Genomic DNA, 115,343 nt, shown 5'->3' with positions numbered 1-115,343 from the left:
TCCGATATCTCATATCCCTACGTCTCCTTCTTCCCAATAATAGCCAGCACACCCCCTCTAAAGTCCCTTTCAGCATTTGTGAAAAAAACACCGCTTCACCTCCCTATCTTGCAATACAAGCGTTCCGTTACCACAACCAGGTGCGCAGGAGGTATCCCCATAACTCCCTCCCCTCTACTCCCCCACAACATTATGGAAACCAACAATTATCAGAAAACATTATCAATTATCCCCGGATTTTAGCATATTATGTCGCACCCCGTCAAAAAATAGATTTCAAAAATGTCAATCCCTTTTCCCCACTTTTCCCCAAAATTCTTCTTTTTATCACAAGTGTACAAAACCTTTGTTCTTTCTATTATTATGTAAATCACATTAATCCACACACATTTTTGTGGATAATGTGGATAACTTTGAGGATAACTTTATTTTTACAGGGTTTTGTGGATTTTCATATGTGGATAACTTTGAGGATGGAATGTGGTAAATGTTGGTTTTTTCGACAAGCATTGTGCATATTCTACAATTGAGAATATTCTGAAAATTAAGCCCAAAAATACTTACTGTTTTCTCCAATTTTCCCTCTTCGACGGCATCCCCTTGTCCTAAATTCTGTTATGTAACCTGTTCAGGTAATTATGTAAATCAGTGTAAACCATCCTTCAAGTTTTTTCACTTGAACCGGCACATGAACCCCACAAAAAAACTGCACCGGACATCCCAAAAGGGACTATCCGATGCAGCCTTTCATCCTCTTATAAAACTTTTCTTCCGCCAAACTGACGAACCTTCAGAATCTGGCAGGAACCTTTTCCAAAGACTCTGTCCATTCTGGTCTTGTACTCATCCACAAAACTGTTCTCCACAAAAATTTCAATTGTACCTGCGAAACCGCCGCCGTGTACACGGGACACCCCATGCTTTCTCAGGATCTTATCGCTGACAGCAAGGGCAATAGACATGGCCTGTTTCTGTACATTGGTGCTGTTGTAGATATTCTGGAGATACTTAAAGGAAGAATTGCCTGAATCCTTTACAAGCTCCAGGAACTCCTTGAAATCACCATCTCTCAGGGCTTTTACCTCCCCTTCAACCCTTCTCTCCTCCTCAAAGAAATGAAGGGCACGCAGGATAGGACGGTCACCCAGCACGCTTCTGAGTCCTGAGATCTGTTTGTAGAAAGCATCCTCTTCCACTTCACGCAGATAAGTTTTCCCGAAGAATTTTGCCACCTTTTTCATCTCTTCCGGGATGGATGCATAGTCATCTCCCATATCGGCGTGGGATGCTTTTGTGTCCACAATACACATACTGTACTGGTAGGCCTCAAAATCTGAGGGAACCTTCTCCACAATAGGGCAGCCCGGTTCCTTGAAGTCAATGTGGATCATACCGCCCACGGAACATGCCACCTGATCCATGAGACCGCAGGGCTTTCCGAAATAGACGTTCTCCGCAAACTGCCCCGTCTGTGCGATCACCACAGGGTCAACGCTGCCTTCATTAAAAAGGCCGGAGATAATGGTTCCCAGGATCACTTCAAACGCGGCGGAGGATGACAGGCCCGCACCGATCAGAACATCGCTGACAATATAGGCATTGTATCCCTGAACCTCATAGCCCCTGGATTTCAGCTCAGCCGCCACACCTCGTACAATAGCTGCCGTTGTGCCTTCCTCGTCATAACGCTCTTCCAGATCATTGACATCCACATCCACCCTATCATATCCGTCTGAGAGCACGTGGATCATGCCGTCCTCTGATTTGCCCACTACCGCCAGGGCATCCTGGTTGATGGATGTGGCAAGTACCATACCGTGCTGGTGGTCTGTGTGGTTGCCTCCCACCTCGCATCGGCCGGGCGCGCTGTAAATCTCCACGTCACTTTCACCGAAAATATTTTCAAATTCTTCAATTGCCTTTATATAACGCTTTCTCTGGTATTCCAGAACGCTTTCATCCACATAGATATCTTTCAGGATTTCGTCGTGTCTTCCCTGGCGAATCTCCTCTGCCAGAACCTTCATGTTTTTCATTTGTAATTCCTCCTTTATCCTTCTGCTGCGCATGGATTTTTGTTTAGCTGCTGAATCTTCTCCCCTTGGGGGCTATGCATGTTCCATCAGGTATTTCTGGGCAGAATCCACCGCGTTGGCCCCGTCTGCCGCTGCTGTCACAATCTGCCGCAGTTGTTTTGTCCGTATGTCACCGGCTGCAAAGATACCCGGAATACTGGACGCGCAGTCTTCCCCTGCTTCTATATAACCGGATTCATTGAGTTTTACAAGACTGCCGAATTCCTCTGTATTGGGAATAATGCCCACTGCCACAAATACACCGTCAACAGCAAGCTCTTTTGTTTCTCCTGTCTTGACATTTTCTACCGCAAGGCTCTGCACCTGTTCTGTTCCCCTGATTTCCCTCGGAATAGTATCCCACACAATCTCCACGTTTTCAATAGCCTTTACACTTTCCTGCAAAATACCTGCCGCCCGCAGTTCATCCCTGCGGTGTATCAGATATACCTTTTTACATATTCTGGACAGGAAAATGGCATCCTCGACGGCCACATCACCGCCCCCGATCACCGCTGTGACTCCGCCTTTGAAAAACGCACCGTCACAGGTGGCACAGTAAGAAACACCCATTCCGGAAAATGTCTCCTCACCAGGGATACCCAGTGTCCGGTGTCTGGCGCCGGCTGCAATGACAAGTGTTCTTGTAAGATACTGATTTTTATTTGTTGAGATTTTTTTCAGGTCCCCTTCTGTCTGCACCTCTTTCACATTCTCCCTGACAAATGCTGCACCCAGTTTGTCCGCATGTTTGCGGAAGGCCTCAGCCATATCATAGCCGCTCATTCCCGGAAGTCCCGGATAGTTGTCCACCTCGTAGGTCTTTACCATCTGTCCTCCGCTGGAGAAATCTTTCTCAATGACCAGCATTTCAAGCTGGGCCCGTTTGGCATAGATTGCCGCGCAGAGACCCGCAGGTCCGGAACCGATGATGATAATGTCGTATATTTTCTGCTCCATTTCGTTTTACCTCTGTCTTTTTATTCGTAACTGTCTCATACACTCCCAGCCGTAGGCAAAAATCTATGGGAAACCGCCTTTTGTGATGAAATTTCTGCTTGGCTGTGGAATGCCTTCTTCGGTCAGTGCAATGAATGCTCAGACCTATTCATTTGTTGCCTTACTATTCTTCATTTGCCTCACCGGGAAATTCGTCATCTCCGTACATTGCCGCAGCCTCCACACTGTCCGGTTCTTCCTGCGGTGTTCCCATTGACGCAGCAGAAAGTGTATCCGGGCTGTTGGACAGTTCTATTTCCCTGACCAGCTTCAAATCTTTATCCACGAATATTCTGGTATAGTTTTGCTTATCCTCATCCGCATATATGAAATAGGAAACACCTCTGTCCGTCTCCTCTGTCTCATATGCGTTGTCTCCAAGCAGGGCTTTCATAGTCTCCTCACTCATTCCCAGGGTGATTCCCCTGTACATTTCCACTGATACTTTCGTGACATCAAAGTCACCGTGCACACTGATCACAAAACTGTTCTCCATGGGCACCGCCATATCTGCGTAATTGTTTACCACCGCGTACAAGGTCTGCCCGTCACGCTCAAGTGTCACATAGCCGTGACGTCCGCGTTTTACAATGCTGTCGGAACCATCCTCTGATATCTTCCATCCGTTTTTTGTAAATTCGCAGACCGGTGCCGGAAGTTTATAGAAATCCCCTCCGTACCGCACCACAAACGCCATAATATCATCCGGAAATGCTCCCGGTGCCTGATAGTTCTCCACCTCCGCCGGCGTTTCCTTGCTCACTTCCTCACTGCCGTCTTCCGGTTCTCTGTAGTTTTTCAGCACAGCTTTATATAGTATTTCATCCTGTACGTCAAATACCAAATCTGCCTGCTTGTATATTCCGTATTCATAAGTCAGGTAGATATTGTCTTTTTCTTCATACTGGTCTGTAGGCATACCGTATGCTTCTGTGACTTCATCCAAAGTGGAGGTTCCCATTCTGATCTTCCCGGGAAGCTGGTACACACAGCTGTCATTCCCGGTGCTCTCCAGCTGTACACCGCCCACATAACATTCCCCAAGCAGTTTCTTCTCCCCATCCAGATTGACAATATCAACGGCAAGGGAACCGCCCTCACTCTCCAATATCTCCCCCTCCAGGAAAGATTCCGGATCCAGGGCCTTTTTGCCGTTGTCCTTCTCATAGGTCCATCCTGCATTTTTCCAAGCCTGAAGCCTTGCAGGAAGGGTGTATACGGTCTCGTTGATGGAAAACTGGAAATCCGAAAGTTTATCGGAAAGCTCTACATCATATTCTTTTTGTACATCCTCTGTCTCTTCCTCCTGCTGTTCCTCATCCGGCAGGTTTACCACGTCCTCCTCGTCAGGTATTGGCTCCTGCGGTGTGCATCCTGCAGTCAAAAGGGCTGCCAGCAGGCATATCAAACATATCTTCTTATTCAAACAAGCCACCTCCCTTAACTAACTTCCGCTATCAAAAGTTTATCACATCCGCGTGCCTTTTTACAATGAAAATACGCATACATGCCTGATTTTTTCATAAACTGTTAAAGAGTTTTCAAGTATTATCCAAGGAGCATCTTTTGAAAAAATTCTTATCTTCCAGGAGGAAATTTCTGGTACCGGGATTTATTGTCCTGGCTGTTTTCCTCTTCCTTCTTATTTTTACCCAAAAAGACCGCTTTCTTACAGAAGATGCCCGTTTTGAGAAATTTACACAGCAGATTTTTACCGAGGAGGTGAAATCCAATACCCTGAACCTGCATTATACCCTGGCTTATCCTGAAAAATACGGGATAAAAGATTATTCCATCAAACTGGGATGTATGGACCCGGATAAACTGAAGGAAGGCTATGATTCTGTTGAAAAGTATAAGGGAAAATTGGAAAAGTTCACATACAAAGAGCTGTCCAAAGACAACCGGCTCACTTACGACATCCTGAATCTGGACTTTGCTACCCAGTTGTCCATAAAAGATAATTATATGCTGCAGGAACCCCTGAGTCCCAATCTGGGCATTCAGTCCCAGCTTCCAGTACTGCTGGCAGAATACACCTTCCGGACCGCTGATGATATCAAGGATTATTTCACCTTACTCTCCTCCATGACCAGTTATTTTGATGAAATCCTGGAATTTGAGAAGAAAAAGGCAGAGGACGGTCTGTTCATGAGTGACACCAGTGTGGACCGGATCATAGAACAGTGCAATGCGTTTACAGAGGATATATCCACCAATTACCTTTCCACTATGTTTAAAGATAAAATGAACAAATTTGTCGCCCGAAAAGCCATGACTAAAAAGCAGGCAGACTCTTACATAAAAATGCATGAAAAGATCATGGAAAAACGGGTCTTCCCGGCTTACCAATCCCTGGCTAAAGGCCTGGCGGACTTGAAGGGAAACGGGACAAATTCCGGCGGATTGTCAAATCTCCCCGGCGGGACTGCCTACTATCGTTACCTGATCCGCAGCGGGACCGGGGACTACAGGACTATCAAAGAAATCGAGGAGCGGCTCTACACACAGCTTCTCACTGATTATAAAAAAATGCAAAGCCTGATCGTGGCTGATCCAAAACTGCTCACAGACGCTTCCTCCCTGCCGGAGACTTGCAGCAGTACCCCTGCGCAGATGCTGGATTATCTAAACAAGGCCATAAGCAATGATTTCCCTGACAGCGGTAAACCTTCCTATAAAGTGAAATATGTGCATGAATCTATGGAGGATTTTTCCAGCCCGGCCTTCTACCTCACACCGCCTGCAGATACGCTCAGCCCCAATGTTATATATATCAACAAAGGCAGCCAGGTAACGGAAGCGGAACTTTTTACCACTCTGGCGCATGAAGGTTTTCCGGGACATTTGTATCAGACATTGTATTTCAGCAAAACAGAGCCGGATGATATACGGCATATTTTAAGCTTTGGAGGTTATGTGGAGGGCTGGGCCACTTATGTGGAATCCCTGTCCTATGAATACGGGGCGGAATATCTGAAGCTGGATAACTCCCTCATGGAACTTCTGTGGCTGAACCGCTCTGTGAGCCTGTGCCTCTATTCACTGCTGGATATCGGCATCCACGACCACGGATGGGATCTGGGAACTGTGACAAAAACGCTGAATTCCTTTGGTATTGCCTCTCAGGATACCTGCGGGGAAATCTACCAGTATATTGTGGAAAATCCAAGTAACTATCTGAAGTATTATCTTGGATATCTGAATTTTATTGATTTGAAGAAAGAAGCCCAGGAGGCTGCAGGCAAGTCCTTCCAGTTAAAGGAATTTCACCAGTATATCCTGGAGCTGGGACCGGCACAGTTTCCTGTTTTGGAAAAATATCTGCTGATGGAATATAAATAAGGGATTGAAAAAGCGCCGTAAAAACAAGCTGTATATTTACAGGCTTGTTCTTACGGCGCTTTTACATTTCTATTCTTTTTTATCCCTGTAGGAATCAAAGAACTTTCTTAAATTAAGCAATGACTTTACCAGTATTTTCTGCTGTTCTTCGTCCAGGTCCTTCATCAAAGCCTGAATCATTCCGTCATGGAATTTCATATGGTGGGTGTTTGCTTTTTCTCCCTTTTTCGTCAGGGATATGAGCACTACCCGGCGGTCCTCCTCACTTCTGACTCGGTTTACATATCCTTTTTTCACCAGGCTGTTTATGGCAATCGTCAGGGTTCCCACGGTCACGGACAGGGTCTTTGCCACGGATGACATGTTACGGGCGCTTTTGACTCCGATTGCTTCTAAAATGTGCATGTCGTTTACGGAAATATCTTTGAATTCAGAAGTAATAAGGGCCTTCTCTTCTATGTCCATGATCTCCTGGAAGAGATTGACCAGTACGTCATGGAAGACTTCATAAGGTTCCACTTTATCACTCCTTTTGGTTTGGTTGATTCTATTATATATGATTTATTTATATAACACAATCAAAATTTTTGATAATCAAAGGATGCTGCGCAGGGAAAGGCATACGGGATGCGTGGCTGGATGTTAGGGGGATGAGGGGGTATTATGACTGTAATGACAAAATCAGTCAAAAAGAGGGATATATGGGTGCCTAAGAGGTTTTCTGAGGAGGAAAGGGCTTATATTGTGAGGCGGCTTAAGGAAGAGGCGGCTAAGTGTATGGCGCAGTATGGGATTCGGAAAACTACGGTGGATGAGATTGTGAGGAGGGTGAAAATTCCTAAGGGGACTTTTTATCTTTTTTATCAGTTCAAGGAGATGCTGTTGTTTGAGGTGATCTTGGAACAACATGAGATTGTTGAGAGGGAAGTGGTTCGTGGATTTGAGAGTTTGAAGGGGAGGGAATTGGATGTTGAGGGTGTAACGGATGTTATGATGGGGTTTTATAGGATGATGGATGAAATGCCTGTGTTGAAGGGGATAACCTCGGAGGAGGTTGAAATGCTGGCACGGAAACTGCCCGTGGATGTGCTGGAGAAGCATTTGACGGAAGATATGTCCATGACTGAAAGGATCCTGCATGGGATCGCGGCAGATAAGGGGATGGATACAGAGGCGCTGACTGCGGCGTTTCGGGGTGTTTATTTTGCCACTTTACATAAGGAAGAGATTGGAAGTGCACAGTCTGATCTGGCACTGAGGTATCTGGTTCGCAGGTTGGTAATGCAGATTTTGTGAGTTAGTCCGGCGGGAATGTTTGCCGGACTGTATTTTGTTATTATTTTGACTGTTTATTTGATAATGGATAGTATGGAGGGGTGAATATGATCGAAGTTAAGGAACTGGCGTTTAGTTATACAAAGAAGGCGTTTATAGAAGGTATGAGTTTTTCTGTTGGGAAGGGGGAGATCTTCGGGTTTTTGGGGCCTTCGGGGGCGGGGAAGAGTACCTTGCAGAAGATTTTGATTGGACTGCTCAGGGATTATCAGGGTTCTGTTAAGGTAAATGGGGTGGAGTGCAGGGACCACACCAATGGATTTTATGAGCGGATTGGTGTTGATTTTGAGTTTTCCACTATGTATGAGAAGATGACCGCAGAAGAGAATCTTCGCTTTTTTGCTTCGCTTTACAAGAAAAAGGGGCGGGATATTGGGGAACTGCTGGAATTGGTGGGGCTGGAGAAGGATGGAAATAAAAAGGTGTCCGCCTACTCCAAGGGAATGAAGGCCAGGCTTACTTTTATAAAGGCCTTGCTGCATGATCCGGATCTGCTTTGTCTCGATGAACCTACCAGCGGGCTTGACCCTGCCAACAGCAGGGTTATGAAGGATTTGATCCTGAAGGAACGGGAGCGGGGCAAAACCTTTGCTCACTACGCATAATATGCAGGACGCGTCAGAGCTCTGTGAGGTGGATGACCATATTGCGGGGTATCTGTTTGTGACGGTTCTGGGGAAAGAGGGGTATCTATTGGCAAGTGGATGGCCGTGACAAAGCTCTCGTCCCTTACTGTTATGGGGGCGGCTGTTCCGTATTTTTTTCATGGAAATGTGCAGTACGTTTTCTCTCTGCTGCCATCCTTCTGGATGGGGAAACTGGCCTATCACGGGGAATTGCTGTATATACTTCCCATGATGGTCACGTCGGCTTTATGGATATGTTTCCTGGTCAAACGGTTTGTAAATAAAATATGACGGCGTATTCTATACGCAGAAAAGCACCGCAGAACAGGGCACGCTGCACGCTGTTCCTCGGTGCTTTTATGGTTTTCATTTGATAACAAGGATATTCCTGCATCCTCCGAAGGATTCCGGGGGTGCCTGGTCTGTCAGAACCTCAGCGGCATCAAAAGTCGCAAAGGTGACGGAGCTGATGTTACCAAACTTTGCCGCGTCCGCCAGGATATAGCGCCTCCCCGACTGTTCCAGGGCTGTCTTTTTAACCAGGGCCTCATTGTGATCCGGTGTTGTATAGCCTGATTTTCTGCTGACGCCGTTTGTGCCGAAGAAACCTTTTGTGAAATGAAAGGTCTGGAGGCTTAGGATCGCCTGGTTGCCCACCACAGCCTCTGTGGTTCCCTTCAGCTCTCCGCCGATCAAAAGAACACGGAAATTAAGAGCTGCCAGGCGTTGTGCATGAGATACGGCATTTGTCACAAAGGTTACGGATTTTTCTGTGACATAGTCGATCATATATCCTGTGGTGGTTCCGGCATCCAGATATATAAAATCATCCGGAACGATCAGGGAGGCGGCATAGCGGGCAATGGCCTGCTTCTCCTCCTTATTTACCCCCACTTTCTGGGCAACGGAGGGCTCAGCAGCCGTGAACGCCGCGTCCACTGCCACCGCTCCGCCGAAAACCTTTACCAGCTTTCCCGCCCGGTCCAGGGCTGTCAGGTCACGGCGGATGGTGGACTCTGAGGTGTTCAGCATTTCCTTTATCTCCGTGACTGTAATACTCTTCTTTTCATCCAGAAGTTTCAGTATTTCTTCAAAACGTTTCTCAGTCAGCATTTTTCTTCCTCTTGTATTCTTCTACATCTGTCTCCAGAACAATCTTGCGGATTGGGAGGATATGCCCCGGTGAAACAGAGAGTTCATCCACTCCCATAGCCAGAAACTCTTTGGTAAGGCTCAGATCCGCTCCCAGCTCCCCGCAGATGCCTGCCCAGATGCCTGCCCTGTGGGCATTCTCCACAGTTATCCGGATCATAGAAAGGACAGCCGGGTGATGGGGATCATAAAACTCATCCAGTTTGGGATTCTGACGGTCAACAGCCAGGGTGTACTGGGTCAGGTCATTGGTTCCGATGCTGAAAAAGTCCACCTCTTCTGCCAGGTCAGCGCTCACCATCACGGCTGCCGGTGTCTCTATCATAATGCCCTGCTCAGGCACCCGAAACTCCATGTTCTGCTCAGTAAGCTCCGCTTTGACTTCCCCGGCTATCTCCTTTATCCGCTTTATTTCCCACAGGCTTGTTATCATGGGATACATAACTGCCAGATTTCCGTACACGGCAGCACGGAACAGGGCCCTAAGCTGTGTCTTGAATATCTCCGGACGGGTCAGGCAGATGCGGATGGCACGGTAGCCCAGAGCAGGGTTTTCCTCTTCATCCATCTCAAAATAGCCGCACTTTTTGTCAGCGCCGATATCCAGGGTACGGATAATGACACGTTTTCCGGCCATGGTCTCAGCAACAGTTTTATAAATCTTAAACTGGTCCTCCTCGGTCGGATAATCTTCCTTCTCCAGATAGATGAATTCGCTTCTGAAAAGGCCGATCCCGCCGGCATCGTTCTGTATGACAGTAGCCAGATCTTTTATATTTCCAATATTAGCATATAGCATGACTTTTTTACCGTCAAGCGTTATATTTTCTTTTCCCTTCAACTGCTGGAGAAGTTCTTTTTTCTCCTCTTCCTCCTGCCGGCGTCTCTGCATTTCAGAAAGGAATTCCGGGTCCGGGTCTACATAGACCGCACCGTTCGCCCCATCCACCACGGCAAGCTTTCCGTCCACCTGCGCATCCAGGGGAATCTGTGTGCCAATAAGGGCGGGAATCCCCATAGTACGGGCCAGAATGGCTGTATGGGAGTTTACAGAGCCGTGTACTGTGACAAAGGAGAGCACTTTGTCCTTATCAAGCTGTACGGTCTCAGAGGGTGCCAGGTCATCTGCCAGAATAATGACCGGCTCCTCTGTGTTCACCGTACTTTTTGCACCGCCGCCCAGGACTGCCAGTATACGCTCGGAAATATCTTTTACATCAGCAGCACGCTCCCTCATGTAATCATCCTCCATGGAGGCGAACATCTGGGAGAAATTATCACTGGTTGCGGCAACCGCATACTCTGCATTCACTTTCTGGGTCCTGATAATGTTCTCAACAGATTCATTGTAGTCATCATCCTCAAGCATCATCTGATGGATCTCAAAAATAGCAGCGTTTGCTTCACCCACCTCTTTTACGGCCTTCTCATACAGAGTTTTTAACTGTCTCACCGCTTCCTCTTTTGCCTGTGTGTAGCGCTGCATTTCCCCCTCTGTGTCCTCTGTCTTTACGCGTTTTACCTGCTGCTCCCCTTTCTGGTAAACACATATTTTTCCAATGGCAATACCGCCAAATACACTTTTTCCTCTATATTCTTCCATCTCTGTGCTCCTTTCCCCGTAAGCGCGTTTGAAACCGGATTTTCAAACGCACTTCAGCCTGAAAAGAGCTGCTGCAGCTATTCTCTGCAGCAGCTCATTGCCTACTTGAATGTGTTTTGCCCTGATTACAGATTTTCCTGCATGAATTTGCTCACTGCCTCATAAGCAGCCTCTTCATCTTCCCCTTCAAAGGTCAGGATCACTTCCTGTCCTTGTTTCACCCCAAGGCCCATAATGCCGAAAATTCTCTTGCAGTCTCCCTCTTTTTGATCCTTCACCAGCTTGATGCTGCTGGCAAATCCTTTTGCCACTTTGACTAATTCTCCTGCCGGACGTGCATGGATTCCTTCCGGGTCTGTGATGGTGTAATTAAATTCTTTCATGGTATTTCTCTCCTTTTATATGATTTTCTTATTCCGTTACTTTCCTTTTAAAAGCTCCCAGCAGACCTGCGGATACAACAGTTCCTGCCACAAGCGCCACCAGGTACATGACAGCATTGCCCACCACAGGGAAGACGAAGATTCCGCCGTGAGGAGCCATCAATGTACAGTGAAAGAGCATACTCAGCGCACCGGCCACACCGGAGCCGATCATACATGCCGGGATCACATGAAGCGGGTCGGATGCCGCAAAGGGGATCGCTCCCTCTGTGATGAAGGCCAGGCCCATAATAAAGTTGGTAGGGCCTGCTTCCCTCTGTTCTTTTGTAAATTTATTCTGAAACAACAGGGTTGCCAGGGCAATGGCGCAGGGTGGTGTCATACCCCCGATCATGACCGCTGCCATTATATCGTAGTTTCCGGCAGCAATGGATGCTGTTCCGAACACATAAGCTGCCTTGTTAAAGGGACCTCCCATATCTATAGCCATCATAGCGCCCAGGATCAGTCCTAAAACAATCTTACTGGACCCGCTCATGCTTGTCAAACCATTGTTCAGCGCAGTGTTGATACCGCCCATGAGCGGCTCCACCACAAAGGCCATGAGAAGACCCATGAGCAGAATTCCCACCACCGGATAAATCAGGACCGGAGCAATCTTCTCGATGGCCTGGGGAAGCTTATCACACAATTTGCGCAGCAGCCTGATAAGATATCCCGCCGCAAAACCTGCCGCCAGGGCTCCCAGGAAACCGGACTGTCCCTGGGAAGCGATCATACCGCCCACAAATCCAACCGCCAGGGCAGGCCTGTCGCCGATTGCCATGGCAATGAATCCCGCCAGGACCGGAAGCATGAATGCAAATGCTGTACCGCCGATACTTTTAAACAGGGCCGCTACCGGGGTGATGGTACCGAAATCCGCCCTCTGGTCAATGGGCAGGGAATTCATATCCACACTGAAACCGTCGATCAGAAAGGCTATGGCGATCAGGATACCGCCGCCCACCACAAAGGGGAGCATATGGGATACACCGTTCATGAGCTGGGTATAAATCTGGTGGCCTACGCTGCCGCTGCTCTTTCCCTGGGAAGTCTTCTGCACTGCGCCGGAAGCGTGATATATAGGGGCATCTCCGTTTACAGCTCTCTCAAGCAGAGCGTCCGCCTTACTGATTCCGTCCGAAACCTGACACTCGATCACTTTTTTGCCGTCAAAGCGGTCCATGGGGACCTGGGCGTCAGCAGCCACAATGATGCAGTCTGCTTCCCGGATCTCTTGGTCTGTCAGCACATTCTTGGCGCCGCCTGAACCTCTCGTCTCCACTTTCACGAAACATCCCTTAGCCTTAGCCGCTTTCTCGATCCCTTCTGCCGCCATATAAGTATGTGCAATTCCTGTTGGGCAGGAGGTGACAGCCAGAATCTTTGCCTGTCCTGTCTGCTCTGTGGCAGGCTCTGTCAGGCGCTCATCAATATCCGGTTTTTCATCATCTGCTTTATCTATGATCTCCAGAAATTCATCCACAGTCCGGGCGTTTCTCAGGGAATCGGAAAATGCCTCATCCATCATTAAAACCGACAGCTTACTGAGTACATCCAGATGTACATTGTCTTTTGTATTGGGCGCCGCGATCAGAAAAATAAGGGTCACCGGCTCGCCGTCCAGGGCCTCAAAGTCAACGCCGTCCTTCACCACCATGGCTGCAAGGCCGGGTCTGTCAACCGCGTCACATTTTCCGTGGGGAATGGCGATCCCCTCACCAATTCCTGTGGTGCTCTCCTCCTCCCTTGCGTAGACCTGCTTTCTGTAGGCCTCCTCATCATTGATCTTACCGCTCTTTGCCATCAGGGCGACTACCTGGTCAAGTGCCTCCTCTTTACTTTTAGGCGCACCATTCAGGGAAATACTTCTCTTGTCCAGTAAATCCGTTATTCTCATACTTGTTTCCTTCCTTTATATGGTTTGGTAGACAGCTTCTATTTCCTCACGTTTTGCCAGATATTCTGAAAATGCGCTGGCGCTTCCCGCTGCGATTCCCATATGAAATGCATGGACATAATCCTTTTTCTCCATCCAACCGGCCAGAAATCCGGCTACCATGGAATCCCCTGCTCCCACAGCGTTCACAAGATTTCCTTTGGGGGCCGGGGCCATATGACAGCTTCCGTCTGAGGCTGCCAGTACCGCGCCTTCCCCTGCCATGGATACCAGCACATTACATGCGCCCATCTCCTGCAGCTTTCTGGCATAGGGAATGACTTCCTCCCTGGTCTTGATCTCTGCATCAAATATTTCTCCAAGTTCATGATTATTGGGTTTTATCAGAAACGGATGGTATTCCAATACATTGACCAGCAAATCCCTGGTGGCATCCACCGCAATCATGATCCCTTTTCCGGTGAGACGTTTCATGATGTTCTTATAAATGTCATCCGGCATGGATGCCGGTATACTGCCTGCCAGGACCAGCACATCCCCCTCACGCAGTCCGTCCAGTCTGCTCAGAAGTTCCTCTACTTTTTCTTTTCCTATGTCCGGCCCCTGTCCGTTAATCTCTGTACCGTCAATGGATTTCAGCTTCAGGTTGATTCTGGAGACCCCTTCCCGGATCTGGATGAAGTCCGCCTTCACGCCAATCTCCTCCACTTTCCTGCGGATCTCATTGCCTGTAAATCCGGCGGTAAATCCCAGGGCGGTATTTTCAATCCCCAGATTCTTCAGCACTGTGGATACATTGATCCCCTTGCCGCCCGGCAGCAGCAGTTCGGAATCTGTCCTGTTAGTCATGCCAAGCTGAAAATCCTCAACGGAAACGATATAATCCAGTGACGGATTAAATGTGACCGTATAAATCATATGGCTTCCCTCCTGTCCGGTTGTTCCGGCTATCTCTGTTTTATTAACTATCTGTATTATACAACCATAATCGTTCAAATTCAATCAGATTAATTCACGAAAATCACGGTTTATTTTGGTGCAATATGCACAGTTTTGAACATTTAAATACTCATTAAGACCTATTCTTCTATAATCAGTCATATTCAGTCATTCGTATTTTCCTGCCACCGTGGATAATAGAAAAAGCCGAGGACAGAAAGATATCTGCTTTTAATATCTTCCTTCTTCGGCTTTCCTATACCATATATTTACTTTTTGTGCGGGATGATCCATTTGCCGTACAGCCTGCTCCTGTTTTTCTCCTCTTAAAAGCCTGGCTGCGATCTCTACATCAGAGTCCTCAGGATAGTTCTGCATAAGATCCGCAATCTGCTTAACATGTAAGACATCTGTTTCCAGTACCTCTGCAATTTCTATTGCCGCATAACCTTTCTTTACTTTTTTCTTATACAGCGAATCAAATCTGCTTTGCCTTGGGCCATTCCTTTTTCCAACCCCATCTCAATGCCCTCATCATAATGCCAGCTCCACTGTTTTCTCCGCCAAGGCCTGTTTTTCTTCTCTTCCTTTTACGGTCAGCGGCAAGATGATCAGCTCCAGTAATTCATCATCGCCAAGGACTTCCTTGTTTTTTATTTTGTCCTGTACTTTTCGGAACACCTCCTCTGTATCAATCCCCAGAAGATATGCAGGCTCTATTTTAAGCTGCATACATCCCACATCCATAATATCAGGATCTACCTCTCCGATATCTGTTGAAAAGATAATGAGATGAAACGCTTTAAGATCCTGGCTATGTAGTTTACATATTTTACCACATCCTTGAGCCCGCCGGGCTTCCCGGGCACGGCGGGGCGTTGGGTTCGGCATGCTACGGGTCTCTGCGAACCATGATCCATCCTCAAGGATAAATAGATTATCCAGCCTTAATTCATTGGCTTCTATAGCAGGGAGGTTTGTAGGTCTGCAGTCCTTGATCCGTATATGCGGCAGTCCATACACAGCAAGGCTTTTGTCTATCAGTGTATCTGCAAAATATTTCAGTGTAATATCTTTGTTTTGATATGCAATATCACTCATGTGTTTCTCCTCTTATTATATCCTTATAGAATGGGAATTATAATATAAAAACATTTACAAAGGCCTCACCAACTTCCTGTTATAAATCTTAAAATGTGGAAAACCGCAGAAACTGCGCAGATATAAAAAGCAGAACGCTTTTGAATATGTTCTTAGATCAGCAGAGTTCAATGGGTCTGTCAATATTCTTTTTGCAGCGGAATTGCAGCGAAAAAAGCGCCCGGAAAATACCGGGCGCAAAGCTGTTGAAATTATATGATTGCTTTTTTGATTATTTCGTCATTTCTCCGTAGCACTCTTTTCCAGGAGCTAAAGCGTTAGCTTCATCTGTATCAATGTGTGCTGCTGTTGCGTAGGATGCGCTTACGCGGACTACTACATCACCGAAAGTCAGGGATCTTCCGTTAGGAGATTCAATGTCCAGTTTAACCATATCTTTGTCTTTCACGCCTGCTTTTTCAGCATCTTCCGGAGTCATATGTACATGGCGTTTTGCAGCGATCACGCCCTCTGTCAGTTCTACTTCACCTTCCGGTCCAACTAACTTACATGCACCTGTACCTGCGATATCGCCGGACTCACGGATCGGAGCAGCTACGCCGAGGCTTCTTGCATCTGTCAGGGATACCTCGATCTGTGTATCCTTTCTGACTGGTCCTAAAACGGACATTTTCAGGCTGCCTTTGGAACCGATCACTTCAACTTTCTCTTCACATGCAAACTGTCCCGGCTGGCTCAGCATTTTTTTAACAGTCAGCTCATGGCCTTTACCAAACAGAATCTCCAGATGTTCCTGAGATAAATGTAAATGTCTTGCAGATGTTTCTACTAATACTTTCATTTCATATCCTCCACACAATGATTTCAATTCTCATTCTGAATTGACATCTTTTTCAGAACGTTCTCTATTCTTAATTATAACTTTTTTGGGGGGCTTGTCAACGCATCTGGGAGGATTCTTTTGGAACTTTTTGCATTTTTCACAGTACATGGCTCGAAAGTGAGAGCTGTCCCTTCAGGCTCTAAAAGCTCATGTAACAGAAGGACATGGTACAGTATCCCAAAGTACGGGAGCTGTTATCACTCCTCGCCGGTGCTTTTTGGAAGTTTCTTCTTCAGATAGTCATATTCCGCCATAATGCTTCTGGTTATCTCATCCTCCCCAAACCGGTTGTCCGGCTGGTAAATCTTTAGGAGTGCCCAGGCACGCCGTTTTAGTTCCTCCTGTGAACGGATGCCCTTAAAGTAATGTATCTTTCGTTCACTCTCTCCAATGGTGGAATTTCTCACGCTGTTATAGACTTTATTGCTGTCCCAGTCATAATCCGCCCATTTATATCCTGTCTTTTTATGTACAATATTTACGCTCTCCAGAGCTGTTTTGTAGAACTTCATGATCCAGCTGCAGATACCCTCCAGCACCACCATCACGGCGCCTACGCCGGCTCCCGGCACATATGCCAGAACGGCTGCTATCAGAACACTGATCATAATTGCAGCGATTCCCGGACCGCGTCCCTGTATCTGCAGTGCTATCTGCGCCACAACACCTATAGTCAGAACCACTGCTGCCAGAATGCACACAAACGTTACCAAAGCTCCGCAGACTTTTAAAAAAAACTGAAAACACCTTGCCAGTAAAAATACGCAGAAAAGTACAGGTGCCGCAATCACTTTCCCTGCTGTTTTCAAAAACTTCATCTTTTATCCCTTATCGTTTTCCTTATACCGGACACTGCCCGGTATCTTTAATTCCTCAGAACTGCTCAGCACCTTCACAATTATGAACAAACTCCGTAACGCCTCAACTTGGGGATGGGCTTTTTGTCTGGCTGCCGAATAGTTACATTTCTCATTCTTTTTCCTTGTTTAGTTTAACACAATCTTCCATGAGAGGGAAGGGAAACATAAAAAATAACGGCCTCTGAGGATTTTCCCCTAAGGCCGTAAATAAAAGTCTATTCTTTATTTCACCGGAACTGCACCCCCATCTTTACACTGCTGGCCGGGTTTTGTTCAATGCTCATGTAAGTATCTGCCGCCTCGTCCATGGACACAACCGGGTCAACGATATTTTCGCATTTCAAAAGACCTTTTGCAAGCATATCCCAGCAGGTATCACAGATTCTTTCAAAGCTCCATCTGGGGTTTTCCCGGTTCGGCTCACTGCAGGCTCTGGAAATGATGATATTTGGCTGATTGAAATGGGCTTCTCTTCCAAGATTCAGACCGCCCAGGCATTCGTGATACCACCCAACAACTGCCACATTTCCATTATAGGCTACGCCCCGGATTGCCTGCTGGAGGGCATAATAGTTTCCGCTGGTCTCTATCACTACATCCGCGCCGCGTTTGCCTGTAGCCTTCTTGATCTCCAGGCCCACGTCCACGGATGAAGAATCAAGGGCAAGGTCCGCACCGTTTTCCAAGGCCACTGTCCGCCGTTTTTCGATAGGGTCGCAGACAATGACTTTTGCTGCCCCTGCCAGTTTTGCGAACTGGGCCGCAAGCAGACCGATGGCTCCCAGGCCGGAGACCACCACGTTATCTCCCACTCTCACCTGACCATCACGGATCCCTCCCAAGGCAAACTGGGCCGGGTCGTAGCATACAGCCTCTTTCCAGGTCATGCGCTCCGGCATTTTAAAGGCTTCCCGGGCTTTCAGGGTGTGGGTGCTTTTGAGCGGGCCGTAGCCTGCAATGCGCTCTCCTATTTCAAATCCCTGTACTTCACTCCCCATCTCGGTGATATGTCCGATCCACATATTTCCCGGCCGCATGAAAAATGGTTTTTCCCCAGCCTCATTGCTCTCTCTGAAAAGAAGATACTCCTCGTCAAATATATTTTCCAGGAACGGATCCTCTCCCCGGAAATGGGTAAACTCTGTTCCGTGCTTTGCGGCGGCGAAATCCACTTTGGCACGGATCTCGTTCTCTTTTACCGGACTATCTTCGTATTCTCTGAGGAATGCCTTTCTCGGTTCTGTTGAAACAATCTCTTTTCCTGTCATTTTACCTTCTCCTTTATGTGAATCATTCATTTTTTATTCCGACACCACACATGCCCCGTTTTTTGCGGAGGACTCCACCACCGCGCTTACCAGCCGCAGACCTTTCAGTCCCTCAGGCACACCGGCCATATTTTCTCGTCTGCCCCGTATCGTTTCTACAAAACAGCAGTCTTCCAGGTATGTGGCATCCACATCCTCAGCAACCGTCTCTGTATGGGGAGTTTCCTCATCCGTAAATGTGAAGACCGCATGGTTATGGTCCATAAAATCAGCGGTCATATGCTGGCATATAACCCGGAATCTGCCGTTCCACTGTTCTTTTACGGAACAGTTGGAGCCGCATATGGAACCCAGGGAACCGTTTTTAAAATGTATACTGCAGACACTGGTGTCCTCAATGGTATATCCCTCCACATCCTGATGGCAGAGGTTGGCGATATGTCCATTCACGCAGTCCGCATCCCCCATCAGATACAGGCCCATATCATACAGGTGGATGACTTGCTCAAAGACCTGCCCGCCACATTTTGTGACGTCCCGCCACCAAGGGCCGTGAAGGCTGTTGCACTCATAATCCGCCATATACAGGGTGGGCCTCCCGGCTTTTCCGCTGTCCATATATTCTTTCCATTTTCTGACGGCGCTTCCGAATCTCATATGGTACCCTACCTGGGAAACAATATGATTGCGCTCTACCGCGTCTGCCATGGATTTTCCCCGCTCTACATTAAGAGCAATAGGCTTTTCGATAAATACATGAATCCCCCTATCTGCGGCTGCTTCCAGCTGTCCGCTGTGGGCAAAGGGCGGCAGGCAGATATACAGCGCGTCAAGCCCTGCCTCCTCTATCATACGGTATCCGTCATCATAGATCCCGCAGTCCAAATGATTTTCGCAGGCAAAGACCCTGGCATCATCTGCGGGGGAGGAACAAAGTCCTGCAATCTTAACATTTTCCATTTTCATCATGCTGCGCGCATGGGCTTTTCCCATGTTTCCCATGCCCAGCACACCTACTCTCAACACTTTCTCCATGTAACTGTTCTCCTTATTATTTCCGTATATGCCCTATTGGAGGGCTTCCAAAAGTCCTGGAACTCCGGCCCCTCATCACACTTTATCCTAATGTCATCTGTATTTCGGTATCCATGAGCCGTGGGCCTCCGGCATCTCATCACACTTTATCCTAATGTCATCTGTATTTTGGCATCCATGAGTCGTGGGCCTCCAGCATCTCATCGCACATTGCCCTGATATCATCCATGGACAGCTCTGCCGCCGTATGGGGATCCATCATGGCTGCCATATAGATATCCTCTTTCCGCCTGGATCTTGCGGCCTGCATGGTAAGTAACTGGACATTGATATTGGTACGGTTTATGGCAGCGCACTGTTCCGGGAGATTTCCCACATAACAGGGATGGATTCCGTCCCGGTCCACCAGACAGGGAACCTCCACGCAGGCATTTGGAGGAAGATTGGGTATCAGGCCTGTATTCTGTACATTTCCGTGAACACGGTAGGGAACATCATTCTCCATGGAATTAATGATAAAGGACGCAAACTCACGGCTCTTTTCATGCTTGATCTCCGCATTCTGCACCAGCTCCCCACGCATCTGTTTCCAGTCACCGATCTGTTTGATACAGCGCTTTGGATATTCGTCCAAGGGAATATTATACCTCTCGATCAGTTCCGGATATCTGTCTTTTATGAACCATGGTGTGTATTCCCCATTGTGTTCTGAGGACTCTGTTATGTAGTATCCGAATCTCAGCATCATCTCGTAACGGACTTTATCCCAGTCCGCGTCGTATGCAGCCTCACCATTTAGAAAGGCGCCCGCCCGCTTTTTGATCTCCGGATACAAATCCTTCCCTTTACCGTCCTGCACCTTTAAAAGCCACGCCTGATGGTTGATGCCAGCGATCTCCCACCTTGTCTCCGGCACCAGTTCTTCCATATCAAGGGCCTTGAAGAGCTGGGGAATGCAGACCTGGACACTGTGGCACAGTCCGATGGTTTTTATTTTTGTGTAGGTCTGCAGATATCCTGTCAGCATTGCCATAGGGTTGGAATAGTTGATGAACAGAGCATCCGGGCAGACTTCCTGCATGTCTTCTGCAAATTCTTCCAGCACCGGTATGGTACGCAGTGCCCGGAATATACCTCCTATGCCTAAAGTATCTGCTATGGTCTGACGCAGTCCGTATTTTTTCGGAATCTCAAAATCCGTGATAGTACAGGGATCGTATCCGCCTACCTGAATGGCGTTTACCACATATTTCGTCCCTCTCAGGGCCTGTTTCCTGTCTGCGTGAGTCTCGATCCTCACTTTTCGCCCCGCATTGGAGGCGATATTCTCCAGCATTTTTCTGGAATCTTCCAGCCGCACCGGGTCAATGTCGTGCAGCGCGATCTCTAAATCCTGTATTTCGGGTGTCAGGATACAGTCCCCCAGCACGCTCTTGGCAAAAATCGTGCTGCCTGCCCCCATAAAAGCTATTCTTGGCATATGTCCCTCCTGTTGTAATTATTATATCTTCTGTTGTGATCCCTCAGCAGGCCTGGGCATTTACTGCGCTGGCCGTAAGAAAGTCATGTTACGGAAATCCCTCAGCTCTTCATTCCTGTGATCGTAATTCCCTCAATGATATATTTCTGCGCAAACAGATAGACCATCAGCACAGGTATCACCGCAATGGTGGAGGCAGCCATGATCAGCGACCAATCCACCGTATATTTTCCCTTAAACATATTTAGAAGCAGGGGCACCGTATATTTTTCCTGGGAATTTAAAAATATCAGGGGTGTATAAAAACTGTTCCAGTTCCACATAAAGGAGAAGATTCCCAGGGAAGCCAGCGCGGGCTTCACAAGAGGAAGTACGATCCTGAAGAACATGGAGCCATAATTTGCCCCATCAATGATGCCCGCCTCCATCAGCTCATCAGGCAGTGCCATAATAAACTGCCTGCAAAGGAATACTCCCATAGGCATATAGGCAGCTGTCATCAAAATAATGGACAAATGTGTGTCAATCAGGTTAAGCTGGCTAAAGATCAGGAACAGCGGAATGGAGATCACTGTATAAGGAACCATCATGACCGAAATAAATCCGCCAAACACCACCCCGGAGCCCCTGAACCTAAGTTTCCCCAGCGCATAACCCGCCATAGCGGAGGTGATCACCTGTCCTGTCACATTGATGACAGCCAGCTTCAGACTGTTCAGATATGCTGTCCCAAAGGGAAGCGCTGTCATGGCCTTTTTGTAATTATCCCAGTGGAAGATTTCCGGTATCAATTTGGGCGGGTAGGCAAATGCCTCCTCAGAGCCCTTCAAAGACGTGGATATCATCCATAGAAACGGGAACAGCGCAAGTACAGCCATGACTATGAGTATCACCTGGACCAGCAGGGTATTGATCCGTTTATTCTTTTTACTTGTCATCCTCTCACCTACTCTCCGTAATGAACCCATTTGTCAGAAAGCTTAAACTGTATCACAGACACAGCCACAACCACAAAGAACAGGAGCAGTGCTGCCGTGGATGCCTTCCCCAGTTCGTAACTCTTAAATGCCGTCTGATAAATGTGAATTGCCATGGTATACGTCTTCTTGGCCGGTCCTCCCGAAGTCAGCAGGAACATCTGGTCAAAGACCTGAAACGCATTGATCATGGTGGTGATAGTCACCAGCAGTGTGGTTGGTGAAATTAGAGGCACCGTAATATAGAAAAACACCTGCCGTTCATTGGCGCCGTCTATCTTCGCCGCTTCCACATAAGTCCTGGGTACATTCTGCAGTCCTGCCAGAAACAGCACGATATTATATCCCAGCCCCCACCAGATACTCATAACGATCACCGCTCCCATAGCTGTGGATGGGTCACGCAGCCATTCCTTCCCCTGGATCCCGAAAAATTTAAGTATCATATTCAGAATTCCAAACTGGGGCTGGTAAATCCATGACCATACCACCGCTATCCCCACAGAGGTGACAATCTGCGGCAAGAAAAAAACCGCCCGGTAAAACATTTTCCCCCATGCCTTATTCAGAAGCATGGCAAGCCCCAGAGATAAAACAATGGAACATGGCACATAGATCGCGGAATAGAGAAGCGTATTCTTAATGGCCATGGCCGTATCCGGGTCTGTAAACACTTCCTTAAAATTCTGAAGTCCTGTAAACACCGGCGAGCTGAACCCATTCCAATCAAAAAAGCTCAGTACAAAGGCAATCACAATGGGTATGATCCCAAGGCAGACCAGACTGATGAGCTGGGGAAGGATAAACACGATCCCCCATCTGTTTCTGGATTTTTCCAGTTTACTTTTCTTCATATATCCATCCCTTCCCCACATACCTTATTATTTCTGAAGTTCATCATCAACTGTCTGAATGATATTTGCCAGGGTCTGCTCCACATCCTGCTCTCCTACAAGCAGTTTCTCCACCTGGCCTGTGATGGAATCCGTCATACCCGGGTGAAGTGCCTCTGCCTTTGGATATACCAATGCCATATCAACAGCGTCCAGGAAGTTCTGCGCATGTTCCGGGGTTCCGGTCAGTACAATCTCATCCAGTCCGTCAACTGTGGGAACCGCATTGCCCTGCCCTTCCATCCTGATATTCTGTCCCTGCTCACCGCAGTAGAAGGATACGAATTCCCAAACCGCGTCAGGATCGGCTGTCTTTTTGTTGATCACCAGCGGTGTTGCCGGCATAGCGCAGACAGCCTGTGAAGGCTCTTCATAATAGGGGAAGGGAACTACATCATATGTAAAACTCAAATCCGTAAAATCCGCCACATACCAGCGCCCTGCATACAACATTCCCGCCTGTCCTGAAACAAACAGTGTGTCCGGTGATTCTCCGCTGGTAAGGGAGCCTGCAAAAGTAAACGCTTTTGACTTGATATTACTGTCCAGATAGGTCAGTCCTGCCTTTGTCCGCTCAGAACCAAACTCCGATTTTGACATATCATCTGAATAGATCGGTTCCTCTGCCGAGAAAAGAAAGGAGTAAAGCGGCCCCCACCAGTTCTCATAGACAAATCCCACCTTAGACGCATCCCTGAGCTGTTCTGATACCTGCTGCAGCGCCTCAAAATTCCATTTGCCCTCATCCACATATTCCTGGGGCGTCTTAATATTCAGTCCCTTAAACAAGTCAGCATTATAATAGATCACCATAGGGTTACAATCCACCGGAACCCCTGTCACCTTATCCTCAAACGTATAATTTTCCAGTAAATTCTCCGGCACATCCGCCCGTTTTAAGTTGGAATCACTTTGGTCCAGGTACTTGGCAACATCCAGCAGCATATCTGATCTATTCAGTTCCCCGTATGACGCCTCCTCCGAGTAAAAACAGTCAGGAGCCTCCTTTGACTTGAGCTGTGTCATGATCTTCTCGTTATAATTGTCACCCGGCACACCTACAAAGGTTACCTCTACATTTTCACTCTGCTCATTAAAAGCATCCACTGCTTTTTTATACTGCTCCAGTTCCGCTGCCGAACCCCCGACCATGAACCGCACGCTGTCCTTTCCGCCAGCAGTCTTTCCTTTGTCTCCACCGCTCTGGCAGCCCCCAAGCACCAAAGTCCCTGCCAATCCTGTCACCAATGCTGCCGCTAACATTTTTCTTCTCAACATACTTTTTCCCTCCTTGGTAATACCTTCTCTGTTTTCCATGTTTCCATCAGCATTTCTTTCTGGCTGGTAACTGCTCCGTACCTTCACAGTTACTATAGTTTTAATTATAAAAGATTCCTTCCAAAACAGAATATCTTCTCTTGTCCTTATGATGGATTCATGTTGTTTTTTGTGCATATTAGTATTATACTGATGAAAAAAGGGGGATTCATTATGAAAATTGAGGAATATTACGCATCGAAAACAAAAAGAGATGTAAATTTAAGATATTGCGGATATGAAGAATGCGCACCCGATTTCCGCATGCCGCCCCACACCCGTTCCGAATACCTGATACACTATATTACCCAGGGCCAGGGAAGCTACATCTGTGAGGGGTACACCTATCCCATTCGGCAGGGAGAACTCTTTATCATATATCCGTCCCAGCTTGTCAGCTACCACACTTCCCCGGAAGACCCGCTGCATTTTTGCTGGCTTGCTTTTACCGGTGAAAACGCTGACACCCTCACAGACCAACTGGGCTTCTCCCACAGCTCCCCTGTACGCAAGCTTCACCCCCAATACTCCATAGATGAAAATATCCGGACCCTGGCGGAGCACCTGTCCTCTGTAGGCTTCTGCAACGACTTCACCATCCAGTCCCTCATGTACTCCATCTTCTCCAATATTGCCCAGTCCTACAGTCTCTCCGGCAATTACCAGAAAGAAAGCCAGACCATCCTCTTCGAGCACATTGGAAAAGCAAAATCCTACATCAAATGCAACTATATTTACCCCATCACCGTCCAGGACATTGTGGATCACGTAGGTCTGGAGCGCAGCTATTTCTCCAAAATATTCCACAAATTCACAGGAACCACAGCCCAAAACTATCTCCTGAACGTCCGCATCCAGCGCTCCAAGCTTCTACTGGAGCGTACAGACTACACCATCCGTGAAATCTGTTCCTACGTGGGCATGAAAGACGAATATTATTTTTCCAGAGCCTTCAAACGTTCCGTGGGTCTCTCCCCCACCCAATACCGCCAAAACGTCCGCCAGGACACTGCATCTTCCCTTGCCGCATCCACTTAAAATATTCATGGCAAAAACAGCAAATATCAATATCCGAATTGATCCGGAAACAAAATCAAGCGCCGAACAATTAATTTCCAGTTTTGGAATCACCTAGACAGATGCCTTTCCACCGGCCTATTCCGTTCACCTTTTATATCCCCAAACAATCATTTATCCCACCATAAAAAGCGGCTGCCCCGGACACCTTGCACCTAGCATGCAAAGTTCCCGGACCAGCCGCCCAGTTTATTCTTGTCCACAACCTATTCAGGACTCATGATCACTTTCATGAAACTTCTTAAGATTCCCAATCTTCTGCCGTCTCTCCTCCAGAATCCCTTCCACTTCATCAATAGAAATCCCGCTCTGCACCATCATAACCACCAAATGATAAAGAAGGTCACAGATTTCATTAGCCGTATCCCCATTCTCCCCATTTTTTGCAGCAATGATCACCTCACTGCACTCCTCACCGCACTTTTTTAAAATTTTATCAAGCCCCTGCTCAAAAAGATAGCAGGTATAAGAACCTTCCTGTTTTACAGCCTTGCGTTCCAAAGCCACATCATACAATCCCTTGATCACATCCATCATAAAGGCCGCCCTCCTTTTTCTTTTTTCCAGATATCCCTAAAAAAACAGCTGTGTGCCCCTGTATGACAGGCAGCGCCTGTCTGAACTACTGTTACGAGCAAGGTATCATTATCACAGTCTGCTTTTATATCTATCACCTTCTGAACATGTCCGGAAGTGGCACCTTTGTTCCACAGCTCTTGTCTGGAGCGGCTGTAAAACCAGGTATATCCGGTCTCAAAAGTTTTCTGAAGACTCTCCCGGTTCATATAGGCCAGCATCAGTACCTCCCCTGTGCCCGCTTCCTGTACAACGGCAGGTATCAAATCGCTCTTTTCAAAATAACATTCTAAATCCATGCTCTACCTCCTGACCGGAATCCGTTCTTCTTCCAGATGCTCCTTTACCTGTCCCACCGTCAGTTCCCGGAAATGAAACAATGAAGCTGCCAGTGCTGCATCCGCTTTACTCTCCTTGAAAACCTCTGAAAAATGTTCCAGCTTACCACATCCGCCGCTGGCAATGACCGGTATGGATACCACGCCACAGACCGCATTGGTAAGTTCCAGATCAAAACCGTCACGGCATCCGTCTGTATCCATGGAAGTGAGCAGGATCTCACCAGCCCCAAGCTGCTGGCACTTCTGTGCCCATTCTATGGCATCCAGACCTGTATCTATCCTTCCGCCGTTCACCACGACTTTGAATCTGCCCTTCTCATCCCTCTTTGCATCAATGGCAGCCACCACACACTGGCTCCCGAATACCGCTGCCGCTTCCCTGATGAGCTCAGGGTTTTTCACTGCCGCCGAATTGACAGAAACCTTGTCGGCTCCGGCCCGGAGGATTTCCCGGAAATCCTCCACTGTACGGATGCCTCCCCCTACTGTAAGGGGTACAAATACATGTTTTGCCGTCCTGGACACCACATCTGCCATAGTCGCTCTTCCCTCATGGGTTGCTGTGATATCCAGAAAGCAGATTTCATCTGCTCCCTGCCTGTCGTACGCAATGGCGCATTCCACCGGATCTCCCACCTCTTTGATTCCCACAAAATTCACGCCCTTAACCACTTTGCCGTCTCTTACGTCCAGGCAGGGTATAATTCTCTTTGCTAACATGACTGCTCACCTGCTTTCTCTACCGCCTCACACAGATCAAGAGCACCTGTGTAAACGGCTTTCCCGCAGATACATCCGTATAGATCAAGATTTTTACAGTCCGTAATATCCTGTATGGAGCTTACTCCTCCGCTTGCAATGATCCTGCAGGATACCCTTTCATTCAGCCTTCCCAGCTGTTCCGTATTGACCCCCGTAAGGGTGCCGTCCCTGGAAATATCTGTATAGATAATGGTTCTCACTCCGGCCTCTTCCATGGCCTGTGCCAAATCCAAATAGGTGACATCACTTTTTTGGAGCCAGCCCTCTGTGGCTGCCATACCGTTTTTCGCGTCTATGCCCACAGCTATTTTCTCACCGAATTCCCGGACAGCCTCTTTTACAAGAGACGGATCTTTTACCGCCACGGAACCCAAAATGACTCTCGAAATGCCTTTTTCCAGAAACCGCTCTATGGTTTCCATGCTGCGGATTCCCCCGCCCACTTCCACTTTAAGACCGGACTCTTTCGCTACTCTCTCAAAAATCGCTTCATTTACAGGTCTCCCGTCTTTTGCTCCATCCAGGTCCACCATATGTATCCAGGAAGCACCTGCGGCCCGGAAGGAAGCTGCCGTATCATAGGGACTTTCCGCCACCTGATGGGCGGTTGCATAATCGCCTTTCACCAGCCGCACACACGTCTTGTCTTTTATATCAATTGCAGGTAATATAATCATTCTCTCACCAGCCTTGCAAAATTTTTCAGAAGTTCCAGCCCCACAGCACCGCTTTTCTCAGGATGGAACTGGGCGCCGTATACATATCCCCGGTGTACCAGAGCGGGGATCCGCTGGTTATATACTGTATAACAGGAAATATTCTCCTCCCCGGTCTCTGCCCGGAAAGAATGGACAAAATATACATATGCATCCTTCGGCAGATTTTCTGTCACGGCACAGGGATTTAAAACCGTCAGACTATTCCATCCCATATGGGGAATTTTAAGGCCATTGCCCTCAATACGCTGCACACAGCCCGGTATCAGTCCAAGGCCTTCCGTCTCTCCGAACTCGTAACTCTTTTCAAAAAGCATCTGCATTCCAAGGCAAATCCCCAGAAGAGGCTTTTTCTGTGCCTCCTCCTTTATGACTTTTGCAAGCCCCTGCTCCTTGAGCATACGCATGGCATCAGGGAAAGCCCCCACTCCGGGCAGTATCATGGCATCTGCACAGCGGATCTCCTCACAGTCTGCTGTGACCACACTCTTCTCTTCTAAAAAATCAAGGGCATTCTTTACACTGAAAAGATTACCCGCCCCGTAATCAATGACCGCTATCATGCCAGCATCCCCTTTGACGAAAGTATTTTTCCTCCATTTGGTTCCAGAGCCTCTTTCAGGGCATGTGCCGCCGCCTTAAAAAGGGCCTCGGTCTTATGGTGGTCATTTTCCCCATAGGGACACCGCAGATGCAGGGTAATTCCGCCATTAAATGCAAATGCCCGGAAAAACTCTTTCACCATACAGCAGCCCAGGGTTCCCACGCTCTGATTGGCAAACTCCGCGTCGAATACCAGATAAGGCCGCCCGCTGATATCTAAGGAACAGAATCCCAGCGCTTCATCCATGGGAATATAGAAGCTTCCATATCGCCGGATACTGCCTTTGTCACCCAGAGCCTTTGAAAACGCCTGCCCCATGACAATGCCCAAATCTTCAATGCTGTGATGGCAGTCAACCTCCAGGTCACCTTTCATATCCAAATCCATATCAAATCCTCCGTGTACACAGAAGGCCTGTATCATGTGGTCAAAAAATCCCACCCCGCAGCTACCCGTATAGCGGCCGCTGCCGTCCAGATTCCATCTCAGCCTGATATTCGTCTCCTTTGTTGTCCTTGTTATCTCTCCGATCCTCAAATCAGCTTCCTCCTTTCCCATTTTCTATATTACATTTAACTGCTCAGTATTTTCACCGTTACAGGCAAAAATCTTTAGGCAATGCTCCCACACGCCCGGCTGTTCACCTATGGGAACCGTCTATATTCCGTATACTGTCAGTCCAGCAGTTCATCCAACACCCGTATCACCGCATCGTTTTCCATTTTTCTGCCGGCTGTCACCCGCAGATAGCCATTCATGTACCGGACGGAAATGCTTTTCTTTTTCATCTCTTCAAACACCAAAGCCGCATCCTTCACCTTCATGAAAATGAAGTTTGTGGTAGTGGGAAACAAGTTCAGGATATCCGCTTTTCTGTTTTTCAGTTCCAAAAGCTCCTGATACAGTTCATCTCTGGATCTCCGGATAGAGCGGATACAGTTCTTGATATAATCCGGATGGTCCAGGATCGCACAGCCTACCGCCTGTGTCAGGGAGTTCACGTTATACGGAGACTTTAATGCGTGCAGGATATCTGTCAGCTCTCTGCCCGCCGCGGCAAATCCCAGACGGATGGCTGCCAGACCCAGAGCCTTGGAACATGTTTTCAGCACAATGAGGTTGTCGTATTTCTCTATCACATCCAGGACAGAGCCTTCGGCAAAATCCATATACGCTTCATCCACGATGACCAGAGCATGGGTGCCTTCCATGATCTTTATAATATCATCCCTGGAAAGCGTCAGGGATGTGGGGTTGCAGGGGTTGGAAAAAATAAGCAGCTTCGCGTTCTTTTCCTCAGCCCGCTTTAAAATATCCTCCGCGTTTGTCACCATATCTTCGGCTTTCTGCAGCGCCTCCACACGGATATGGTTCATCTGTGCATAGAAGGTGTACATGGAAAAATCGGGAAGGGCTACCAGCATGGTGTCCCCGCTCTCCAGAAAATTAGGTACAATAAGGGAGATCAATTCATCGGAACCGTTTCCCGCAGTGAGCAGTTCCGGTTTCACATGAAAAAAGCGACCGAACTTTTCACAGAGTTTTACTGCAAAGGGGTCCGGATAGCGGTTGAATTCCACCTGCTCCACTGCCTTCAACACATCCCTGCGGATATCATCCGGAAGGTCCTGGAAGCTCTCATTGGCATCCAGGCGGATATCATAGGATTCTGTTACCGGTTCATATATCTCCAGCTTCTTTAACTTCTCCGGGATCCTGTACGCCATGACCTACGCCTCCTTTGCCCTGCGCTTCTGCACATCGTTTTCCATCTTGTCTATTAAATCCTCGATTTCTTTTTTCCTGAGCTTCATGCTGGCAATATTCACGATCAGTCTGGCACTCACCGGACACACTTCCTCCGCCACAACCAGCCCGTTCTCCTTCAGTGTTGTCCCTGTCTCCACAATATCCACAATGGCATCCGCAAGGCCCAGGACAGGCGCCAGTTCCACACTGCCCTCAATCTTCACAATATCCACGTCCATACTCTTCTGCTCAAAGTAATTCTTAGCCACGTTCACATATTTGCTGGCAATGGTCAGATTGTGGTAGCCCTCATACAGATTTTTTCCCTTTACCACCGCAAGGGCAAATTTACATTTTCCGAATCCCAAATCTGCCACTTCATAAAAGGTACCGCCCTTTTCCATGATGGTATCTTTTCCCACGACGCCCATGTCACAGACACCGCTTTCCACATAGGTGACCACATCGGCAGCCTTTGCAAGCACTACCTCAATCTCACCACTGCCTATGGGCATGATCAGTTTTCTGCCTTTTTTTCTCGCGTTGGTACAGTCATAACCAAGGCGCTCCAGCATATCTATTGTCTTACTCTCCAGACGCCCTTTCGTAAGAGCGATTCTAATTGGTTTCATTCTTCTGCCTCCCAGTGAAAGTTTCCGGCCAACAGCCGTATCCGTTTTTTCAGTATAACTCAAGATAAATAACCGGAGGGTTCGGTGAGGATGATTTTCTGAGTGTACAGGTGTAAAAACGGAGGCGCAGCGGGCTGCGCTGAGTATTTTACACTGTGCTGTCGGAAGATCAGACCAGCGAAACATCAGGTTATTTACCGGGAGTTGTACGGGTCAAACAAACTGTGATATCTTCTCCCACCAGGTGTACTTTCGGTATCCCTCTCATTTTTGCATAATCAAATGCTTCTTCCATGGTATCAAACACACAGTTCTCCGTCAGCACGCCCTGGTCCTCCAGTGCCCTGCGATGGTGGACTGCTTTTGATAAATACTTCATATCCGGCGCAAACACCAGAATCTCCGGTATGGCTTCCGGCATGGGCTGGACCTTCTGGCTCGCCAGGTCCACGTTGATGCAGAAGCCCACAGAGCAGTGGTCCTCCCCAAACTCGTTTAAGAGTGTATCGTAACGGCCTCCTGACAAGACCTGTTCCCCTATGCCCCGGAAATATCCACGGAAAATAAGGTCTGTATAATACTCTGCCAGGTTCACAAGGCCCAGGTCAATGATCACTTTATCCCCAAGCCCCAGGGTCTGCAGATATTCATAGATACCCTTCAGGTAGTCAAGGCTCTCTCTTGCACCGTTCTCATCGAAAAGCTCATAGGCCTTTTCAAAAACCTCCGCTCCGCCGAAGAGTCTGGGCAGCTTCAAAAGCGCCCTGGCAGCCCGGCTGTCCTGGTATTTACCCAGCATATCAGTGAGGGAAGCATAATTTTTCTGCTCTATCTGGAAACGGATATCCTCTTTTGTATCCTCATCCACATCCAGACTGTCCATGATCGCCTTGAAATATCCGATATGGCACAGCTCCAGGCGGTATTTGCCTCCGCTTATGACATCCAGGCTCCTGGATGCCAGCTCCACCACCTCCAGGTCACTTCTCAGCGGTACACCGCCGATCAGTTCAATGCCCACCTGGTTGATCTCCGTGCTCTTTCCTTTCAGCTCCGGAAACATGCGGTAAATATTCTGGTTGTAAAATAAACGGAGCGGCATCGGCATCCCTTTTAACCGGGTAGCCGCCAATCTGGCCGCAGGTACCGTACAATCCGGGCGCAGTACCATAAGCCTTCCTTTATGGTCTGTGAGTTTGTACATGGTTTCCTTGGGCAGATATTTTGCCGCCTTTCCAAACACATCATAAAATTCCAATGCAGGTGTCATCACCCGCCGATACCCCTGGGCGCCAAACAGGTCCTTCAGGGTTTTTGTCACCTGGGAACGCTGGTCGCACTCTCCAAACAGCAAATCTTTTGTTCCGTCCGGTGTTACTTTATCATAATATCTCATTTGCTGACCCTGCCTTTCTGCGTTATTTTTCATACTGTATGCTGCACATTTGCTGCGCTTTAATCTGTAAAATGCCATTTATGCTCCATCTTATAAGTATACCTTAGAGGGTATCCCGTATATTTTGTGTCCCGTTCGCTTTAACGTGCTAACATATTATCATGCGACCATGAAGTTGTCAACACGGTTTTCACGAAATCATACATGTTTCTGCAAAAATACACCCCGCCACTTATGACATTGCTTCCTGCCTCCCCCATATGGTATACTGGACACATTAGAATATTGCGGTAACACACCGCATTTAAAAATCATTGGGGGTTCTATGTACAAGAAGCGAAAATCCTTCATCTTTGGCACAACGCTGGCAGCTGTCCTGGTTATGACCATAGCCGTATATTTTTTTACGCAGATACGCCTGGGCGTTCAGAAGGATAATCTGAGTAACCTGTCCGCGTTCGGCACCCAGCTGGGTGCCCATTTTGATGAGATGAACAGTAAATATTTCTCTGTTTTGAAAAGCTGTCTGGAAGCTTCCCGCAGCAATGCATACCACAGCCGGGAGGAGATTTTGGACTTTTTCAGGGACAGGCAGGATATCTGGCAGTACCGCACAGCCGGAATCATGGATAAAAACGGCGGATATGTTACCATTGAAGGGGAGACCGGGACGCTGGAGGACCTGAGCTTTCAAGAGAAAAAGGCCGGATACATTGATAATGACAGCATGGGCATTGTCAATTTGGGCGTTGGAGATGAACTGCTGTGTTACGTCTCGTTAGAGGAGAGTATTGGGGATGCTTCTGAGATAGGGGGCATTTTCGTGACACCTGCCTTTGATGAGCTGGAATACCTTCTGGCCCTGAACATGTACACAGAAGAGGGGTATGCCACGATCATTGATAAAGAAGGCAATATCCTGCTGAAGCCCCACTATGACTACTCCATGATGATCACAGACAATTACCTGGACAGCCTGGAACATTCTGACCTGAACGGCCGGAAACCGGATGACCGGCTTAGAAAAGATATGGCCGCCTCCGCGTCCGGCTCCCTGATATTTTCCCGGATGGGCAAACGCAACTATCTGGTATACATGCCTGTGGGCAGAAGCTCCTGGTACCTGCTGGTCACCGTACCTGCAAATGTGCTGGAGACCACCACCCGCTCTTTCCGTAACTTTATGATCGCGGCCCTGCTGGTCACTGTTGTCCTGCTGCTGTGTTTCTGTACTATTTATTTTATGGGAAGACAGCATATTATTGATAAGAAGAACCGGGAGATCCTGGTCAAAGAACAGATTAGCAAAAAGCAGCTGGCGGATGCTCTGGAGGAAGCCAGACAGGCCAACCGGGCAAAATCCATTTTCCTCTCCAACATGTCCCACGATATCCGTACGCCTATGAATGCCATCATAGGAATGACAGGAATCGCCCTTTCACATATAGACAGGAAAGAAAAAGTAAAGGACTGCCTGAATAAGATCTCCACAGCCTCCGCACACCTGCTCTCCCTGATCAATGATGTGCTGGATATGTCCAGGATCGAAAGCGGTAAGCTGACGCTGAACAGCGAGAACTTTAACCTGAGAGATCTGTTTCATACATTGGAGGGTATCATACAGCCGCAGATCATCAGCGGTCATTTTGATTTTACGGTAGATATGGAAGAACTGGAGCATGAAGACCTGATAGGAGACCCCCTCCGTTTCAAACAGCTATTTCTGAATATTGTGGGAAACTCCATAAAATTCACAGACCCGGGCGGCAAAATCTGCGTGAAAGTGCAGGAGATCCCTTCCGGTTCAGAAGATACGGCCCGGTTTCGTTTTACTTTCCGGGACACAGGCATAGGCATGTCACCGGAATTTCTGCAGCGGCTTTTCCGGCCCTTTGAACGTTCTGATTCTCCCCGTGCCGCCCACGCGGAGGGAACGGGCCTCGGCATGGCGATCACAAAAAACATTACGGAAATGATGCAGGGGAGTATCCGTGTTGAAAGTACAGAGGGGGAGGGAACTGTCTTTTATATTGAGCTGCCCTTCAAAAAAGGCGCACCACATCCCCAGCAGCCCCTTCCAGACGCCTCCAAAGCAGGGGATATGGGAACCAATACCGATTATTCTAACCGCCGTCTCCTTCTGGTGGAGGACAATGAACTGAATCTGGAAATTGCCAAAGAGCTTATTTCCGTCACAAATGTCCGGATCGACACTGCAGTAAACGGGCAGGAAGCCCTGGAGAAAGTTTCCGCCTCCTCCCCCGGATATTACAGCCTGGTCCTGATGGATATCAGAATGCCGGTTATGGGAGGATATGAGGCCTCCCGGAAAATACGCAGTATTGACAGGCCGGATCTTGGGCAGCTGCCCATCATCGCCATGACAGCGGATGCCTTCACGGAGGACAAACAGCGTGCTCTTGATGCCGGAATGAACGGGCATATGGCAAAGCCCATTGACCTGCGAGAGCTTTATAATATCCTTGAAAAGTATTTGTCATAATCCCTCTTTAAACTGCCATCATTCCCGCCAGCCATACACTGGCCGCGATCCCTGCAAGTGTTGCCAGCAGGGCTCCAGGTATGGTATAGCGGGTATTTTTTACCTTTGCGGCAATAAAATAGACAGAAACCGTGTAAAAAATAGTCTCTGTACAGGACATCATCACCGAGGCGATCAGTCCAATCCTGGAATCCGTCCCGAATTCCTTGAAAATATCCAGCACAAGCCCTGTAGCCGCACTGGAGGAAAACATTTTTACTATGGTCAGTGGGACCAGCTGCGCCGGAAATCCCACCGCGCTGGTCAGTCTCCCAAGCTGTCCGCCCAGCATATCCAGGAAACCGGATGCCCGCAGAACCCCCACTGCCACCATAAGTCCTATGAGGGTGGGCAGAATCTGTACCACTGTCTTCAGACCATCCTTTGCACCTTTCACAAAATCTTCATACACATCGCACTTCATCAGAATACCGAAACCCACTATGTAAAACAGAATAAGCGGAATGATCACTTCCGACAAAAAGAGCAATACTCTCATACACTCACCGGCTGTCCTGTCTTTCTATTAGTTTACGCCCGGACTGCCGGAAAAAGTACCCGGATTGCCTCAGCTGCCTCTTACAACATTGGTCTTCCATTTTCCTGAGAGCAAAAACCATATTATCAGGAGCAGGCTTCCCGCCGATGCAGCCGGAGCGCCGATCCCCACGCCTTTATCCTCTCTTTGGAGCGTACGGTTCCTTTTTATTATGAACCATATATTCTTTTTTCGCAATCCTCTGTTGTCTCTCATAATTTAGCATAAATACTCTTTTTATCCGATATTACTAATTTTGATGCAAAATTCCATAGAAACCGGATTCGTTTTGGATATAATAGGGATTAACAAGCAGCGTACACAAGTAACTGAGGAAATGCCAAATATATATAAGAAAAGGGAGAGGGCAGACATGATGACATTGGTAATTATGGCCGCTGGTATGGGAAGCAGATATGGCGGGCTGAAACAGATCGACCCGGTGGGAAGACACGGGGAATTTATTCTGGATTATTCTGTTTACGATGCTGTCAAGGCAGGATTTGAAAAAGTAGTATTCATTATCAAAAAAGAAAATCTGGATATATTCCGGGAAACCGTGGGAAAACGTCTGGAAAAAGTCATCCCTGTGGCCTACGCATTTCAGGAGATCAACCAGGTTCCGGAAGGTGTGCAGGTCCCGGAGGGGCGCACCAAACCATGGGGTACTGCACATGCTGTGTGGAGCTGCCGGGATCTGTTGGACGGTCCTTTTGCCGTCATCAACGCAGATGATTTTTATGGCAGGGAAGCATTTACACTGCTTCACGATTTTTTCCTGCATATGCCTGATGATACCTCCCGGTACCATTTCTGCATGGCCGGCTATCTCCTGAAAAATACACTGACGGAAAACGGACATGTGGCAAGAGGTGTCTGCACGGCTGACCACGGATATCTGACCTCCGTTACAGAACGGACGAAAATACAGAGAAACCACGGACAGACCCAGTTTTACGAGGAAGGCCGGGACTGGACGGACATTGACGAAAACAGCATTGTGTCCATGAACTGCTGGGGATTCACCCCTGATCTATTCCGGGAGATTGAACAGCAGATGCAGGCGTTTTTCGCAGACAGTACAGACGGCCTTGCCAAAAAAGAATTTTTTCTGCCCTCCGTGGTACAAGAGCTTATGGATTCCCGGAAATGCGATGTAAAGGTTATGGATACCCCTGCCAAATGGTACGGCGTAACCTACCATGAGGATAAAGAAAAGATTGTAACTTTCATTGAGCAGATGATCGGGGAGAGCGTATACCCGGAAAACCTCTGGAATGAAAAAGGAGAATGAAAATGCTGGAGATGATCAAAAATGAAATTGTAAATGCCTTCCTCTTTGACGGTGATTTTATCTACGCAGAACCTTTTGGGTGCGGCCATATAAACGCCACCTATGCCGTCTACTTCCGAAGAGAGACAAAACCGCCTGTGCGCTATATTCTGCAGGCAGTCAACACCGCCATTTTTACAGACCCACAGGGCCTGATGGAAAATATCCTGGGCGTTACCTCCCATCTCCGGAAGAAGATTCTGGAACAGGGCGGAGACGCCCAGCGGGAAACCCTGACGCTCATCCCCACACGGAACGGAAACTTACTCTATGAGGACAGTGAGGGCGGATTCTGGAGAAGTTATCACTTCATCGAAAATGCCACCTGCCACCAGTCCGTGGACCGCCCGGTACTTTTTACCAACGCAGCCAAGGCATTCGGCCATTTTCAGAAACTTCTGGCTGACTACCCGGCAGATACGCTGCATGAAACTATTGCCGGCTTTCATAACACCGTGGACCGATATGCTCTGTTTGAGAAGGCGGTGGCTGAGGACAAGGCCGGCAGGGCCGCTTCTGTGGAAAAAGAAGTACGGTTTTTTCTGGACCGGAAAGCCGACGGCGCCGTTGTGGTGGATGCCATTGCCAAGGGACAGCTTCCCCTGCGTGTTACCCACAACGATACCAAACTGAACAATATAATGATGGACAATGATACGGACGAGGGTATCTGCGTCATTGATCTGGATACGGTCATGCCGGGTTCTGTGCTCTATGATTTTGGAGACAGTATACGTTTCGGCGCCAGCACTGCTGATGAGGATGAACGGGATCTATCCCTGGTCTCCATGGACCTGGAACTTTTTGAGGCTTATACGGCAGGTTTCCTGTCTGAAGCAGGCAGTTCCCTCACAGCGGAAGAAATCCGGCTTCTCCCATTCTCCGCAAAGCTCCTGACTCTGGAGTGCGGCATGCGATTCCTGACAGATTACCTGAACGGCGATACATATTTCCGTATCCACAGGGAACATCAAAATCTGGACCGCTGCAGGACACAGATGAAGCTTGTGGCAGATATGGAATATAAGATGGAGGATATGCATAAAATCGTGGCAAAATATGTATAAATCTTGACTTATACAAAAAACTGGCGTAAGATACGGACAAATCCGGTCTTACACCAGTTTTTTTATGGGAAGGAGAAACCTATGGAACAGTCCCTGTCTATTGAGCGGATACTGAAAGAGCTTTATCATATATCCGGTTTCCGCATCTGCATTTATGACACCAATTTTCATGAAATTGCCGCTTATCCACATGAACTGGGATGTTTCTGCGGACTGATCCAGAAGCATCCGGAGGGAATGCGTCTCTGTGTGGAACACGACACTATGGCTTTTGGACGTGTACGGGAACAGGAAAAGCTCCATATCTATAAATGCCATTTCGGACTGTACGAGGCGGTTGCCCCTCTGTACAGCTTCGGCGCCCTCACAGGTTATCTGATGATGGGGCAGACCCTGGAAGCCGGGCCGGACGCGGGCAGGATGCCATATGAAAAAGCCCTTCCCCTGGTATCTGATCCGGCTGCCCTGGAAGAGGCCATTTCCCGGATTCCGGTCCGCGGACAAAGTACCATAGACTCCCTGGTAACCATAATGGAAGTCTGTGCCCAGTATATCACACTCAGCAACCGCATGAACCTGTCCAAAAATGAACTGGTCAGCGAGGTTCACCGTTATATTGAGAAACATTATGACCAGAAGCTCACCATTGATGACCTTTGCCGCCAGTTTTTCTGCAGCCGCGCCTCCCTTACCAGGAAATTCAGGGAGACTTACCATATTTCCATCCATGACCATATCTGTAAGGTACGGCTGGAAAACGGATGCAGGCTGCTTCGGACTACCACCCTAAGTATTGGGGAGATCGCATTTTCCTGCGGTTACGGTGACCAGAATTATTTTACGCGGGCATTTTGCAGAACTTACGGGATGACGCCTATGCAGTACAGAAAAAAGGAAACCCTGTCACCTATTTGATCAGGATTCCAATGCAAAGATTGAGAACTCCGCACAGGCTCATGACCAAAATGGGATTCCATTTCCGTTTCCGCAGCACCACAAACGCCGCCGCGAACAATCCCGCGCCAATCCAGTTGACCGCCTGGAGGCTGATAGGAGCATCAGCAAAAAGCACCACCCGCAGTATGGAAATACCCGCCGCAGCGATCAGGGCAACCACAGCCGGCCTGAGGCAGGCAAGTACAGACTGCATGGCAGATACCCCTTTATATTTGTAATAAACCCAGGCCAGCAGTGATACCAGCAGACAGGAAGGCAGAATGCAGCCAAAGGTGGCGATCACGGCCCCCTGCCAGCCCGCTATGCGGATCCCAACGAACGTGGCGGAGTTTACGGCTATAGGTCCGGGTGTCATTTCCGCTATGGTGATCAAATCTGTAAATTCACCCATGGTCAGCCATTTATGGGCTTCCACCACCTGATTCTGGATCAAAGGCATTGCCGCATAGCCGCCGCCCACGCTGAACAAGCCCACCTGAAGAAAACTCAAAAATAGTTTTATATAAATCATGCCATTTTCCCCTTTCTGTATATCCGGAATGCCTTTCCTGCTCCAATGATTCCGGCAGTCAGAATAATGTATATGACATTTACATCAAAAAAGAACGTAGCTGCAAAGGCTGCCGCCATGATCACAATACCAACCGCACTTTTTTCTTTCAGCACATTGCTTCCGAGTCCGCATACCACATCCAGGATCACCGCAGCCACACCTGCCTGCATTCCTTTTAACACCAGCGCTACATATACATTGCTGGCAAATGCGGCATAGAAAAAGGATATGACCGAAAGGATGATCATAGGGGGAAGAATGGTTCCCAGCACCGCTGTCAGCATCCCTGCAAATCCACATACGCGCCAGCCCACCAGGATGGCGGCATTTACAGCAATGGCCCCCGGGGAGGATTGGGCCAACGCCACCAGATCCAGCATTTCCTCCTCATCTATCCAGTGGAGCTCATCCACAAATTTCCTTTTCATAAATGTGACGATCACAAATCCCCCGCCAAAGGTAAAGCTGCTGATGTACAGAGTGCTGAGAAACAATTTCAGCAGCAGATCTTTCTTCTTTATCTGTGTCTTTTCCATTTCCATATACTGCCTCCTTTACTCCATCATATCCCTTGTGTATTAATATGTAAAATGCTATTATTTTATTGATATAATATCATTTCTGATATGGATGGAGGAAAAAGAATGACTATACGACATATGAGAATTTTTCTTGAGGTTTACCGGATGGAAAATATCACGCAGGCGGCAAAGAATCTCCACATGACGCAGCCTGCAGTCACGAGGGCAGTTCAGGAGATTGAGCGGCATTATGGGGTAATGCTGTTTGACAGGATGAACAGAAGGCTGTTTGTCACAGAGGCGGGACGGCAGTTTTATGCCCAGGCGCTGCACATTGTGGAGTCTTTCGACAGGATGGAAAAGGGGCTTTTGAACGGGGATGCATTTGGTGTGCTGCGGATTGGAGCAAGCATCTCTCTTGGGAACTTTTTTCTGCCGGGGCTGGTGAGTGCATTCCGAAAGAGCTGGCCGGATATGAAGGTTAAGGTGACCATATCCAATGCGGGAAATCTGCAGAGTGGGCTTCTGAATAATGAACTGGACCTGGCTTTGATCGAAGGAGGGATTTCGGAGGCTGAACTTGAAACACGGGCATTCTCAGAGGACAGAATGGTGTTGATTCTCCCTGTGGGGCATGAACTGGCGGCTAGGGAGAAGGTGTTTGTGGAGGATTTGAAGGGATATGATTTTCTTGCCAGGGAGAAGGGGAGCGTGGGGAGGACATTGTTGGATCATGTATTTGCGGTGAGAGGAATCACTTTGGAACCACTTTGGGAGAGTGCGAGTACACAGGCGATCATTAAGGGTGTGCAGGAGGGGATTGGCGTGTCAATTCTGCCGGAGATGCTGGTGGAGAGGGAGATTTCGGAAGGGAGGATATGCGCCAGGGAGGTGGAGGATGAGGCGTTTCGGAGGGTGCATTATGTGGTTTGGCATAGGAATAAGTTTTTGACGGAGGGGGCGGTGGGGTTTCTAGAGATGGCGGTGGAATGGGGGCGGCGTAAAGGACGGTGAAAGAGGAGCCGGGTGTTTTAAAAGAAAAACCTGCTGGGGTCAGTTCTTGACTGGACTTCAGCAGGTTTGGCAGTTTATAGGTATGGGTGGAATTACTCGGCTGCCTCGGTGTTGGCATCTCCCGTGTTAGCCGCGTCGGTTTCTCCGGTGCTGGTGTCTCCCGTGTCGGCAGTGTCGGTTTCTCCAGTGTTGGTGTCGGCCGCGTCGGTTTCTCCGGTGTTCGTGTCTCCCGTGTCGGCAGTGTCGGTTTCCCCGGTGTTGGTGTCTCCCGTGTCGGCCGCGTCGGTTTCTCCGGTGTTTGTGTCTCCCGTGTCAGCCGCGCCGGTTTCCCCGGTGTTCGTGTCTCCGGTATCGGTGGCTTCGACTTGCTTAAAGGTGTAGGAGTCGGCGTCGGTGAGGGTTACTTTTTTCCAGACTTTTTTGTCTACTTCTATTTTCGTGTCTTTGCCCCAATCTTTCAGGAGTTTGTTGTAGGCCTCCTGTTTGCGTTCCGTGATGATGCTCTCTTTTTTGGTCTGGGTGGATGTTTCGTCGAAGGTGGCGTCCATGCGGGCTACATAGTAGGCGGATTCGCCTTCGATCACTTCGGGGGCTACCTGGCCGTCGGTCAGGGATTTCACGGCTTCTTTGAGTTTGTCGTCCAGGGCGGTGTCATCGCTTCCGAAGGTTTTGGCGGATGCGCTCAGGTTTTCGTCCACTTCTTTGGCAAGGGCATCCATGTCGGCTGATGCCGGGTCTTCCTGGGCGTTTAATTTGTCCAGAACTGCCTGGGCCTGATCTTTTTTGGCCTGTTTTTCTTCGTCCGTCAGGTCCACGGTTTTGCCTTCCTCGTCCTGGGTTCCGGCTGTGGAAATCTGGCAGACCGTGATCTTGCTCTGCGCTGCTTCGGAATCTTCCACGTTGGTGTCCACATCCGCAGTCATGGGATCGTACATCTTTTCCTGGTAGGTGTAGAACTCCAGAATGGTTTCAATGTCAGACTGGCTGACAGCCAGTTTGGCAATGGTCTCTTCGTCGTTGTCTTCCATGAATTTTTTGGCTGCCTCTTCGATCTTCTTCTGCTCGTCCTCTGTGATGGATATATCGTAATCTTTGGCATGTTGTTTTAAGAGTACCATGTTATGTATCTGGTCCATCATGTCGTCTTTGGTGTTCTCACCGTAAGTTTTGCCGTCCTCACCTTCCTGATCCCAGATTCCGGCTGTGGAGCCGCCGAACATGGAATAGTATGAGGCCATCTGTGCCTGTGTCATACGAAGCATCATGTTGGCTGTGCCCAGGGTTATTTTGTCGTCACCGCAGGTGGCAGCTATCTTGGTTCCGTCCAGTGATTTTCCGCATCCTGCAAGGCTTGTGGTTCCCAAAGCCACCACAAGTCCTGCGCAGGCCAGGGTTTTTGTAAATTTATTCATAAAGTCCTCCTGTGTTTTCCTATACCCCCAAGGGGTCTGAAATAAAGCATCGGCAAATAGGGGCGCCGATGCTTTATAGTATATTCTTTTTTTACGTTCAGGGCAAGGGATTTTCCTCTTTTTCCTGTAAAATCCCCTCAAATTCGTGAAGAATACCGGACACGATATCCATGGCATCCAGGATTTCTTTTGGTCTGCGGCCTTTCAGGGAGACCAGGAAATAGGGCTGTCCTTCCATGCGCATGGTCATGTTGTTTTTGTATTTTTCCAGAACGGCAGGGAAACCTGATGCGTCCAGCTTTGCCCGCTCAAACATGGATATTTTCACTTCTGCACCGTTCTGCTTGATCTCACGCACATAGACTTTGTGGGCAAGAGCCTTTAAGTTAGCGATCGCAAGCAGGTTCTGAACGGATTTTGGGGGTTCCCCGAACCGGTCCATAAGTTCTTCCAGCATATCCTCGTATTCTTCCTGGTTCTCTATGCCGGCAATGCGTTTGTAGATGTCCAGTTTCTGGTATTCATTGGGAATGTAGCGGGGTGGAATGAAAGCATCCATATCCAGGTCGATCGTTGTCTCGAACTCCTCCTGCTGTTTGATGCCTTTTGCCTCTTTTACCGCCTCGTTGAGCATTTTGCAGTAGAGGTCATATCCCACGGCTTCCATGTGGCCGTGCTGCTCCGCGCCCAGAAGGTTTCCGGCGCCGCGGATCTCCAGGTCCCGCATGGCTATCTTGAAGCCGCTGCCCAGGTCCGTGAACTCACGGATGGCATGGAGGCGTTTCTCTGCCACCTCTTTGAGCATTTTGTTCCGTTTGTACATAAGGAATGCATAGGCAGTCCGGTTGGAACGGCCCACACGTCCTCTGAGCTGGTAGAGCTGGGACAGGCCCATCTGGTCCGCGTCGTGGATGATCATGGTGTTGGCATTGGAAATATCCAGACCTGTCTCAATGATCGTGGTGGAGACAAGTACATCAATTTCACCGTTAATGAAGCCGTACATGATCTTTTCCAGCTGATGCTCGTGCATCTGGCCGTGGGCAAATGCTACATTGGCCTCCGGGACCAGCTTTGCCACGCGGTTGGTGATCTCATCTATATCGTTGACCCGGTTGTAGACGTAATAGACCTGACCCCCTCTGGCGATTTCCCGGCTGATGGCTTCTCTGACCATCTCCTCATTGTATTCCATGACATAGGTCTGGATGGGAGTTCTGTCCATGGGGGCCTCCTCTAAAACGCTCATGTCACGGATTCCGATCAGGCTCATGTGGAGGGTCCTTGGAATAGGGGTGGCTGTCAGGGTGAGTACATCCACATTCTCTTTCAGGCTCTTGATCTTCTCCTTGTGGGTCACACCGAAGCGCTGCTCCTCATCCACGATAAGAAGTCCCAAATCTTTGTATTTTACATCTTTTGACAGGAGGCGGTGGGTGCCGATGACAATGTCCACCAGTCCCTTCTGCAGATCTGTTATGGTCTTCTTCTGTTCCGCCGGGGTTTTAAAACGGCAGAGCAGATCCACGCGGACGGGGAAATCCTTCATTCTCTGGATAAAGGTGTTGTAGTGCTGCTGTGCAAGGATGGTGGTGGGAACAAGGTAGACCACCTGTTTGCTCTCCTGAACTGCTTTGAACGCGGCCCGGATGGCAATCTCTGTCTTGCCGTATCCCACGTCCCCGCAGACCAGGCGGTCCATGATCTTCCGGCTCTCCATATCGTGTTTTGCAGCCTCTATAGCACTTAACTGGTCCTCTGTCTCCTCAAAGGGGAACATTTCCTCGAACTCCTTCTGCCAGACGGTGTCAGGACCGTACTGATAGCCGCTGTGGGACTGCCTGGCAGCGTAGAGTGCCACCAGGTCCTTGGCAATATTCCTGATGGCTCCCCTTACCCTTGTTTTTGTCTTCTTCCACTCCTGCCCGCCCAGTTTATTGAGCTTGGGCGCTTTCGCGTCCGCCCCGGCATATTTCTGCAGCATATCAAGCTGGGTTGCCAGGATGTAAAGGTTGCTTCTGCCCGAATACTCGATCTTGATATAATCCTTGACTATTTTATCCACCGTGACTTTCTCTATGCCGCGGTATATACCAAGGCCATGGTTTTCATGGACTACATAGTCCCCCACACTCAGTTCGGAAAAACTCTGGATCTTCTTTCCGCTGTACTCGGTTTTCTTTCTGCGCTTTTTCTTCTCCTGTCCGAAAATATCGGTCTCGGTGATCAGCACAAATTTGATCAGGGGGTATTCAAACCCTCGTTTTGCATGTCCGTAGGAAGTCATGATCTCTCCGGGGGATATGGCCCTGTCCATGTCCTCCGTGTAAAAGCTGCTCAGGCCCTCCTCCTGAAGGTCCTGGGCCAGCCTTTGTGCCCTTGTCCTGGAGCCGGAGAGGAGAAGAACCTGGTACCCGTTTTTCTTCCAGTATTGCAGGTCCTTTACCAGCAGCTCAAAGCTGTTGTTATAGGAATTCACGGACTTTGTGACTGTGCGGTATTGGCCGTTTATTTCCCAGTCCGCCTTCTGCTGTTCCATTGTGCAGAGGGACACGCAGTTTTTCCGGTTCAGGCGGTAAACCACCTTCTTATAGCCGCATAGAAGGTCAGTCTGTCCTGCCAGGAGATATCCCTTTTCCAGACGGTTCTTCATGCTTTCCCGGAATTCAGCCTCCACGGCTTCCCCTTTTTCCAGAAGACGGTTTGTCTCATCCAGGAATACCAGGGTGCTGTCCTCATCAAAATAATCCAGGAAGGTTACGGGTTCTTTATAAAAATACCGGATGAAGTGTTCTGCAGCCGCAAAATCCTCGAACTCCTTCATGGCATTTACGGCTTCCTCCACCGTATTCTTCAGCCTGCCTGCCTCCTCTGTGAGAAATGCCTCCCGCAGCTTTTTCACAGAGGTATTCTTTTCCTTCTCTATGGCCTTTAATCCTTTTTCCAGTAGCTCTTTGGTAAGTACCATCTCCGCTGCGGGATAGATGGTGATCTCCTCCAGATTTTCTATGGAACGCTGGCTCTCTGTCTCAAAGCTTCGGATAGAATCAATCTCATCTCCCCAAAGCTCTATACGGATGGGATTCTCCTCTGTGAGAAGATAGAGGTCCACAATGCCGCCCCGGATGGCAAACTGCCCCGGCGCCTCCACCTGTGCACTATACTCAAATCCCATGTTGATCAAATCTTTTTTCAGCTTGCCCAAATCCAGCACACTGTCATTTTTGAAATGCAGCACATGCTGTTCAATGACAGACAGCGGAAGCAGATAGTCCATACAGCCGCCCATGCTGGTGATGACTGTCACGCCCTTTTTCTGCAGCAGGGACGCGATCACCTGCATCCTCTGTTTTGTCAGCAGATTGCCGTGAATATCTGCCTGGAAGAAAATAAGGTCCTTTGCGGGATAGAGAAGCACATCCCTGTCATAGAAACGGTAATCCTCGTAAAGTTCTTTTGCTTTCAGGTCATTCTCCGCAATAATAAGACAGTTGGCATTCTTTTGCTTTTCATCCTGCCTCATTCCCTCAAACAGGCCGTACATCACATGGGCTTTCTGGGACTCAATGCAGCCGGATAACTGCAGAACGCCTCTGTTTTTAGGGAGACGGCTCCTGATCTCCTGATATTCATTTAGATTTAAAAGTGGCTGTATGACTGCTTGCATATCCCTCTCCTGTCACCTGCCGTTCAATAGTTTCATACGGTCAGCGCCGTAAATGCGCAGACCTGCCAGGTAGTTACTGTATGTTTTTATCACTGCTTCTTCTTTGCATTATATTTGTTCATGGCAGCGTCTATGCCTTCCCTGAGAATCACTTCCACAGCATCTGCGGCCTCCTCTATGGCTTTGTCCACCTCTTCCCTCTCCTTGGTGGAAAAACGGCCCAGCACATAGTCCGCCAGATCCCAGCCTGCCGGTTTTTCCCCCACACCTACCTTGACGCGGTAAAAATTCTGAGTGCCGATCTGGGAGATAATGCTTTTCATGCCGTTATGTCCCCCTGCACTGCCCTTTTTTTTGATGCGTATCTGACCCGGCTCCAAATCTATATCATCGTAAATGACGATCAGTTCTGTTTCAGGGTCCATTTTATAGTAATTGATAAATTCCCGGATAGAATCTCCGCTGAGATTCATATAGGTAAGGGGCTTTGCCAGGATCACTTTCTCCCCGGCGATCATCCCTTTGCCGTACATTGCCTTGTGCTGAACGCCTGATCCGGGAATCCTGTGCCGGTCAACCAGCTCGTCTATGGTATCGAATCCCATATTGTGACGGGTTCTCTCGTACTGTTTTCCGGGGTTTCCAAGTCCTGCTATTAAATACATATGGTTCTCCTTAGGTGTTTTCCGCCTGCAGTGACGGAGGAATCCTGGTTTTTAGTTAAAATATACCAGTTCATCTTTCAGGGGTTCTGTGCGCTCCACAGAGACGGCTGTGAGCACAGGCCCTACTTTGTTGTAAAAATCCATGTACTTATAATCTACTGCTGCCACAACCTTCACCCATTTTCCCGTTCTCAGGGCACGGGCTTCGGGGCTTTTGCATACATAGCCGATAAATGTAGTGTCATCCGCGCAGCAGGTCATTGCCATACGGCCGGGTACAAACATATCTTTTTCAAATTCCCTGGATTTTAAAACCATGCCGGTGAAGGATACTTTTTTCCCTTTATAGGTTTCAGGGTGGTCCATGGCGTCAATAAACCAGATGCCGTAGTCCTCATCCATGATCTCGATAATATCGGCATTTACGTCAAAGGGCATCTCATCCTCAAAGATATTTTCAATCTCGCCTTCCCCGTCCTCAAAGATGATCTCTGCCGCCTGGTTCACCACTTTAACACTTCTGCGGAAGGCTGCTAAAGGCATCCCCTGTTCACAGCGGTTGAAAAGGACCATATCCGCATTTTTTATCATCTCCACAAAAAGGGATTTCATGTTATAAATATACACCTGAAAGGTGCTGGCATCCACAGTCACAATGTGCTGGACAATTCCCCAGCCCTTGGGCATATCCAATTCTTCCAGCTTGCTCAACTGCCACATGCCGTTGTATTCAATAATGATGCGGGCAGGATTGTAAAACGCATCGTATGCCACCAGCCGTTCCGGGGTCAACTCCTCCGGGTTGTCCAGGATTTCCACAGATGTCCTGCTCTTTTTCATGGCTTTTTCATCAAATTCTTCCTCCCCTTCTTCACAGAGAATGAGAAGTGTGGGGCCGTCTATCTGAAAATAATCCTGCTCAATGGTAAAATTCAGGAAAGAGGTCTTGCCGCTCTCCAAAAATCCTGCCATGAGGTAAATAGGTACTGTTATTTCATCCATTTTTCCACATCCTTTCCCGGGCTTTATGCCAGTTTAAAAAGTTTTTCCAGGCTGCTTTCTTTTAACTTGGAGCCGATGACACAGATCCTTCCCGTGTATTCCGGTGAGCCTTCACGCACATCCGCCTCACCCGGTACCATGTCAAAATAAACCCAGCCGCCGTTTCTGCCTTCCACCATTCCTTTTGCCCTGAGGATCATGCCGTACTCCTCAGCATCGGAAAGGGCCTCCAGGATCGTGCGGATTTCCTCTTCCGTATAAGTTTTGGCAGTCTCACGGCCCCAGCTTGTGAAGACTTCGTCCGCGTGATGGTGATGGTGGTCATGATGGGCATTGTCGTGGTCACAGCCGCATTCCCCGTCATGATGCTCATGGCCGCATTCTCCGTCATGGTGATGCTCATGGCTGCTTTCCCCTTCATGGTGATGCTCACAGCCGCACGTTTCACGGTCATGATGCTCACAGCCGCACGCTTCTCCATTATGCTGCTCACAGCCGCACGCTTCCCCATCATGATGCTCATGGCCGCACGCTTCCCCATCATGATGCCCATGGCCGCACGCTTCTCCATCATGATGCTCACAGCCGCACGCTTCCCCGTCATGATGCTCACAGCCGCACGCTTCCCCATCATGATGCTCACAGCCACATTCCCCGTCATGGTGGTGCTCATGGTCGTGGTGTCCGCCGCATACGGGGCATACTTCCTCCTCCAGCAGCTCTTTTTCCAGAGAGCGGTTATTCTCCATAGTATCCAGAATCTTCGCACCGGAAAGCTTTTCTATGGGAGTTGTGATAACTGCCGCGGATTTATTCAGGCCGCGGATCAACTGCAGGGCAGCGATCACCTTTTCCTCCGTGGACTTGTCGGTTCTGCTTAAGATAATGGTTCCCGCGTATGCTATCTGGTTGCTGAAGAATTCACCGAAATTCTTCATATACATTTTGCACTTCATAACATCCACAAGTGTTGTGAAGCTGTTGAGCTTTATGTCAACCTCTCCCTCCACTTTTTTCACTGCCTTGATCACGTCGGAAAGTTTTCCCACACCTGACGGCTCAATAATAATGCGGTCCGGCTGGTATTTTTGGATCACCTCTTTTAAAGCCTCACCAAAATCCCCCACCAGGGAACAGCAGATACAGCCGGAATTCATCTCACGGATCTCAATCCCTGCCTCTTTCAAAAATCCCCCGTCAATGCCGATCTCCCCAAACTCGTTTTCAATGAGCACAACCTGCTCACCACTGTATGCCTCTTTCAGAAGCTTTTTGATCAATGTGGTCTTGCCTGCTCCCAAAAAACCTGAGAAAATGTCAATCTTTGTCATCTCTGTCTCATCCTTTCAAATCAAAATTTATATTTATATTCTGTCAGTATAACCGTCGTACAGTCCGTATAACCAGCCGGTGTCTCCCATCTTGGCTATCACACGGTAAAAGGGGACGAAAGTACCACTTCCGCCCCTGCTGTGCATGAATTTGTCCGAAACGCTTTTGCGCTTTTATCATATTATCATATATTTGTAGAAATTGGCAAGATTTTTATTCCTATATCATCCCTTGGGAATACACCTCCCGAAACAGTGGCATCCCCGTTCCGCTGTCCGAATAGCGCTGTGAGCTTCTGAGATAAGTCACTTTTAATGATTGGCCTCTGTATGATAATATCGGCCTTTCCCTCACCCTCCAAGGAACTACTGTCCCCATTCTTTTACCGACGCCCCTGTCAACGCCTGATCTCCTCCACAACAGAGTCTTTCAAGACTGCTCTGACGGGCATGGCCACTGCCGCCATACTAAGCAGGACATTCACCGCTGTCAGCCCCAAAATAAGCCACACGGATACCTCTTCCTTTGGCAGGACAAAAAGGTAAACCTTCTGCATCAGATAGAGCAGAAATCGTCTCACCAGCACATATCCTGCTCCCATCACCAGGCTTGCATAGATTCCATACCGCAGGGCCTCTTTGAGCATCATCCACATGTATCCCCTGTCACTGATACCCATGGCACGCAGAATGCCAAATTCGTGCCGCCTGGACAGCACCATGGAGCTGATACTGTTCATAATATGCAGAACACTGATGATCAGAAGGATTACACCCACACCGTAGAAAAATAACATTTTCTGCTTCAAAAAGGTATTCTCTCTGGCAATATCCGCAGTGTAGTCCTTCAGAACACAGCGCGGAACACTTGACACAGCTTCCCTGACCTGCTTCTCCACCCCGTAAGATCTTGAAGCAGAGGCTTTATCCATACCGATGATCTGATATCCCCGCACGCCAAAATTATCTTTCATCTGCTTGTTTGTAAATATAAGACTCGGACTATCGGGGCCCTCTCCTATATAAAAATCTGTTTTTGCCATTGTCCGGTTCACAAGTGCGGCTACCTTGAACTCTTTCTCCCGGTACCACTCCTCCCCGGACTGAAACTTATATACTTCTTCGGGAACCTCCTGATCCTTTGGTACTTTTAAAGTGATGGTATCCCCCGGGCGTATCTTCAGTCCGTCATAATTTCCCTGTCCGTCCATAATGGTCTGAAGTATCACTGCGTTTTCTTTCTCCAAAGCCTCCGGGTCAATCGTTCCCTCCAGCAGGTAATCTGAAAGTTTCCTGATCATTTCCGGTTCATACCCATACACGTTGGTTTTCAGGCGAAAATCGCCGTTCGCATCCTCCACTGCCCTGCCTCCATACAGCTCCATATTCCTCTGATTGATACGTTCCGCACATTCCGGCTCATATTTAACACCGATTTCCGGGTAATAGGTAAGCCATTTAAAATCCTGCCTCTTAACAGGTATTTCACCCAGCAGATAACTTGTAGGAAGCACTTTTGTGATTCCCCGGATTTTTTTCAGCCTGTCCGCAGTATCTTCCGGGATCACCATTGACAGATCATTGGATTCCTCATACAAGAGCATATCTGACCCCAGACCGTCATCTGCTTTCATTGTCAAAGTATTATTCGCCTTTGTGTTAGCGGTCATATAGGAGGTTCCCAGAAATATGATCCCCCCAAGAGACAGTGAGAATAAAATCCCTACAAAAACGCCTTTTCTTTCAAGCATAAATTTTTCGGTAAGGACTTCCGGCATATTTTCTGTCTTAAGGCTGTATATTTTCCGGCTTCTCTTTCTTGCCGGATTCTTTCGGAGTATTTCCATGAGGTTCATTTTAACCAGTTTCCTGCAGAGTGTTATACTGACCAGAACCAGTAATACGGACAGGGCCACAAAATTTTTTACAAGGGAATCCATATCTGTCATAAAGCTGCCGGGAACCGTACCCTCACCGGTAAACACCCTGGAAAAACGGCTGTATAAAGCCTTGGCTGCCAAGTTTCCCAACAGACTGCCCGCGGGATAGCCTATCAGAAAAATCCCCCACAGTTCCAGAAACATCATCTGAAAAAGACGTATGCCCCCAATCCCCAGCACATTTAACACACCATACTGGGAGATCCTTTTTTGCAGGGAAATACGGTATATACTGTAAATAATAAAGAGACTGAACAGTATCAGCACAACGGATATGACATTTCCGTTTTTACCCGGATTATCTCTCAAGATCGAGGACAAGATATAAGTGAATTTTCCCTCCGGAAGACTAAGCCCTGTCTTGATGATATAGGCAAATGCCATGGGTATGGTCCCTTCTACATAGGCAGTCAGCCCATTATTTCTTTTTAATTTTTCTGACGGAATCTTAAAATGATCCATCAGGGCTTCCAATTGCTTATATACTTTTTTCTCTTCGTCAAAGCGCAGATAGAGCCGGGTCCCCTCCGCTTCACTCGGTGTGTCTTCACTGACAAAAGCCATCATCTCTTCCCCGCTGTTTGCCGGACGGCTTTTCACGATCCCGCAAAGGGTGTATGTCTTTTCACCCAATGTAACCTGGGTCCCCAGCTTTTTTTCAACCTGTAAGTTACGGATAGTATAGGTATCCAGGGCAATCTCATCCTGCCTCCCGGGATATTCCCCCTCCTCCAGTGTCCGGCCCATGATGTCCATATAGTTCCTGTCCCCGTAGATCAGAGAGATCACATACGGTTCCCCTATCACAGCCTTGGTTTCCATATGTCCTATACGTTTCAGTTCATATCCTTTCTCTTTGGGATGTCTGTCAATCTCATCCCTCAACTCCTGGTCCGCATCTACATAATAATGCCAGTCTCCCTCCGTTTCCCTGGCCTTCTCCCTGCTGCTGGACCGGCCGCTGTATATAAGGGAGCTGATCCCTCCCAGAAGTGACATGGAGAGTAGTATACTGAAAAAGATTGATAAAGTCTGGCGCAGATAATACCGGCTGTACTGCCTGGCAAGTTTTGCGGCTGTCCTCATCCCCATGCACCGCCTCTCTCATAAACCCTTCCGTCCTCAATACGGATAATGCGGTCACAGGTCTGGGCAATGGCTTCGTTGTGAGTCACCATTAGTATGGTCTGGTGGTACTTGTCACTGCTGGCTTTCAGAACCCCCATGACATCCATAGTGGTCTTGGAATCCAGGTTTCCGGTGGGTTCATCTGCCAGGATAACGGCAGGCTTATTGGCTAAGGCTCTGGCTATGGCCACCCTCTGCTGCTGCCCTCCGGAAAGCTCATCCGGGTATTTTTTCCTCTTTTCCCAGAGTCCCAGATTCTTTAAAAGTTCTTCTATATACCGGTGGTCCACATGCTTTCCCTTGTCAAAGGTGACGGGCAGAGTGACATTGTCATATACATTTAAGACGGGCATCAGACTGTAATTCTGAAATACAAACCCTATATTTCTTCTTCGGAAAACAGTCAGCTCCCCGCGCTTCAGGCTCTGGATCTCCCTGTCTCTGATGGTTATTTCCCCCTTGGTGGGAACATCCAGACCCCCGATCAGATTCAAAAGCGTACTCTTCCCGGAACCGGAGGTTCCCACCAAAGCAGCAAATTCTCCCTGCTCTATTTCCAGTGTGATCCCATTCAAGGCCTTTACCGCGTTCTCACCCTGACCGTAAATCTTAGTCACATCTTTTACCTGTAAAATCATTTTGTATCCTCCTCCTTTACAAGTCTGATTTTATCAGGCCCGCCTTTCAAGCAGGCTACAGAATAGGGGATTTTCACTTACAGTTCTGTAAGAATACGCTGAAGGTACTCCCATGCCCCGGCTGTGAATCTACTGTTACATATCCCTTTTCCTTTTCCAGGATCAGTTTCACAAGATACAGGCCAATGCCCGAGCCTTCTTCCTCCGATGCCTTCGGGCTTCTGTAAAAACGTTTGAAGATCTCTGTCTCTTCCGCTTTGTCTATCCCTGCTCCCTGGTCAGTTATCTGCAGTTCACTGTACATCTCGTACGGCTTTACACGGATGGTGATAGTGCTGCCGGACGGTGAATATTTTACTGCATTTTCCAGAAGGTTTTCCAGCGCTTCGGCTGTCCAGGATGGATTATGCCACAGATATAAGGAGGGAAACTTCTCCACCTGAATTTGTATCTGCTTTTTATCCGCCTTTTCATATATGCTGTTCACTGCCTGCAAAAGTGTGGGCTTTATATCTGCATCCTTCCCCTCAAAGGTGATGACATCCTGTTCCAGACGCACCATTTTCAGAAGGGAAGTGAGCACCCACTGTATTTTCTCTGTCTGTCGGCGCAGCTTCCCGAAAAAATGTCTCCTCTGTTCTTCGGAAAGTTCCTGGTTTTCCAGTATTTCGCCGTACATCCTCACATTGGCAAGAGGCGTTTTTAACTGGTGGGACATATTGGAAACCAGCATCTTGACCTGTTCCTTTTCCCGGCTTGCCCCTGACACTTCCAGATTCTGCCGCTCCTGCAGCCTTCTTGCTTTATACGATAAGGCAGACAAAGGCCCCTCCTTTAAATCCGAGATCGTGACCGGCTCTGCACTTAAAATTTCGTCCATCATCCGGTCAATCTCCCGGTACATTACCCTGGATCTGTGCCGTTCCCAAAGGGCAAAGCCGGTACATAAAACAGCAATCCCCAGAAATACTGCCTCCATATCACGTCTCCTTCCACATATATCCCATGCCGCGGATATTCCTGATAAATACAGGGTTATCCGGGTCTTCTTCTATTTTCCTGCGAAGGCGGCGGATATTTACGGATACTGCGTTCTCGTCCACAAAACGGCCTTCCCTGTCCCAGACGTAGGCTAAGATCTGTTCCTTGCTGACGATCCGGCCTCTGTTATCTATCAGGTAGGTGAGAAGCCTGTACTCCACTGTACTTAAAGATATCTCCCTGTCACCGCGCAGCACACGGCAGGTTCCCCTGTCTATATAAAACCCATTGGAAAACTGGGTCAATTCCACATCCTTACGCTTTAACTGCTTCTTGATCCTGGTTTTTAAAACTGCCAGGGAAAAGGGCTTTGACATATAATCGTCCGCTCCCGTCTCCAGAGCCTGCACCTCATCCATCTCCGTGTCTCTGGCAGTCAGCATCAGTACCGGAACCTGACTGTTTCTCCTGACTTCACGGCAAAACCCGTAGCCGGTTCCATCGGGCAGATTACAGTCTAATATGATAAAATCCGGAGATGATTCCCGGAACTTTTTCAGGCCCTCCTCCATTGCGGATGCACAAATAACCTCATATCCCTCACTCTCCATAGAAAATGCCAGTCCCTCCAGCAGGTCCCGGTCATCCTCCACGATCAATAATTTACTCATTTCCTTTACCTCCTGACAGTCCATGTGATAATGAATCTCCTCCCCTAAAGGGAATCTTTGCCCCCGGCATCTTTTCATAAGTATAGCAAAAAAGAGGAGAAAATGCACTCGTTTCCTATTGCCCCAACAGGGGCCTGAGAACAGTAACCCACCCGTTACAGTGAAATACCACGGGACTATCGTGAGACGCACATCTGCCAGGAAGCCAGCTTCAAACACACGCTAAGGCTTTTCATGGGGTATACTCCATGAAATCTTTCTTTTTGCTTGTTGACATTGGTTTTACAGGCTATGATAGTCTTAATTCATCAAAAGCTGAAACGTTACACCATTTTCAGTTAGAATGGAGGAAAAAGATTAATGAACGCAAAAAAGAAAGTAAAGAAAGAGCCTACCCTGCTTCTGGCCCTGACCCCGGTGGTGCTGACTGTCATCATCCTGATCTTTTCCGTATCTGTGCTTCAGGTGGATGTACAGGTCCCGCTTATTCTGGGTACCTGTATCACTGCCTTTATCGCTATCGTATTTATGGGTTATACCTGGCAGGATCTGGAGGACGGCGCTGTGGAATCCCTGAAGAGTATCATGCAGGCTGTCCTGCTGCTGATCATCATCGGTGCCACCATAGGAACCTGGATCGTGGGCGGTATTGTCCCTGCTCTGGTATATTACGGGCTGCAGATCCTTACCCCTGCCTTTTTCCTGGCTGCCTGCATGATCCTGTGCAGTATTGTCTCCCTGGCCGCAGGCGGTTCCTGGGCCACTGTGGGAACTATCGGCATTGCGCTTGTGGGAATCGCCAAAGGTCTGGATATCCCTGTGGGTCTGGCTGGAGGCGCCATCATTTCCGGCGCCTACTTCGGAGATAAAATGTCTCCCCTCTCTGACACCACGAACCTGGCTGCTGCCATCGCGGGGGCCAAGCTTACAGACCACATCAAGCATATAAAAGAATAAAAACTGTTTAGAGGAATTTTATGAAAAAGCTAAACCGGGACCATGTGGTCTATACCATGAGCAGACAACATGCTCCTGTTCTCACCATAAAAGACGGTGAAACCGTTACTGTACATACCTATGACTGTTTCCGGGACAGGCTGGTCCCAAAAGACAGTTCCTTCGACTCTCTGCGCTTTGATGAACTAAATCCTGCAACAGGCCCCATTTTCGTGGACGGGGCAGAGCCGGGGGATACCCTGAAGGTGGAAATACTGCGGATTTCCCTGGCTGATATGGGCGTTACGGAGATTGATCCGGACTTTGGCTGCCTTGCCCGCCTGGTAAAAGCCCCTGCCTTTAAACGTCTCCCCATTGAAGACGGGAAAATCCGCTTCAGCTCCCGGCTTTCCCTGGACCAAAAGCCTATGATCGGAGTCATCGGTGTGGCTCCCGCGGACCGTGAAATCCCCACGGATACGCCGGACACGCACGGGGGCAACATGGACTGCACCCAGATCAAAGAGGGTGCAAGTGTCTATTTTCCCGTATCTGTACGGGGCGCGCTTCTGTCCCTGGGTGACCTGCACGCCTGTATGGGGGACGGGGAGATCGGTGGGTGCGGTGTGGAGACTGCAGGTGAGGTGACCTTAAAGCTCACTGTGATTCCCGGCTGCCAGAAGCCCTATCCGGTTGTGGTCACAGACAGCCGGGTCATGGCTGTGGCTTCCTGTAAAACAGTGGACCAGGCCTGGGAAAAGGCAGTGGAGTACCTGCATGATTATATGGTGACTGAGACGGAGCTGACCTCTGATGAGGCCATTATGCTGCAGTCCATTGCCGCTGACCTGTCTATCTGCCAGACGGTAAATCCAAATAAAACGGTGCGCATGTCTATCCCTCTGCGGTATCTGGAAGCATACGGCTACCGTCAGAAATAATCTGCTTGCCAAAGCATTTCCCTCTCTTGTATACTAGGTATAACGTAACTTTTCAATGCCTTCAGGGTTACGGTGTATCAACATTTGCAAGGGAGGGATTTTTTTGGAATATCTGAAGAAAGCAAAGCCTGTGGACCGCCAGAGAGCAAGCTCCCACTTGGCTCGCTGCGCCCATTATATTGCGAACTGCGTTCCCAATCTCCTGCAGTCGCCAAATGTGAGCAAGCTCCCACTTGGCTCGTTGCGCCCATTATATTGCGAACTGCGTTCCCAATCTCCTGCAGTCGCCAAATGTGAGCAAGCTCCCACTTGGCTCGTTGCGCCCATTATATCAACAAAAACGGACATTTTCAACGAAATGATTTGTTTTTCCGGGAAAGTGTGATAGAATGTAGCTTGAAACAGCAGCATGTCATTTTGGGTTTATATATGAACTCTGAATGGGATCGAATCACGGAAAAAGGGGATGTTTACCATGTATAGTTTTCAGAATGATTACAGTGAAGGAGCGCATCCAAACATACTCAGGGCGCTGGAAACCATCAATTATCACCAGAACAATTCATACGGACTGGATGAGCACAGTGACAACGCAAGGGAATTGATTCAGGAAGCACTTGAAGATTACAGCGTGGACATTCACTTCATCGCCGGTGGGACTCTCACAAACCTGACTTTTATCTCTCACATTCTGCGGCCTTATGAAGCTGTTTTAAGTGCTGATACCGGTCATATCAACACACATGAGACCGGAGCCATTGAAGCTACGGGACATAAGGTTTTTTCCATTCCCGCAGATGACGGAAAACTGACACCGGACCTGATCCGTCCTGTCTTAAAACTGCATGAAAATGAACACTGGGTGGAACCCCGCCTGGTTTATATATCTAATCCCACAGAAGTGGGAACTGTCTACACCAAAGAAGAGCTGGAAGCTCTGTATACCTTCTGCAAACGTCACGGCCTGTATCTGTATATGGACGGTGCACGCCTTTCCATGGCAATGGCTGTGGAGGAGACACATCTGACCTTCCCGGACCTGCCGGATCTGTGTGATGCCTTTTACATCGGCGGAACCAAAGTGGGGGCCATGTTCGGAGAAGCTCTGGTCATTGTAAAAGAAGAATTTAAGGACCATTTCCGGTTTAATATGAAACAGCACGGAGCCATCCTTGCAAAAGGCTGGATGATGGGCGTTCAGTTTGAGGAACTGTTTAAGGACGGGCTGTATCTGGAGCTTGGCCGAAAGGGCGTTGCCATGGCCCAGGTCCTGAAGGATGTGTTTGAAAAAACCGGCATTCCCCTTCTGGCACCTGCACCTTCTAACCAGGTATTTCCTGTTTTCCCGGATGCCTTGGCGGAGGCTGTCACTGAAAGATTCCTGACTACCTTCCAGTGCAAGCCTGACCCGGAACACACCTGCCTGAGATTCTGTACTTCCTGGGCGACCAGTGAGGAGGCTGTCAGAGATTTTGTATCTGAATTTGAGGATTTGGCCTCCAAATTCAACAGATAATGTAAGACAGAGCGTATCTGAAACTTAATGTAAAGGCATTCCGGAAGTTTTTATCCAGAATGCCTTTTTTCTGTAACTGTTCAGACAGGTCTGCGCTTTCACCGCGCTGACCGTATGAATGCGTGATGGCAGTCAGCAGACAGCCCATCACAAAGCGATCTGCATGTAACTATTCTCAGACCACTGTATAGGAGGCTCCATATGAAGATCCATCCGGCCGTTAATGACAACTTAAAGGAACGGGCAGCCCACGGAAGCCACAAGTTTCCCCTTCAGGTATACCAGGACATGGAATACTGCGAAAACGGACTGATCCTTTACAATCACTGGCACGAGGAGGCGGAGATCCTTTTTGTGACAGACGGCATAATGGAACTGGTGGTAGACGGGATTTCTATTCTTGCGGGAAAAGATACCGTTGTCCTCATTCCTCCCAACCAGCTTCATGTTGCCTATCAGTACCGCAGCCAAAAATGCCGATTTTCTTCCATTGTGTTTCATCCCGACTTTATTTCCAGCAAAAATCAGGACACCATCCAGGCTGAACAGCTGAATCCCTTCCTTGAAAACAGTTTTATCTCCTCCTATGTCATATATGGCACGGATTTAAAGTGTGAAGCCGTACAACATCTGCTAAAGGAACTGACAAAGAACTATTTTGCCTGCACCCCCTACCGGGAGCTGCTGATCAAGGGATACCTTTACCAGATTTTATTTCATCTCCTGATCAAAGAGGAAAAACACAATGTGAAGTCCACATCTGACTACATTAATGAGGAACGGAAAAAGAAGATCTTACGTTACATTGATGAAAACTACCAAAACCCCTTAAGCCTTGACGCCCTTGCCGGATCTGTTTCCCTTAGCAGGGAACAGTTCTGCCGTTTTTTCAAGAAATCCTTCCGCTCCACTCCCATATCCTACCTGAACCGCTACCGCCTGAACCGCTCCATGACCCTGTTAAGAGAGACCAGCCTTCCGGTCATTGATATTGCAATCGCCGTGGGTTTTGACAGCAGTAATTACTTTGCCATCTCTTTCAGAAAAGCAACGGGGATGACTCCCAGCCAGTTCAGAAATATGACATGATTTTAATATGATCTGACATCATCCTAGATGTTTTTTTCCTCTGATAATTTTATAATACTGGAAAATACACAGCGGCCGGCACTGTCCGGCCCCCAGATTTTATTTATCTATTTACAGGAGGAAAATTATGTCATTCTTTACCCAAGGCGAAAGCTATATTGAATACCGCAATGCAGGCGAAACGCTCCGTATTATGGCATGGGGCGAAAACAGCCTGAGAGTCGTTTCCATGCCCTCCGGTCCGCTGGACCTTTCAAGCAGTGCCCTGAAAGAGCAGGCACCAAAAAATACACAGATCCGGTCAGATGAGGAGACCGCCACGATCACAAACGGAAAGATCTCAGCCCTCATTGACACCAGAGGCTGGAACAGCGCTGCGGTTGTGACTTTCTTTAATGACAAAAAAGAAATACTGCTTAAGGAGATGGACGGCGGCGGTGCCCTGAACCGCAAGGCCCGGAAATTCTCCCCTTACATGGGCGGTGATTTCCGTCTGAAGGTCACCTTTGAGGCCAATAAAAATGAGAAGATTTACGGCATGGGCCAGTATCAGCAGGACATCCTGGATCTGAAGGGCTGCAACATTGAGCTGGCTCACCGGAATTCCCAGGCCTCCATCCCCTTCTATGTATCAAGCAAAGGTTACGGCTTTTTCTGGCATAATCCCGCCATCGGAAGCGTATCCTTCGGCAAAAATGTGACGGAGTGGAGAGCTGACAGCACGAAAAAGATGGACTACTGGATCACAGCAGGCAGCACACCTGCCCAGATTGAATCCCAGTACAGCCAGGTGACAGGAAGGGCACCCATGATGCCCGAATGCGGGCTGGGCTTCTGGCAGTGCAAGCTGCGCTACCACAACCAGGAACAAGTGTTGTCCGTTGCCAGAGAGTATCACCGCCGCGGCATTCCCGTGGACGTTTTTGTAGTGGACTATTATCACTGGCCGCGCTGCGGTGATTACCGCTTTGACGAGGATTTCTTCCCTGATCCCAAGGCTATGGCCGAGGAGCTGCGGTCATATGGCATGGAGCTTATGGTGTCCGTATGGCCCCAGATTGACTGGCGCAGTGAGAATTTTAATGAGATGCGCCAGAAAGGGCTTCTTGTCCAGACAGAACACGGCCTGAACGTGCAGATGGATTTCCAGGGCAACAATGTATTCTATGATGCCACCAACCCGGAAGCCAGAGAATATGTCTGGAATAAATGCAAAAAGAATTATGCGGAAAATGGGATCAAGCTTTTCTGGCTGGATGAAGCGGAGCCGGAGTTCACCACCTATGATTACGAAAACTACCGTTATTATGCCGGAAGTGTTATGCAGCAGGGAAACATTTATCCCCGTGAATACGCCCGCGGTTTCTATGAAGGCCAGAAGGAAAACGGGCAGGAGGAGGTCCTGAACCTGGTGCGCTGTGCCTGGGCAGGAAGCCAGCAGTACGGAGCTTTGATCTGGTCAGGGGACATTCACTCCACTTATCAGGATTTCCGCAATCAAATCGTGGCAGGCCTGCAGATGGGTCTTTCCGGGATCCCCTGGTGGACCACAGATATCGGAGGCTTCCATGGCGGCAATATTTATGACAAGGACTTCCAGGAACTGCTGGTCCGCTGGTTCCAGTTCGGCGCCTTCTGCCCGGTTATGCGTCTTCACGGATGCCGCCTTCCGCGCACGCCTCTCTACAAAACAAACGGGGAGGAGACAGAAGGCACAGGCGCTGACAATGAGATCTGGAGCTATGGGGAAGAAAATTACCAGATCATGAAGAAGTTCATTGAGATCCGTGAGATGATGCGGGATTATACCAGAAGCCTTATGGCAGAGACTCACACAACGGGCGCTCCGGTCATGCGTACTATGTTCTACGAATTCCCGGAGGATCTAAATACCTGGGAACTGGATACCCAATATATGTACGGCCCGGACATTCTCGCCGCCCCCATTGTTAAACCGCATGCCTTCCAAAGAAAAGTCTATCTTCCTGAGGGAAGCACCTGGACCAATGCCCATACAGGTGAAATCTTAAACGGCGGACAGTGGACAGAAGCAGAGGCTCCTATTACATCCATGCCTGTATTTTTAAGGGACGGCAGACAGGAATACCTGATCAAAAATATTTAACGAAAAATACAGGTTGACAATTCTTTCCTGCCGCTATATGATTATGGCAGGAAATACCTGAGAACAATTACATACGCAAGGGGAGCTGACGCGTCGGCTGAGAGGAAATACGAACGGATTTCGACCCTGGAACCTGATACGGATAATGCCGGCGTAGGAAGCGAACCAGAAGTTTATAAATATTTGGTGCATCCCATCCGGGGTGCACTTTTTTTGCCCCCGGCCTCCTTCCGCAATTTCCGTATCCTTCACAGAAAGGAGATCTTCATGCAGTACACAACACAGATGGACGCTGCCAGAAAAGGCATCATCACCGGTGAGATGGAAGCAGCGGCAAAAAAAGAACAGATGGACGTACAGGAACTTATGGCTCTCATGGCAAAGGGCCAGGTCATCATTCCCTGCAACAAAAAACACACTTCCCTGGAGCCAAATGCTATCGGCTCCATGCTCAGAACAAAGATCAATGTAAACCTGGGCATTTCCAGAGACTGCAAAGACATGGATATAGAAATAGAAAAGGTGAGCCATGCGGTAAAAATGGGGGCTGAATCCATTATGGATCTAAGCTCCTACGGCGATACCCGCACCTTCCGCAGACGTCTGACCAAGGAGTGTCCCGCTATGATCGGAACTGTCCCCATTTATGATGCAGTGGTCTATTATCACAAACCCCTGAAAGAGATCACCTCCCGGCAGTGGCTTGACATTGTGCGTATGCATGCAGAGGACGGCGTGGACTTCATGACCATCCACTGCGGCATCAACAAAGAAACCGCCGGCAGATTCAAACGCAATAAACGCCTCACCAATATCGTCTCCCGCGGCGGCTCCATCATCTTTGCCTGGATGGAAATGACAGGCCAGGAAAACCCTTTCTACGAGCACTATGATGAAATCCTGGAAATCTGCCGGGAATACGACATTACCATGAGCCTTGGGGACGCATGCCGCCCCGGGTGCATCCGGGACGCTTCCGATATCTCCCAGATCCAGGAGCTGATCACCCTGGGCGAGCTGACAAAACGCGCCTGGGAAAAGGATGTTCAGGTTATGGTGGAAGGCCCCGGACATATGCCCCTTGACCAGATCGCGGCAAACATGAAGATCCAGCAAACCCTCTGTCAGGGCGCCCCTTTCTACGTCCTGGGTCCCCTGGTAACAGACATTGCCCCAGGCTATGACCACATCACAGCCGCCATAGGCGGTGCCATCGCTGCTGCCTATGGCGCTTCCTTTCTGTGCTATGTAACCCCGGCGGAACATCTGCGCCTGCCCAGCCTGGATGATGTGAAGGAGGGCATTATGGCCTCCCGCATAGCAGCCCATGCAGCCGATATTGCCAAGGGAGTGAGAGGTGCGGCTGACTGGGACAATAAAATGAGTGCCGCCCGCAAAAAACTGGACTGGGAGGAGATGTTCCGGCTCTGCCTGGATCCGGAAAAAGCAAAACGCTTCCGGGCGGAGGCCAAACCGGAAAAAGAGGATACCTGCAGCATGTGCGGTAATTTCTGTGCCGTGAAGAACATGAACCGGATCCTGGAAGGTGAGATCGTAAATATTTATGACGAGTGACAGGTGTGGCAGCAGCCGCGCACTTACTCCACATGCACTGGCTTTTGAGTTCTTTACGCAGGAGGTATATGACATGATAAAGATCAATGGAAATGCAGTTCGGCTTTCTGACCCATGCACCGTAGGGACACTTCTTTTGGAACAAGGTTATGACTTGCAGCGCATCGCCGTAGAGCGAAATGGTGATATCCTTCCCAAAAACCGTTACGCTGACACCAATGTCCGTGATGGAGATATTTATGAGGTTGTCAGCTTTGTAGGAGGCGGCTGATTTGGAAGACAGACACACAATCCTTACAAAAGCTGAAATCGAGGCAGTTCTTACAGCGCGCCACACCCTTCCCGTACATAGAAAGCTTAAACATGCCGGGGCTGCCGTTGCCGGCCTTGGGGGACTGGGTTCCAATGTGGCTGTCATGCTTGCACGGGCCGGGATCGGAAGTCTTCATCTGATTGATTTTGACAGGGTAGAACCAAGTAATCTAAACCGCCAGGTCTACAAAATGAAGCACCTGGGGAAATATAAAACAGACGCGTTGAGGGAAGAGATCTCAGAGATCAATCCTTATATTTTTGTCCGTACAGATACGGTTAAACTGACGCCTGACAATGCAGGCGCCATACTTGCAGATGACAAGATCATCTGCGAAGCATTTGACAGGGCCAAAAATAAAGCCATGCTGGTCAATCATCTGCTGGAACACCGTCCGGATGCAGTTATCGTATCCGGCTCCGGCATGGCCGGTCATGGAAGCAGCAACACCATACAAACACAGCAAAGAATGAAGAACCTGTATCTTTGCGGGGACGGCACCAGCGATATCGCCTCCGGCATAGGCCTCATGGCGCCCAGAGTCACACTCTGCGCGGCGCATCAGGCTAATATGATACTGAGACTTATTCTTGGAGAAAAAGACGTATAGAAAAGAGGCAAGTGACATTATGAAAGATGACAAATTTATATTGGGCGGACACCAATTCCACTCCCGTTTTATCCTTGGCTCCGGTAAATACAACCCGGAACTGATCCACGCAGCTATTGAAAACGCGGGGGCCGAGATCATCACTCTGGCCGTGCGCAGAGCCAACAGCGGTACTGACAGTATCCTGAAACATATACCGGAAGGTGTAACCCTCCTCCCCAATACCTCCGGGGCAAGGACCGCCGGGGAAGCAGTGAGGATCGCCCGTCTGGCCAGAGAACTGGGCTGCGGTGATTTTGTTAAAGTTGAAGTCATCCGCGACTCTAAATATCTGCTTCCCGACAACCAGGAGACCATCCGCGCCACAGAACTGCTGGCAAAAGAGGGATTTATTGTCATGCCTTATATGTATCCCGATCTAAATGCTGCCAGAGACATGGCAAATGCGGGAGCTGCCTGTATTATGCCCCTGGGTGCACCGATCGGCACCAACAAGGGATTGTGCACAAAAGAATTTATCCGAATACTGATTGAGGAGATTGACCTTCCCATTATCGTGGACGCAGGGATTGGCCGCCCTTCCCAGGCATGTGAAGCCATGGAAATGGGTGCCGCCGCAGTTATGGCAAATACGGCCATCGCCACTGCGGGCCACATTCCGGCTATGGCGGAAGCTTTTAAAAAGGCGGTTGAAGCAGGGCGCACCGCGTATCTCTCGGGCCTTGGGCGCATGGTAAACGGCAGGGCCAGTGCCTCCTCCCCGCTTACCGGATTTCTGGAACAATAGGGAGGGGAGCAAAATGACTGCAGGAAGAACGAATCATATGGAATATATGGGGGGTATGGAAGCTCTGGGTTCTGATGTAATGGACAAGGTGATCCGGGACATGGACCGTTATGACTACAATGCTTTTTCAAAATCCCATGTGCTTACTGCCCTGTCCCATGATATCCGTACACCTAAAGATTTCGCTGCGCTTTTGTCCCCTGCCGCTGAACCTTTGCTGGAGGAGATGGCACAGGCTGCCCAGGCTGAAACCAGGAAACATTTCGGTAACTGTGTAAATTTGTTTACACCGCTTTATATCTCTAATTACTGTGAAAATCACTGTATCTACTGCGGGTTTAACTGCCATAACCAAATCCGCAGGGCAAGGCTGAACGCTGAAGAAATAGAGATGGAAATGGCGGCCATTGCCAAAACAGGGCTGGAAGAGATTCTTATACTGGTCGGAGAAAGCCGCGGAAAAAGCGATGTGGAGTATTTGGGGGAGGCTTGTAGGATAGCAAGGAAATTTTTTAAGATGGTCGGGCTGGAGGTTTATCCTATGAACAGTGAGGAGTACGCTTATCTCCATGAATGCGGGGCGGATCATGTGACTGTGTTCCAGGAAACCTACAATTCTGATACATATGAAACACTGCATCTGGCCGGACATAAGAGAGTTTTTCCTTATCGCTTTCATGCACAGGAACGGGCGCTGCTGGGCGGGATGAGAGGGGTTGCTTTTGGGGCGCTCCTGGGACTGGATGATTTCAGAAAGGATGCGTTTGCTACCGGGATGCATGCGTGGTATCTGCAGAGGAAGTATCCGCAGGCTGAGATCTCGTTTTCCTGTCCGCGGCTCAGGCCTATTATTAATAATGATAAAATCAATCCGAAAGATGTACATGAACCGCAGCTTCTTCAGGTGATCATGGCTTACAGGCTTTTTATGCCGTTCGCGGGGATCACGATTTCTACCAGGGAAAGAGCTGAGTTCCGGGATCATGTGATCACTATCGCGGCGACTAAGATTTCTGCGGGAGTTAGTACAGGGGTTGGGAGTCATGTGGATGAGTTGGAGGATAAGGGGGATGAGCAGTTTGAGATTTCGGATGACAGGGGGGTTGAGGAGGTCTATCGGGATGTATTGGAGAGGGGGATGCAGCCGGTTTTGAATGATTATGTGTTTGTTTAGTTGGGGATAAAAAAGGGGGACGGAAGCAGTGGAGGGGATGGGTTTATGGATGAATGTCTGAATGGGATTTCGTTTGAGAAGATGCTGGGGGTGACGAATCGGGGGATTTGTGACGGGGATTTTCTTGGGAGGGTTGAGAGGATTGCGGCGAAGGGGCCGGGGGGGATTGTGCTGAGGGAGAAGGATCTGGATGGGGAAGAATATTTTGAACTGGCTGAGAGGGTTTTGGAAATCTGCCGGAGGTATGGGACTGCCTGTATTTTGCACTCCTGGCCGGAGGCTGCGCTAAGGCTTGGGTGTTCGAGGATCCATATGTCATTTGACCAATTCCGGTTGGGTAGTGAGAAGGGAGATCTGCCGGGAGACTTTGCGATGGCCGGCGTGTCGGTTCATTCGGTGGCGGAGGCTGTTATGGCGGAAAGGATGGGAGCAGATTATGTGACGGCGGGCCATGTGTTTTTGACGGACTGTAAGAAGGGGATTCCTGCAAGAGGATTGCCTTTTTTGAGAAGTGTTTGTGAATCGGTTCGGATTCCTGTGTATGCAATTGGCGGAATCACACCTGGTAATGTGGATAGCGTGCTGGGAGCAGGGGCGGCTGGTTTTTGTGTGATGTCCGGAATCATGCGTGATTCGGTCTGGGGAATTTAGATGAAATCAGGCATGATCCCTTTTTACAGTTCAAGTGGTTTAAGGCACCTTCCGTGAACTGTCACCCTAGAAAAGGTTCTCTTTTAGGAACCTTCTTACATTGCCTCCCAGAATTTTTTCTGTCTGGCTGTATGTAAAACCGTGTTTTTCCATTTGCTCTGCCAAAAACTGTATCCGGCTGCAGTCAGAGATTTCGGGTAGTTCCAGGATACCGTCGTAATCGCTGCCAAGGCCCAGGCATTCGGTTCCGCCCACGTTTGTGATGTAATCTGCCATCTGTATGATCTCTTCTACTGTGGTGCCGTTCTCACCCGGCTTCCAGGCAGGCCGCATGAAAGAGACGGCATAGTTCAGGCCCATGACGCCGCCCCGGCCGGCCAGGGTGCGGATCATATCGTCTGTGAGGTTTCTGGCAGAAGCTTTTGCCAGGCCTCTTGCATTGGAGTGACTGGCAAGAAAAGGACGGGTGGAGTGTTTTGCCACATCCCAGAATCCGCCGTCCGACAGGTGAGAGACATCCACCAGTATGTGAAGGTGCTCCAGTTCTTCCAGAAACCGGATGCCTTTTTCTTTTAATCCGCGGTCATCACCCCAGCTCCAGATTTCCTGGGTTAAGGGATTGCCCATGCAGTTGGGATACCCAAGATCGTTTTCATAGTTCCAGGTCAGGGTTGCCATTCTGACTCCCTGTTCCTGGAACCATCTGAGGGAATCCACAGAGTCCTGGAATATGGCGCCCTCCTCCAGGGAGAGAAGGGCTGACATCTTTCCTGCTCTTTCGTTTGCTTCCAGCTCCCTGTAGGTTCTGATCTGGGAAATCAGGTCTGCGCTTTGCTGCATTTCCCGCCGAAAGATTTTCAGGATTTCTCTGGCGGCTGCCTCCGCGTCCGGCTCTTCCTCCCAGTTGACGTAAATAGCAAAGGTCTGCAGGGTATAACCCCCTTTTTTCATTTTTTCCAAATCCACACTGAGGGCATTTTGGCGGAGGCTGGCGGGACTGCCCTCTTTTTCCACCCGGCGGATCTTGCTGATGGTGTCACAATGCATGTCTATGATCTGCATAATAAAACTCCATTTCTGATGTTTTGTTCAGAATATCTTTTTAATTTTATTATATATGATTATGCCGGGATATTCAAACATATATCTGTACAATTTATGTTCCACCTGCAGCACAGGAGATATTGATTCCGGGATTGTTGGACAACGCCGCCAGAACTGCCCCGATGAGTGCACTGCTGCTGCTGGTGCCTGTCGATTTGGGAAACAGACGTTCCAGTACCGCCTGTATCCCTCCCCTCCCCCATTCTTTCATAGTATCTTGAAGTGTTTTTCTACCTGAATCAATAAGCTGATCAATAAACTTCATTCCTCCGTAAGCCACAAGACCTTTCATCAGAGTTTTGGCTGTTACATTCTTGATCAATTTCTTCTTTGCCTTAGTCACTATCTGTTTCCACACTGACGAAAAACTCCCTCTTCCTGATGTTATACCCGGGATTTTAATGTATTTCCCTACATTTCCAAAAGTAAAACTGCTGATCCCTCCTATTATTCCGTCAACTGTTTTCTTGATGCACATTGTTCCAATCCATTTGTATTTACTTTAAAATCCGCCATGTTATACCCGTCACAGGACAACACGCATACCATAACGCGTTGCATCTTTCCTATAAATCTCATCCATCCTCTGTACAGCATCTCTGTGAAAAATATAAAGGCAGCTTTTATTCTGTCTGACGTACCAGTCAAAAGCCATATATTTTCCTTCCTGATCTAGGCACTTCTCCTTCATTTCTTCCTCAAAACATTTGTTCAGATATCTCTCCTGGCGCGTCAGACAGCGAAGTCCGCTGCTGCCAGCTCTGCTGTTACACCGATGCTGTTCCTGCCCGTAATGCCAAGTATCAGGTACAGAAGCAGCATTGGCCCTAAAATACAGGCAATAACAACTGCAGGTATTTTCATGACACGCCAGAACAAATTTTTCTTTGTGATACCACTGCCTTTTTTCATGAAAGCCCCCCTTATGTCATATGTATTCTATAAAATATCTATATATATTCTATAGAATGACAGAATATTTTCTTAAACTTTTATAAAGCCCAATTATAGGATGTATATTTTACTCTCTAATTTGCCATATTCATTTACTGAGTTGTCTTTAGCATTTGTCTAGTTATTCCATAGAATATGTTAATTTTCTAATTTTTTAGTACAATTTTAGTATATATGTTCATCTGTTGGCCATGGTTATTGTATAAGGAAGGACTTGTCTATGGAGCTTAAAAATGATTACAACCTTACCGTAGGACTTCGGATACGAGAAATTCGTGAAGCTCTTCACCTGACGCGGGAACAGTTCAGCGAAATTTGTGATATATCAGACAGTTTCTTGGCTGATATTGAGCGCGGAAAAAAAAGTATAACAATCAAGACGTTAAACAAAATCTGCACCGGAGCCAATATCAGTGCAGATTATATTGTCTTTGGGAATAAAAGTGACTTTGCTTCCGACGCCATTATTGAAATCCTCCGCGCTTTACCCCATGATAAACTGGTATCCGCGCTGGTGATTCTAAATGAATACGCCAGGGCAGTCAAAGACTGATACACAAAATTTCTCACCACATCTTCACCCGGAACTCCTTCCTGCCCAGCCTGAGTACATCACCATTCTGTATCGGCTGGGCAGAAGTTATTTCTCTTCCATTTAGAAAGGTTTTATTGGTTGACCCTATATCCTCTACATATACAGTATCTCCATGCATAAAAATACGGCAGTGTTTTCCTGATATAGAGGTGTCCAGTATCATGAGACTGGGATATCCCTCCTGATCCATCTCTTTTCTGCCTATGATCAGACCATTTGCAAAAACTGATTGATACACCCTGCCATCTGTAACTTCTGTCAGACGGATCTGCTTTCTCCGAAGGCCAAAGGTCTGCTCTCTTAATTCTTCGCTCATACAGACTGTCTCAAATCTCTCTTTTCCCGTACCACGAAAAAAATCTCCGCTGCCCAGATGTCCGCTTTCCACATTAATACCGTTCTCATTTACAAAGACACCTTTTTTTACCTTTACTTTTGGAACTACATAAGACTTTCTCCGCCTCCGGATAAGCAGGAAGATCAGAATAATGAGCAAAACTGCAAGTAAACCAGCCAGCAGATACAATACTTCTACCATGACCTGCTGCTCCCTCCCCCGCCGCTGCTTCCCCCGCCGCTTCTGAAAGACCTTTCCTCAGCCAGTCTTTTGGCATACATCTCAGCGTCGTATACCTTTTTTGCCGTAACACGGATACTCTCCGCTGTCTTATGTATCTCCTTCACAGTCCTCACCAATTCATTCTCCAGCCGGGCTCCCTTCTGAAAATAGGAGACTGCATTTTCCCCTTTCCAATGACCTGAAAGATTCTGCATTACATCCCTGAATTCATTGGCTGCCATACTTTCCAGTCTGGATGCAAGATCATCCAGGCTCTCCGCCTGCTGCTTCGCCTGTCGGAAATCAAACTCTATTGCATTCATACAGATTTCCTCCTATCAGCTGATCACATCCGACGGCAGCTCCTGTATCATCTCCACAGCCTCCTGCTCCATCTGGAGATAATTCTGGGCCATAAGCTTTAAATCCGTACTGTGTTCCCCCAGTCTTTTCAGAATCTCTTCCAGCACAGTATGCTTGTCTTCATATGTTCTCCGATGCATGTCACCCGCGTCTCCGTTCCAGTATCCTCCGGAGCGTCCCACAGCTTCCTGCATAGCTGCCAGATGATTCTGTACAGATGACACATGGGCAGATACAGAATCCGCCTTTTGGATCAATTGTTCAGGGGTAACCCTGAGTATTCCCTCCAATGCCATAACCAATTCCTCCGTATTTATATCCGAATTGCCGATATGAGTTCAGCAATGGTATTTTCACACTTGTTATATTCATCTGCAGCATACTGCATACACTGAATAAACCCTTTCAGATTCTCTATAATGTCCTGCATGATCTGGTAATCGGTCTGGAACTGCACTGCAAACGCCTGGCTGGCAGGTCCATCCCACATAGAATCCAGCTCCTCCATTTCCTGAAAAAGCTGCTGTAGTTCCGCGCACACAGCATTCAATTCCGCCTCCATGGTTCCTTTATCCGCGCTGAGCGGTTCCGTCGCAGCCTCTATATATTCTGCCATCAATAAACACCCCCTTCCTGAATCTCGTTAATATATCAATATATCATCCGGCAGCTTTTCCCACGCCGCACAGTCTACCAATACGGTCTTCGGGGCTGTATAGCTTCTGCTGCTGCCCTCGTACTGTTCTGTGATGCGCACCTCTGTCTGTTGTTTATATGCAGTGGTCATTTCCAGTGCCCTTTCCATCTGTCCCATGATATTGGACAGCTCTGCCAGTCTGCCAGCTCCTTCTCCCATTGCCGTGCCTGCGTACAGTAGCACTTTGTTTCTTTTTAATTCCTGTGAAATCTCGTCCAGCCCGGCACTGATCATTCTAAGTGTCCCTGTTTGTTTTTCCAACAGAGCGGCTGCTCTTTGAGCTTCCCCTAAATCTATACAGACCAAGTCATCACTCCTGTTTTCTTATTCGGATATACCAATCCGGCGGGAGTATCCGCCCCCGCCGGCTGTATTTCTCTCCCACAGATTTTTATGATATCACGTCAGAAGACAGGCTCTGGGTCTCCTGCACTACAAAATTATCCGCTTCCATGTAGTTCCTTGCCATTTCTTCCAAATCCGTGGAATGCTCCTGCACCATGCGGATCATTCTCTGGATATCATCTTCCAAACCTCTGAATTTCGCAATGTATGCAGTGGATGCCTCACCTTCCCAGGAGGAAGACAAACCTGCCACAAGATTTGTCATCTCTGAGGTAAGATTGCCGATCGTTCCCGCTTTGTTTCCAAATTCCTGTGCTGTCTGTGACAGCTGTTCGGGTGTAACTTTTAATGTACCTTCCATAATTCCATCTCCTTTTCAGATTGTTATCGGTAGCTTCTGGTATTTGCGATTTCCACATTGGCGTTTTCTGTCTGTTCATACTTGGCTGCAGCCGACTCCAGTCGGGCCACATAGTTTTCTATTGCATTGTAAAAATTGTCCATCTGCGCCTTATCGGACTGGAATGCGTTGTGAAATGCATTCTTTGCCTCGCCTTCCCACATGCCTGTCAATTGTCCTTCTGTTCCTTCCAATTCACTGACTGCAGATTTGAACTGTCCATTGAGACCTCTCAATTCCTCTGCTTTGGCCTTCAACTCCTTTGCAGTTACTCTGATCAATGCCATATTTTTTTCCTCCGTTTTATTTTATTTGGTAGTTTTATCCTACCATTTATCTCACGCCTTTAGATAGAAAGGCGATAAATAACAGACTTACATGGATGAACTGCACCTATACCAGCATAAGCCGTTCCCCTGAATGGATGCCGTTTTCAAATAGGGTTCCTCTCTTATCCAGTTTCATCTTTCTCTCCGTCATCCACAGAGCAAGCTGTGACAGCTCTCCCCTTAGTCGATACTGCTCTTTCTGACAGATCATATCTGCCATATCCTCTATCACGTTCCATACAACCGCGTTTTCGTCCAGATGAAAATCATAAATCTTATTGATCACCGGTACATAGACATCAACCAATATCATAAAATCCGCCTCCTGTCAGGGCACAAAACATCTGCTCTATAGCATCCTCCGAATAGAGCTTCCCGGTTCTTCCCTCCTCTGTTTCCAGCAGCAAAACCTGCTCCAGGCCAATTCTCTGTAATGTGAGACTTCTCTCCAGGCTTCCTGTGCGGTTATCCAGCAGCTGCAGGCTCCCCTCCCCCATGGCAGGGAAATATCCCTCTTCTACCAGCATTTCATAGAATTTTTCACTATCTGTCTGTTTCAGTTTTACATAGCCGTCCCTTCTGCTCATCCACTCACAAATTACGATCTGCCGTCCCGGATAGCAGCAGTACACTGGCAGCGGAGGGTCCTTAACAGACACCAGAAGCATCTTTTTTGCGTCCGCAAGGATGCGGACACAGGAGGCCAAAGCAGCGTCCATTAAAAAACGTTTCCCATCTGAGATCAAAAACCCCTTTTTCACCATTTGATGCAGCTTGAGCAAAAGCTCCTTTCTGTTCAGGCTGTTCCCCTCTATTGGAAATCCATAAAAAGCGCTGCATCCTGATGCTCTGAGCAGAATACCGAATTCCTCCTGAGAGAGTAGATATGCCTCATAAACTTCATGAATCATGTTCCGAACTCCTTAAACACCTGGCGGAAGCTTCTGGAAATGGGAATCTCCTCTCCATTTTCAAGCAGGATCATATTCTTCCCCAGGCGTATACTGTCTATCTTGCCGCTGTTTACCACAAAGCTTCTATGACTGCGCAGAAATCCATCAGGAAGCGCCTCCAGAAGGTGATTGATCGTGTCGTAAAAGGCAATTTCCCGAGTCTCTGTGATCAGAAAAATCTTCTTCTCTCTGGCCTCAAAATAATAAATCTGGGAATAATTGATCAGCGTCCTGCCTTCTCTTGTCTCTATCACGAACTGTTCTTTTATACTATTGTCCGCAAATCGCTTTACAAATACCTGGAAAGCCTCCGTCATGACCTGCCGGACCTGTTTCTCTGTCAAAGGTTTCAGCATCAGGGAACCTGCCATGATACCAGGCCGCATATAGACAGCCGGTGATATATCCGGACTTGCCACAATTGTAATATACGCATGTCCGTTAAATTTTCTGAGTTTCTGTACCGCTGTCAGGGCATCCGACATGGTCAAGTCCACACAGATCATATCCAACAGAGGCTTCTGATCTACGAACCCATTGAGACTGTCTGCAGTGCAGAAACAGTAGTATTCCCACTTCTCCTCCGTAAACTTTGCTGCCAGCTCTCTGGAACATCGGTAAATGCTCTCCACCTCCTGTTTCCCTCTTCCCGATATCAGCATCTCAACCATTCTTATCCATCCTCCCGGCAAGTGGGATCACTACTTTTTCAGCCACAGAATCATCCTCCCTGTCAGGCACATATCCCAATCCCCTTTTCATTCCTTTGTTCAATTCCATATAGGGTATATTTTGGAAGTTAAAAATTCTTTGTGAAGCCAGATTTCCACCCAGATGGATTCCTGTCTTATATCCCGTAAAACAGGAATAGGCTTTATAACCCGCTATTTGAGCAGCTTCCTCCGTATTCAGGCACCCAAAGAAATATATATTATGTAAACTTCCTTTCTCCATAATATTTTCCACAAACCCATTCATAGGGCTGATGGAGCCATTCTGCCTGTAGATCATCTTTAAAAACCCTGCCAAATCTGCAAGGAATAAATAGATTGGAGGTGTTTCCTTCATGCGTTCAAAAATATCTTCCTCTGAAACACCCTCCGCCAGCCATGCCTTCTTTTTCTTATTGCGATTTACAAACTCAGGTGTCAGCTCCTGGAAATACCGGAATACATCCTCAGGCGTATTCAGATAAGATACTTTATATTCCTGTGCTGCCCGTTTCAGTTCCGTGCTCTCTGTCTCTATGACCTTCACATCCGCGCTCTGCCCGCAGGCTGCATGAAGGAGCAGTTTCAGTACATTGGTTTTTCCTGTCCGAGGCCTGCCCATGATAAAGTAACAGTATGTATATTTCAGATCCACACTATACAGTGACGCATCCTCCATCCTGTAGGCAAAGGGGAGCTGCTCTCCCTGCCGGTTTTCTTTTGCATACTCCTCCAGCCCGGCCAAATCGGAAAGTTGTGGATTTACCGGTATATATGGAATGGTCTTTGCCTTTTTTCCGGTCCAATGATCACTTATTTTTCTGCAGACGTCAGCAATCGCCTTCCCCCTCTCAAAGTCATCCTCTGCCGGAAGCGCCAGCGCTGTCTGAAATTCCAGAAGATTCCCTTCCACAAAAGCCAGACCTCTTCCCTTTACCTCAGCTTCAGGCAGAACCGGGATCTGGGTTGTGCGCAGAACATCCATATATTTGAATTTATCACCCATCTCCAGGGATATCACGGTGCGGATATTATCGCCTATACGGCTCTGGATCTCTGAAAGTCCAAATCCTGCCGCAGCGATCAGCAGATACATTCCGTATCCTGCCCCCTCCCTTGACAATTGAATGAGGGTTTCCTCATATACATTGTCTGTCTTCTCCTTAAACCCTGCAAAATTATCAATAACGATCAAAATCGCGGGCAGCTTTACCCCATAAGCCTGCACATACTGGCTGTAATTTCCACCTCTGAAAAGGGCCTTTCTCTCCTCCATGAAAGTACGCATCAAATGAAAAAATTTCCCCAGCTTCTCCTCCTCATCCTCATAGATAACACCCCCCACATGAGCCAGCCCCTCAAAGGGAGCCAGCATCCGGCTGCTGAAATCAAGGACATATATGTTCAGGTAGTCCGGCGAATAATTTGTTATCAATGAAAACAGTAGTGTCTGCAAAAATGTACTTTTTCCACTCACTACAGTTCCGCATACAGCATGGTGCCCATTTTCAGAAAAATCCACAGACAGAGGTCCCTGTGCCTGATTGACCGGGTCATCACAAAGCCCTGCATAAGCGGATAAATTCCATCTTCCTTCCCGGCTTTTATATACCCTGTCCTCATACCCCGCCGCCTGATATCCGGGCAGATCCATCAGATACAGCACAGACGGCAGAACCGGGAGCCACAACCGCATGCGGTAATCATATCCGTTTTCCGCCGCGGCTGCTGCCAGATACTCCACTACGGCGTCAAGCTGGGTAACTTCTTTTACTTTCCCGGTATCCTCTGTCTTCTGTTTCTTCTTTTTCCGATTACCGACCACAGCAGCTTTCCCTGTCCTGGTGAGCAGCACCGCACTGTCCTGGTCATTATCCTGCATATTTTCACTGTAGATAGCCCCACTCCACCCAGACTGGAACAATTCATATATCTCATCATTCCCTACCTGTAAGTAACAACGGCCAGCCTGGGTGATAAATGCCGCATCCGGCTTGTGAAGCATATCATTACTGTCCTGCCTGTCCTGAACTCTTAAACATAGCCGGAACTTGGAGTTGCTCCAGATATTATCATCCACCGTTCCGCTGGGTTTCTGCGTCGCAAGGATCAAATGTACACCCAGGCTTCGTCCAACCTGTGCAACACTGATAAGTTCCCGCATGAAATCCGGCTCCTCCCGCTTCAGCTCGGCAAATTCATCAATGATTATGAACAGATGGGGAATGGGGAGGGATGCCTCATGGTTTTTATACAGTCTTGTGTAAAGGTTGATGTTATTGACACCGTATTCACCAAAGATCCTTTGACGCCGCATATTTTCACTTTTTATGGATATCATGGCACGCCGCACCTGATTGCCTGACAGATTCGAGATCTGCCCCACCATGTGCGGAAGATTGGAGAACAGATTTGCCATTCCGCCTCCTTTAAAATCAATGACAAAAAATCCTATATCATCCGGACTGAAGTTTATAGCCAGGGACAGCATATATGTCTGCAGGGTTTCACTTTTTCCCGAACCTGTGGTACCTGCCATCAGGCCATGGGGGCCATGATATTTTTCATGGATATCCAGATAGCAATCCGCGTCCCCCACCTTTTTTCCAATAAGCGCTTTCATACTGTTATATGTCCTGTTTTTTCTCCATCTGTCAGCCACCTGTAACTCTTCCAGAGAATGAACCTGATACATCTGGAAAAAATCAAGGCTGTTTGGGATATCCGCATTACTCTCCACCTCATTTACCCTGAGCCTGGAAATCTTCCTTCCAAAACGTTCCAGACGCGCCGGACTTACTGTATCAAACATTATTTTCTGCCTCAGCGTGCTGGCTTCCATAGCATTATAAAACCCCTGGTAATATGTATCATTTTGAATGATATCCTCGCATACGTTAGGCAGTTCCTCACAGGTCTCAGCCATGATGCAGGTGGTGAATCCGTATTCCGCCTTTGGTTCGTAGATATATTTTCTTATCAGTTCCCCTTCCAGCAGTCTGGCGTCCCACAAAAACAGAATGTAATAAGGTTTTACCCTCTCTTTCTTTCCGATACCGGAACTCTGCTCCTTGCGTAACCGCAGGGTATTGGCCAGTTCAAAAAAAACATCTCCCTTCTCAGGCTCGTCACAAGCCAGATAACGTATCTTCCTGTCCTCTGACCACACATGAGGAAACCATTTCATACATTCCCACGCTTTTACGGATGGTACTTCTTTACGGTCATAGACAAATACCATTTTTACATCTGTATAACTGTTGCCGGCTGCGATTCCTGCGGCAAGAATGTGCATGAGCTTTACAGCTCCATCCTTCCCGCTTCCTCCCACAAGCCCTATCAGGGGATATCTGGAGAGGTGTATACCCACAGGAACACCTTTTAATATTTTATATTCATCCCTGATCAGCGCCGGCTTCTCCTGCAGGGAATCATTGATCAGTGTAAACTTTTCCTTCGGTATAGAGATGTCAACCTGAAATGGTATATCTCCGGTCCCCAGTCTGTAATAGAGGAAATCCGGGTGTGTATGGTTTCTGTTCCACAGGGCTGGTGATGTCTCCCCATATCCACAGCGCTCTGCTGCGGACGGATACATTTGGTGAAGAGCCCTTTCATTCTGCTCGTACTTTGCTTTCAGTGAATCTGCAATTTTGATCAGGTAATTTCCATAGGCATTAAACCTCTGCTCCTCCTCTTCCTGCAGCTCTTTCTTAGAATATTTCAGATTCATAAGTGCCCAAAAAACTCCCAAAACAGCAGAAGACACTGCTGTGATCAGGCCTGTGAACATATACGCACCGGAGGACCGTCCCCCGATCCTGGAGCTGAGAATGGCCATACTGCATCCTAGGAGCATTGGGACTGCCATAGTAAAGGCGGGTCCAATGGAGAGAAAAACAGGTTTTTCTTGCATCCTATGGGGATTGGGAGGCGCCTCAATCTCCACCGGTTCCGTGGCTATGGAAGGTATATTACGCGGTGAGCGGTTAAAATACTGCACCTGGGCTTTACGCAGGTTTCTTCCCCCACCGGATCCCGTTTCTCCCTGAAGTGCTTCCGCCTGTTTTACAGCCCTTAAGTCCGCGTCAATATACGGACACAGACTGTTTTCCTGGATGCGGAACTCCCCATAACAGGTTCCCACTGCCAGGACATTCTCCAAATACAGAAGCTTAAGGCCGAATATATTAATGCAGTCCCCAAATTCCAGTTTTTTATTCCCTGTGATCCGTCTGTATTTATAAAAGATGCCGTTTGCGCTGGTATCCTGGATATAAAGGCTTCCGCCTCTTCTCTCCAGGATACCGTGGCAGCCTGATATAAGATGCTGAAAGTTATAGATGATACTGTTGTCCTCATTTTTACCAATGGTGATATAACTCTCACCGCTGATATCAAACTTCTGCATAACAGGGAAATCAAAATCAGCATCCGCTACAATGAGCTGCATGATTTCTCCTGCATTTGTTATAAGATCAATAATATCCCCGTCCATGATGACTCTCTCTGTCAGCACCTTTTGATCTTCGCTGATGGTATATCCCTCTCCCGACAGCAGTTTCCATGTGTCTGCAGTGATCTCCATCAACACCTCCACATTCTTTGTCAGACCAAGAGATGTCTCTCCCAGATTCAGTGTATAATCTGCATTTGTTATATTAGGAAGCAGATATTCTTTGTAGACCCCGGAATTATATACAATTACTATCATGTTTTCCCCCTGCTATCACCCGTGTTTTTATTCTGCATCTATGCTGTAAGCATGTCACAGTAGAAAATAATAGTCCTAAACACCGTATTTCCCACATATATCCTGTCCTTATTGCGGAGCATCTCCGCATTTCCATGCAGGGCACAAGGCCTGCGGGTTCCTTTCTTTAAAAAAGTCCCATTGGCAGAATTACAGTCCTGCAGATAAATCTGGTTCTGATACAGAAAAATCCTACAGTGTTCCCCGGAAACCGTTACATCCTGGAGGCAAATTTCATTTTTTCCGCTGTCCCTGCCAATATGGATTCCCTTCTCCGGATCAAAAACATAGCTGTTTTTTCTGGCATTCTCTGTCTTCAGGCAGATCATGATCTTCTGCATCTGCGGTCTGGCCCCATGACTGTTCAATGGATTTTTTATGGCATAATTCAGGTGTTCCTCCTGAATGATCCTGCGCGCTGCCTCGTAACACTTCTGTGTTTCCCTGCCGTGTATGATTTTTCTGACTGCTGCTGCCAATCCGGCTGACAACAGCAATAAAACCGCTGCGATCATCAAAGCCGCATACATGCTATCACCCTGCTTCCTGTTATCAAGTTTTTATCCTCCTATTCTACTGAATTGATTGGGGTGATCTTCCCGTTTTCTATCTGGCATACATCCCACAGGTTACCGACTCCGTCAGGTACCTGGAAGACAGTTGGCTGTGACTGGTCCGGAAGATATATCTTCACCTCTGCCCCTGATGCGGAAATCTCTCCGGAACGGGTAAAATCATTTACACGGAACCGATAACTGCCGTCCGCATAGATGGTGGTAGTCTCCGGTCCGTATCCATTCCTGTCATCCACATCCAGCTGGGCTGCCGTACTATTCCCGTAACGGCTGATACTTCTTGCAAAATAAACGTACACGCTGTGACCGTCGGTTGTGGTTCCATCCAGATGGGAATCCAAATCTGTGGGATATGCCCCCCAGGTGAGGACGATCCGGATTTCTCCCTGAGCAAGCTTGGGGGAGAGTGGAAACGAATCTCCGCTTTGCTGTTCCTCTGCTGTTATCTCCAGGTCAAAGCTGTCCTGGATAAAGCCTTCTTTGCTGACCTCTACATCGTATGTTCCTTCCGGCAGCTCTGCTTTATAAGCACCCTCACCGTCTGACTGTACCCGGACGGTTTCCTGGCTTCTGTCACGGGGCATAAATCTCACATCAGCCCCCTGCAGTCCTTGTCCTGTAGTGGCATCCACGATGACGCCCTGGTACACTCCCTTTTCTGCTTCCCTGTCCGGCCTGGGAGGAATAATTTTATTCCATGCCGCACTCTTGATAATGTTTCCGTCTTTGTCAGACTGGATCTGGATGCCGCACTCCTTATAGCTGAATTTTACAATAGTAATACCTTCTTCTTTCATTTCATTCTTTTCATTATCTGTACATTCCACCTGGCCCCCGGCTATTTCCCTTAGACGTGTATATGTAATGCCTGATCCAAAACCCCTGAAAAGCAGTTCCACATTATCCAGACGTATGTAGGCGGGCTTTGCATCTTTATATGGAAAGCTGCTTTTGACGTCTATGGAGTTATCTTCTTCATCTATATCCCTGTAATAAAATGTACCTGCCAGCTTCGCATGTTTTATTTCCAGAACTCCACTTTTCATTTCATGAGATACGCAGTTACCAAATTCACGCAGGTAATCCTGATATGTATAATTAGCTATCTTCTGCATAAAAGCTGTGTTAATGGTGATTTTCTGGGATTCCTCTGCCAACAGCTCAATTCCTCCTGCAGTCTCTGTGCTTTGTTCCCCATCACTGCCGGAAGGATGCTTTTCCAGATAGTTGGCAAGAAGCAGATCTATCCTGTCACTCCTTGTATTGGCATAGCCCTTCTGCAATATTTCTGCTGCCATCAGGTATTCTCCCTGTGCGTCTCTGACCTGAAAGATTCCGATGTATGCATTCTCTGACTTCGGATCCTTTTCAATGGCAAATTCAAAGGACGCCACCGCCTCCTCATATTTCATCTCCTCCAGGTACTTCTGCCCTTCATTCAGGTGCGCCCTGTAGGCTTTTTTCTCTGTGGCATTTTTTATCAAAAACACTCCTATGACTGCCAGTACCAGAAAAAGAATTCCCAGAACTATAAGCAGTATGATATTTTTCTTTTTGTTCCTCATGCTATTTCCCCCCGTTTTTCTCACAAATTAGTGATTACTATAATCACAAGCTGGATCAAATTCAAACACAGAGCAGCACACAAAAGCCCAATATAAATATTCCTCCTATACCTGTCAATGCGCCTCCGTTCTCTGTTATAAGCTGCCTTATAATAACGGAACTCTTCATGACTGCAGACGGTATCCGGCCTTTCACCACTCTTAATACCGGATAACTCTGTCTGCACACTGCCAGCTCCCGGTTCTTCCATATACTGGCCCACATCAAATCCACAGTACCGGCAGATTCCCCAGCTATCGCCCACGATCGAATGACAATTCGGACATCTCATACGTTCTCCTCCCATTCATATACTTTTCTGAAATCCTGGATCAACTTCCTTTTTCTAAGGAAAAGCACAGCTTTTCCCACAGTAAACAACAATACCGATATCATTGTCAGCACACATCCCGCCGCAAAATAGATCTCCCCATCCATATCTTATCCTCACTCCCTGTCCATCTGTTCTATAATATTTTCCAGATCTTTCATGGCACTGTCAGACTGCGCTTTGCCGGAACGGTAGAGAATTTTTGCCTTTTCATAATATTTCTTCGCTTTCTCAAAGTCCCTCATCCCCACTTTTTTCTGTTCCTCCTGCTTGCAGCAGATATAGGAGAGATGCATATATACCATGTAGGAATCGGGATTTGACCGGGATAGATTTTTCAGCATATCATAACTCTTTCTGTATTCCCCCTCCAGCTCCCAAATGATGGCCAGATTAAGAGAATCTGTGAAGGAAGGGAGTGGATTTTCCTGAAGACGGACATAACAAGCTTGGCCTTTCTGCAGATATTCCTTATAATGCCTGCTTTGCTTTTGCTGCTGCGCCAATTCCAGGCATGTCTGCCCAATCTGCCGCAGGCAGCGTGTCCCTCCCTCCGCCTTGTATGCTTTTTCCAGGTAGAGAAGCTGGTTTTCCATATCTCCCTTTTCTTCAAAAGCCGCGGCTGCAAGCAGGGCACTTCTTCCCGCGATCTCTGCCTTACCTGTGTCTTCCAGTTGTTCCCCTATCTCTGTAACTTTGCTGTACTCCTTTTTTGTAAACGCGATCTCCTGTTTTGCCAGCAGAATATCCTCATCTTCCGTCCCCTGCATATCAGCCTGTTCCAGCACATAAGAAGCTTGATAGATATCCCCGCTTCTTGCCCTTGCAATGGCCTCATCCCTGTAATAAACTCCAGTCTTTGGATCCTCTGTCCTGGCCTCCTGGTAATAATCAGCAGCGGTTTCGTACTGTTCCTGTTCAAAACTGGCATTTCCCAGTTCATAAAGAATTCCGGCCTTCTCCTGACCATCATTTTCCAATATGGTTTTGTATTTTTTATTATTCAGCATATCAATCCCTGTTGATATGATAGTTTCGTTGTCATAGTTCTCACAGGCAGAATAAAATTCTGCGTAATCCTTTTCATAATCCTCTCTGCACATTCCCTTCCATCCATAGGCAGTGCTCCATATTCCCAATAGAAATAAAAGGCCGCAGCCCGTGTACAGGCATATGTTTAAAATGCGCAGTTTCTTATATTCACTGTCTGATCTGTAAATATGAAGCAGCGCTTTATGCATAGCGGCTGCACTGGAATAGCGTTTCCTGATATCCCATTCCATAGCTTTTCCAACAATTGCTTTCAACGCCTGGCTGTAAGGCAGGTCCATGGCTGTCACAGGAATAAATTCCCTGCTGTCCTGTGTGGGGATTCTTCCTGTCATCAGTCTGTAAAAGGCAGCCCCCAGGCTGTATATATCCATGCGCCCATCCAAAACTATACGCCGGGTGTCCTCTCCGGCCTTCTGCCGCACTGCTTTTTCTACCTGTTCCGGAGCTGCATACCACTTACTCATGCCCCGGACATCTGCTTTTTCTCTGCTGTCCAGAGATATATTAAAGTCGATCAAACAGATATTACCCTCTGGTGTTATCATGATATTTCCCGGCTTTATATCACTGTGAAGTACCGGTGGTACTCTGGCATGCAGATATTCCAGGACTTCACAGAGCTGTAGAAGCCAGCGTATCAGATCTTTTTCTTCAAATTCACAACCTTCATCCAGATAATGCTGCAGATCATATCCCCGGATATGTTCCATTACGGTATATACCTCTGTGCTAAGCTGAAAGAAATCATATACCTGAGGAAGACCTGTATGGTGAAGACTTTTCAGTATATCCACCTCTGTGCGGACATTTACCTGTCCCACAAAGTTGTCATGTATTTTCTTGACTACTACATATTTCTGCAGCCGCAGGTGATAGGCCAAATATACGACACCTGTTCCGCCCTTACCTATTTCTTTTATGATCTGATAAGTATTGTCAAGCACCTCTCCGCCGTAAAACATGGCTCATCCCCCCCTGCCGATCTGCAAAAAGAGGCTGTTGCATTTAAATCTGCAGCAGCCTCTTTGCTCAGGTCTCTTAATGTATATTGCTCTGTTATCTGTTCTGCTGTTTCCGTCTCATGATGATCACTACGATCACAGCCGCCAGTGCGGCCAGAACGCCCAGTGATCCAAAGAATACCGGTTTATTCATGTAGTACTGTACAACTATGTTTGGTGTGACCAGGACCGCCATCACCAGCGGCTGGGCTTTTTCACCGGCTTTTTTCTGCCCCAGAACATTTCCCGCTGCATCCTGGGCTGTGATCTCCAGATTCTGCCACTTATTGGCACTGTTGATCTGTGTCTTTATAACACCATTTAAATCTCTTAATTCCTCGTCCCGGTAAGTTTTCGTCTCACCGTCAATGGTGATGCTTACCACTTTCAACGACAGGTTGTCTTTGGCGTCAACCGTCATACTACGGTTGGATACTCTGTACTGTCCGCCATCTTCCACACCGGACACTACCACAGTGGGCGCTGTCTTATCCACGGTGAATTCCAGAGGAAGTTTCTTTCCAGCCTTCTTGACACTTTCATTGTTCATGCTGTTCTTTGCCTTGTCCTCAGAATACAGCGTAACGGTGTAGTTTCCTTCTTCATTGAAGTTGTCTGCCGCCAGCTTATAGTAGTATTCCTTCCACTGCACTTCGCTTCCGGATTTTTTCACCGTATAGTTGGTGTTCTCCTTTAGATTGGTAAGTTCGCCGTCCCGGTTGGAGGTGATCTTGCTTACATCTACATCATCCACATTATATTCCATGATACCCAGTTCTTTTTCCTGGTTGATGTATGTGTATTCCTCATCGTCTGTGCTCAGCCAGTCTTTTGTGTCATTGTCAAGCACATATACGGAACCGTAGCGGTTGACTGAGAACAAAATGGATTTTTCTGTGGCATTTCCTGCCCTATCTGTGACTTTTGCCGTCAGTTTATACAGGTCATCCATCTTTTCTTCCCGCGGGAAGTCATTGAGCTTGATACTCTCACCATTGGTGATGGCACCTGCCACCCGGCCAATATCTACAGAACCGTTATTGGCCCCCTCAATTTTGATGCTTACGTTCTTCTTGTCATAGTTATTATCCGAATATTTTACACCCGGAGCCACCACATCATTGTTGGCTGATTTATCTTTTACATCAAAGATCTGGACCTCTGGGGCGGTGCGGTCCACAGTGAATCTCTCCTGTGTATAATCTGCGGCAGCGTTGCCTGCCAGGTCTGTATAATCTACATCAAAGGTGTAATCACCGTCTGCCTCATATTTTATTGTAGCCGTGTGTACATCGCCGCTGTTGGAGAATCCGCTCACCGACGGTGCTGTGATCCCCTGTCCGAGAAGGCTGGCTGTAATGGCAGTCTTCACTTCCGACGCGTTAAAGTTGTGTTCCTTGACGCTGACTGTGGCAGTTCTGGCCTCTTTGTAGTAGTTTCCATTTTTCGCGTTATGATTGTCATAGGAAACCGTGATGACAGGAACTGTCTTATCAATCGTAAACTCGTCAGTCTGTCCGTACTCCGCGCTGTTGCCCCCAAGGTCTGTACAGCCGAATGTGAAGGTATAATCCCCATCTGAAGGGAAGGATACCTGGCAGGTATTCACAGCATCATCGGATACGCCTGCGCTGTCTATGCTCCAGTCACCAATGGAAGCCGCCGCACCGTCTGTGTTGGTAATCGAGAAACGTACATTGTTAGGGTCAAAGTTACGTTCACGGACTGTGATGGTTGCGGCGCGGGTGTCTTTGTAGTATCTGCCGTTTAGTGGGTTGGTGAGGTCCCAGGAGACGGAGATCACCGGATCGGTTTTGTCTATCTTTAGTTGTGTAACTTCGCTTTCCGCTTTATTTTCAGCAAAGTCCATAGCAAAAACCCGTACCTGTACATCGTTGCTGTTGTAAGTGTCCGCTGAAATTGTGATGATCTGACTGAACGTCTTATGGCCTTGTACTTTGTTGCTGCTGTTATCCATAAGAACAGTCTCTTCACTAGCAGAAGAATTCCCTGTGGCATTTACGGTATACCAAACCTTTTGCAGCCCTGAATAGGTATCACCTGATGTTGGGTCTTCTACATCAATCTGCAGTTGTACATCTCCATTAAAAATCCCATTCTGAGCCTGACTTAGATTCGTAACTGTTATCCTAGGTTCCGGGCTTACAGCATCTAACACAGTGCCTTCAATTGTATTCAGGTATGTAACATTACCTGCTTTATCTGTTATTTTTGCATATACGACAAATTGCTGATTTGGCCCCATAGGCACATTTCCGGTAGTAACTGTCCTTTCGTTTACTGCCGGTGCAGCATCTTCCCATGTGTTATATGACCGGATATTTTCATAAACATCCGTAAACGTTACATATTGGATAGGTTCTATTGGTGATATACTGTCACTTCCGGAGAAATCAACATTAATACTGTGATTAAAAAACCTTCTAAAACCATTAAAAGTTATACTGTTTAGTATTTTCTCCCATAACGGTTCATCATTCACATTAATAGTGCCTTCCGGATCTGTTCTGTCTATAGTAAACTCACTACCCTCCATTTTTACAGTATGACCTGCCAAATCCGTATAAGTGATAGACTGCGTGTACTTTGCCTCCTCTGTGTAATTAAAGTCATAAGTCCACTGTAATTTACTGCCGTTACTGCTTCCCTTCCATTTCTCTCCTTTTTCTATACCCTTATTTTCAGGAAGATTTGTAATGCCATCATTATACTGCGGATTTGAACTATTCCACACATCAATAGAATCATCACTCTTTTTAAAGTTTCTCTCTGCAATCTCAACTTTCATTGATATCTGTCCGGCATTTGTATAAGTCCTCTCAGCAATAGGTCCACTCATTTTTTTACCGTCTACATCGTAAGTCACCTTCATTACAGGAGCTGTTTTATCAATCACAAAATTTTCCTGCGTTTTTCTGATAGTTTCATTTCCCGGTATATCTGTACAATCGAAACTTATATTGCTATAGTGCTCATCTCCATTAAATACCAACGTAATAGTTTTAGACATAATATCATCTTTATCCATCACCGTTTTTCCCACTGTAACACTGTCAAAAATTTTATCTTTCTTACCCAGAGAAGATGTCATATTTCTAAGAGCCTCAACATCCTCTTCTTTTAACAGGTTATATGTCTGGCCGATCCCGGTATCCTCTGTTTTCATATGGAAATTTAATGCATCTTCTGAATCATCCATTAACAAATTCCAGTCACTATAGGTAACTTTAACTGTTCGTTTTCCGTCATAATAAACAGCCTCTTCCGTATCATAACGATATTCTTTTGTTCCATTTCCATTACTGAAATTAATTTTTATTTCTGGTGCTGTTTGATCAATAATAAACCGTTCTTGTTTACTGTCACCGTTTTCGTCTAATAATCCGCCTAAATCTCTGCAGTGGGCATCAAAGGTATAATCATTATCTCCATTAAACTCAATTTTTATAGTAGTCGTTCTTTGATCTGTTCTTAATGCCTCTCTGACATCCCTCTCTGAATCAACGATACCGAGCAGTTTGATACCAGGAAGTTTTGTCAATTTACTCAGACTGTAAACAGAAGCCTCCTCTTCACCTTTCCTTTTCAGAGTAAAGAATACACTGTCTTCATCCTCTACATTAAGATTTCTTTCTTTTATAGTGATTGTAGCTGTACGCGGTTCATTATAATAAAATTCATATGCAGGTTCTATTTCAGACGAATACTCTATATCCAGAGTGGGCACGGTTGTATCAATTTTAGTGGTGACAGCTTCACTCTTGCCTATATTCCCGGAAAAATCCTGTGCAAACATTTGAATCTTAACACTGTTACTATTATACTTGTCGGCATTTATTATATCGGTACCAGAGAAAGCTTCATGACTCTGTATCCGATCGTCAGAATTATCCATGAGCACTCTTGTCTCGGATTCTGTAACATTACCTACAGATTCTATCGTGTACCACACTTTTTCCAGTCCTGAATAGGTATCCCCAGCTTTGGGATCTACCGCTTCAAACTCCAGCTCTGGATTTTCTGTAAAAATTCCATTTTTCGCTGTCGTTTGGTTTGTAATTTTTATAGATGCTTGCGGCTTCTCACCATCCAGCACTACTCCATGAGTCGTTTTCAGATATTTAGCATTTCCGGCCTTGTCGATGATTCTTGTATATATAACAAATTGCTGATTAGGTTCTAATGATATCTCACCACTCAACGCCATGAGTTCCGGTAAGCTCTCTTCACCTGACAAGATATCTTTCCATTCGGAATATGACTCAATATCTCCATCATATGGATTTGCCAGCTTTATATATTGGAATTTTTCGATAGGTGATAAACTGTCTTCACCGGTAAATCCAACCCTGATTGATTTATTAAAAAATCTTGTAAAACCTCCAAAAGTTATACTATCCAATAGATCTGCCCAAAGTGGCTCATCACTGACAAGGATCGTGCCTTGAGGGCTTATCCTGTCAATTGTGATCATACTTTTCCCAAGTTCGGCTTCGTGTCCGGCTAAATCTGTATATTTCATACTCTGTGTATACTTCGCCTGCTCTGTATAAACAAATTCATAATGCCAGCAAACCTCATCACCCTGTATGGTTTTTGTCCAGTTTTCCGTTTTCTCTATACCGTTTTTTTCCGGTAAGGCTGTTATTTGATTGTTTTCTTCAGCAAAAGACCTGAAATCAATCTTAACATCATCCCCACCGCTAAAGTTCTGCTCCGTTATATCAATATTTAATGTAACAGCCTGTGCATTTGTGTAATATCTGTCTGTTATTGGTCCCTGAACCATTTCGCCGTTCACATCATAATAAAGATTAATTTTAGGAGCTGTCTTGTCAATAACAAAATCTTTATCCAAATTCCTGTCATTTGCATTTCCTGCAGAATCTATAGCTTCAAACTTAACATTTTTATAATGTCCATCTCCTTCAAAGAACAGAATGAATGTTCTCTCTGTTATTTGAGATTCTGCTATGTTATTGTCTTCATCAATCTTAGAAACTGTACTTTCTTCCGCCCGTATTCCTAATTCTCTCAGCTTTTCTATATCATCCTGCTTTAATAGATCAAATTCTTCAGGTTCTTCCTCATTACCTGTTTGTAAATGAACCTTTAGGCTATCATTTCTATTGTCTTTTGGAAGATTCAAATCACTGAAAGTAACTGTGGCTATACATTCTCCATTATAGTATTCGGGATTATCTGGGTACTGATATACCTCTGCTCCCTCACTCTGTTTAAATTCAACATTGATAGCCGGTGCAGTAAAATCAAACTTTAATTGTTTTTCAAACGTCGTTTCATTTCCGGCGTTATCCACAGCAATTGCTTCAAAATATACAAAATTAGAATTATATTCATCTGTCACATGAAAAGAGCATTCGTTTTCCATATACACATAGTTGACATCATTCTTTATACTTAAATCATTCCAGCTATATTCTTTTTCACTGAGATCAATGATCTCCTGATCCTTTAAAACTTTCTCTTCTCCTTTTTCTTTTTTGTATACCCTGTACTTTAAGCACTTTATCCCTGAGCTGATCGTCTCCGGTATCTCATCATTTACTGCCTCTACGCTGTCAGCTATCACAACATTATAAGTGATATCTGTTCCCTTATCTTTTATATTATAAAAATCAGGTATACTGCTTTTTATAAATACTACCGGCTCTTTATTTTCCAGAACCATACCATTGGAACAATATATTTTACAGTTACCAAGCTGGTCATATGCTCTTACGGCAAGTATGTAATGTCCTTCTTTATCATCCCTGAAAGAAACGGAACCCTCTGTATTGATATCGTCTTCTCCCATTTTCTCCCATTCTACTTTATCTGCCGTAACAAAGGACTGCAATTCTGCTTTACTTTCTGAGTAATCATTCAGATAAAACTTTGCATATTCCCATCTTCCATCCTTTTGCATACCCACACCATCATCTTTTATGGAAAATGATTGACTGAATGTGATGCCATCATTACTCTCTGTCTTACCAAATAAAACAAAAAGAATATCTTTAATCTTTGTACTGAGGTTTGTGGATTTTTTCTCTATTTCCCCAAACTCGACAATTGGTGCTTCTGAATCAACCTTCAGGTTTACCTCAAATGGATTACTGCACTTTACAGATTGACCATTATTATCACTGCTGCATAATGTAATGAACACAGAAGCCGATACGGTATCCTTAGACTCCGGAATGATAATATTACCATCCTCTATTCTGGTATTCTTTCCTGCTTCTAATATAATACTTTTATATAGGACAGCCCCTGGTGTTAATACCACAGCAGCCCCAAAGTTTTTGTATTGCACACCTTCCAGACCGCCTCTGATCCATATACTATTATCCTCATCAACATATGCATTATTGAATTGAACATACTTACTGAAATCGTCGTATCCGTCTATATCCATAGGTATAATTTTCAATGGATAATTATATGTTTTTTCATTGACTTTATAATTCTTACAGCCTTTAATAACATTTCCACTATCTTTAATAATGTTATTCTCATTTAAATCAGGTACAATGGCATCATACGGTGAATCCGAGACAAGAGTATTGTCTTGGGTCATATCTTTTACTTCCAGTTTTTTAACCCATTCATTAATTGCATCTTTATCTTTATCCAAAACTGGCATTTGGGGATTTTCCCGTACCTGAACAGCAAGTTTTGCCTCTTCTCTGCCATTCATAAATGGGCCTCCCGCCTTACCATACTGCCTGGTAACATACCCGTTTGTATTCAACTCGTCCTTTGAAACAACTTCCAGATCGATACCTCTTGGTTTGATCGTTATGTCGGCCCTGATAGTTTTGGGGCCATCTGGCCACAGTATTTTATAATTATCTGCGTCTGCATCCTGAAGTGTGATATCACTAACTGTTACTGTTGTATTCTCTTCTGCCTTATATTCACCTGCTTCTTCCTGTATCATCTGTATCTGTATATTCTTAACTTTAAGATTCACAGTATTTTTTGCATCTTTAAATACTAATTCGCTTGTATTGTCACGCACCGTCAAATTATACGCACGTTCCATGTCATATGTTTTCTCAACGACAAGCTTACTATTATCCTTATCAACATAGACTGTTTTAGCTCCAATTTGGACATTTATTATTTCTGTTGCCTGTGTCCAGGATTCTGTCTCCTGTCTTGTGACAATAATCTTTTCTTCGCCTGCCTTCACAGCTTCAATTGTGGCGGAATATCCATTGTTTTCATTTATCTTCAGGCATTGTCCTTCTACCGCTATAGTATAAACAGGGTTTTCCGCCTTACCTTTAAAAGCCTCCTTATCTATGGATATATTAAATTCATCACCATATACAACTTTCTCCGGTACATTCGCTGCAAAATCAATCTCCTGGCTGCCTTTATAATTTGCATTGCCAGTCTTACTGACTACGGCATATTTTCCTTCCTCTCCCGTGTATTCCGCTTTAAAGACATGATTTCCATTACTTGGAGCATAAGACATCTGCGCCACATTATTTTCAACAGGGACTTCTCCTATCAAATCACTATCACAATAGAATTTAACGGTTCCTGTCCCAAAAGTAATTTGTGCGGTTAATACTACCTTTTCAATGTTTACACCACTTAATGGGTCAACAGAAAAAGTCATATCCGGCGCTGCAATATCTACGCCTACCGTAAACTCCTTCTGCTTTGCTCCATACGGCGTATTCATGGTAACAGTTCCGGCGGTATTTCCACTTTTTACTCCTGTTACTATCCCTTCTGTTACCGTGGCAACGGTTTCATCTGATATTGTCCAGCTATAGGAAGCATAACTGACAGGATTTATAACATTAACTCTGTCTGAACTGTCAACCGCAACACTAACCCCTTCCTTATCCAGCACAATATCTGCCAGCACGATCTGGATGCCTACAAGGTTAATATTTTCCTCACCTGCGGTTAGAGAAACTACTTTTCTTTCAAAACCTTCTTTTTCAATTACCACCTCATAATTTTGGTTTGCTCCGACTTCACAGGAGAATACCCCTTCTGTATTAGTGGTCACTATACTTTCACCAATTGAGATCCTGGCACCCTCAACTGCAGTTTCACCGCAAAGTACCTGACCGTTTACTACTATTTTTGTTACTGACGGAGCAGGAGGTATCACATCACCGCTATCCCCTGCGTCTATTGGAGGTTCTTGTGTTTCCGGCGGCGTCTGCTGAGAGTCCTCTGCGGATGCCTGGGCCATACTCTGGGCACCTACCAACTCCTCCGGCAAGGCGCTGACACTAACCGGTTCCATCACCATCCCGGCGGTCATAGCAAACGCTATCAAAAACGCAGTCAGCCTTTCCGATAATCTTCTTTTCCCTTTCATTTTCCCTGTACTCCTTTTCCTTTATTTTGTGTTATATATTGAAACACTCTTCCGTTCAGCAGAAAATGCATATACACGGAAGTGGTAAATAAGAACATGGCAGCAAGTTCAAGTAACTGGTTTACGCCAAGAGTACGGATACAGTAAATGTTCAGACAAAGGGTTACGATCAGTATCCCATCTGAAACCGCTGCAAACCGGTTGCTGAAAAACCGAAGTCCGGAGGGTATCTTTTCCTTTGTCATGGTCTGCTTCAGCAATTTATGTTCTTTCCTGTACAACCAGAAATACAGGAAACACCCGCCTGCAATTCCCAGCCAAAATAAAACTCCTATTAAATATCCTGCCGCCTTCTTTATCCCCTCATCTCCACTTAGGGGTGTAAGCAGAACCGCCAGAGATGTAAGAGCAAAGCAGCCGATAGATATCCATAACTTCTTTTTCATCTGTTGTTTTTCCATTTCCTACCTTCTTAAAATATTACGATCAAGTTTCTTCATAGCTTCAGACTTGTCCTCTTACGGACAGTGCAGCAGATACACAGACTGGGGGAACAGCTACACCGTTTCTTCTGTGTGGATCAGCATCACGCTGTTAATAATTTCAAATCTTCCATAACGTTCATCCACATCTGCCTGGGCTGTCTCCAGGTCATATCCGCCTGTGTCCCCTGTGAGCACCTCTGTGGAATCCTGACCTGATGTCAGATCTGAAGAGGTCCTGGGATTCTGTATGACATTCTGTATATCAACTTTTCTCACCTTATTCAAACGTTTGCTTGTTCCTGCAGATGGGGCAGTCCTTCTGAGCTGGCCTGTACGCGCATTGACTTCTTCCATCTCCTTAATTGTCTTTTTTATAGAACGTCCAGTGCGAACATTGAAGATATTCCTTATATCAAATTTGAGAAAAAACATCAGGCTCAATACCAGAAAGAGAAGACACAGCCCCATGCATATTAAAAATAGATCATGAAACAGTTGTATCTGCTGTTGAATTTGCTGCATTAGGTGTACCTCCCTCCTCAGTCAGTCCGATATTACTCATATTAAAAGCTGCGCTGACATTATCGTTTGCCAACTCCAGGTTCTTTGTGATGTCCTTCTTGATTTCTTCTTCAAAGGATGCGTTGGCATCTCCTTTGTTGATCTGTAATTCATTTATCCATTTTTCTATATTTGCCAGCTGGGTTATCATCTGCTCCTTTGTGATGCCTGCTTCCTTGAAGTTATTGGCATTGGAGAAGATTTGGGATGTCATCTCTTTATAAAGCTGTAAGGTATTTAAAATATTATCGGAATCTCCTGTTTCTTCATCCACCATCCGTGTAAGATCCAGCCAATAGTCTGAGTATGATACCATAGAATCTCCGGCCTGATTACGGACTCCCAGACTGTCATAGTAGCTGGCGATTTTATACAGGTTCTTAGCCCGCTCTATATTCTTTGCGTTCAACTGGGCTGTGGGTTCTGCCTCCGCCGCAATACCCAGCCATTTTTTTGATGCCGCTTTATTTCCCACTCCGTTATAAGAATAGTAATAAGCTTTACCCAATTCAAAAGCGAATTTGTGGTAGGCATCCGTATCATTTTCCAGATATTCCTCATTGCTCCGATTGGTGTCACCTGTGATCCCAAGCATTTTACGTATTTCCTGTTCTTCGTCTTCTGTAAATTCACAAGCCGCGGCCTGTGGTTCTGTATCAGAAGCTTCATTATGTTTCCAAAGGAAAAAATCCAGAAGCTTTTCATAGGCATCTCCTTTGGAGGGATTCAGACGTATGGCATTTTCATAGTATTCCATACACTGCTGTGCGTCGGTTGTCTCCAGTGCCCCGGCTTCTCTGATATAAGAATCATAGGTACTTGCCGTAACCTTTCTTTCTGCAGTCTTAAATCCCACTGCACCAATCCCTGTTACCACCGTTAATGACGCCGTCACTAAAAAGGAGACCCATTTTTTGTTCTGTTTCTTTCTGAATTCAATATCCAGTTCTTTGTAGTGCTCCAATGCATACATGAGTTCCGCACAGGACTGATAGCGGTCCTCCGGATTTTTTTGAGTACACTTTAAAACAATCTCTTCCAGACCGGAAGAAAGAGCCGGGTTCCAAGTTCGTATGGGATACATTTCGTACGGAGGTTCACTGGGGTTATGCCCCGTTAAAAGATGATAGAGTGTTGCACCCAAACAATAAATATCTGTTCTGGCATCTGTCTGCCCATGTCCTCCGTACTGTTCCGGTGCTGCATATCCCTGTGTTCCCAGGCAGGTGGTATCCGCCACACTGCTTACCTTGAATTCGCGTGCTGTACCGAAGTCAATGAGCATGACCTTGCCATCGGGCTTCAGCATAACGTTGGAAGGCTTCATATCTCTGTAAATGATCGCAGGCTTTCTGGAGTGAAGATATCCCAGAACATCGCATAGCTGCTTTGCCCACTCTACAACATCCTCCTGTGCCTGGGCACCGTACTCTTTCAGAATACTGCTCAGAGTTCTTCCCTCTATGTAATCCATAACGATCAGGAAAGTCCCCTCCCCATCTATCACATCAATAATACTGGGAAGATTGGAATGGTTCAGCTTTTTCAGCAGGTCTGTCTCAACAATCAATCCCTGCTTTACCACCTCAAAGTTCTGTACGCCGTCCTTACGCACTTCTTTGATTGCCCACTGTTTATTAGCTCTCTCATTCATAGCCAGGTAAACAATGCTCATACCACCCTGACCTATCTTATTTAGTATCTTATATTTTCCATCAACAACTGATCCTATCTGCAGCATAGGCTCCCCCTTAATATGCGCGAATCAAAGCGACAGATATGTTGTCTTCTTCTCTTCTCTTTTTATTGAGTTCCGTAAAATAAACCGCACTCTCTTTCATTACCTCCTGGGTGGTAAGTGCCTGGGGATTGAGCCTCTGAAAAAATTCTTCCGGTGTTATCACGTGACGGAAGCCATCCGAGCACATCATAAATATACTGTCCGAAGCAAATTCTCCCACGTAAAAATCGGGTGCGATTACGCTGCTCGCCCCTACACACTGTAAAAGAACATTTCTCTGAGGGCTTTTCCTGGCCTGCTCCGGTGTCATACGTCCAAGCTCCATCTCCCTCTGCACCACTGTCTGATCCACAGTGATCTGCTGCATATTGTCTTTCAGCAGATATATCCTGGAATCCCCAACATTGACCGCATAATATAAATTGTCAATCAGCAGAAGAGCTACCGCAGTGGTGCCCAGACTCACGTGGCAGTCCAATCCATAATCTGTGATCTTCTTATTTTGTTCCAGTATAAGTTTTGTCCAGCTCTCCCGAAGGCGGTTTGGATCAATTCCTGTATAAAGAAGTTTTGGGAATTCTGTATGGAACCATCCGGCAAATGCCTTTATTAATATAGCACTGGCGACCTCACCTTTTGCGAGGCCGCCCATACCATCACAGATTACGCCCAGGAGCACCTGGCCGTAATCTGTTGCAGCAGTTTCCATAAACAATGAATCCTGATTGGTTTTCTTTTTAATTCCAACGTCCGTATGGACAGCAGATATATAATTCATAATATTCCCGTCCTTATCCCAGATGGAATTCAAATTCTTCATCAGACAGACGCAGAATGTCATTATCTGATAAAGCTTTTTCCTCACCCGGATTCACTTTCATACCATTAATAAAGGTATAGTTTGTGGAGTTCATATCTGCGGCCATGTACTGTGAACCCTTTCTGCTGATCCTCGCATGACATCTGCTGACCGATGTATTGTCATCCACACAGTAATTCACTCTTCTTCTCTCTTTTCCAATTGTAAATACAGGGCCGGTGATCATGATCCGCTCTCTGTTTTTACGCCGAATCAGATATGCCCCTGCATTGGCACTTGCGCCTAATACAGTTGTCTCTCCTGCGCCTTCATTCAGTACGCTTGTCTCCCCATTTTCGCCGTAGCCTGAAGGTGTTGTGGGCGGTGTGGGCTGGGGCGGCACAGGCGAACCGCCTCCGCCGGATGGAAGGTTTCTGGCAGGTACAGGCTGTTTTTTATTTCCTTTAGAAACCAGTACAATAATAACCACAATAACAACGATCGCCGCGGCTACCCCACCAACAATAACCCAAAGCCAAATTCCTAAACCACTTTGCTCTTCCAATTGTTTTAACGCATTATCGAGTTCCTGTGTGCTTTTGTCTACCATTTCCTGTGACATTTCATCATCTGCTGCCACATCTTTTGCATCTTCCAATTTCACTTCCAGAACGCCCATGCTCTCTTTGGTATACTTGGAGGCGTCTACTTTTTCAGCCTCTGCTATCTTGGATTCCAGGGAGGATTTGTTGACTTCCTCTTTTTCAGGTTCCTTGTTTTTCTCCCCCTCCTCCTGTTGACCATTTAAATCTGTATTGTCATTGTTAGATACAATTTTATCAACCGGTACTGTTTCTCCTGCACTATTATAAGTAACCCCAATGGCATCGAGCAGCTTCTTGATGTCATTGATCTCCATTGCATAATAATACTCATCCCCATTTGTCCTAAACTGGTTAATACCAATTACCTGACCACTTATATTGAGAAGCGGACCGCCTGAATTACCCCCGGATAGTTTCGCACTGTGCTGTAAGAACGGAGTTCCGTTTACCTCAACCTTCTTGGCAACAATACCATCTGTCACAGTAACGTCTGCATTGGTATAATAATTTATATCCTGTGCCAGTTCTGCTGCCTGGGGAAATCCAAGAGCATATACTTTCTGCGCTTCTGTTGTAGATGCGCTGTCCCCCAATTCCAGCGGTGTTCTGTCATAAATCGGTTCGCTCAAATCTACGATAGCAACATCCATCTCCGCACTGCTTTTTTTCACAGTAGCATCGATCACAACATCTCTCTGTACGACTACCTGTAAACGAATATCCAGCTTATTATCATTGACAAAATCAACCCCATACGCTTCAGATGCAGCCTGTTTTGTCTCATCTGACATCTGAACAACATGCTGGTTTGTCAGCAATACCTGGTCGCTGATCAAAAATCCGCTTCCGCCCTGCAGCGGATATGTAGTCCCGTTCTTATCTACATATACCAGATTCACCTGCAAAACACCGTTACGTGCTGCGTTGACGCTGTCAGATTCATCCGCCAGCACCGGTACTGTAAACAGCAGTGACAGGCAGACGGTCAGTATAACCATCAGCATTTTTTTACATCTACTCATTTCTTTTCCTCCCGTCATTTACGAATTTATCGTATTTTGTAATAATTATATACTTCCTGGAATGCCTTGTCAACGCTATAGAATATATTAATATGCACTATAGAGTATATTTCCGGAAGTTTTATGTGATCAGTTTATACTACTGACTCAATAAAAAGGGAACTATCCGACAAATAACATGTTTTGACTGACAGACAGCAAAAAATCCGGGATTCTGACCTTCAAAATGTCAGAATCCCGGATTTCTCCGCATACTCAATAGAATAGGTTATTAAATTATAATAGAAAAATTTAATACAGGAACACAGCCACCCCATAAGCCGGCAGCGGATAAGCAAAGGAAAAGTCCCTTCCATCGCATTCCTTCTTCACTGCCTTATAGACCGTCTGCTCCACCGGCGTATCTCCGCCGAATCTGGGGTCTTTGCTGTTCAGGATCAGCTTATACTGTTTCTTTTTCGGCACCCCAACCCGGTAATCCTCTCTGGCAACCGGTGTGTAGTTAATGACAAACAGCAGATTGTTCCTTCCGGTAGGAGACTTTCTCACAAAACTGAAGATGCTTCTCGCCGCATCATCCGCGTTGATCCACTCGAAGCCTTCCTGATTATCATCATTGGCATAAAGGGCCGGATATTTCTTATATAAAGCAAGCAGCTCTTTCACATAAGCCTGAAGCTGCTGGTGTTCCGGCTCTGCCAGCAGGAACCAGTCAAGCTCTCTGGCCTCGCTCCACTCCTGAAACTGGCCGAATTCCTGTCCCATGAACAGCAGTTTTTTGCCCGGATGACCGAACATGTAGCTGTATCCGGCCTTCAGGTTCTCAAACTTGTCCTGTCCCAGCCCCGGCATCTTGTTGATCATGGAACATTTCAGATGCACGACCTCATCGTGAGATAATACAAGAACATAGTTCTCGCTGTAGGCGTAACTCATGGAGAACGTCATCTTATGGTGATTATATTTGCGGAAATATGGGTCCAGCTTCATATACTCCAGGAAGTCGTGCATCCAGCCCATATTCCATTTTAAGCTGAATCCCAATCCGCCTTCCTCAGCTTTTCCGGTTACCATAGGCCATGCTGTGGATTCCTCTGCGATCATGACTGTGCCTTTGTTTTTCCCAAGGACCACAGAGTTCAAATGTTTGAAGAACTCAATTGCCTCCAGGTTCTTGTTTTCCCCGTATTTATTTGGTATCCACTGCCCTGCATCTCTTCCGTAGTCCAGGTACAGCATGGAGGCCACAGCATCCACACGGAGTCCGTCAATGTGGTATTCCTGGATCCAGAACAGCGCGTTGGCGATCAGGAAATTCTTTACCTCATTTTTGCCGTAATCAAAAACTTTTGTCCCCCAGTCCGGATGCTCGCCTTTTCTGGGGTCTGCATACTCATATGTGGGGGTTCCGTCAAAGTCAGCCAGCCCATGGGCATCCTTTGGGAAATGGGCCGGCACCCAGTCAAGGATCACACCAATCTTGTTCTTATGCATGTAATTTACAAAATACTGGAAATCCTCAGGCGTTCCGTACCGGGACGTAGGAGCATAATACCCTGTTACCTGGTATCCCCAGGAACCGTCATAGGGATGTTCCGCTATGCCCATCAGCTCCACATGGGTGTACCCCATCTCTTTGATATAGTCTGCCAGAGAATGGGCCAGCTCCCTGTAGTTATAGAATCCGTCCTCATCCCGGTCATTAAGCGGATGTTTTTTCCAGGAACCTGGATGCAGCTCATAAATAGACATGGCATCCTTCTTCTCATCAAATTCCAGGCGTTTTTTCATCCAGACAGAATCACCCCATTTGAATTTGGAAATGTCATATACACAGGAAGCTGTACCGGGGCGGTGCTCCGCATAGTTTGCATAGGGATCTGCCTTGAAGAGCAGCTTGCCGCTGTATGTGGTAATGCAGAATTTGTACAAGTCACCCTCCCGCACTTTTGGCACAAAGAGCTGGAAAATACCCATGTCATTGTCACATTTCATCACATTTTTGTAGGGGTCCCATTTGTTAAAATCTCCCACAACGGATACCGATTCGGCGTGAGGCGCCCAGACGGCGAAATATACGCCGTCTTTGCCCCGCTGTGTTGTGGGATGTGCACCCATCAGCTTATAGATTTCATAATGTGTTCCTTCTCCGAATAAATAGCGGTCCATCTCCGAGACTTTCATTGTTTTTCTTTTAGCCATAAGTCCTTCCCCTTTGTTTTCCTCTGATTTTACAGCACTTTAATCCTGCTGTAGGATTTCCAGCAGAACGCTGCCTGCTGCTTCTATTGTAAAATTCAGTCTGCCGTTCTCCGGCTCTGCTTTCTCTTGCGTCAAAAGGTTTACATAACTTTTATTATCCATTGGCACCGGCACACTGACCTGTACCGGATCTTCGTCATTGTTAATGGCAATGATAAGGCCTTCCTCCTCTGTAAATCTGGCAAAGGAAAACTGTCTGTTGGTAAGCAGCAGCTCCCTGTATCTTCCTTCTGCGAGACAAGTTTTATACTTCTCGTGTATTTCCCCAAGTGTCTTGACCCACAGCATGATCTTGGAATCTTCCTGCTCTTTTAAAGCTTTCTCAATGTCTACCGCAGGTCTGAGCGCGTGGTCCCCGCCATTATTCTTGCTGCCCTCAATTCCCCATTCGGAACCATAATAGACGGACGGGATTCCGGGAAGCATATACAGAAGTGTATAAATAGGGAAAATGTGCTCCTTCACGTTAATCTTACTGTAAATTCGGTCCACATCGTGATTGTCAACAAAGGAATAGAGCTTCAATCCCCTGTAGATACCCCCGTTTTCCTCAAATTCTCTTCTTATGGTATGTGCGATCTCGAAATAATTGTGGTCATTGTGACCGGAATAAATGCCTTTGTGAAGCTCATAGTTTGTGACACTATGCAGCATGTTCCGTCCGTCCTGGATATAGCGGCTGTAATCTCCGTGAATGACCTCCCCCATAAGCCAGAAGTCCTCTTTTTTCTCCTCTGTGCGCCTGCGCATTTCCTCCATGAAGCCAAAGTCCAGACAGTCCGCGCAGTCAAGCCGGATGCCGTCTATATCAAAGGTATCGATCCAGTAGTGGATCACATCCAGAAGATACCCTTTCACCTCAGGATTCTGCAGGTTTAAGTTCACAAGCTCAAAGCAGTTTCTCCAGGCCTCATAGGAAAATCCGTCATTATACGGATTGTTCCATCCAAAATTGATGCCCTTGTACCATCCGCAGTATTTGGAGCCTTCCCGGTTCTGCTGAATGTCCCGAAAGGCAAAAAATTCTCTTCCCGTATGGTTGAACACCCCATCCACCACAACCTTGATCCCCATCCCGTGGGCTTTTTCCACAAACCGGGCAAAATCCCCGTTGTCCCCAAGCCTCTGGTCCACGGACTTATAATCCTTGGTGTCATACCCGTGGGTGGTGGACTCAAAAAGGGGGCCCATATAGACTGCCGTTGCCTTGATATCCGCAAGATGCGGCAGCCATTTTTCCAGCTCCTCGAAACGGTGTACAACGCCTTCCTCTTTATTCACCCTGGGGGCGCCCGTCATCCCGATAGGGTACATATGGTAAAATACTGCCTCTTCATACCATTTTGCCATTCTTATTTCCTCCTTTTCCCGGCTCTGCTTCATACTGCAGGCCCAGACAAACCATGCAGGAACGCCATTTCCTTACTACGAATATATTCCATACATAAACTGATGCACGATCTCATATGTGGTCTCATCAGAAATTTCAAATCTTTCATCCTCGGAAAGCCCGTAGCTCACTGTCATAATATGATGGTTGAGCACACCTGTAAATCCCACGGCAAATAATTCCTGCCGCCCCCGCATGTTCCCCAATTGGGGGGACGCATCCTCAAAAATCTTAACAATGATCTTATAATACCTCTCAATAAGAGGTGAAACCGTTTTATAGGCCTCATTTTCCCTGCCGGAATAAAACAGAGACAGCATGAATAAATAGAATTTCTGGTTGGATGCAGCATAGTCAAAAAAGGTACGGGCTGCCTGATAAAGCACCCCCGGCAGACTCTCCCCCGGCTTCGCAATATCAATGAGCCTGCTCTCAAACTCCTGATAACCCGCCTCCAGCAGATTCTGCAAAAGTCCCAGCTTGCTTCCAAAATAGTAATATAAAGTTGGCTTTGATATCCCTGCCTTATCCACGATTTCCTGAACGCCTACAGCATCATATCCCTTGGCATAAAACAGATCAAGCGCTGACTTTAAGATCAATTCTTTATTATCCATAACTGCCTCCCGGCTGTCCTGCATTGTATCTAACTTTTGTTTTTATTCTCCATTATTTGTTCTGCCTATTATTATACCAATCGGTATACAAAAAATCAAGAGGGTGTTGTAAAATCTGCTCACCTGTGATCCCATTTTAACGCACAGGATCCATTCGATTTCCTGCGTCATTCATTCCAAAGGGGAATCAAACACAGGGCGCAAGACGAAGAAACCTCCTGCACACAGAAAAAGGTTCCCGGGATTTACTCCCAAGAACCTTCTAAATTATCATATTCCAAAAAGCTTCCCTGCATTTTCCCTGGTGACATCCACTACAGTCTCATAAGAGACACCTTTTATATCTGCAATCTCCTCCGCCACATAAGTCAGATACGCGGAACAGTTTCTATGCCTCCTGTACGGCTCCGGCGCCAGATATGGGGCATCTGTCTCCAGCAGCAGATATTCCAGCGGCGCGTACTCTACCACGTCCTTCAGCCGTTTTCCGTTCTTGAACGTGACAACTCCGCCTACACCCAGATAATATCCCATATTCATGTATTCCTTTGCCTGCTCCACGGAGTAGGAATAACAGTGGATCACCCCTTTCAGGTTATCTGCCCTCTCGGCTTTCATAATATCCAGGGTGTCTTTAGCCGCATCACGGCTGTGGACAATAATAGGAAGTTTTGTCTCCTTCGCCAGATCCATTTGACGGATAAACCATTTTTTCTGGATATCATGGTGTTGCTTATCCCAGTAATAATCCAGGCCAATCTCACCGATGGCCACCACTTTCGGAAGGTCACACAGGCTTCTGAGCCATTTTATTTTCTCTTCGTCCAGGGTCCCCACCTCGTCAGGATGAACGCCCACCGCGCCGTAGACAAAAGGATATTTCTCGGTCAGCTTAACCGTATCCTCCACCCCCCGCAGGCTGGCGCCCACATTGATGATCTTTTCGATGCCGTGCTTTGCCAGGGAGGGAAGCAGGCTGTCCCTATCCCCGTCAAAGGCCTGGTCATCGTAATGTGCATGTGTCTCAAATATCATGGATTTTCCGCTCCTTCAACTTCTTGTAAACAGTCTGGCGGAACAGCGCATAGACAACCGATGTAAGCGGTATGAAGATCAGCATACCCACAACCCCCATCAGACTGCCGCCCACGGTGACTGCCACCAGTACCCAGATGGAGGGAAGCCCCACGGAATTTCCCACCACATGGGGATATATCAGATTGCCTTCAACCTGCTGCAGCACCAGAAACAGCACAATAAATGCCAGCCCTTTCATAGGGTCTACCACCAGGATCAAAAAAGTACCTACAACACAGCCGATAAAAGCCCCAAAAATAGGAATCAGCGCCGTAAACGCGATCAGGATTCCAATGAGCATAGCATACGGGAACCGCAGCAGCGTCATGGATACAAAAAACATGGTTCCCAGAATGGCGGCCTCCAGGCACTGTCCTGTAACAAAGCTAGCAAAAGTCCTGTAACTGAGAGAACACACGTCCAGAACTTTCTTCACAGCTTTCGCAGACAAAAATGCATAGAAGACTTTCTGGATCTGCACCGTCAGCTTCTCCTTCTGCAAAAGAATATACACGGCAAATACAAGGGCAATGAAGAAGTTCATAAGTACATTGACCACCGTACGGGCCATTGCCATAGTGGAATTGAGCACATTTCCGGCACCGTTTTTCAGGAAGTCAACCGCTGCTCCGATCAGGGAATTCCAGTCAAACTCCAAGTTCTGAATCCATTCTGCAATCTGCTTATTGTTATGGAAGGTTTCCACAGCCCAGGTCTGGAGCTTTGGAATAGCGGCTTCTATGCTGGCACTGACACTCATAAAGGTCTGCCCCATTTCCGGGACTACCACAAGAATGACAACGAGCACTACGCCCACAACTAATATAAGGGACAGGATCAGACTCAGGGGCCTTCCCAGCTTCTTCATCTTTCCTTTACTCTCAGCACTTCCAAAGAGTTTCTTCTCCAGAAAACTCATGGGCACATTCAGGACAAAGGCAAACGCAGCACCCAGAAGGAAAGGATAGGCAATCCCAACCAGGAAACGGGCAAAAACCAACAGCACATCCGCCTTCTGTATTCCCACGTAGACTACCACAGCAAACAGGATCAGAAACATAAGATTCTTTATATCTTTTTTATTCAGGTTCATACTTCTCCTCTCCTTCTCCCCTCTTGCTACTATTCACAGCCCCGAAAAACGCAGTGCCGTGAATAGTAGCCCACTCTTTACTTTTTCAATTTCACACGAATCCATTTCAGTGCCTGAACAACAGGCAGATTGGCAATTGACAAGCCAAATACTGTGAAAAGCTGTGCCATGTTCAATGTCTGCACGCTGAAGATCTTATGCAGACCCGGTATCATCAGCACAGAGGTGATCAATACTAATCCTAACACAAATGCACCTATAAGGTAAATATTATTAAAGAATTTCTTAGTAAATAAAACAGGTCTTACGGATTTGCAGTTAAATCCATGGACCAGTCTGGAGGTACAAAGAGTTCCGAATGCCATAGTCATAGCCAGCAGCGGACTCTGCTGATATCCGATGTAAAAACCAATCATAGTCATAATACCGATCACAAGACCTTCTGTCCCGATATAGGAGAGAAAATCCCTGGTCAGTATGGACTCATTCATGGGACGGGGTTTTTCCTTCATGACATCTTTTGTATGAGGTTCCAGTCCCAGGGCAATAGCCGGAAGGCTGTCGGTCAGCAGATTGATAAACAGCAGATGCACGGGCGCAAACGGTACCGGAAGATTTGCAAGGGATGCATACAATACCGCCAGGATTCCAGCAAAGTTTCCGGAGAGCAGGAACTGGATAGCACTTTTAATGTTCTTATAGACATTTCTTCCGTTTTCCACGGCTTTGACGATGGTTGCAAAGTTGTCATCCGTCAGTACCATAGAGGCAGCATCCTTGGAAACCTCAGTTCCGGTTATCCCCATAGCCACACCAATGTTGGCCTGTTTTAAAGCCGGAGCGTCATTGACGCCGTCCCCTGTCATGGACACAATATTTCCCTTTTCCTGCCATGCCCTTACAATCCGGATCTTATGTTCCGGTGAAACACGTGCGTAGACGGAAATGCCTTCCACAAAGTCCTGCAGCTCCTCATCCGTCATGTTCTCGATCACAGCGCCCTCACAGGCCTCTGATTCATCCTTCAGAATGCCGATACGCTTTGCAATAGCCGCAGCAGTTACCTTGTGGTCACCTGTGATCATGATAGGCTTGATCCCGGCGCTGATACATTCCGCAACCGCGTCCTTTGACTCCTCACGGGGCGGGTCCACCATTGCGATAAGTCCCAAAAATACCAGGTCCTTTTCATCCTCCACACAGAGCTGTTTACCATCTTCCACTCTTTTATAAGCAAATGCCAGAACACGGAGGCCATTTCCGGAGAAATTCCGGTTCTGATTTTCGATGGCAATGCGGTCCTCCTCTGTAATGGGCACGATTTCACCATTTTTCTGGATGGAACAGACACGGTTCAAAAGAACATCCACCGCGCCCTTTGTGATCATGGTTGCACCCTCTCTTAAATTATGAAGGGTGGACATCATTTTACGGTCACTGTCAAAGGGCACCTCACTGCATCTGGGGTATTTGTCACGTACAACCTCTGCGGGGCGCCCCAGTTTATCCCCCTGATTGATAAGGGCTGTCTCTGTGGGATCCCCAATCTCCTCGCCATTTTTATTGGTGGAGTCATTGCAGAGGATACTGTGGCGGAGAAGCTGTTTCTGTGCGGCATCATCCAGGTCAATATCCTTTGCCGGAATCTCACTGCCCTCCACATAGTAGTATTCCACAGTCATTTTGTTCTGGGTCAGGGTGCCTGTTTTGTCTGAACAGATGATAGATACACTTCCAAGACCCTCCACAGCCTGCAGTTTCCTGATAATTGCATGTTCCTTGGCCATCTTCTGCGTTCCGAAGGAAAGAACAATGGTGACGATAGAACTGAGTGCCTCCGGAATGGCGGCTACAGCCAGAGCCACGGCAAACAAAAAGGCCTCTCCCCAGGATTCTCCCCTGAAAACACTGACTCCAAACAAAACGCCGCAGAAAACCAGGATTATAATGGACAGCTTCTGACCAAACTGATCCAGGTTCATCTGCAGAGGTGTCTTTTTCTCTGAGGTGGTTTTCAGCAGTTTTGCAATTTTTCCCACCTCTGTCTCCATACCGATGGAGGTTACCAGGAAGGAGCCACGACCGTAGGAGACAAAGCTTCCGGAGAATACCATATTGGTCCTGTCGCCCAAGGGCACCTCCCCCTCGATGGGGTCCTCTGTCTTATCCACACCCAGACTCTCGCCTGTCAGTGCGCTTTCATCCACCTTGAGGCTGGCGTTTTCCAAAATACGGCCGTCGGCGGGTACATAGTCACCTGCCTCCAGCATGACAATATCGCCTACTGTGACCTGGTCAGACGGGATTTTTACCACATCCCCGTTTCGCAGGACTTTTGCCTCAGGCCCTGACATGGCTTTCAGGCTGTCAAGGGACTGTTCCGCCTTCACGGTCTGCACAGTGCCCAGAATGGCGTTCATGGTAACGACCACAAGGATAACAATGGCGCTCTCCATTTCTCCCAGAACACCGGAGACAATGGCAGCCACGATCAGGATGATAACAAGAAAATCCTTGTACTGCTCCAGGAAAATCTGTGGAATGGATTTTTTCTTTTCCTCCGTCAGCGCATTGGGACCGTATTTTTCCTGGTTCACCTTGATCTGCTGGTTTGTGAGAGGCTGCGTACTTCCATTGACGGTTTTCTGCGCCTCTGTCCTCGACATTTGATAAAATTCTTTCATTCGCTCTCCTCCAAACGTTTTTGCGGAGCACATGCAGTGCTGCCCTGGTTCTGTGTGTGGCTCCGTACTGCTTATCTCTAGTGTGCATTGTAAAAACCTCTTTCATACCACTTTGCCGGTATGCACTGCCAAAACCCACGGTTTTTTATGGCCTGTAACGCAAAAAAAGCGAGGCTTTTACTGCACAACCAGCATGCAATAAAAGTCTCGCTGTTTCATCACGATACGGACGGGATCTCTCCCATCGAGATTGACGATATCGCAAACGCCTGCGGCGCCAGCTACTCCCTCTTATTAATGGATACTATAACCGATTGGCTTTCAGCTGTCAATGACAAATTTGGAAAATATTCCTGCCACAGCGCCATCTGCTGCTTTACGCTGTCCTCTACTCCAGATACATATCCCTCAACATCTCTGTTTTCTCATCCGTAAGCCCCAGCCGCTCTCTCAGAAAAGCTCCTGTACTTCCACACTGTCTCTCTGTCTCCGCAAACATGGACTCTATGTAACTTCTCTCCGCTCCGTTTAAAATGCGGATTCCACTGAGAATACGTTCGTTCTGAACCTTTGCAGCCACCTTTGCGGTCATGGCCTCTGTCTCCGGCTTCAGATATCCGTTCGTCAGGAGATAATCCCGGATGATCACTTCCCGTTCCACACCCAGCGCGGTCAGCAGAAGGGCTGTGGCTGTGCCCACCCGGTCTTTTCCTGCAGAGCAGTGCCAGAGGACAGCCCCTTCTTTTTGAGCTGACAGGATTTCAAAGAAATGTTTCAGCCCTTTGATAGAAAAGGGGTCTGATGCAAGCGCCAGATAGATGGCTTCCATTTTTTCCTTGGGATGGTTTTCTGCCTCTTGCAGCAGTTCCAGGATCATAGCGGAAAGGCTGTCCGCCTGCTCCTGGCCCTCCCTGGTGATCCCCAGCATGGCGTCACTTAAAAGGGGGGTATGTATGAATTCTATTCCCTTTATCTCCGGGTCCGGCAATTCGGCTCTCTCACCGTTCGTTCTTAAGTCGACCACTGTTTTCAGTCCATATTCCTCTGTCAGACGCCTGATATCAGCCTCCGTACATTTTCCAAGGGCACCGCTCCTTATCAGGCGGTGAGGTCTGATGGTCCTGCCGTCCTTTCCTGTATACCCTCCCAAATCCCGTGTATTATAAACAGGGCCTTCCATTTCAATCCTGCTGCACATAGTATCCTCCTCCATAAATAACAGTAATATGTAACTGTTTTCTTCCCTCACAGTTACAGGCAAAAGTCCATGCCAAACCGCCTCCGGGCAAAAAATTCCGCGTACGAAAATGGGGCTGCCGGCCGTCCGCATCCCCATTTCATATTTACAGTTATTCTATTATTTTACCACCGGAAGGAGGCTGATTGCAAAGGTAAATTCATTTTCAACAAAGCGGTACTGCTCCAGAAGTCTGGGACCGCAGCTGTTGGAACCGATGCCGTTCTGGCGGTGATCCAGACAGAGCACGGTATAAGGTGAAGCGTTCAGCTCATAATTATGGGCCTTTTCTGTCAGTTCCTCCTGGGTATATACCGATGCATTAAAGGAGAATGTACATGAACTTACTGCTGCAAGGCTGATCCTGCTGCCTTCTGCCTTCACATAATCACAGTCATCATGACTGCCGTTCTCCTGGGGACGGATATAATCCTCATGCAGGTCTTTTACACTGGCATGGAATTCATCATGATAACTTGCTTTCCGTTTATCCTGATAGCTTTCCACAGGGCCTAATCCATAATATCTGATCTCAGCCATATCACGGGGCAGGAACAGGCGAAGACCGAATCTTGGAAGCTCCGGGAATTCCGGATCTTTCTTCACATCCAGCTTCACGTCAATCCTTCCGTTGGCATGAATGGTCCATGTGGCATCAATGTCCAGAATTCTCTGGATGATGATCGCTGAAACCGACAGAACCGTGTGGATCTGCACTTCATCCTCCAGGACTGTGTAGTCTGTGCGGTAAGCTCTGGCCACAATTTTGTCGTATTTTGCTTTTCTCCAGATATTCTTTATGTTTCTGTCGTTGTCTGTTGGTGCTCTCCAAACGTTGTATTCCATTGGGCATTCCAGCACTCTGCAGTTTACATAACTAAGTTCGGAAAATAATCCGGTAAGCTTGTCGTAGGTATAGGAGAATTTGTCTGTGCTCACAAACAGGTTTCTGTCATCCTGAGCCACGCTGAATACAGGGGGCTGCCCGGCTACTTTTCCTGTTTCCCCTGATTCCTCTGTCACTTCCAGAATCTTGACTGCTTTCTGGTTTCTCATATCCGCCGTCTGAAGCTGCACTTCATCAAAGCCCAGTTTAAAGCCCTCCGGCAGGAATTTTGTTGCCTTCTGCAAATGGTATTCCAGCTTCAGATAGCATTTTCCGGCTTTGGGCACCTCATAAGAAAGTGCAATGCTCCCCTCCTTGTGCGCACTGATATCCGGCATATTGTCCGGGCAGATCTCCCCTTCTCCAATAATGGTCCCGTCACAGTTTACAGTATAAGTGATATAGAGATAATCCTTTAAGTTTACATAATCCATGTAATTGTGAAGAACTGCCTCTTTTTTCTCCTGGTCAAAAGAAACCACTCTGGCCGGGCGGTGTACATTCTTAAATTCCCGAAGTCCGGTGTGGGGTGTACGGTCAGGGTACACCAGGCCGTCCATACAGAAATTGCCGTCCTGGGGATATTCCATATGGTCCCCGCCGTAGGCGTATTTCTTTTTGCCCTCAATGGTCTTGCCCATATAAATGGCATGGTCGCACCACTCCCATACAAAACCGCCGCAGGCGCCGTCATACTGCTGGATAACCTGGAAATAGTCCTCAAAGTCACCGGGGCCGTTGCCCATTGCGTGGCAGTATTCGCACATAACATACGGTTTGTCGGGATTCTCCGCAAAATACTGGTGGATCTCCTCAATGGCAGGGTACATCCGGCTGTGCAGGTCTATGTTGGAATAATCATACTTTTTATCTTTTGCTGTATAGCGGGCGCTCTCAAAATGGGTCAGTCTTGTATGGTCAAATTCCTTTGTCCAGGCAAGTGCCGCCTCAAAGGTACATCCATATGCACATTCATTTCCCATGGACCAGATCACCACGCAGGGACGGTTCTTGTCTCTGTGCACGCAGCGCTGTGTCCTGTCCACAGTGGATTCTGTAAAGGCAGGATTGTCCGCTATGGCATGGTTCCATCTGGATGCCCTCTCCTCCCAGGAATCATCCTCCATATAGATATCCGCGGTTCCATGGCTCTCGTTGTCCGCCTCATCTATGACAAAAAAACCGTATTCGTCACAGAGCTGATAAAACTGCGGCGCATTTGGGTAGTGGCTGGTACGGATACAGTTGATATTGTGCTCTTTCATGAGCTGCAAATCCTTTTTCATCTGTTCCAGGCTGATGGTAAATCCTGTGACAGGGTCACTGTCGTGACGGTTGGTTCCGTGGAATTTCACTTTTTTTCCATTTATGTAAACCACTCCGTCTTTGCTGCAAATTTCACGGATACCCATGCGGTCCGTGATGACCTCTCCACCCGCTTCCAGAACCAAGGTGTACAGGTATGGTTCCTCCGCGTTCCAGAGAACCGGATCCTGAAGGGTTATACTGATTCTTCCATCCTCTGATACCTGGCTGCTCTCGGCTGCCAGGCTTCCCTCTGCATCATAGACAGAGATTTTTACAGGTACCGCTGCATTAAAATACGTCACTGCCACGTCCACTGCCGCGCTCTTTCCATCCGGCGCAATGTCTGTTGTAAGAAAATAGTCAAAAATACCCTGTGCAGGACGTTTGAGCAGATATACATCCCTGAAAATGCCGCTCATGCGGAATTTGTCCTGGTCCTCCAGATAACTGCCGTCGCACCATTTCAGGACCAGCACCGCCAGGGTGTTTTCGCCCTCTCTCAAAAAGCTGCTCACGTCAAATTCACTTGTGGAATGTGATACCTGGCTGTAGCCCACATAGCTGCCGTTTATCCATACATAAAAGCAGGAATCCACTCCCTCAAAGTTCAGGTAAGTCTTTGGGGCACTATCATTTTGGGCATAGCTGAAGGAATGTACATAAGCTCCGCAGGGGTTCTCCTGGGGCACATACGGCGGGTCCATGGGGAAGGGATAACGTGTATTGGTGTACTGGTGTTTGTCATATCCGAAATTCTGCCAGCACCCCGGTACAGGGATCTCATCAAAGCTTTCTGTATTGTATCCCTCCCTGAAAAATTCCTCTTTCAGGTCATAGATACTATCAAAATATTTGAATTTCCAGTTACCGTTCAGAAGCTGGAATCTGTGGGAATTCTCTCTGTTCTCACACAAATCGTCTCTCTGTGTGCCGGCAGGTATATAGTAGGCCCTGTTCGGCATGGTGTTCTCGTGCAGCATGTGAAGGTTTTCATAATATCTGGGTACAATCATTGGTCATAGCCCTCCTGAAAATGTATTTTATACTGTGACTTTTCCGAACCGGCGCAGAAAATATGCAGGCCCGCCGAAAAGCCGCCTCATACTGCCTATTATAAAAGACAGAACAGCAAAATCCATATCCTGTATTAGACAAAACATGCACAAAATGATACAATCAAGAAAAGAAAAAACAAAACTCCAAGAGCAAGTAAGGAGAGTCATCCTATGTATGTAAACACCGGATACTTAAACCATGCGGAAACAGATTTGGAAAATATGCAGGTCCCTCTGCGCATAAACAGCAGCGGGGTATACAGAGTCATCACCCGCCCGTCCATGTCCACATTAAGGCCCAAAGGCCGGGCTGATTACCAGCTTATTTACATTGCTTCCGGGAGTGCCTGGTTTACCATAGGCCAGGAGAAAGTGGAAGTGAGTGAGGGGAATATGGTCCTTCTGCGGCCCTTCGTCCGCCAGGAATATATGTATTACGGAAAAGACAAACCAGAGGCCTTCTGGGTGCACTTTACCGGATACCGGGCAGAATCTCTCCTGGAGGAAGCCGGGTTTGCACAAAATCAAATTGTCTATGCAGGTGTTTTTTCTGAATACAGGGACCTTTTCTTCCGGATGATACGGGAGCTTCAGGTGTTCCGCCCTGCCTATGAGGACCTGCTCCCCCTGCTTTTACAACAGCTCCTTCTGCTGGTGCGCCGCCACTGCATGGAAGGGCCGGGGGAGAGACACCGGATTCAAAAAGAGATGGAAAAGGCAATACATTACTTTAATGAAAATTATTACCAGGACATAAAGATCGAGGAGTATGCCAGACAGCAGCACATGAGCACATGCTGGTTTATCCGCAGCTTTAAACAGTACATGAACGTCCCGCCCCTCAAGTATCTCACCTCCGTCCGGATCCGCAGGGCCAGGGAGCTTCTGGAGACTACGGACTATACGGTCAGTGAGATCGGCGCCCTGGTAGGGTATGATAATCCTCTGTATTTCAGCAGGATCTTCAAAAAGCAGACAGGGGTGTCTCCGGCTGGATACCGGAAAACATGACCCTGTCTGCACAGATATTTCCTATGACTCTGCCAGCAGCCCCCGGATTCCTTTGGCGGCATCTTCATCCAGCACCACCAGGCCTCCCGGAAGAAGCTTCAGGACTGTACCCGGAAGTTCCTGCGTGGGCTGTGAATCATACATTTTCTTTACAATATCCTGCTTAGCTTTTCCCGAAACCTGCAGGATCACCTTCTTTGCCTCAAACATGTGATGTACTCCAAGTGTGATTCCCCTGGTCAGTTTCATAGGTCCGGAAAAATATTTCTGCCCTACATGCATGGTGGTCTCCGACAGGTTTACCACCTTTGCATAATCCTCAAAATCTCCTCCCGGCTCGTTCAGTCCCAGGTGTCCGTTCATGCCCAGCCCCAGCAGCATAAGGTCAATACCTCCGCGGCTGGATATGATCCCATCTATCCGTCTGCACTCTTCCTCCAGATCCTGCGCGTGAACCTGAAACAGATGCATCTTCTCCGGCTGGATCTCCAGCGGACCATACAAGTGCTGCTTTAAAAAGTTTGTGCAGTTTTCACTTTCATCCTCCAGATCCAGCCACTCATCCAGCGCAACAAATTCCGCCTGGGAAAAGTCAATAAGTCCCTGTTCTTTCATTTCCTTCAGTATCTCACAGGTCCTTACCACCGTGCTGCCTGCGGGAAAACACAGCAGTGCGTCCCGCTTCTCATCCAGACACGCTTTCACAAGCTCTGCGCACCGTCTGGACATACCTTCCATATCCGGCATAACCTCTGTTGCCGGAATCTTAATGGGAAGACATGCTCCCATCTCTTCCGCGATCTCTTCCATGCAGTTAGGCAATGTTTTATCCTCCTTGTTCTGTATAATACAAGCCGTACAGTGATTCCTGTATTTGCAGGGAATGTACGGACATCTGCATATTTTTTTCATGCTCTCACCTCTTTATTATCTGCTCTTATCCCTTCACTGCCCCCATTGCCAGACTCTTCTGAATGTTCTTGCTCAGAAATACATATAAAAACAGCGTTGGAATAGTGGCAATGGTCAGCCCTGCACCGATAAGTCCCCATTTGGTAGAATATTTCCCCACCATATCGTTGACGCCCACGGTGATGGTCTTATACTTTTCTCCGCTTACAAACGCAATGGCAAGCATCATCTCATTCCATGCAGACAAAAAGGTAAGGATAGCAACCGTAGACAGTATGGGCTTTAACAGCGGCATAATGATCTGCCAGAAAACCCTGTAAATATTTGCCCCGTCGATAAATGCGGCTTCCTCCAGCTCTTTTGGCAGCGACTCCAATGTCCCCACCATCAGCAAAATAGCCGTGGGCATGGCAAATGCCACATAAGGGATAATAAGCGCCCAGTAAGTGTCCAGCACCGGTTTCATATTTACAAACAGAGGAAGCAGCACTGCATGGATGGAAAGCATCATCCCTGTCAGGAAAATGAAATAAACCAATTTGCTCAGTTTCCATTTCAGCCGCACAATAGCATAGGTAGCCATAGCGGACAAGATCAGGGTAAATGCTATGGTAAGCCCCGTAACCACTGTACTGTTAAACAAATATCTGCCCAGATGGGCCTTTTCAAATACCTTGGAATAGTTTTCCCACTCCCATTTCTCCGGCAGCCCTATAATATTCCCCCCAAAGATTTCACGGTTGCTCTTCAGGGAAAACGTAAACATCCAGTAAAGCGGAAACAACTGGATCACTGTAATAAAAAGTAAAATGATCGTTTTAACCGTACCGGTCTTCTTTCGTTTTGAATTTCTCCTTTTCATACCGGCTCCTCCTAATCTTTCTGGATATGATTAAATATTTTCTGCACCACAAACGTAAATACCAGGCATTCCAAAATAATGAAGATTGCTATGGCACTGGCGTACCCATATTCATTTGTCACAAATATTTTCTTGTACATCAGAAGCGATGGCACTTCTGAGGCGTGGACAGGCCCGCCGTTGGTCAGAATATATATCAGATCAAAGGATTTCAGGGAACCGATGATGGCAAAGATCACACAGGCTTTTATCATTGGCACGATCATGGGTATGATGACCCTCACAGCAGTCTGGAATCTGTTGGCACCGTCCACATGGGCCGCTTCGATGATTTCCGGTGATATGGACTTGGCTGCGGAATACAGCAGCAGCATATGATATCCGATATACTGCCATACCATGGGAACAAAACAGGCCAGAAGCGCTGTCCCATTATCCCCCAGCCATTCTCTCTGCAGGGCATCCAGTCCCACCGCGCCCAGTCCCATGTTTAAAAGGCCATAAGAAGGGTGGTAAATTTTCAGCCACAGATGGGCAATGATCGTGCCTGAAATAATCACCGGGACAAAAAATGCATTCCTGTAAAAATTTTCACCCCGGACGCCGCCGGCAAGCACCAGCGCCAAGATCATGGAGATGGGGAGCTGGATAAACACAGAAGCAGCGGCCAGTAAGATTGAATTCCAGATGGATTTAAAAAACAGAGGGTCCTGGAACATTTTAATATAATTTGCCGCACCGATAAATTTTGCCTCAGTCACCCCGTCCCAGTCCAGCAGGCTGTAGCCTGCTGACTGAAACACCGGGAACAGCGCGATCGCGCAAAACCATATAAGTGCCGGCAGTACAAAAATACATATTACTTTTTTATCCCTCAATGCTCGTTCCATACTACTGCCTCACTTTCCCTCTCTGTACTTACTCCGTATCCCCTTTTTTCACCTGAACCTGCGCCTCCTGCATTCCCGCCGCAAATTCTTTTGGTGTTGTTGTACCAGCGATCAGTCCCTGGAGCAGTTCGTAATGTTTTTCTATTGCGGTTCCTTCCAGGAAAGTATCCCAGGCCAGCACATAACCGTCCGCATCTTTGATCAGGTTTTCAATCTGCTTTAAGGTGGGGCTGACCTCAGATTCATCTACATCTACCTTCCATGCCGGAAGGCTGTCCCCAATTTTGTATGCCTCCTCAGACATATATTTCGTGATCCCTACTGCAAATTCATATGCCATATCCGGATATTTCGTGTTTGCGTTCAGCATGATCATATCAATGGCACCGCCTGAGAAACTGTTGACACCGCCTTTTCCTCCATCCACGGTTGGCATTGGCACTGCCTTGATCTTTCCCTGGATATCATTCTCATCGCTGTCGCAGCCGGATGCCACCCAGCTTCCGCCGTAGTACATGGGGACCATTCCCATATAGAACTCCTCCTGGGCTTCCTCAGCTCCAAGTCCCAGCGTTCCATCCGGAAAAGCACCTGCTTCATTTAAGTCGCACAGCAGTTGTGCGGATTTTATGATTCCCTCTGTATCCAGAGTCTCTTCGCCCTGCAGCGCACGGTTCATGTAGTCCGCGCCTTCTGTGCGCACTGCAAGGGCATTCTGGATCATTCCGATATGCCATCCGTCCTTTGCCCCCAAAGCCATGGGTGTCACATCCCCGGCCCGGAAGGCTTTTACTGCCTGAAGCAGGTCTTCGTATGTCTCCGGTATCTTTACGTTGTACTCCTCAAACAGTTCTTCATTGCAGAACAGGGCTCCTGCCCACTGTTTCAGCGGCAGACCGTACACTTTATTATCATATGTGCCATATGTAAGCGTACCGTCCAGCAGCTGGTCCTTTGTATTATTTTTCTCCATCAGTTCATCAAGCCGGAGCACATTCCCTGCGTCCACATAATTCTTCGCGTAACCCCCGCCCCAGCACACAAATACATCTCCCTGGGAACCTGTTGCGGCTGCAACTTTCAGTTTATTATTCTGATATTCAACCTCCTGTGTGGCAACAGCCTCAATATGCACATTGGGATGCTCTTCCTCAAACTTATCCACATAGCTGTCTACGATCTCCCCCATCTCCGCATCCGGCCATATATGCCAGAAAGTCAGGTTGATCTCATCCTCCGAAGACTGAGTGCTCCCGCTTTTCCCTGTATTCTTCTTTTCTTCTGCATTGCCCCCGTTTCCGCCGCATCCCATCAAGGCCGCCGTCATAGTTCCTGCCAGTACAAGCCCCAATACTTTTTTTGCTCTCATATTTTATCTCCTTTTCCCACTAGATATTTTCCAGCCTTCTCACCGGAAATCTGCCTGCTCCTTCTTCAATGTTCCCATAAATCTTACCCGTCATGATCTTGTTCGTTCTTTTCAGCCCCATCAGCACGGCTCCTATTACCGGCTCATATTCGGCTGCGATCACATTGGCTCCGGGTATCCTTTTTAATATTTCTTCCTCCACTGCTTCCTGAAATTCCCGGAATTTACACTTAAAGATACTTCCCGAGAGTACAATATCCGTGTCGCACCCCAAAATTCCCATTTTGTTCATGCGCGCTTCCAGAAAGGACACTATTTTTTTTCCATACTCTATCCAGATGTCCCCTGCCGTCCTGTCACCCTCCCGGGCAGTTTCCTCAAGTATGATCGGAAGGCTCAGATAGTCGCTGCTCTTGATTTTTCCCGTGACCTGCATATAGAGCAGTTCATCCACGGTACGTGCCCGAAAATGTTCCAGCAGACGCGGTGTCAGCGCTGTCTTTTCCAGCAGCCCCATATGAGCGTCAAACACTGCCTGGACTGCCTTTCTGCCCAGACTCCAGCCTCCCTGATACTCATCCGGAATATAAAATCCATACACAAAACAGTCCTCTCCGTTCTGTACCGCACAGTTCAGACCTGAACCTGCGCACAGGATTCCGCACTGCTGTTTTCTGGTTGCGGCACGCATGGCAATGATACAGTCATTTACAATTTTCACATCCGATTTCGGAAAGTGTTTCTGTAACTCATTTTCCAAAAGTTCTGCCTCGTAATCCCAGTCGATCCCTGTGAGGCCTCCCAAAACTGCTGTCACATCCTCTCTTCCCAAGCTGTATCCGCAAAGAGCCTGGTCAGCAGCCTGGAGGATTGCCTGCACCGCATATTCCAGGCTGGTGCTGGAATGGCACGCCCCGTAGCTTTTCCCCATTCCCAGAAGGTTTCCCTCCTGGTCGGCTAAGACGGCATGGGTTTTACTGCCGCCCTGATCAATACCCAATACATATTTCATACTTTGCCTCCTGGC

The 115,343-nt window shown here is 47.4% G+C and carries 99 protein-coding genes, 1 pseudogene and 1 riboswitch; of the genes and pseudogenes, 22 read left to right on the top strand and 78 right to left on the bottom strand.

Going from position 1 to position 115,343, the window contains the following annotated elements:
- Nucleotides 1-755: 755 nt before the first annotated feature.
- From A4V09_RS21530 to A4V09_RS21520, 3 genes are all read right to left on the bottom strand, one after another.
- A complete protein-coding gene (locus A4V09_RS21530) occupies nucleotides 756-2,036 on the bottom strand; it encodes a galactokinase (RefSeq protein ID WP_065544130.1) in 1,281 nt (426 codons plus the stop codon).
- A 72-nt stretch (nucleotides 2,037-2,108) separates the two neighbouring features.
- Complete coding sequence (trxB, locus tag A4V09_RS21525) at nucleotides 2,109-3,035, bottom strand: thioredoxin-disulfide reductase (RefSeq protein ID WP_065544129.1); 927 nt, start codon at nucleotides 3,033-3,035, stop codon at nucleotides 2,109-2,111.
- A gap of 163 nt (nucleotides 3,036-3,198) precedes the next feature.
- Entirely contained in the window at nucleotides 3,199-4,500 is a 1,302-nt protein-coding gene (locus A4V09_RS21520) for a hypothetical protein (RefSeq protein WP_084043717.1), read from the bottom strand.
- Between the two features lie 140 nt (nucleotides 4,501-4,640).
- Here A4V09_RS21520 and A4V09_RS21515 point away from each other — a divergent pair, with 140 nt between their 5' ends.
- A complete protein-coding gene (locus A4V09_RS21515; RefSeq protein ID WP_065544127.1) occupies nucleotides 4,641-6,419 on the top strand; it encodes a DUF885 domain-containing protein in 1,779 nt (592 codons plus the stop codon).
- 69 nt (nucleotides 6,420-6,488) lie between these two features.
- Here A4V09_RS21515 and A4V09_RS21510 read toward each other — a convergent pair whose 3' ends face one another.
- A complete protein-coding gene (locus A4V09_RS21510; RefSeq protein WP_065544126.1) occupies nucleotides 6,489-6,938 on the bottom strand; it encodes a MarR family winged helix-turn-helix transcriptional regulator in 450 nt (149 codons plus the stop codon).
- Between the two features lie 144 nt (nucleotides 6,939-7,082).
- On the opposite strand from A4V09_RS21510, the gene A4V09_RS21505 reads away from it, so the two are divergent.
- Both A4V09_RS21505 and A4V09_RS21500 read left to right on the top strand, forming a co-directional pair.
- Nucleotides 7,083-7,715: a TetR/AcrR family transcriptional regulator gene (locus A4V09_RS21505; RefSeq protein WP_242963885.1), complete on the top strand. Its 633-nt coding sequence runs from the start codon at nucleotides 7,083-7,085 to the stop codon at nucleotides 7,713-7,715.
- Nucleotides 7,716-7,801: 86 nt separating this feature from the next.
- Nucleotides 7,802-8,387, top strand: a pseudogene (locus A4V09_RS21500) (ABC transporter ATP-binding protein); the annotation flags it as partial.
- 359 nt (nucleotides 8,388-8,746) lie between these two features.
- On the opposite strand, the gene A4V09_RS21490 reads toward A4V09_RS21500, so the two are convergent.
- The 15 genes from A4V09_RS21490 to A4V09_RS21425 all read right to left on the bottom strand — a co-directional run bounded on the left by A4V09_RS21490 (nucleotide 8,747) and on the right by A4V09_RS21425 (nucleotide 24,174).
- Nucleotides 8,747-9,493 (bottom strand): DeoR/GlpR family DNA-binding transcription regulator, encoded by a 747-nt coding sequence (locus A4V09_RS21490; RefSeq protein ID WP_065544124.1) that lies wholly within the window; start codon nucleotides 9,491-9,493, stop codon nucleotides 8,747-8,749.
- Nucleotides 9,483-11,135: a phosphoenolpyruvate--protein phosphotransferase gene (ptsP, locus tag A4V09_RS21485; protein WP_065544123.1), complete on the bottom strand. Its 1,653-nt coding sequence runs from the start codon at nucleotides 11,133-11,135 to the stop codon at nucleotides 9,483-9,485. Before ptsP ends, A4V09_RS21490 begins: the two co-directional genes overlap by 11 nt.
- Before the next feature lie 125 nt (nucleotides 11,136-11,260).
- Nucleotides 11,261-11,518, bottom strand: a complete 258-nt coding sequence (locus A4V09_RS21480; RefSeq protein WP_065544122.1) for an HPr family phosphocarrier protein — start codon at nucleotides 11,516-11,518, stop codon at nucleotides 11,261-11,263.
- 28 nt (nucleotides 11,519-11,546) lie between these two features.
- Nucleotides 11,547-13,460, bottom strand: a complete 1,914-nt coding sequence (locus tag A4V09_RS21475) for a PTS fructose transporter subunit IIABC (protein ID WP_065544121.1) — start codon at nucleotides 13,458-13,460, stop codon at nucleotides 11,547-11,549.
- 15 nt (nucleotides 13,461-13,475) lie between these two features.
- Complete coding sequence (pfkB, locus tag A4V09_RS21470; RefSeq protein ID WP_065544120.1) at nucleotides 13,476-14,378, bottom strand: 1-phosphofructokinase; 903 nt, start codon at nucleotides 14,376-14,378, stop codon at nucleotides 13,476-13,478.
- Between the two features lie 252 nt (nucleotides 14,379-14,630).
- Nucleotides 14,631-14,777, bottom strand: a complete 147-nt coding sequence (locus A4V09_RS24705; RefSeq protein WP_157123541.1) for a hypothetical protein — start codon at nucleotides 14,775-14,777, stop codon at nucleotides 14,631-14,633.
- Nucleotides 14,778-14,933: 156 nt separating this feature from the next.
- Nucleotides 14,934-15,500 (bottom strand): hypothetical protein, encoded by a 567-nt coding sequence (locus A4V09_RS21465; protein ID WP_065544119.1) that lies wholly within the window; start codon nucleotides 15,498-15,500, stop codon nucleotides 14,934-14,936.
- 271 nt (nucleotides 15,501-15,771) lie between these two features.
- A complete protein-coding gene (gene pduL, locus A4V09_RS21460; RefSeq protein ID WP_065544118.1) occupies nucleotides 15,772-16,341 on the bottom strand; it encodes a phosphate propanoyltransferase in 570 nt (189 codons plus the stop codon).
- Nucleotides 16,342-16,580: 239 nt separating this feature from the next.
- Complete coding sequence (locus tag A4V09_RS21455; protein WP_065544117.1) at nucleotides 16,581-17,201, bottom strand: hypothetical protein; 621 nt, start codon at nucleotides 17,199-17,201, stop codon at nucleotides 16,581-16,583.
- A gap of 269 nt (nucleotides 17,202-17,470) precedes the next feature.
- A complete protein-coding gene (locus tag A4V09_RS21450; protein WP_065544116.1) occupies nucleotides 17,471-18,511 on the bottom strand; it encodes a zinc-dependent alcohol dehydrogenase in 1,041 nt (346 codons plus the stop codon).
- Nucleotides 18,512-18,544: 33 nt separating this feature from the next.
- Nucleotides 18,545-19,546, bottom strand: a complete 1,002-nt coding sequence (locus tag A4V09_RS21445) for a Gfo/Idh/MocA family protein (RefSeq protein WP_065544115.1) — start codon at nucleotides 19,544-19,546, stop codon at nucleotides 18,545-18,547.
- Between the two features lie 157 nt (nucleotides 19,547-19,703).
- A complete protein-coding gene (locus tag A4V09_RS21440; RefSeq protein ID WP_065544114.1) occupies nucleotides 19,704-21,026 on the bottom strand; it encodes an alpha-glucosidase/alpha-galactosidase in 1,323 nt (440 codons plus the stop codon).
- Nucleotides 21,027-21,127: 101 nt separating this feature from the next.
- Complete coding sequence (locus tag A4V09_RS21435) at nucleotides 21,128-21,964, bottom strand: carbohydrate ABC transporter permease (protein WP_065544113.1); 837 nt, start codon at nucleotides 21,962-21,964, stop codon at nucleotides 21,128-21,130.
- Between the two features lie 8 nt (nucleotides 21,965-21,972).
- Nucleotides 21,973-22,857, bottom strand: a complete 885-nt coding sequence (locus tag A4V09_RS21430) for a carbohydrate ABC transporter permease (protein ID WP_065544112.1) — start codon at nucleotides 22,855-22,857, stop codon at nucleotides 21,973-21,975.
- 27 nt (nucleotides 22,858-22,884) lie between these two features.
- On the bottom strand, nucleotides 22,885-24,174 hold the full coding sequence (locus tag A4V09_RS21425) for an ABC transporter substrate-binding protein (protein WP_157766992.1): 1,290 nt from the start codon (nucleotides 24,172-24,174) through the stop codon (nucleotides 22,885-22,887).
- A 213-nt stretch (nucleotides 24,175-24,387) separates the two neighbouring features.
- Between A4V09_RS21425 and A4V09_RS21420 the strand changes: the two genes are divergently transcribed.
- Nucleotides 24,388-25,251: a helix-turn-helix transcriptional regulator gene (locus A4V09_RS21420; protein WP_065544110.1), complete on the top strand. Its 864-nt coding sequence runs from the start codon at nucleotides 24,388-24,390 to the stop codon at nucleotides 25,249-25,251.
- Nucleotides 25,252-25,500: 249 nt separating this feature from the next.
- Here the strand turns inward: A4V09_RS21420 and hisE are convergent, their stop codons facing one another.
- The 9 genes from hisE to hisZ form a co-directional block, all read right to left on the bottom strand.
- On the bottom strand, nucleotides 25,501-25,827 hold the full coding sequence (gene hisE, locus A4V09_RS21410) for a phosphoribosyl-ATP diphosphatase (protein ID WP_089280646.1): 327 nt from the start codon (nucleotides 25,825-25,827) through the stop codon (nucleotides 25,501-25,503).
- Complete coding sequence (gene hisI / locus A4V09_RS21405; protein ID WP_065544109.1) at nucleotides 25,824-26,165, bottom strand: phosphoribosyl-AMP cyclohydrolase; 342 nt, start codon at nucleotides 26,163-26,165, stop codon at nucleotides 25,824-25,826. Before hisI ends, hisE begins: the two co-directional genes overlap by 4 nt.
- Nucleotides 26,166-26,168: 3 nt before the next feature.
- Entirely contained in the window at nucleotides 26,169-26,927 is a 759-nt protein-coding gene (gene hisF, locus A4V09_RS21400; protein WP_065544108.1) for an imidazole glycerol phosphate synthase subunit HisF, read from the bottom strand.
- Nucleotides 26,921-27,646 carry a 1-(5-phosphoribosyl)-5-[(5-phosphoribosylamino)methylideneamino]imidazole-4-carboxamide isomerase gene (hisA, locus tag A4V09_RS21395; protein ID WP_065544107.1) on the bottom strand — a complete coding sequence of 242 codons (726 nt, stop codon included), beginning with the start codon at nucleotides 27,644-27,646 and terminating at the stop codon, nucleotides 26,921-26,923. Before hisA ends, hisF begins: the two co-directional genes overlap by 7 nt.
- Nucleotides 27,643-28,248: an imidazole glycerol phosphate synthase subunit HisH gene (gene hisH / locus A4V09_RS21390; protein WP_065544106.1), complete on the bottom strand. Its 606-nt coding sequence runs from the start codon at nucleotides 28,246-28,248 to the stop codon at nucleotides 27,643-27,645. Before hisH ends, hisA begins: the two co-directional genes overlap by 4 nt.
- The gene (hisB, locus tag A4V09_RS21385) at nucleotides 28,245-28,826 is read right to left on the bottom strand and encodes an imidazoleglycerol-phosphate dehydratase HisB (protein WP_198168561.1); all 582 of its coding nucleotides are present in this window, start codon (nucleotides 28,824-28,826) and stop codon (nucleotides 28,245-28,247) included. Before hisB ends, hisH begins: the two co-directional genes overlap by 4 nt.
- A 137-nt stretch (nucleotides 28,827-28,963) precedes the next feature.
- A complete protein-coding gene (gene hisC / locus A4V09_RS21380; RefSeq protein ID WP_065544104.1) occupies nucleotides 28,964-30,016 on the bottom strand; it encodes a histidinol-phosphate transaminase in 1,053 nt (350 codons plus the stop codon).
- Nucleotides 30,017-30,019: 3 nt separating this feature from the next.
- A complete protein-coding gene (gene hisG, locus A4V09_RS21375; protein WP_065544103.1) occupies nucleotides 30,020-30,670 on the bottom strand; it encodes an ATP phosphoribosyltransferase in 651 nt (216 codons plus the stop codon).
- A 190-nt stretch (nucleotides 30,671-30,860) separates the two neighbouring features.
- Entirely contained in the window at nucleotides 30,861-32,066 is a 1,206-nt protein-coding gene (gene hisZ / locus A4V09_RS21370) for an ATP phosphoribosyltransferase regulatory subunit (RefSeq protein WP_065544909.1), read from the bottom strand.
- Nucleotides 32,067-32,391: 325 nt separating this feature from the next.
- Between hisZ and A4V09_RS21365 the strand changes: the two genes are divergently transcribed.
- A complete protein-coding gene (locus A4V09_RS21365) occupies nucleotides 32,392-34,569 on the top strand; it encodes an ATP-binding protein (RefSeq protein WP_065544102.1) in 2,178 nt (725 codons plus the stop codon).
- 7 nt (nucleotides 34,570-34,576) lie between these two features.
- On the opposite strand, the gene A4V09_RS21360 is transcribed toward A4V09_RS21365, so the two are convergent.
- Nucleotides 34,577-35,107 (bottom strand): spore maturation protein, encoded by a 531-nt coding sequence (locus A4V09_RS21360; protein ID WP_065544101.1) that lies wholly within the window; start codon nucleotides 35,105-35,107, stop codon nucleotides 34,577-34,579.
- A gap of 412 nt (nucleotides 35,108-35,519) precedes the next feature.
- Here A4V09_RS21360 and A4V09_RS21350 point away from each other — a divergent pair, with 412 nt between their 5' ends.
- The 3 genes from A4V09_RS21350 to A4V09_RS21340 all read left to right on the top strand — a co-directional run bounded on the left by A4V09_RS21350 (nucleotide 35,520) and on the right by A4V09_RS21340 (nucleotide 38,461).
- Nucleotides 35,520-36,440 carry a nucleotidyltransferase family protein gene (locus A4V09_RS21350; RefSeq protein WP_065544099.1) on the top strand — a complete coding sequence of 307 codons (921 nt, stop codon included), beginning with the start codon at nucleotides 35,520-35,522 and terminating at the stop codon, nucleotides 36,438-36,440.
- Nucleotides 36,441-36,442: 2 nt separating this feature from the next.
- Entirely contained in the window at nucleotides 36,443-37,546 is a 1,104-nt protein-coding gene (locus A4V09_RS21345; protein ID WP_242963884.1) for a phosphotransferase enzyme family protein, read from the top strand.
- Nucleotides 37,547-37,627: 81 nt separating this feature from the next.
- The gene (locus A4V09_RS21340; protein ID WP_065544097.1) at nucleotides 37,628-38,461 is read left to right on the top strand and encodes a PocR ligand-binding domain-containing protein; all 834 of its coding nucleotides are present in this window, start codon (nucleotides 37,628-37,630) and stop codon (nucleotides 38,459-38,461) included.
- On the opposite strand, the gene A4V09_RS21335 is transcribed toward A4V09_RS21340, so the two are convergent.
- Together A4V09_RS21335 and A4V09_RS21330 are read right to left on the bottom strand one after the other, a co-directional pair.
- Complete coding sequence (locus tag A4V09_RS21335; RefSeq protein ID WP_065544096.1) at nucleotides 38,454-39,014, bottom strand: chromate transporter; 561 nt, start codon at nucleotides 39,012-39,014, stop codon at nucleotides 38,454-38,456. The genes A4V09_RS21340 and A4V09_RS21335 overlap by 8 nt on opposite strands.
- Entirely contained in the window at nucleotides 39,011-39,598 is a 588-nt protein-coding gene (locus A4V09_RS21330; protein WP_065544095.1) for a chromate transporter, read from the bottom strand. The genes A4V09_RS21335 and A4V09_RS21330 overlap by 4 nt, the downstream gene beginning before the upstream one ends.
- Nucleotides 39,599-39,700: 102 nt before the next feature.
- Here A4V09_RS21330 and A4V09_RS21325 point away from each other — a divergent pair, with 102 nt between their 5' ends.
- The gene (locus A4V09_RS21325) at nucleotides 39,701-40,591 is read left to right on the top strand and encodes a LysR family transcriptional regulator (protein WP_065544094.1); all 891 of its coding nucleotides are present in this window, start codon (nucleotides 39,701-39,703) and stop codon (nucleotides 40,589-40,591) included.
- A 92-nt stretch (nucleotides 40,592-40,683) separates the two neighbouring features.
- On the opposite strand, the gene A4V09_RS21320 is transcribed toward A4V09_RS21325, so the two are convergent.
- The 9 genes from A4V09_RS21320 to A4V09_RS21280 form a co-directional block, all read right to left on the bottom strand.
- Nucleotides 40,684-42,003 (bottom strand): hypothetical protein, encoded by a 1,320-nt coding sequence (locus A4V09_RS21320; protein ID WP_242963883.1) that lies wholly within the window; start codon nucleotides 42,001-42,003, stop codon nucleotides 40,684-40,686.
- 97 nt (nucleotides 42,004-42,100) lie between these two features.
- Nucleotides 42,101-45,670, bottom strand: a complete 3,570-nt coding sequence (gene mfd, locus A4V09_RS21315) for a transcription-repair coupling factor (protein ID WP_065544093.1) — start codon at nucleotides 45,668-45,670, stop codon at nucleotides 42,101-42,103.
- Nucleotides 45,671-45,759: 89 nt separating this feature from the next.
- Nucleotides 45,760-46,335: an aminoacyl-tRNA hydrolase gene (gene pth, locus A4V09_RS21310; protein ID WP_065544092.1), complete on the bottom strand. Its 576-nt coding sequence runs from the start codon at nucleotides 46,333-46,335 to the stop codon at nucleotides 45,760-45,762.
- Nucleotides 46,336-46,386: 51 nt separating this feature from the next.
- Nucleotides 46,387-47,337 carry a TIGR03943 family putative permease subunit gene (locus tag A4V09_RS21305; RefSeq protein WP_065544091.1) on the bottom strand — a complete coding sequence of 317 codons (951 nt, stop codon included), beginning with the start codon at nucleotides 47,335-47,337 and terminating at the stop codon, nucleotides 46,387-46,389.
- Between the two features lie 23 nt (nucleotides 47,338-47,360).
- A complete protein-coding gene (locus A4V09_RS21300; RefSeq protein WP_065544090.1) occupies nucleotides 47,361-48,668 on the bottom strand; it encodes a GTP-binding protein in 1,308 nt (435 codons plus the stop codon).
- Nucleotides 48,669-49,066: 398 nt separating this feature from the next.
- Entirely contained in the window at nucleotides 49,067-51,700 is a 2,634-nt protein-coding gene (locus A4V09_RS21295; RefSeq protein ID WP_084043713.1) for an ABC transporter permease, read from the bottom strand.
- The gene (locus A4V09_RS21290; protein ID WP_065544088.1) at nucleotides 51,691-52,374 is read right to left on the bottom strand and encodes an ABC transporter ATP-binding protein; all 684 of its coding nucleotides are present in this window, start codon (nucleotides 52,372-52,374) and stop codon (nucleotides 51,691-51,693) included. The genes A4V09_RS21295 and A4V09_RS21290 overlap by 10 nt, the downstream gene beginning before the upstream one ends.
- 73 nt (nucleotides 52,375-52,447) lie before the next feature.
- Complete coding sequence (locus A4V09_RS21285; protein WP_065544087.1) at nucleotides 52,448-53,353, bottom strand: sensor histidine kinase; 906 nt, start codon at nucleotides 53,351-53,353, stop codon at nucleotides 52,448-52,450.
- Between the two features lies 1 nt (nucleotide 53,354).
- On the bottom strand, nucleotides 53,355-54,026 hold the full coding sequence (locus A4V09_RS21280) for a response regulator transcription factor (RefSeq protein ID WP_065544908.1): 672 nt from the start codon (nucleotides 54,024-54,026) through the stop codon (nucleotides 53,355-53,357).
- Between the two features lie 360 nt (nucleotides 54,027-54,386).
- Between A4V09_RS21280 and A4V09_RS21275 the strand changes: the two genes are divergently transcribed.
- From A4V09_RS21275 to A4V09_RS21225, 11 genes are all read left to right on the top strand, one after another.
- Complete coding sequence (locus A4V09_RS21275) at nucleotides 54,387-54,983, top strand: Na+/H+ antiporter NhaC family protein (RefSeq protein WP_065544086.1); 597 nt, start codon at nucleotides 54,387-54,389, stop codon at nucleotides 54,981-54,983.
- Between the two features lie 20 nt (nucleotides 54,984-55,003).
- Nucleotides 55,004-55,903 carry an acetamidase/formamidase family protein gene (locus tag A4V09_RS21270; RefSeq protein WP_065544085.1) on the top strand — a complete coding sequence of 300 codons (900 nt, stop codon included), beginning with the start codon at nucleotides 55,004-55,006 and terminating at the stop codon, nucleotides 55,901-55,903.
- A 475-nt stretch (nucleotides 55,904-56,378) separates the two neighbouring features.
- On the top strand, nucleotides 56,379-57,419 hold the full coding sequence (locus tag A4V09_RS21265) for a threonine aldolase family protein (RefSeq protein WP_065544084.1): 1,041 nt from the start codon (nucleotides 56,379-56,381) through the stop codon (nucleotides 57,417-57,419).
- A 201-nt stretch (nucleotides 57,420-57,620) separates the two neighbouring features.
- Nucleotides 57,621-58,508: an AraC family transcriptional regulator gene (locus A4V09_RS21260; RefSeq protein WP_065544083.1), complete on the top strand. Its 888-nt coding sequence runs from the start codon at nucleotides 57,621-57,623 to the stop codon at nucleotides 58,506-58,508.
- A 127-nt stretch (nucleotides 58,509-58,635) separates the two neighbouring features.
- On the top strand, nucleotides 58,636-60,633 hold the full coding sequence (locus A4V09_RS21255) for a glycoside hydrolase family 31 protein (RefSeq protein ID WP_065544082.1): 1,998 nt from the start codon (nucleotides 58,636-58,638) through the stop codon (nucleotides 60,631-60,633).
- A gap of 68 nt (nucleotides 60,634-60,701) precedes the next feature.
- A riboswitch (TPP riboswitch) is annotated at nucleotides 60,702-60,809 on the top strand.
- Nucleotides 60,810-60,900: 91 nt separating this feature from the next.
- The gene (gene thiC, locus A4V09_RS21250) at nucleotides 60,901-62,208 is read left to right on the top strand and encodes a phosphomethylpyrimidine synthase ThiC (RefSeq protein ID WP_065544907.1); all 1,308 of its coding nucleotides are present in this window, start codon (nucleotides 60,901-60,903) and stop codon (nucleotides 62,206-62,208) included.
- A 73-nt stretch (nucleotides 62,209-62,281) separates the two neighbouring features.
- Complete coding sequence (gene thiS, locus A4V09_RS21245) at nucleotides 62,282-62,479, top strand: sulfur carrier protein ThiS (protein WP_065544081.1); 198 nt, start codon at nucleotides 62,282-62,284, stop codon at nucleotides 62,477-62,479.
- A gap of 1 nt (nucleotide 62,480) precedes the next feature.
- Nucleotides 62,481-63,131 (top strand): sulfur carrier protein ThiS adenylyltransferase ThiF, encoded by a 651-nt coding sequence (gene thiF / locus A4V09_RS21240; protein WP_065544080.1) that lies wholly within the window; start codon nucleotides 62,481-62,483, stop codon nucleotides 63,129-63,131.
- A gap of 19 nt (nucleotides 63,132-63,150) precedes the next feature.
- A complete protein-coding gene (locus A4V09_RS21235; RefSeq protein WP_065544079.1) occupies nucleotides 63,151-63,918 on the top strand; it encodes a thiazole synthase in 768 nt (255 codons plus the stop codon).
- Nucleotides 63,919-63,931: 13 nt separating this feature from the next.
- Nucleotides 63,932-65,092 (top strand): 2-iminoacetate synthase ThiH, encoded by a 1,161-nt coding sequence (gene thiH / locus A4V09_RS21230; RefSeq protein WP_065544078.1) that lies wholly within the window; start codon nucleotides 63,932-63,934, stop codon nucleotides 65,090-65,092.
- Between the two features lie 45 nt (nucleotides 65,093-65,137).
- Nucleotides 65,138-65,743 (top strand): thiamine phosphate synthase, encoded by a 606-nt coding sequence (locus A4V09_RS21225; RefSeq protein WP_065544906.1) that lies wholly within the window; start codon nucleotides 65,138-65,140, stop codon nucleotides 65,741-65,743.
- Nucleotides 65,744-65,809: 66 nt separating this feature from the next.
- Here A4V09_RS21225 and A4V09_RS21220 read toward each other — a convergent pair whose 3' ends face one another.
- The 3 genes from A4V09_RS21220 to A4V09_RS21210 form a co-directional block, all read right to left on the bottom strand.
- Nucleotides 65,810-66,805, bottom strand: a complete 996-nt coding sequence (locus tag A4V09_RS21220) for a dipeptidase (RefSeq protein WP_065544077.1) — start codon at nucleotides 66,803-66,805, stop codon at nucleotides 65,810-65,812.
- A 94-nt stretch (nucleotides 66,806-66,899) separates the two neighbouring features.
- A complete protein-coding gene (locus A4V09_RS21215) occupies nucleotides 66,900-67,205 on the bottom strand; it encodes a hypothetical protein (RefSeq protein WP_157123540.1) in 306 nt (101 codons plus the stop codon).
- A gap of 374 nt (nucleotides 67,206-67,579) precedes the next feature.
- A complete protein-coding gene (locus A4V09_RS21210) occupies nucleotides 67,580-67,759 on the bottom strand; it encodes a hypothetical protein (RefSeq protein WP_065544075.1) in 180 nt (59 codons plus the stop codon).
- 262 nt (nucleotides 67,760-68,021) lie between these two features.
- Here A4V09_RS21210 and A4V09_RS21205 point away from each other — a divergent pair, with 262 nt between their 5' ends.
- On the top strand, nucleotides 68,022-68,354 hold the full coding sequence (locus A4V09_RS21205) for a helix-turn-helix domain-containing protein (protein ID WP_065544074.1): 333 nt from the start codon (nucleotides 68,022-68,024) through the stop codon (nucleotides 68,352-68,354).
- Between the two features lie 13 nt (nucleotides 68,355-68,367).
- Here the strand turns inward: A4V09_RS21205 and A4V09_RS21200 are convergent, their stop codons facing one another.
- The 30 genes from A4V09_RS21200 to A4V09_RS21060 form a co-directional block, all read right to left on the bottom strand.
- Nucleotides 68,368-68,934, bottom strand: a complete 567-nt coding sequence (locus A4V09_RS21200) for an FHA domain-containing protein (protein WP_065544073.1) — start codon at nucleotides 68,932-68,934, stop codon at nucleotides 68,368-68,370.
- Nucleotides 68,928-69,278 carry a WXG100 family type VII secretion target gene (locus A4V09_RS21195; protein WP_065544072.1) on the bottom strand — a complete coding sequence of 117 codons (351 nt, stop codon included), beginning with the start codon at nucleotides 69,276-69,278 and terminating at the stop codon, nucleotides 68,928-68,930. The genes A4V09_RS21200 and A4V09_RS21195 overlap by 7 nt, the downstream gene beginning before the upstream one ends.
- Before the next feature lie 15 nt (nucleotides 69,279-69,293).
- Nucleotides 69,294-69,614 (bottom strand): WXG100 family type VII secretion target, encoded by a 321-nt coding sequence (locus A4V09_RS21190; protein ID WP_065544071.1) that lies wholly within the window; start codon nucleotides 69,612-69,614, stop codon nucleotides 69,294-69,296.
- A 17-nt stretch (nucleotides 69,615-69,631) separates the two neighbouring features.
- The gene (locus A4V09_RS21185) at nucleotides 69,632-69,934 is read right to left on the bottom strand and encodes a WXG100 family type VII secretion target (RefSeq protein WP_065544070.1); all 303 of its coding nucleotides are present in this window, start codon (nucleotides 69,932-69,934) and stop codon (nucleotides 69,632-69,634) included.
- A 27-nt stretch (nucleotides 69,935-69,961) separates the two neighbouring features.
- Entirely contained in the window at nucleotides 69,962-70,276 is a 315-nt protein-coding gene (locus A4V09_RS21180; protein WP_157123539.1) for a hypothetical protein, read from the bottom strand.
- Between the two features lie 130 nt (nucleotides 70,277-70,406).
- On the bottom strand, nucleotides 70,407-70,721 hold the full coding sequence (locus tag A4V09_RS21175) for a WXG100 family type VII secretion target (protein WP_065544068.1): 315 nt from the start codon (nucleotides 70,719-70,721) through the stop codon (nucleotides 70,407-70,409).
- 23 nt (nucleotides 70,722-70,744) lie between these two features.
- Nucleotides 70,745-71,047 (bottom strand): WXG100 family type VII secretion target, encoded by a 303-nt coding sequence (locus tag A4V09_RS21170; protein ID WP_065544067.1) that lies wholly within the window; start codon nucleotides 71,045-71,047, stop codon nucleotides 70,745-70,747.
- A 106-nt stretch (nucleotides 71,048-71,153) separates the two neighbouring features.
- Nucleotides 71,154-71,402 carry a hypothetical protein gene (locus tag A4V09_RS21165; RefSeq protein WP_065544066.1) on the bottom strand — a complete coding sequence of 83 codons (249 nt, stop codon included), beginning with the start codon at nucleotides 71,400-71,402 and terminating at the stop codon, nucleotides 71,154-71,156.
- On the bottom strand, nucleotides 71,389-72,000 hold the full coding sequence (locus A4V09_RS21160) for a hypothetical protein (protein ID WP_065544065.1): 612 nt from the start codon (nucleotides 71,998-72,000) through the stop codon (nucleotides 71,389-71,391). Before A4V09_RS21160 ends, A4V09_RS21165 begins: the two co-directional genes overlap by 14 nt.
- A complete protein-coding gene (locus tag A4V09_RS21155; protein ID WP_065544064.1) occupies nucleotides 71,997-72,713 on the bottom strand; it encodes a LytR/AlgR family response regulator transcription factor in 717 nt (238 codons plus the stop codon). The genes A4V09_RS21160 and A4V09_RS21155 overlap by 4 nt, the downstream gene beginning before the upstream one ends.
- A complete protein-coding gene (essC, locus tag A4V09_RS21150) occupies nucleotides 72,706-77,466 on the bottom strand; it encodes a type VII secretion protein EssC (protein WP_065544063.1) in 4,761 nt (1,586 codons plus the stop codon). The genes A4V09_RS21155 and essC overlap by 8 nt, the downstream gene beginning before the upstream one ends.
- A gap of 38 nt (nucleotides 77,467-77,504) precedes the next feature.
- A complete protein-coding gene (locus A4V09_RS21145) occupies nucleotides 77,505-78,035 on the bottom strand; it encodes an FHA domain-containing protein (protein ID WP_065544062.1) in 531 nt (176 codons plus the stop codon).
- 38 nt (nucleotides 78,036-78,073) lie between these two features.
- A complete protein-coding gene (locus tag A4V09_RS21140) occupies nucleotides 78,074-79,645 on the bottom strand; it encodes a carboxypeptidase regulatory-like domain-containing protein (RefSeq protein ID WP_065544061.1) in 1,572 nt (523 codons plus the stop codon).
- 20 nt (nucleotides 79,646-79,665) lie between these two features.
- Entirely contained in the window at nucleotides 79,666-79,977 is a 312-nt protein-coding gene (locus A4V09_RS21135; protein ID WP_065544060.1) for a hypothetical protein, read from the bottom strand.
- Complete coding sequence (locus A4V09_RS24700; protein WP_157123538.1) at nucleotides 79,974-80,123, bottom strand: hypothetical protein; 150 nt, start codon at nucleotides 80,121-80,123, stop codon at nucleotides 79,974-79,976. Before A4V09_RS24700 ends, A4V09_RS21135 begins: the two co-directional genes overlap by 4 nt.
- Nucleotides 80,124-80,132: 9 nt before the next feature.
- Entirely contained in the window at nucleotides 80,133-82,031 is a 1,899-nt protein-coding gene (locus A4V09_RS21130; protein WP_065544059.1) for a protein kinase domain-containing protein, read from the bottom strand.
- A 94-nt stretch (nucleotides 82,032-82,125) separates the two neighbouring features.
- Entirely contained in the window at nucleotides 82,126-90,450 is an 8,325-nt protein-coding gene (locus A4V09_RS21125) for an Ig-like domain-containing protein (RefSeq protein WP_065544058.1), read from the bottom strand.
- A complete protein-coding gene (locus A4V09_RS21120; protein ID WP_065544057.1) occupies nucleotides 90,447-90,911 on the bottom strand; it encodes a hypothetical protein in 465 nt (154 codons plus the stop codon). Before A4V09_RS21120 ends, A4V09_RS21125 begins: the two co-directional genes overlap by 4 nt.
- Before the next feature lie 96 nt (nucleotides 90,912-91,007).
- Entirely contained in the window at nucleotides 91,008-91,457 is a 450-nt protein-coding gene (locus A4V09_RS21115; protein WP_065544056.1) for a hypothetical protein, read from the bottom strand.
- Nucleotides 91,420-93,237 carry a serine/threonine protein kinase gene (locus A4V09_RS21110; RefSeq protein WP_065544055.1) on the bottom strand — a complete coding sequence of 606 codons (1,818 nt, stop codon included), beginning with the start codon at nucleotides 93,235-93,237 and terminating at the stop codon, nucleotides 91,420-91,422. The genes A4V09_RS21115 and A4V09_RS21110 overlap by 38 nt, the downstream gene beginning before the upstream one ends.
- 10 nt (nucleotides 93,238-93,247) lie before the next feature.
- Nucleotides 93,248-94,015, bottom strand: coding sequence for a PP2C family protein-serine/threonine phosphatase (locus tag A4V09_RS21105; protein WP_065544905.1), 768 nt, complete (start codon nucleotides 94,013-94,015; stop codon nucleotides 93,248-93,250).
- Nucleotides 94,016-94,028: 13 nt separating this feature from the next.
- Nucleotides 94,029-95,663: a trypsin-like peptidase domain-containing protein gene (locus A4V09_RS21100; protein WP_065544054.1), complete on the bottom strand. Its 1,635-nt coding sequence runs from the start codon at nucleotides 95,661-95,663 to the stop codon at nucleotides 94,029-94,031.
- A 291-nt stretch (nucleotides 95,664-95,954) separates the two neighbouring features.
- Nucleotides 95,955-97,865 carry a 1,4-alpha-glucan branching protein GlgB gene (gene glgB, locus A4V09_RS21095; RefSeq protein ID WP_065544053.1) on the bottom strand — a complete coding sequence of 637 codons (1,911 nt, stop codon included), beginning with the start codon at nucleotides 97,863-97,865 and terminating at the stop codon, nucleotides 95,955-95,957.
- Nucleotides 97,866-97,904: 39 nt separating this feature from the next.
- Nucleotides 97,905-99,275, bottom strand: coding sequence for an alpha-amylase family glycosyl hydrolase (locus A4V09_RS21090; protein WP_065544052.1), 1,371 nt, complete (start codon nucleotides 99,273-99,275; stop codon nucleotides 97,905-97,907).
- Nucleotides 99,276-99,350: 75 nt separating this feature from the next.
- Nucleotides 99,351-99,932, bottom strand: a complete 582-nt coding sequence (locus A4V09_RS21085; RefSeq protein WP_065544904.1) for a TetR/AcrR family transcriptional regulator — start codon at nucleotides 99,930-99,932, stop codon at nucleotides 99,351-99,353.
- A gap of 270 nt (nucleotides 99,933-100,202) precedes the next feature.
- Complete coding sequence (locus A4V09_RS21080; RefSeq protein ID WP_065544051.1) at nucleotides 100,203-100,967, bottom strand: TatD family hydrolase; 765 nt, start codon at nucleotides 100,965-100,967, stop codon at nucleotides 100,203-100,205.
- Nucleotides 100,957-102,102 (bottom strand): AI-2E family transporter, encoded by a 1,146-nt coding sequence (locus A4V09_RS21075; RefSeq protein ID WP_065544050.1) that lies wholly within the window; start codon nucleotides 102,100-102,102, stop codon nucleotides 100,957-100,959. The genes A4V09_RS21080 and A4V09_RS21075 overlap by 11 nt, the downstream gene beginning before the upstream one ends.
- Nucleotides 102,103-102,179: 77 nt before the next feature.
- Nucleotides 102,180-104,786, bottom strand: coding sequence for a cation-translocating P-type ATPase (locus A4V09_RS21070; protein WP_065544049.1), 2,607 nt, complete (start codon nucleotides 104,784-104,786; stop codon nucleotides 102,180-102,182).
- Between the two features lie 388 nt (nucleotides 104,787-105,174).
- Nucleotides 105,175-105,984 (bottom strand): tyrosine-protein phosphatase, encoded by an 810-nt coding sequence (locus tag A4V09_RS21065; RefSeq protein ID WP_162291124.1) that lies wholly within the window; start codon nucleotides 105,982-105,984, stop codon nucleotides 105,175-105,177.
- 159 nt (nucleotides 105,985-106,143) lie between these two features.
- Nucleotides 106,144-109,230 carry a glycoside hydrolase family 2 TIM barrel-domain containing protein gene (locus A4V09_RS21060; RefSeq protein WP_065544048.1) on the bottom strand — a complete coding sequence of 1,029 codons (3,087 nt, stop codon included), beginning with the start codon at nucleotides 109,228-109,230 and terminating at the stop codon, nucleotides 106,144-106,146.
- Between the two features lie 213 nt (nucleotides 109,231-109,443).
- On the opposite strand from A4V09_RS21060, the gene A4V09_RS21055 reads away from it, so the two are divergent.
- Nucleotides 109,444-110,283 (top strand): AraC family transcriptional regulator, encoded by an 840-nt coding sequence (locus tag A4V09_RS21055; RefSeq protein ID WP_065544047.1) that lies wholly within the window; start codon nucleotides 109,444-109,446, stop codon nucleotides 110,281-110,283.
- Nucleotides 110,284-110,304: 21 nt separating this feature from the next.
- On the opposite strand, the gene A4V09_RS21050 is transcribed toward A4V09_RS21055, so the two are convergent.
- The 5 genes from A4V09_RS21050 to A4V09_RS21030 form a co-directional block, all read right to left on the bottom strand.
- Nucleotides 110,305-111,105, bottom strand: a complete 801-nt coding sequence (locus A4V09_RS21050; RefSeq protein WP_157766991.1) for a glucosamine-6-phosphate deaminase — start codon at nucleotides 111,103-111,105, stop codon at nucleotides 110,305-110,307.
- 115 nt (nucleotides 111,106-111,220) lie between these two features.
- On the bottom strand, nucleotides 111,221-112,057 hold the full coding sequence (locus tag A4V09_RS21045) for a carbohydrate ABC transporter permease (protein ID WP_065544046.1): 837 nt from the start codon (nucleotides 112,055-112,057) through the stop codon (nucleotides 111,221-111,223).
- 11 nt (nucleotides 112,058-112,068) lie between these two features.
- Entirely contained in the window at nucleotides 112,069-112,947 is an 879-nt protein-coding gene (locus A4V09_RS21040) for a carbohydrate ABC transporter permease (RefSeq protein ID WP_065544045.1), read from the bottom strand.
- A gap of 28 nt (nucleotides 112,948-112,975) precedes the next feature.
- Entirely contained in the window at nucleotides 112,976-114,316 is a 1,341-nt protein-coding gene (locus tag A4V09_RS21035) for an extracellular solute-binding protein (RefSeq protein WP_065544044.1), read from the bottom strand.
- Nucleotides 114,317-114,335: 19 nt separating this feature from the next.
- Entirely contained in the window at nucleotides 114,336-115,328 is a 993-nt protein-coding gene (locus tag A4V09_RS21030; protein WP_065544043.1) for an N-acetylglucosamine kinase, read from the bottom strand.
- Nucleotides 115,329-115,343: the final 15 nt, after the last annotated feature.

This window comes from Blautia pseudococcoides (assembly GCF_001689125.2).
Classification (GTDB): Bacteria; Bacillota; Clostridia; order Lachnospirales; family Lachnospiraceae; genus Blautia; species Blautia pseudococcoides.
The sequence above is the reverse complement of the archived record's forward strand: the minus strand, read 5'-3'. Positions and strand labels throughout refer to the sequence as shown.

Excerpts from the sequence above, each read along its gene's own strand:
- glgB (WP_065544053.1), bottom strand. The coding sequence starts at position 97,865 with ATGGCTAAAAGAAAAACAATGAAAGTCTCGGAGATGGACCGCTATTTA.
- A4V09_RS21105 (WP_065544905.1), bottom strand. The coding sequence starts at position 94,015 with ATGAATTATATATCTGCTGTCCATACGGACGTTGGAATTAAAAAGAAA.
- thiS (WP_065544081.1), top strand. The coding sequence starts at position 62,282 with ATGATAAAGATCAATGGAAATGCAGTTCGGCTTTCTGACCCATGCACC.
- A4V09_RS21260 (WP_065544083.1), top strand. The coding sequence starts at position 57,621 with ATGAAGATCCATCCGGCCGTTAATGACAACTTAAAGGAACGGGCAGCC.
- A4V09_RS21320 (WP_242963883.1), bottom strand. The coding sequence starts at position 42,003 with ATGAATAAATTTACAAAAACCCTGGCCTGCGCAGGACTTGTGGTGGCT.
- A4V09_RS21530 (WP_065544130.1), bottom strand. The coding sequence starts at position 2,036 with ATGAAAAACATGAAGGTTCTGGCAGAGGAGATTCGCCAGGGAAGACAC.
- A4V09_RS21490 (WP_065544124.1), bottom strand. The coding sequence starts at position 9,493 with ATGCTGACTGAGAAACGTTTTGAAGAAATACTGAAACTTCTGGATGAA.
- A4V09_RS21080 (WP_065544051.1), bottom strand. The coding sequence starts at position 100,967 with ATGATATTTGAGACACATGCACATTACGATGACCAGGCCTTTGACGGG.
- A4V09_RS21325 (WP_065544094.1), top strand. The coding sequence starts at position 39,701 with ATGACTATACGACATATGAGAATTTTTCTTGAGGTTTACCGGATGGAA.
- ptsP (WP_065544123.1), bottom strand. The coding sequence starts at position 11,135 with ATGGAAGAATATAGAGGAAAAAGTGTATTTGGCGGTATTGCCATTGGA.
- A4V09_RS21165 (WP_065544066.1), bottom strand. The coding sequence starts at position 71,402 with ATGATATTGGTTGATGTCTATGTACCGGTGATCAATAAGATTTATGAT.
- A4V09_RS21255 (WP_065544082.1), top strand. The coding sequence starts at position 58,636 with ATGTCATTCTTTACCCAAGGCGAAAGCTATATTGAATACCGCAATGCA.
- A4V09_RS21475 (WP_065544121.1), bottom strand. The coding sequence starts at position 13,460 with ATGAGAATAACGGATTTACTGGACAAGAGAAGTATTTCCCTGAATGGT.
- A4V09_RS21085 (WP_065544904.1), bottom strand. The coding sequence starts at position 99,932 with ATGGATAATAAAGAATTGATCTTAAAGTCAGCGCTTGATCTGTTTTAT.
- A4V09_RS21035 (WP_065544044.1), bottom strand. The coding sequence starts at position 114,316 with ATGAGAGCAAAAAAAGTATTGGGGCTTGTACTGGCAGGAACTATGACG.
- A4V09_RS21100 (WP_065544054.1), bottom strand. The coding sequence starts at position 95,663 with ATGAGTAGATGTAAAAAAATGCTGATGGTTATACTGACCGTCTGCCTG.
- A4V09_RS21420 (WP_065544110.1), top strand. The coding sequence starts at position 24,388 with ATGAAAATTGAGGAATATTACGCATCGAAAACAAAAAGAGATGTAAAT.
- A4V09_RS21090 (WP_065544052.1), bottom strand. The coding sequence starts at position 99,275 with ATGGCAAAATGGTATGAAGAGGCAGTATTTTACCATATGTACCCTATC.
- essC (WP_065544063.1), bottom strand. The coding sequence starts at position 77,466 with ATGATAGTAATTGTATATAATTCCGGGGTCTACAAAGAATATCTGCTT.
- A4V09_RS21065 (WP_162291124.1), bottom strand. The coding sequence starts at position 105,984 with ATGTGCAGCAGGATTGAAATGGAAGGCCCTGTTTATAATACACGGGAT.
- A4V09_RS21505 (WP_242963885.1), top strand. The coding sequence starts at position 7,083 with ATGACTGTAATGACAAAATCAGTCAAAAAGAGGGATATATGGGTGCCT.
- A4V09_RS21135 (WP_065544060.1), bottom strand. The coding sequence starts at position 79,977 with ATGAGATGTCCGAATTGTCATTCGATCGTGGGCGATAGCTGGGGAATC.
- A4V09_RS21340 (WP_065544097.1), top strand. The coding sequence starts at position 37,628 with ATGGAACAGTCCCTGTCTATTGAGCGGATACTGAAAGAGCTTTATCAT.
- A4V09_RS21155 (WP_065544064.1), bottom strand. The coding sequence starts at position 72,713 with ATGGTTGAGATGCTGATATCGGGAAGAGGGAAACAGGAGGTGGAGAGC.
- A4V09_RS21305 (WP_065544091.1), bottom strand. The coding sequence starts at position 47,337 with ATGGATGAAATAACAGTACCTATTTACCTCATGGCAGGATTTTTGGAG.
- A4V09_RS21225 (WP_065544906.1), top strand. The coding sequence starts at position 65,138 with ATGGATGAATGTCTGAATGGGATTTCGTTTGAGAAGATGCTGGGGGTG.
- A4V09_RS21130 (WP_065544059.1), bottom strand. The coding sequence starts at position 82,031 with ATGTTTTACGGCGGAGAGGTGCTTGACAATACTTATCAGATCATAAAA.
- mfd (WP_065544093.1), bottom strand. The coding sequence starts at position 45,670 with ATGCAAGCAGTCATACAGCCACTTTTAAATCTAAATGAATATCAGGAG.
- thiC (WP_065544907.1), top strand. The coding sequence starts at position 60,901 with ATGCAGTACACAACACAGATGGACGCTGCCAGAAAAGGCATCATCACC.
- A4V09_RS24705 (WP_157123541.1), bottom strand. The coding sequence starts at position 14,777 with ATGCAGAACTATCCTGAGGACTCTGATGTAGAGATCGCAGCCAGGCTT.
- hisA (WP_065544107.1), bottom strand. The coding sequence starts at position 27,646 with ATGATTATATTACCTGCAATTGATATAAAAGACAAGACGTGTGTGCGG.
- A4V09_RS21185 (WP_065544070.1), bottom strand. The coding sequence starts at position 69,934 with ATGGCAGAATATATAGAGGCTGCGACGGAACCGCTCAGCGCGGATAAA.
- A4V09_RS21330 (WP_065544095.1), bottom strand. The coding sequence starts at position 39,598 with ATGGAAATGGAAAAGACACAGATAAAGAAGAAAGATCTGCTGCTGAAA.
- A4V09_RS21175 (WP_065544068.1), bottom strand. The coding sequence starts at position 70,721 with ATGGAAGGTACATTAAAAGTTACACCCGAACAGCTGTCACAGACAGCA.
- A4V09_RS21145 (WP_065544062.1), bottom strand. The coding sequence starts at position 78,035 with ATGTATGCGGCTTTGATGATCGCAGCGGTTTTATTGCTGTTGTCAGCC.
- A4V09_RS21335 (WP_065544096.1), bottom strand. The coding sequence starts at position 39,014 with ATGATTTATATAAAACTATTTTTGAGTTTTCTTCAGGTGGGCTTGTTC.
- hisC (WP_065544104.1), bottom strand. The coding sequence starts at position 30,016 with ATGGCGTACAGGATCCCGGAGAAGTTAAAGAAGCTGGAGATATATGAA.
- A4V09_RS21480 (WP_065544122.1), bottom strand. The coding sequence starts at position 11,518 with ATGAAAGAATTTAATTACACCATCACAGACCCGGAAGGAATCCATGCA.
- A4V09_RS21465 (WP_065544119.1), bottom strand. The coding sequence starts at position 15,500 with ATGAGTGATATTGCATATCAAAACAAAGATATTACACTGAAATATTTT.
- A4V09_RS21435 (WP_065544113.1), bottom strand. The coding sequence starts at position 21,964 with ATGACAAGTAAAAAGAATAAACGGATCAATACCCTGCTGGTCCAGGTG.
- hisH (WP_065544106.1), bottom strand. The coding sequence starts at position 28,248 with ATGATAGCGGTCATTGATTACGGGGCGGGTAATCTTTTCAGTGTAAAG.
- A4V09_RS21275 (WP_065544086.1), top strand. The coding sequence starts at position 54,387 with ATGAACGCAAAAAAGAAAGTAAAGAAAGAGCCTACCCTGCTTCTGGCC.
- A4V09_RS21140 (WP_065544061.1), bottom strand. The coding sequence starts at position 79,645 with ATGAGGAACAAAAAGAAAAATATCATACTGCTTATAGTTCTGGGAATT.
- A4V09_RS21425 (WP_157766992.1), bottom strand. The coding sequence starts at position 24,174 with ATGTTGAGAAGAAAAATGTTAGCGGCAGCATTGGTGACAGGATTGGCA.
- hisZ (WP_065544909.1), bottom strand. The coding sequence starts at position 32,066 with ATGAGATATTATGATAAAGTAACACCGGACGGAACAAAAGATTTGCTG.
- A4V09_RS21350 (WP_065544099.1), top strand. The coding sequence starts at position 35,520 with ATGATGACATTGGTAATTATGGCCGCTGGTATGGGAAGCAGATATGGC.
- A4V09_RS21070 (WP_065544049.1), bottom strand. The coding sequence starts at position 104,786 with ATGAAAGAATTTTATCAAATGTCGAGGACAGAGGCGCAGAAAACCGTC.
- hisG (WP_065544103.1), bottom strand. The coding sequence starts at position 30,670 with ATGAAACCAATTAGAATCGCTCTTACGAAAGGGCGTCTGGAGAGTAAG.
- A4V09_RS21280 (WP_065544908.1), bottom strand. The coding sequence starts at position 54,026 with ATGAGTAAATTATTGATCGTGGAGGATGACCGGGACCTGCTGGAGGGA.
- A4V09_RS21455 (WP_065544117.1), bottom strand. The coding sequence starts at position 17,201 with ATGAAGTTTTTGAAAACAGCAGGGAAAGTGATTGCGGCACCTGTACTT.
- A4V09_RS21450 (WP_065544116.1), bottom strand. The coding sequence starts at position 18,511 with ATGACAGGAAAAGAGATTGTTTCAACAGAACCGAGAAAGGCATTCCTC.
- pth (WP_065544092.1), bottom strand. The coding sequence starts at position 46,335 with ATGTATTTAATAGCAGGACTTGGAAACCCCGGAAAACAGTACGAGAGA.
- A4V09_RS21290 (WP_065544088.1), bottom strand. The coding sequence starts at position 52,374 with ATGATTTTACAGGTAAAAGATGTGACTAAGATTTACGGTCAGGGTGAG.
- A4V09_RS21300 (WP_065544090.1), bottom strand. The coding sequence starts at position 48,668 with ATGACAAAGATTGACATTTTCTCAGGTTTTTTGGGAGCAGGCAAGACC.
- A4V09_RS21075 (WP_065544050.1), bottom strand. The coding sequence starts at position 102,102 with ATGAACCTGAATAAAAAAGATATAAAGAATCTTATGTTTCTGATCCTG.
- A4V09_RS21195 (WP_065544072.1), bottom strand. The coding sequence starts at position 69,278 with ATGAATGCAATAGAGTTTGATTTCCGACAGGCGAAGCAGCAGGCGGAG.
- A4V09_RS21430 (WP_065544112.1), bottom strand. The coding sequence starts at position 22,857 with ATGAAGAAAAGTAAACTGGAAAAATCCAGAAACAGATGGGGGATCGTG.
- A4V09_RS21125 (WP_065544058.1), bottom strand. The coding sequence starts at position 90,450 with ATGAAAGGGAAAAGAAGATTATCGGAAAGGCTGACTGCGTTTTTGATA.
- A4V09_RS21045 (WP_065544046.1), bottom strand. The coding sequence starts at position 112,057 with ATGAAAAGGAGAAATTCAAAACGAAAGAAGACCGGTACGGTTAAAACG.
- A4V09_RS21445 (WP_065544115.1), bottom strand. The coding sequence starts at position 19,546 with ATGGAGAAAGTGTTGAGAGTAGGTGTGCTGGGCATGGGAAACATGGGA.
- A4V09_RS21055 (WP_065544047.1), top strand. The coding sequence starts at position 109,444 with ATGTATGTAAACACCGGATACTTAAACCATGCGGAAACAGATTTGGAA.
- A4V09_RS21170 (WP_065544067.1), bottom strand. The coding sequence starts at position 71,047 with ATGGCATTGATCAGAGTAACTGCAAAGGAGTTGAAGGCCAAAGCAGAG.
- A4V09_RS21110 (WP_065544055.1), bottom strand. The coding sequence starts at position 93,237 with ATGCTGCAGATAGGATCAGTTGTTGATGGAAAATATAAGATACTAAAT.
- A4V09_RS21270 (WP_065544085.1), top strand. The coding sequence starts at position 55,004 with ATGAAAAAGCTAAACCGGGACCATGTGGTCTATACCATGAGCAGACAA.
- pfkB (WP_065544120.1), bottom strand. The coding sequence starts at position 14,378 with ATGATTTATACGGTCACATTTAATCCGTCACTGGATTATATCGTTTCC.
- thiH (WP_065544078.1), top strand. The coding sequence starts at position 63,932 with ATGACTGCAGGAAGAACGAATCATATGGAATATATGGGGGGTATGGAA.
- A4V09_RS21265 (WP_065544084.1), top strand. The coding sequence starts at position 56,379 with ATGTATAGTTTTCAGAATGATTACAGTGAAGGAGCGCATCCAAACATA.
- A4V09_RS21120 (WP_065544057.1), bottom strand. The coding sequence starts at position 90,911 with ATGGAAAAACAACAGATGAAAAAGAAGTTATGGATATCTATCGGCTGC.
- A4V09_RS21285 (WP_065544087.1), bottom strand. The coding sequence starts at position 53,353 with ATGGAGGCAGTATTTCTGGGGATTGCTGTTTTATGTACCGGCTTTGCC.
- A4V09_RS21210 (WP_065544075.1), bottom strand. The coding sequence starts at position 67,759 with ATGAAAAAAGGCAGTGGTATCACAAAGAAAAATTTGTTCTGGCGTGTC.
- A4V09_RS21440 (WP_065544114.1), bottom strand. The coding sequence starts at position 21,026 with ATGCCAAGAATAGCTTTTATGGGGGCAGGCAGCACGATTTTTGCCAAG.
- A4V09_RS21235 (WP_065544079.1), top strand. The coding sequence starts at position 63,151 with ATGAAAGATGACAAATTTATATTGGGCGGACACCAATTCCACTCCCGT.
- A4V09_RS21160 (WP_065544065.1), bottom strand. The coding sequence starts at position 72,000 with ATGATTCATGAAGTTTATGAGGCATATCTACTCTCTCAGGAGGAATTC.
- A4V09_RS21205 (WP_065544074.1), top strand. The coding sequence starts at position 68,022 with ATGGAGCTTAAAAATGATTACAACCTTACCGTAGGACTTCGGATACGA.
- A4V09_RS21345 (WP_242963884.1), top strand. The coding sequence starts at position 36,443 with ATGCTGGAGATGATCAAAAATGAAATTGTAAATGCCTTCCTCTTTGAC.
- A4V09_RS21295 (WP_084043713.1), bottom strand. The coding sequence starts at position 51,700 with ATGGGGATGAGGACAGCCGCAAAACTTGCCAGGCAGTACAGCCGGTAT.
- A4V09_RS21115 (WP_065544056.1), bottom strand. The coding sequence starts at position 91,457 with ATGCAGCAAATTCAACAGCAGATACAACTGTTTCATGATCTATTTTTA.
- A4V09_RS21365 (WP_065544102.1), top strand. The coding sequence starts at position 32,392 with ATGTACAAGAAGCGAAAATCCTTCATCTTTGGCACAACGCTGGCAGCT.
- pduL (WP_065544118.1), bottom strand. The coding sequence starts at position 16,341 with ATGAAAGTATTAGTAGAAACATCTGCAAGACATTTACATTTATCTCAG.
- hisF (WP_065544108.1), bottom strand. The coding sequence starts at position 26,927 with ATGTTAGCAAAGAGAATTATACCCTGCCTGGACGTAAGAGACGGCAAA.
- hisE (WP_089280646.1), bottom strand. The coding sequence starts at position 25,827 with ATGATGGATGTGATCAAGGGATTGTATGATGTGGCTTTGGAACGCAAG.
- hisI (WP_065544109.1), bottom strand. The coding sequence starts at position 26,165 with ATGGATTTAGAATGTTATTTTGAAAAGAGCGATTTGATACCTGCCGTT.
- A4V09_RS21220 (WP_065544077.1), bottom strand. The coding sequence starts at position 66,805 with ATGCAGATCATAGACATGCATTGTGACACCATCAGCAAGATCCGCCGG.
- A4V09_RS21030 (WP_065544043.1), bottom strand. The coding sequence starts at position 115,328 with ATGAAATATGTATTGGGTATTGATCAGGGCGGCAGTAAAACCCATGCC.
- A4V09_RS21200 (WP_065544073.1), bottom strand. The coding sequence starts at position 68,934 with ATGGTAGAAGTATTGTATCTGCTGGCTGGTTTACTTGCAGTTTTGCTC.
- trxB (WP_065544129.1), bottom strand. The coding sequence starts at position 3,035 with ATGGAGCAGAAAATATACGACATTATCATCATCGGTTCCGGACCTGCG.
- A4V09_RS24700 (WP_157123538.1), bottom strand. The coding sequence starts at position 80,123 with ATGGATGGGGAGATCTATTTTGCGGCGGGATGTGTGCTGACAATGATA.
- A4V09_RS21360 (WP_065544101.1), bottom strand. The coding sequence starts at position 35,107 with ATGAGAGTATTGCTCTTTTTGTCGGAAGTGATCATTCCGCTTATTCTG.
- A4V09_RS21040 (WP_065544045.1), bottom strand. The coding sequence starts at position 112,947 with ATGGAACGAGCATTGAGGGATAAAAAAGTAATATGTATTTTTGTACTG.
- A4V09_RS21190 (WP_065544071.1), bottom strand. The coding sequence starts at position 69,614 with ATGGCATTGGAGGGAATACTCAGGGTTACCCCTGAACAATTGATCCAA.
- A4V09_RS21060 (WP_065544048.1), bottom strand. The coding sequence starts at position 109,230 with ATGATTGTACCCAGATATTATGAAAACCTTCACATGCTGCACGAGAAC.